This window comes from Jidongwangia harbinensis, assembly GCF_020216025.1.
Classification (GTDB): domain Bacteria; phylum Actinomycetota; class Actinomycetes; order Mycobacteriales; family Micromonosporaceae; genus Actinoplanes; species Actinoplanes harbinensis.
In genome coordinates, this window is the sequence record NZ_JAIWNC010000008.1 from 56,267 (window position 1) to 168,006 (window position 111,740).

118 protein-coding genes, 2 pseudogenes and 1 riboswitch (2 of these 121 running past the window's edge) are annotated in these 111,740 nt (G+C 71.4%); of the genes and pseudogenes, 80 read left to right on the forward strand and 40 right to left on the reverse strand.

Features of this window, described 5'->3' with window-relative positions; genetic code table 11:
- Positions 1-1,154, reverse strand: the 5' portion of a protein-coding gene (locus LDL48_RS12235; RefSeq protein ID WP_225255191.1) for an AAA family ATPase. It extends 1,063 nt beyond the left edge of the window; only the first 1,154 of its 2,217 coding nucleotides appear in the window; it begins with the start codon at positions 1,152-1,154; the stop codon falls past the left edge of the window.
- Between the two features lie 94 nt (positions 1,155-1,248).
- Between LDL48_RS12235 and LDL48_RS12240 the strand changes: the two genes are divergently transcribed.
- The 5 genes from LDL48_RS12240 (at position 1,249) to LDL48_RS12260 (ending at position 8,376) form a co-directional block, all read left to right on the forward strand.
- Entirely contained in the window at positions 1,249-1,947 is a 699-nt protein-coding gene (locus LDL48_RS12240; protein WP_225255192.1) for a hypothetical protein, read from the forward strand.
- 48 nt (positions 1,948-1,995) lie between these two features.
- Positions 1,996-4,767, forward strand: coding sequence for an alpha/beta fold hydrolase (locus tag LDL48_RS12245; RefSeq protein ID WP_225255193.1), 2,772 nt, complete (start codon positions 1,996-1,998; stop codon positions 4,765-4,767).
- On the forward strand, positions 4,764-5,615 hold the full coding sequence (locus tag LDL48_RS12250; protein WP_225255194.1) for an ABC transporter permease: 852 nt from the start codon (positions 4,764-4,766) through the stop codon (positions 5,613-5,615). The genes LDL48_RS12245 and LDL48_RS12250 overlap by 4 nt, the downstream gene beginning before the upstream one ends.
- Before the next feature lie 75 nt (positions 5,616-5,690).
- Positions 5,691-5,825: riboswitch (SAM riboswitch) on the forward strand.
- Positions 5,826-5,835: 10 nt separating this feature from the next.
- The gene (gene thrC, locus LDL48_RS12255) at positions 5,836-7,125 is read left to right on the forward strand and encodes a threonine synthase (RefSeq protein WP_225255195.1); all 1,290 of its coding nucleotides are present in this window, start codon (positions 5,836-5,838) and stop codon (positions 7,123-7,125) included.
- A gap of 252 nt (positions 7,126-7,377) precedes the next feature.
- The gene (locus LDL48_RS12260) at positions 7,378-8,376 is read left to right on the forward strand and encodes a GNAT family N-acetyltransferase (RefSeq protein ID WP_225255196.1); all 999 of its coding nucleotides are present in this window, start codon (positions 7,378-7,380) and stop codon (positions 8,374-8,376) included.
- On the opposite strand, the gene LDL48_RS12265 is transcribed toward LDL48_RS12260, so the two are convergent.
- Together LDL48_RS12265 and LDL48_RS12270 are read right to left on the reverse strand one after the other, a co-directional pair.
- A complete protein-coding gene (locus LDL48_RS12265; protein ID WP_225255197.1) occupies positions 8,315-8,812 on the reverse strand; it encodes a hypothetical protein in 498 nt (165 codons plus the stop codon). The genes LDL48_RS12260 and LDL48_RS12265 overlap by 62 nt on opposite strands.
- Positions 8,812-9,336, reverse strand: coding sequence for a GNAT family N-acetyltransferase (locus LDL48_RS12270; RefSeq protein ID WP_225255198.1), 525 nt, complete (start codon positions 9,334-9,336; stop codon positions 8,812-8,814). Before LDL48_RS12270 ends, LDL48_RS12265 begins: the two co-directional genes overlap by 1 nt.
- A 355-nt stretch (positions 9,337-9,691) precedes the next feature.
- On the opposite strand from LDL48_RS12270, the gene groL reads away from it, so the two are divergent.
- The 4 genes from groL to LDL48_RS12290 all read left to right on the forward strand — a co-directional run bounded on the left by groL (position 9,692) and on the right by LDL48_RS12290 (position 14,257).
- A complete protein-coding gene (gene groL / locus LDL48_RS12275) occupies positions 9,692-11,314 on the forward strand; it encodes a chaperonin GroEL (RefSeq protein ID WP_225255199.1) in 1,623 nt (540 codons plus the stop codon).
- An 82-nt stretch (positions 11,315-11,396) separates the two neighbouring features.
- A complete protein-coding gene (locus tag LDL48_RS12280) occupies positions 11,397-12,050 on the forward strand; it encodes a 4a-hydroxytetrahydrobiopterin dehydratase (RefSeq protein WP_225255200.1) in 654 nt (217 codons plus the stop codon).
- Between the two features lie 144 nt (positions 12,051-12,194).
- Positions 12,195-13,994, forward strand: a complete 1,800-nt coding sequence (locus LDL48_RS12285; RefSeq protein ID WP_225255201.1) for a glycerol-3-phosphate dehydrogenase/oxidase — start codon at positions 12,195-12,197, stop codon at positions 13,992-13,994.
- A complete protein-coding gene (locus LDL48_RS12290) occupies positions 13,991-14,257 on the forward strand; it encodes a DUF4031 domain-containing protein (protein WP_225255202.1) in 267 nt (88 codons plus the stop codon). The genes LDL48_RS12285 and LDL48_RS12290 overlap by 4 nt, the downstream gene beginning before the upstream one ends.
- On the opposite strand, the gene LDL48_RS12295 is transcribed toward LDL48_RS12290, so the two are convergent.
- Positions 14,211-14,867: an HD domain-containing protein gene (locus tag LDL48_RS12295; protein WP_225255203.1), complete on the reverse strand. Its 657-nt coding sequence runs from the start codon at positions 14,865-14,867 to the stop codon at positions 14,211-14,213. The genes LDL48_RS12290 and LDL48_RS12295 overlap by 47 nt on opposite strands.
- 887 nt (positions 14,868-15,754) lie before the next feature.
- Here LDL48_RS12295 and LDL48_RS12300 point away from each other — a divergent pair.
- Both LDL48_RS12300 and LDL48_RS12305 read left to right on the forward strand, forming a co-directional pair.
- On the forward strand, positions 15,755-16,960 hold the full coding sequence (locus tag LDL48_RS12300) for an FUSC family protein (RefSeq protein ID WP_225255204.1): 1,206 nt from the start codon (positions 15,755-15,757) through the stop codon (positions 16,958-16,960).
- 291 nt (positions 16,961-17,251) lie between these two features.
- Positions 17,252-19,249: pseudogene (locus LDL48_RS12305) on the forward strand (PrsW family intramembrane metalloprotease); the annotation flags it as partial.
- Positions 19,250-19,623: 374 nt separating this feature from the next.
- Here LDL48_RS12305 and LDL48_RS12320 read toward each other — a convergent pair.
- Positions 19,624-19,920, reverse strand: coding sequence for a GroES family chaperonin (locus LDL48_RS12320; RefSeq protein WP_225255441.1), 297 nt, complete (start codon positions 19,918-19,920; stop codon positions 19,624-19,626).
- 167 nt (positions 19,921-20,087) lie between these two features.
- Between LDL48_RS12320 and LDL48_RS12325 the strand changes: the two genes are divergently transcribed.
- Positions 20,088-21,416, forward strand: coding sequence for an AI-2E family transporter (locus LDL48_RS12325; RefSeq protein ID WP_225255205.1), 1,329 nt, complete (start codon positions 20,088-20,090; stop codon positions 21,414-21,416).
- Between the two features lie 151 nt (positions 21,417-21,567).
- Here LDL48_RS12325 and LDL48_RS12330 read toward each other — a convergent pair whose 3' ends face one another.
- On the reverse strand, positions 21,568-23,565 hold the full coding sequence (locus tag LDL48_RS12330; protein ID WP_504785488.1) for an ATP-dependent DNA helicase: 1,998 nt from the start codon (positions 23,563-23,565) through the stop codon (positions 21,568-21,570).
- Between the two features lie 57 nt (positions 23,566-23,622).
- Here LDL48_RS12330 and LDL48_RS12335 point away from each other — a divergent pair, with 57 nt between their 5' ends.
- Positions 23,623-24,129 (forward strand): DUF402 domain-containing protein, encoded by a 507-nt coding sequence (locus LDL48_RS12335; RefSeq protein ID WP_225255206.1) that lies wholly within the window; start codon positions 23,623-23,625, stop codon positions 24,127-24,129.
- On the opposite strand, the gene sigJ is transcribed toward LDL48_RS12335, so the two are convergent.
- A complete protein-coding gene (gene sigJ, locus LDL48_RS12340) occupies positions 24,112-25,092 on the reverse strand; it encodes an RNA polymerase sigma factor SigJ (RefSeq protein ID WP_225255207.1) in 981 nt (326 codons plus the stop codon). The genes LDL48_RS12335 and sigJ overlap by 18 nt on opposite strands.
- A 100-nt stretch (positions 25,093-25,192) precedes the next feature.
- Between sigJ and LDL48_RS12345 the strand changes: the two genes are divergently transcribed.
- The 3 genes from LDL48_RS12345 to LDL48_RS12355 all read left to right on the forward strand — a co-directional run bounded on the left by LDL48_RS12345 (position 25,193) and on the right by LDL48_RS12355 (position 27,943).
- Positions 25,193-26,128 (forward strand): PI-PLC domain-containing protein, encoded by a 936-nt coding sequence (locus tag LDL48_RS12345; protein WP_225255208.1) that lies wholly within the window; start codon positions 25,193-25,195, stop codon positions 26,126-26,128.
- Positions 26,129-26,305: 177 nt separating this feature from the next.
- A complete protein-coding gene (locus LDL48_RS12350) occupies positions 26,306-26,932 on the forward strand; it encodes a DUF47 domain-containing protein (protein WP_225255209.1) in 627 nt (208 codons plus the stop codon).
- A 3-nt stretch (positions 26,933-26,935) separates the two neighbouring features.
- The gene (locus tag LDL48_RS12355) at positions 26,936-27,943 is read left to right on the forward strand and encodes an inorganic phosphate transporter (protein ID WP_225255210.1); all 1,008 of its coding nucleotides are present in this window, start codon (positions 26,936-26,938) and stop codon (positions 27,941-27,943) included.
- 19 nt (positions 27,944-27,962) lie between these two features.
- On the opposite strand, the gene LDL48_RS12360 is transcribed toward LDL48_RS12355, so the two are convergent.
- Positions 27,963-28,946: a Gfo/Idh/MocA family protein gene (locus LDL48_RS12360; RefSeq protein ID WP_225255211.1), complete on the reverse strand. Its 984-nt coding sequence runs from the start codon at positions 28,944-28,946 to the stop codon at positions 27,963-27,965.
- 63 nt (positions 28,947-29,009) lie between these two features.
- Between LDL48_RS12360 and LDL48_RS12365 the strand changes: the two genes are divergently transcribed.
- Positions 29,010-29,801: an NUDIX hydrolase gene (locus LDL48_RS12365; RefSeq protein WP_225255443.1), complete on the forward strand. Its 792-nt coding sequence runs from the start codon at positions 29,010-29,012 to the stop codon at positions 29,799-29,801.
- On the opposite strand, the gene pstB is transcribed toward LDL48_RS12365, so the two are convergent.
- The 6 genes from pstB to LDL48_RS12395 form a co-directional block, all read right to left on the reverse strand.
- The gene (gene pstB, locus LDL48_RS12370; RefSeq protein WP_225255212.1) at positions 29,777-30,553 is read right to left on the reverse strand and encodes a phosphate ABC transporter ATP-binding protein PstB; all 777 of its coding nucleotides are present in this window, start codon (positions 30,551-30,553) and stop codon (positions 29,777-29,779) included. The two genes, LDL48_RS12365 and pstB, sit on opposite strands and share 25 nt — an antisense overlap.
- Before the next feature lie 12 nt (positions 30,554-30,565).
- Entirely contained in the window at positions 30,566-31,651 is a 1,086-nt protein-coding gene (gene pstA / locus LDL48_RS12375) for a phosphate ABC transporter permease PstA (RefSeq protein WP_225255213.1), read from the reverse strand.
- Positions 31,648-32,718, reverse strand: coding sequence for a phosphate ABC transporter permease subunit PstC (pstC, locus tag LDL48_RS12380; protein WP_225255214.1), 1,071 nt, complete (start codon positions 32,716-32,718; stop codon positions 31,648-31,650). Before pstC ends, pstA begins: the two co-directional genes overlap by 4 nt.
- A 38-nt stretch (positions 32,719-32,756) precedes the next feature.
- A complete protein-coding gene (gene pstS, locus LDL48_RS12385; RefSeq protein ID WP_225255215.1) occupies positions 32,757-33,851 on the reverse strand; it encodes a phosphate ABC transporter substrate-binding protein PstS in 1,095 nt (364 codons plus the stop codon).
- 182 nt (positions 33,852-34,033) lie between these two features.
- Positions 34,034-34,939, reverse strand: a complete 906-nt coding sequence (mshD, locus tag LDL48_RS12390; protein WP_225255216.1) for a mycothiol synthase — start codon at positions 34,937-34,939, stop codon at positions 34,034-34,036.
- 15 nt (positions 34,940-34,954) lie between these two features.
- Complete coding sequence (locus LDL48_RS12395) at positions 34,955-35,677, reverse strand: winged helix-turn-helix transcriptional regulator (RefSeq protein WP_225255217.1); 723 nt, start codon at positions 35,675-35,677, stop codon at positions 34,955-34,957.
- Positions 35,678-35,956: 279 nt separating this feature from the next.
- Between LDL48_RS12395 and LDL48_RS12400 the strand changes: the two genes are divergently transcribed.
- The 8 genes from LDL48_RS12400 to LDL48_RS12430 all read left to right on the forward strand — a co-directional run bounded on the left by LDL48_RS12400 (position 35,957) and on the right by LDL48_RS12430 (position 40,921).
- Positions 35,957-36,979: a hypothetical protein gene (locus LDL48_RS12400; protein ID WP_225255218.1), complete on the forward strand. Its 1,023-nt coding sequence runs from the start codon at positions 35,957-35,959 to the stop codon at positions 36,977-36,979.
- Positions 36,980-37,041: 62 nt separating this feature from the next.
- Positions 37,042-37,836 carry an LmeA family phospholipid-binding protein gene (locus LDL48_RS12405; protein ID WP_225255219.1) on the forward strand — a complete coding sequence of 265 codons (795 nt, stop codon included), beginning with the start codon at positions 37,042-37,044 and terminating at the stop codon, positions 37,834-37,836.
- Positions 37,837-37,920: 84 nt separating this feature from the next.
- A complete protein-coding gene (locus tag LDL48_RS45015; RefSeq protein ID WP_322790998.1) occupies positions 37,921-37,998 on the forward strand; it encodes an Ms5788A family Cys-rich leader peptide in 78 nt (25 codons plus the stop codon).
- 145 nt (positions 37,999-38,143) lie between these two features.
- Complete coding sequence (locus LDL48_RS12410; RefSeq protein WP_225255220.1) at positions 38,144-38,992, forward strand: sulfurtransferase; 849 nt, start codon at positions 38,144-38,146, stop codon at positions 38,990-38,992.
- A gap of 2 nt (positions 38,993-38,994) precedes the next feature.
- A complete protein-coding gene (locus LDL48_RS12415) occupies positions 38,995-39,321 on the forward strand; it encodes a DUF1416 domain-containing protein (RefSeq protein WP_225255221.1) in 327 nt (108 codons plus the stop codon).
- Between the two features lie 155 nt (positions 39,322-39,476).
- The gene (locus LDL48_RS12420) at positions 39,477-39,710 is read left to right on the forward strand and encodes a hypothetical protein (protein ID WP_225255222.1); all 234 of its coding nucleotides are present in this window, start codon (positions 39,477-39,479) and stop codon (positions 39,708-39,710) included.
- Positions 39,707-40,009, forward strand: coding sequence for a type II toxin-antitoxin system PemK/MazF family toxin (locus LDL48_RS12425; protein WP_225255223.1), 303 nt, complete (start codon positions 39,707-39,709; stop codon positions 40,007-40,009). The genes LDL48_RS12420 and LDL48_RS12425 overlap by 4 nt, the downstream gene beginning before the upstream one ends.
- A gap of 36 nt (positions 40,010-40,045) precedes the next feature.
- Positions 40,046-40,921, forward strand: a complete 876-nt coding sequence (locus tag LDL48_RS12430; protein ID WP_225255224.1) for a hypothetical protein — start codon at positions 40,046-40,048, stop codon at positions 40,919-40,921.
- Positions 40,922-41,026: 105 nt separating this feature from the next.
- Here the strand turns inward: LDL48_RS12430 and LDL48_RS12435 are convergent, their stop codons facing one another.
- The gene (locus LDL48_RS12435) at positions 41,027-41,389 is read right to left on the reverse strand and encodes a DsrE family protein (RefSeq protein WP_225255225.1); all 363 of its coding nucleotides are present in this window, start codon (positions 41,387-41,389) and stop codon (positions 41,027-41,029) included.
- Positions 41,390-41,414: 25 nt separating this feature from the next.
- Between LDL48_RS12435 and mtfM the strand changes: the two genes are divergently transcribed.
- The 12 genes from mtfM (at position 41,415) to LDL48_RS12490 (ending at position 48,981) form a co-directional block, all read left to right on the forward strand.
- Entirely contained in the window at positions 41,415-41,519 is a 105-nt protein-coding gene (gene mtfM, locus LDL48_RS44190; RefSeq protein ID WP_272493039.1) for a small membrane protein MtfM, read from the forward strand.
- The gene (locus tag LDL48_RS12440; protein WP_225255226.1) at positions 41,516-42,115 is read left to right on the forward strand and encodes a heme-binding beta-barrel domain-containing protein; all 600 of its coding nucleotides are present in this window, start codon (positions 41,516-41,518) and stop codon (positions 42,113-42,115) included. The genes mtfM and LDL48_RS12440 overlap by 4 nt, the downstream gene beginning before the upstream one ends.
- 63 nt (positions 42,116-42,178) lie before the next feature.
- The gene (locus LDL48_RS12445) at positions 42,179-42,577 is read left to right on the forward strand and encodes a Fur family transcriptional regulator (RefSeq protein WP_225255227.1); all 399 of its coding nucleotides are present in this window, start codon (positions 42,179-42,181) and stop codon (positions 42,575-42,577) included.
- Entirely contained in the window at positions 42,574-43,614 is a 1,041-nt protein-coding gene (gene ygfZ / locus LDL48_RS12450; protein WP_225255228.1) for a CAF17-like 4Fe-4S cluster assembly/insertion protein YgfZ, read from the forward strand. Before LDL48_RS12445 ends, ygfZ begins: the two co-directional genes overlap by 4 nt.
- Before the next feature lie 27 nt (positions 43,615-43,641).
- Positions 43,642-44,490 (forward strand): beta-keto acid cleavage family enzyme, encoded by an 849-nt coding sequence (locus LDL48_RS12455; RefSeq protein ID WP_225255229.1) that lies wholly within the window; start codon positions 43,642-43,644, stop codon positions 44,488-44,490.
- Positions 44,487-45,410, forward strand: a complete 924-nt coding sequence (locus tag LDL48_RS12460; protein WP_225255230.1) for an asparaginase — start codon at positions 44,487-44,489, stop codon at positions 45,408-45,410. Before LDL48_RS12455 ends, LDL48_RS12460 begins: the two co-directional genes overlap by 4 nt.
- Positions 45,411-45,477: 67 nt before the next feature.
- Positions 45,478-45,945: a helix-turn-helix domain-containing protein gene (locus LDL48_RS12465; RefSeq protein ID WP_225255231.1), complete on the forward strand. Its 468-nt coding sequence runs from the start codon at positions 45,478-45,480 to the stop codon at positions 45,943-45,945.
- Positions 45,942-46,403 carry a hypothetical protein gene (locus LDL48_RS12470; RefSeq protein WP_225255232.1) on the forward strand — a complete coding sequence of 154 codons (462 nt, stop codon included), beginning with the start codon at positions 45,942-45,944 and terminating at the stop codon, positions 46,401-46,403. Before LDL48_RS12465 ends, LDL48_RS12470 begins: the two co-directional genes overlap by 4 nt.
- Before the next feature lie 56 nt (positions 46,404-46,459).
- Complete coding sequence (locus LDL48_RS12475; RefSeq protein WP_225255233.1) at positions 46,460-46,780, forward strand: DUF2516 family protein; 321 nt, start codon at positions 46,460-46,462, stop codon at positions 46,778-46,780.
- Positions 46,777-47,673, forward strand: coding sequence for an alpha/beta fold hydrolase (locus LDL48_RS12480; RefSeq protein WP_225255234.1), 897 nt, complete (start codon positions 46,777-46,779; stop codon positions 47,671-47,673). The genes LDL48_RS12475 and LDL48_RS12480 overlap by 4 nt, the downstream gene beginning before the upstream one ends.
- Positions 47,674-47,704: 31 nt before the next feature.
- Entirely contained in the window at positions 47,705-48,145 is a 441-nt protein-coding gene (locus tag LDL48_RS12485) for a hypothetical protein (RefSeq protein ID WP_225255235.1), read from the forward strand.
- Between the two features lie 11 nt (positions 48,146-48,156).
- Positions 48,157-48,981, forward strand: a complete 825-nt coding sequence (locus tag LDL48_RS12490) for an EI24 domain-containing protein (RefSeq protein WP_225255236.1) — start codon at positions 48,157-48,159, stop codon at positions 48,979-48,981.
- 29 nt (positions 48,982-49,010) lie between these two features.
- Here the strand turns inward: LDL48_RS12490 and LDL48_RS12495 are convergent, their stop codons facing one another.
- The 3 genes from LDL48_RS12495 to LDL48_RS12505 form a co-directional block, all read right to left on the reverse strand.
- Positions 49,011-50,027, reverse strand: coding sequence for a LacI family DNA-binding transcriptional regulator (locus LDL48_RS12495; protein ID WP_225255444.1), 1,017 nt, complete (start codon positions 50,025-50,027; stop codon positions 49,011-49,013).
- A 5-nt stretch (positions 50,028-50,032) separates the two neighbouring features.
- On the reverse strand, positions 50,033-51,472 hold the full coding sequence (locus tag LDL48_RS12500; RefSeq protein ID WP_225255237.1) for a GH1 family beta-glucosidase: 1,440 nt from the start codon (positions 51,470-51,472) through the stop codon (positions 50,033-50,035).
- Between the two features lie 133 nt (positions 51,473-51,605).
- On the reverse strand, positions 51,606-52,367 hold the full coding sequence (locus tag LDL48_RS12505; RefSeq protein ID WP_225255238.1) for a maleylpyruvate isomerase family mycothiol-dependent enzyme: 762 nt from the start codon (positions 52,365-52,367) through the stop codon (positions 51,606-51,608).
- A gap of 55 nt (positions 52,368-52,422) precedes the next feature.
- Here LDL48_RS12505 and LDL48_RS12510 point away from each other — a divergent pair, with 55 nt between their 5' ends.
- Positions 52,423-53,499, forward strand: coding sequence for a UDP-N-acetylmuramate dehydrogenase (locus LDL48_RS12510; protein ID WP_372472118.1), 1,077 nt, complete (start codon positions 52,423-52,425; stop codon positions 53,497-53,499).
- A gap of 4 nt (positions 53,500-53,503) precedes the next feature.
- Here LDL48_RS12510 and LDL48_RS12515 read toward each other — a convergent pair whose 3' ends face one another.
- Together LDL48_RS12515 and LDL48_RS12520 are read right to left on the reverse strand one after the other, a co-directional pair.
- On the reverse strand, positions 53,504-54,007 hold the full coding sequence (locus LDL48_RS12515) for a CAP domain-containing protein (RefSeq protein ID WP_225255240.1): 504 nt from the start codon (positions 54,005-54,007) through the stop codon (positions 53,504-53,506).
- Between the two features lie 133 nt (positions 54,008-54,140).
- Positions 54,141-54,854: a sensor histidine kinase gene (locus LDL48_RS12520; RefSeq protein ID WP_225255241.1), complete on the reverse strand. Its 714-nt coding sequence runs from the start codon at positions 54,852-54,854 to the stop codon at positions 54,141-54,143.
- Between the two features lie 224 nt (positions 54,855-55,078).
- Between LDL48_RS12520 and LDL48_RS12525 the strand changes: the two genes are divergently transcribed.
- The 27 genes from LDL48_RS12525 to LDL48_RS12655 all read left to right on the forward strand — a co-directional run bounded on the left by LDL48_RS12525 (position 55,079) and on the right by LDL48_RS12655 (position 79,005).
- Complete coding sequence (locus tag LDL48_RS12525) at positions 55,079-55,777, forward strand: response regulator transcription factor (RefSeq protein WP_225255242.1); 699 nt, start codon at positions 55,079-55,081, stop codon at positions 55,775-55,777.
- Positions 55,778-55,864: 87 nt separating this feature from the next.
- Entirely contained in the window at positions 55,865-58,198 is a 2,334-nt protein-coding gene (locus LDL48_RS44470; protein ID WP_225255243.1) for a chemotaxis protein CheW, read from the forward strand.
- A 1-nt stretch (position 58,199) separates the two neighbouring features.
- Positions 58,200-58,643: a chemotaxis protein CheW gene (locus tag LDL48_RS12535; protein WP_225255244.1), complete on the forward strand. Its 444-nt coding sequence runs from the start codon at positions 58,200-58,202 to the stop codon at positions 58,641-58,643.
- The gene (locus LDL48_RS12540) at positions 58,643-59,533 is read left to right on the forward strand and encodes a hypothetical protein (RefSeq protein WP_225255245.1); all 891 of its coding nucleotides are present in this window, start codon (positions 58,643-58,645) and stop codon (positions 59,531-59,533) included. The genes LDL48_RS12535 and LDL48_RS12540 overlap by 1 nt, the downstream gene beginning before the upstream one ends.
- A complete protein-coding gene (locus tag LDL48_RS12545; RefSeq protein WP_225255246.1) occupies positions 59,530-60,690 on the forward strand; it encodes a protein-glutamate methylesterase/protein-glutamine glutaminase in 1,161 nt (386 codons plus the stop codon). The genes LDL48_RS12540 and LDL48_RS12545 overlap by 4 nt, the downstream gene beginning before the upstream one ends.
- Entirely contained in the window at positions 60,687-61,532 is an 846-nt protein-coding gene (locus tag LDL48_RS12550) for a CheR family methyltransferase (protein WP_225255247.1), read from the forward strand. The genes LDL48_RS12545 and LDL48_RS12550 overlap by 4 nt, the downstream gene beginning before the upstream one ends.
- A 16-nt stretch (positions 61,533-61,548) precedes the next feature.
- Entirely contained in the window at positions 61,549-61,926 is a 378-nt protein-coding gene (locus LDL48_RS12555; protein WP_225255248.1) for a response regulator, read from the forward strand.
- Between the two features lie 70 nt (positions 61,927-61,996).
- Positions 61,997-62,488 carry a chemotaxis protein CheX gene (locus tag LDL48_RS12560; RefSeq protein WP_225255249.1) on the forward strand — a complete coding sequence of 164 codons (492 nt, stop codon included), beginning with the start codon at positions 61,997-61,999 and terminating at the stop codon, positions 62,486-62,488.
- Complete coding sequence (locus LDL48_RS12565; protein WP_225255250.1) at positions 62,485-62,847, forward strand: response regulator; 363 nt, start codon at positions 62,485-62,487, stop codon at positions 62,845-62,847. The genes LDL48_RS12560 and LDL48_RS12565 overlap by 4 nt, the downstream gene beginning before the upstream one ends.
- A gap of 7 nt (positions 62,848-62,854) precedes the next feature.
- Positions 62,855-63,343 (forward strand): hypothetical protein, encoded by a 489-nt coding sequence (locus LDL48_RS12570; protein ID WP_225255251.1) that lies wholly within the window; start codon positions 62,855-62,857, stop codon positions 63,341-63,343.
- A 78-nt stretch (positions 63,344-63,421) separates the two neighbouring features.
- Complete coding sequence (locus LDL48_RS12575; RefSeq protein ID WP_225255252.1) at positions 63,422-64,498, forward strand: winged helix DNA-binding domain-containing protein; 1,077 nt, start codon at positions 63,422-63,424, stop codon at positions 64,496-64,498.
- Between the two features lie 81 nt (positions 64,499-64,579).
- Positions 64,580-65,026, forward strand: coding sequence for a flagellar hook assembly protein FlgD (locus tag LDL48_RS12580; RefSeq protein ID WP_225255253.1), 447 nt, complete (start codon positions 64,580-64,582; stop codon positions 65,024-65,026).
- A 42-nt stretch (positions 65,027-65,068) separates the two neighbouring features.
- A complete protein-coding gene (locus tag LDL48_RS12585; RefSeq protein ID WP_225255254.1) occupies positions 65,069-66,259 on the forward strand; it encodes a flagellar hook protein FlgE in 1,191 nt (396 codons plus the stop codon).
- Between the two features lie 175 nt (positions 66,260-66,434).
- Positions 66,435-66,743 carry a flagellar FlbD family protein gene (locus LDL48_RS12590; RefSeq protein ID WP_225255255.1) on the forward strand — a complete coding sequence of 103 codons (309 nt, stop codon included), beginning with the start codon at positions 66,435-66,437 and terminating at the stop codon, positions 66,741-66,743.
- Positions 66,743-67,534: a flagellar motor protein gene (locus LDL48_RS12595; protein WP_225255256.1), complete on the forward strand. Its 792-nt coding sequence runs from the start codon at positions 66,743-66,745 to the stop codon at positions 67,532-67,534. Before LDL48_RS12590 ends, LDL48_RS12595 begins: the two co-directional genes overlap by 1 nt.
- A gap of 3 nt (positions 67,535-67,537) precedes the next feature.
- The gene (locus tag LDL48_RS12600; RefSeq protein WP_225255257.1) at positions 67,538-68,545 is read left to right on the forward strand and encodes a flagellar motor protein MotB; all 1,008 of its coding nucleotides are present in this window, start codon (positions 67,538-67,540) and stop codon (positions 68,543-68,545) included.
- Positions 68,546-68,564: 19 nt separating this feature from the next.
- A complete protein-coding gene (locus LDL48_RS12605) occupies positions 68,565-69,029 on the forward strand; it encodes a flagellar basal body-associated FliL family protein (protein WP_225255258.1) in 465 nt (154 codons plus the stop codon).
- 110 nt (positions 69,030-69,139) lie between these two features.
- The gene (locus LDL48_RS12610; protein WP_225255259.1) at positions 69,140-70,093 is read left to right on the forward strand and encodes a flagellar motor switch protein FliM; all 954 of its coding nucleotides are present in this window, start codon (positions 69,140-69,142) and stop codon (positions 70,091-70,093) included.
- Positions 70,090-70,836, forward strand: coding sequence for a flagellar motor switch protein FliN (gene fliN, locus LDL48_RS12615; RefSeq protein WP_225255260.1), 747 nt, complete (start codon positions 70,090-70,092; stop codon positions 70,834-70,836). Before LDL48_RS12610 ends, fliN begins: the two co-directional genes overlap by 4 nt.
- Before the next feature lie 3 nt (positions 70,837-70,839).
- A complete protein-coding gene (locus LDL48_RS12620) occupies positions 70,840-71,262 on the forward strand; it encodes a FliO/MopB family protein (protein ID WP_225255261.1) in 423 nt (140 codons plus the stop codon).
- Entirely contained in the window at positions 71,262-72,089 is an 828-nt protein-coding gene (gene fliP, locus LDL48_RS12625) for a flagellar type III secretion system pore protein FliP (RefSeq protein WP_225255262.1), read from the forward strand. Before LDL48_RS12620 ends, fliP begins: the two co-directional genes overlap by 1 nt.
- Positions 72,086-72,850 (forward strand): flagellar biosynthetic protein FliR, encoded by a 765-nt coding sequence (locus LDL48_RS12630; protein WP_225255263.1) that lies wholly within the window; start codon positions 72,086-72,088, stop codon positions 72,848-72,850. The genes fliP and LDL48_RS12630 overlap by 4 nt, the downstream gene beginning before the upstream one ends.
- Before the next feature lie 25 nt (positions 72,851-72,875).
- Complete coding sequence (locus LDL48_RS12635; protein ID WP_225255264.1) at positions 72,876-73,970, forward strand: EscU/YscU/HrcU family type III secretion system export apparatus switch protein; 1,095 nt, start codon at positions 72,876-72,878, stop codon at positions 73,968-73,970.
- 158 nt (positions 73,971-74,128) lie between these two features.
- Positions 74,129-76,168, forward strand: coding sequence for a flagellar biosynthesis protein FlhA (flhA, locus tag LDL48_RS12640; protein ID WP_225255265.1), 2,040 nt, complete (start codon positions 74,129-74,131; stop codon positions 76,166-76,168).
- Positions 76,158-77,702 (forward strand): hypothetical protein, encoded by a 1,545-nt coding sequence (locus LDL48_RS12645; protein ID WP_225255266.1) that lies wholly within the window; start codon positions 76,158-76,160, stop codon positions 77,700-77,702. Before flhA ends, LDL48_RS12645 begins: the two co-directional genes overlap by 11 nt.
- Positions 77,699-77,944, forward strand: a complete 246-nt coding sequence (locus LDL48_RS12650; protein WP_225255267.1) for a hypothetical protein — start codon at positions 77,699-77,701, stop codon at positions 77,942-77,944. The genes LDL48_RS12645 and LDL48_RS12650 overlap by 4 nt, the downstream gene beginning before the upstream one ends.
- A 65-nt stretch (positions 77,945-78,009) precedes the next feature.
- Positions 78,010-79,005, forward strand: coding sequence for a sulfotransferase family protein (locus tag LDL48_RS12655; protein WP_225255268.1), 996 nt, complete (start codon positions 78,010-78,012; stop codon positions 79,003-79,005).
- 283 nt (positions 79,006-79,288) lie between these two features.
- Here the strand turns inward: LDL48_RS12655 and LDL48_RS44475 are convergent, their stop codons facing one another.
- Positions 79,289-80,146, reverse strand: coding sequence for a flagellar hook-length control protein FliK (locus LDL48_RS44475; protein ID WP_308016453.1), 858 nt, complete (start codon positions 80,144-80,146; stop codon positions 79,289-79,291).
- A 478-nt stretch (positions 80,147-80,624) separates the two neighbouring features.
- Here LDL48_RS44475 and LDL48_RS12665 point away from each other — a divergent pair, with 478 nt between their 5' ends.
- On the forward strand, positions 80,625-80,804 hold the full coding sequence (locus LDL48_RS12665; protein ID WP_225255270.1) for a hypothetical protein: 180 nt from the start codon (positions 80,625-80,627) through the stop codon (positions 80,802-80,804).
- An 862-nt stretch (positions 80,805-81,666) separates the two neighbouring features.
- On the opposite strand, the gene LDL48_RS12670 is transcribed toward LDL48_RS12665, so the two are convergent.
- The 13 genes from LDL48_RS12670 to LDL48_RS12730 form a co-directional block, all read right to left on the reverse strand.
- On the reverse strand, positions 81,667-82,620 hold the full coding sequence (locus tag LDL48_RS12670) for a transglycosylase SLT domain-containing protein (RefSeq protein ID WP_225255271.1): 954 nt from the start codon (positions 82,618-82,620) through the stop codon (positions 81,667-81,669).
- Entirely contained in the window at positions 82,617-83,312 is a 696-nt protein-coding gene (locus tag LDL48_RS12675) for a flagellar export protein FliJ (RefSeq protein WP_225255272.1), read from the reverse strand. The genes LDL48_RS12670 and LDL48_RS12675 overlap by 4 nt, the downstream gene beginning before the upstream one ends.
- Before the next feature lie 90 nt (positions 83,313-83,402).
- The gene (locus LDL48_RS12680) at positions 83,403-84,713 is read right to left on the reverse strand and encodes a FliI/YscN family ATPase (RefSeq protein WP_225255273.1); all 1,311 of its coding nucleotides are present in this window, start codon (positions 84,711-84,713) and stop codon (positions 83,403-83,405) included.
- Positions 84,710-85,387, reverse strand: a complete 678-nt coding sequence (locus LDL48_RS12685; protein WP_225255274.1) for a FliH/SctL family protein — start codon at positions 85,385-85,387, stop codon at positions 84,710-84,712. The genes LDL48_RS12680 and LDL48_RS12685 overlap by 4 nt, the downstream gene beginning before the upstream one ends.
- Complete coding sequence (gene fliG / locus LDL48_RS12690) at positions 85,371-86,396, reverse strand: flagellar motor switch protein FliG (protein WP_225255275.1); 1,026 nt, start codon at positions 86,394-86,396, stop codon at positions 85,371-85,373. The genes LDL48_RS12685 and fliG overlap by 17 nt, the downstream gene beginning before the upstream one ends.
- A gap of 45 nt (positions 86,397-86,441) precedes the next feature.
- Positions 86,442-88,034, reverse strand: coding sequence for a flagellar basal-body MS-ring/collar protein FliF (gene fliF, locus LDL48_RS12695; protein WP_225255276.1), 1,593 nt, complete (start codon positions 88,032-88,034; stop codon positions 86,442-86,444).
- 1 nt (position 88,035) lies between these two features.
- Positions 88,036-88,380 (reverse strand): flagellar hook-basal body complex protein FliE, encoded by a 345-nt coding sequence (gene fliE / locus LDL48_RS12700; RefSeq protein ID WP_225255277.1) that lies wholly within the window; start codon positions 88,378-88,380, stop codon positions 88,036-88,038.
- Positions 88,381-88,388: 8 nt separating this feature from the next.
- Entirely contained in the window at positions 88,389-88,781 is a 393-nt protein-coding gene (locus LDL48_RS12705; protein WP_225255278.1) for a flagellar basal body rod protein FlgC, read from the reverse strand.
- A gap of 5 nt (positions 88,782-88,786) precedes the next feature.
- Entirely contained in the window at positions 88,787-89,134 is a 348-nt protein-coding gene (locus tag LDL48_RS12710; protein WP_225255279.1) for a flagellar basal body rod protein FlgB, read from the reverse strand.
- A gap of 190 nt (positions 89,135-89,324) precedes the next feature.
- On the reverse strand, positions 89,325-89,648 hold the full coding sequence (locus LDL48_RS12715; protein ID WP_225255280.1) for a hypothetical protein: 324 nt from the start codon (positions 89,646-89,648) through the stop codon (positions 89,325-89,327).
- A 64-nt stretch (positions 89,649-89,712) separates the two neighbouring features.
- Entirely contained in the window at positions 89,713-90,084 is a 372-nt protein-coding gene (fliS, locus tag LDL48_RS12720; RefSeq protein WP_225255281.1) for a flagellar export chaperone FliS, read from the reverse strand.
- A 35-nt stretch (positions 90,085-90,119) separates the two neighbouring features.
- The gene (gene fliD, locus LDL48_RS12725; protein ID WP_225255282.1) at positions 90,120-91,628 is read right to left on the reverse strand and encodes a flagellar filament capping protein FliD; all 1,509 of its coding nucleotides are present in this window, start codon (positions 91,626-91,628) and stop codon (positions 90,120-90,122) included.
- Positions 91,629-91,736: 108 nt separating this feature from the next.
- A complete protein-coding gene (locus LDL48_RS12730) occupies positions 91,737-92,885 on the reverse strand; it encodes a flagellin N-terminal helical domain-containing protein (RefSeq protein ID WP_225255283.1) in 1,149 nt (382 codons plus the stop codon).
- A 253-nt stretch (positions 92,886-93,138) separates the two neighbouring features.
- Here LDL48_RS12730 and flgN point away from each other — a divergent pair, with 253 nt between their 5' ends.
- The 5 genes from flgN to csrA all read left to right on the forward strand — a co-directional run bounded on the left by flgN (position 93,139) and on the right by csrA (position 96,680).
- Positions 93,139-93,624, forward strand: a complete 486-nt coding sequence (gene flgN, locus LDL48_RS12735) for a flagellar export chaperone FlgN (RefSeq protein WP_225255284.1) — start codon at positions 93,139-93,141, stop codon at positions 93,622-93,624.
- Positions 93,624-95,006 (forward strand): flagellar hook-associated protein FlgK, encoded by a 1,383-nt coding sequence (gene flgK, locus LDL48_RS12740; RefSeq protein WP_225255285.1) that lies wholly within the window; start codon positions 93,624-93,626, stop codon positions 95,004-95,006. Before flgN ends, flgK begins: the two co-directional genes overlap by 1 nt.
- A gap of 10 nt (positions 95,007-95,016) precedes the next feature.
- On the forward strand, positions 95,017-95,913 hold the full coding sequence (gene flgL, locus LDL48_RS12745; protein WP_225255286.1) for a flagellar hook-associated protein FlgL: 897 nt from the start codon (positions 95,017-95,019) through the stop codon (positions 95,911-95,913).
- A gap of 41 nt (positions 95,914-95,954) precedes the next feature.
- A complete protein-coding gene (fliW, locus tag LDL48_RS12750; protein WP_225255287.1) occupies positions 95,955-96,353 on the forward strand; it encodes a flagellar assembly protein FliW in 399 nt (132 codons plus the stop codon).
- An 84-nt stretch (positions 96,354-96,437) separates the two neighbouring features.
- On the forward strand, positions 96,438-96,680 hold the full coding sequence (gene csrA / locus LDL48_RS12755) for a carbon storage regulator CsrA (RefSeq protein WP_255628050.1): 243 nt from the start codon (positions 96,438-96,440) through the stop codon (positions 96,678-96,680).
- Between the two features lie 66 nt (positions 96,681-96,746).
- Here the strand turns inward: csrA and LDL48_RS12760 are convergent, their stop codons facing one another.
- Entirely contained in the window at positions 96,747-97,580 is an 834-nt protein-coding gene (locus LDL48_RS12760; protein WP_225255288.1) for a M23 family metallopeptidase, read from the reverse strand.
- Positions 97,581-97,936: 356 nt separating this feature from the next.
- On the opposite strand from LDL48_RS12760, the gene LDL48_RS12765 reads away from it, so the two are divergent.
- From LDL48_RS12765 to LDL48_RS12775, 3 genes are all read left to right on the forward strand, one after another.
- Positions 97,937-98,686 (forward strand): hydrolase, encoded by a 750-nt coding sequence (locus LDL48_RS12765; RefSeq protein ID WP_225255289.1) that lies wholly within the window; start codon positions 97,937-97,939, stop codon positions 98,684-98,686.
- 84 nt (positions 98,687-98,770) lie between these two features.
- The gene (locus tag LDL48_RS12770) at positions 98,771-99,577 is read left to right on the forward strand and encodes an SRPBCC family protein (protein ID WP_225255290.1); all 807 of its coding nucleotides are present in this window, start codon (positions 98,771-98,773) and stop codon (positions 99,575-99,577) included.
- A gap of 82 nt (positions 99,578-99,659) precedes the next feature.
- Positions 99,660-100,589: a CDP-alcohol phosphatidyltransferase family protein gene (locus tag LDL48_RS12775; protein ID WP_308016454.1), complete on the forward strand. Its 930-nt coding sequence runs from the start codon at positions 99,660-99,662 to the stop codon at positions 100,587-100,589.
- Here LDL48_RS12775 and LDL48_RS12780 read toward each other — a convergent pair.
- Both LDL48_RS12780 and LDL48_RS12785 read right to left on the reverse strand, forming a co-directional pair.
- Positions 100,558-102,390, reverse strand: a complete 1,833-nt coding sequence (locus LDL48_RS12780) for a sensor histidine kinase (protein ID WP_225255292.1) — start codon at positions 102,388-102,390, stop codon at positions 100,558-100,560. The genes LDL48_RS12775 and LDL48_RS12780 overlap by 32 nt on opposite strands.
- A gap of 76 nt (positions 102,391-102,466) precedes the next feature.
- Positions 102,467-102,694, reverse strand: a complete 228-nt coding sequence (locus tag LDL48_RS12785; RefSeq protein ID WP_225255293.1) for a DUF7455 domain-containing protein — start codon at positions 102,692-102,694, stop codon at positions 102,467-102,469.
- A 209-nt stretch (positions 102,695-102,903) separates the two neighbouring features.
- Here LDL48_RS12785 and LDL48_RS12790 point away from each other — a divergent pair, with 209 nt between their 5' ends.
- From LDL48_RS12790 to LDL48_RS12800, 3 genes are all read left to right on the forward strand, one after another.
- Positions 102,904-104,151, forward strand: a complete 1,248-nt coding sequence (locus tag LDL48_RS12790; RefSeq protein ID WP_225255294.1) for a S8 family peptidase — start codon at positions 102,904-102,906, stop codon at positions 104,149-104,151.
- A gap of 91 nt (positions 104,152-104,242) precedes the next feature.
- Positions 104,243-104,647, forward strand: coding sequence for a response regulator (locus LDL48_RS12795; RefSeq protein ID WP_225255295.1), 405 nt, complete (start codon positions 104,243-104,245; stop codon positions 104,645-104,647).
- A gap of 154 nt (positions 104,648-104,801) precedes the next feature.
- Complete coding sequence (locus tag LDL48_RS12800) at positions 104,802-106,370, forward strand: CBM96 family carbohydrate-binding protein (protein WP_225255296.1); 1,569 nt, start codon at positions 104,802-104,804, stop codon at positions 106,368-106,370.
- Between the two features lie 28 nt (positions 106,371-106,398).
- Here the strand turns inward: LDL48_RS12800 and LDL48_RS12805 are convergent, their stop codons facing one another.
- Positions 106,399-107,172: a class I SAM-dependent methyltransferase gene (locus LDL48_RS12805; RefSeq protein WP_225255297.1), complete on the reverse strand. Its 774-nt coding sequence runs from the start codon at positions 107,170-107,172 to the stop codon at positions 106,399-106,401.
- A gap of 5 nt (positions 107,173-107,177) precedes the next feature.
- Positions 107,178-107,930, reverse strand: a complete 753-nt coding sequence (locus LDL48_RS12810) for an SDR family oxidoreductase (protein WP_225255445.1) — start codon at positions 107,928-107,930, stop codon at positions 107,178-107,180.
- A gap of 188 nt (positions 107,931-108,118) precedes the next feature.
- Here LDL48_RS12810 and mshA point away from each other — a divergent pair, with 188 nt between their 5' ends.
- The 3 genes from mshA to LDL48_RS12825 all read left to right on the forward strand — a co-directional run bounded on the left by mshA (position 108,119) and on the right by LDL48_RS12825 (position 110,768).
- On the forward strand, positions 108,119-109,372 hold the full coding sequence (gene mshA / locus LDL48_RS12815) for a D-inositol-3-phosphate glycosyltransferase (RefSeq protein WP_225255446.1): 1,254 nt from the start codon (positions 108,119-108,121) through the stop codon (positions 109,370-109,372).
- Positions 109,366-109,851 (forward strand): type III secretion system chaperone family protein, encoded by a 486-nt coding sequence (locus tag LDL48_RS12820; protein ID WP_225255298.1) that lies wholly within the window; start codon positions 109,366-109,368, stop codon positions 109,849-109,851. The genes mshA and LDL48_RS12820 overlap by 7 nt, the downstream gene beginning before the upstream one ends.
- 65 nt (positions 109,852-109,916) lie before the next feature.
- Positions 109,917-110,768 (forward strand): hypothetical protein, encoded by an 852-nt coding sequence (locus LDL48_RS12825; protein ID WP_225255299.1) that lies wholly within the window; start codon positions 109,917-109,919, stop codon positions 110,766-110,768.
- A 646-nt stretch (positions 110,769-111,414) separates the two neighbouring features.
- On the opposite strand, the pseudogene LDL48_RS12830 reads toward LDL48_RS12825, so the two are convergent.
- Positions 111,415-111,740, reverse strand: a pseudogene (locus LDL48_RS12830) (MDR family MFS transporter); its annotated part runs 997 nt beyond the window's last position; the annotation flags it as partial.

Here is a 111,740-nt window from a genome sequence, read left to right on the forward strand (position 1 = left end):
TCCGGCAGCGGCACGGCCAGCTGGACCGCCAGCAGGTCCGGTGAGCGCAGGTCCGGGTCCACCGACTCGGGCCGGCTGGTGGTGCAGACCACGGCCGCGCCGGACTTGACCACCTCCGCGAGCACCTGGCGGAACACCGTGGACAGCGGACCGGGCTGGTCGCGCGGGGCGAGCGCCTCCACGTCCGAGACGAGCAGCACGGTGGACGGTCCGGCCTGGGCGTCCCGGGCCAGGCCGCGCAGGCGGGCGGCGGCCGCGTCGTTGGTCAGCGCGGCCAGCTCCGGCGCCCACACCGGCAGCACGGTCGCGCCCAGGCTCGCGGCCACCGCGCGGACCAGCGCGGACTTGCCGGAGCCGGCCGGGCCGGTGACCAGCACGCCGAGCGACACCGTGGTGCCCAGCCGGCCGAGCACCTCACGGTGGTGGAAGCCGAGGTCCAGCAGTTCGGTCAGTTCGTGCGCCTGGGCGCGCAGACCGGGCAGGTCGTCGACGCTGAGCGGGGGCACCTCCGGGTCGGTGGAGGCCGGCGTGGTCGGTGCCGGGACGGTGCGGCCGGCGGTGCCGCGTACCTCGGAGAAGTGCCCGTCCTGCCAGCCCACCACCGTGTCCATGGTGACCAGCGCGCCGTCGGCCCCGGTGTCCTCCACCCCGACCACCCGCAGCAGCGCGCTGGTCCAGGCGTATCCCACCCGGTTGGCCAGGCTGCGCCGGGCCGCCTCGACCAGCGACCGGTGGGCCGCGTCCGGCAGCACGTCCTGGGGCAGCAGCGACACGTCGTCGCCGGTGCTCACCACCTTGCCGAGCAGCGCCAGGCGCAGCATCTCCGGCGACACCACCGCGACGATCTCGGCCGGTCCGGACAGCGTCACCCGGCGCGCCTCCACCACCGGGATCGGGGTGACGGTCACCTGCGCGCCGTCCCGGACGCCGAGATTGCCCAGCGTCAGGTCGTCCGCGTAGAGCAGCGCCCGGCTCGCGGTCGGCTCCGCCCGGGCCGCGATGCCCGCGGTGGTGCGGCTGCCGGCCAGCCGCACCGGGTCGCCCGGGTTGATCGCGAGCGCCGCCATCACCTCGGGGTGCAACCGGACGATGCCGCGGCGGGCATCGAGGGCGGCCGGCCGCAGGGTCACGGTCAGCGTGAGATCGTCTGGCACCGCGGGGGCCTCCGTAAGGGACGATGGGGCGCTAGGTTGTCCACGCTATCGCCGATGGGGTCGCCGGTCCCGTCGCCTTGGGGGAGGCACGCGCATGAGACACCGCCTGGCCGCTTCGATTCTCGCCGTCCTGACCGTCGTGAGCGTCGCGGCCTGCGGCGATGACGAGGAACCTCCGGCCGTGGCACCGCCGCCGGTGACCACGGCTCCGGCTCCGGCGCCGTCCGGTCCCGCGCCGTCGGTGTCCGCGGACGGCGGCACGGCCCCGGCGCCACCGGCGTCGAGCGACCGGCCGGAGATCGCCACCAACCCGGACGGCACGGTCAACTCCGGCGGGCCCCGGCCGGCCACGTCCGAATCGTCGATCAACGCGGGCGGGCTCGGGCCGTACCAGATCGGGGTGTCGCAGGAGGATCTGGCCGAGGACCGGCTGATCGGCAAGGTGACCGCGTCGACGTCGAAGAACTGCCCGGGGTACGCCGGCGCGAAGGGACTCAAGCGGTACGGCACCCCCACGCTGACCTTCTACCGCGGCCGGCTGCTGCGGCTCACCGTCACCGGCGACGGCGTGGCGACCGACCAGGGCGTCAAGATCGGCGCGTCGATGGGCGAAGTCCGGCGCAAGCACCCGGGCGGCAAGGCGCTGGCCGACTGGACCGGCAAGAACGCCTGGTTCGCCACGGTCGGCGACTACGGGCTGCTGCTGGAGATGCAGAACGACCGGGTGGACGCGATCCAGGCCGGCATGGCCGAGCCGATGCAGTTCAAGCACACCGACAACCAGGGCTGCTAGCACCCGTTCACAGCTCCCGCTCAGCCGGCGCCGGTTAGCGTGGGGTGCATGCCTCTGCCCGCGCGGCTCCGCCGTGCCCTGCCCCGGCTCAGCCGCCGTCGCGTGCTCGCCAGCTCGGCGGTCCTGGCGCTCGTCGCCGGGCTGGTCGGATGGGCGGCGTGGCCCGAGCGCGCCGCCTGGACCACCACCGACCAACGACTCACCGTGCTCTCCGGGCCGGGCGGCGACCAGCCGATCGACCTGGACACCCGGTTCTACCTGCCCCGGGACATCTCCGGCCGGGTGCCGGCGGTGCTGCTCGCACACGGTTTCGGGGGCAGCAAGGACTCGGTCGCCGACGACGCCGAGTCGCTGGCCGAGCGCGGGTACGCGGTGCTCACCTGGTCGGCCCGCGGGTTCGGCCGCAGCGGCGGGCAGATCCACCTGGACCACCCGGACTACGAGGTACGGGACGCGCAGCGGCTGCTGGACTGGCTGGCCGCCCGCCCCGAGGTGCAGACGGACGCGGCCGGTGACCCCCGGGTGGGCGTGCTGGGCGGGTCGTACGGCGGCGCGCTCGCGCTGCTGCTCGCGGCCCAGGACACCCGGGTCGACGCGATCGTCCCGATGATCACCTGGAACGACCTGGGCCGCGCGTTCCTGCCGCAGTCGGCCGACGTGGCGACGTCGGGCGTGTTCAAGAAGGGCTGGGCCGGCCTGTTCTTCGGCAGCGGCGCGGGCCCGGCGGAGCGGGCGCTGGCCCCCGGCGCCGAGCCGGTGCCCCCGGCCGGCGGCGACCCGGCGTGCGGCCGGTTCGCCGCGGACGTCTGCGCCGCGTACCTCTCGATGGCGACCACCGGCATTCCCGACGCCCGGACCCTCCAGGTGCTGCGCCGGTCCAGCCCGGCGCCGGTGCTGAACCGCATCAAGGCACCCACGCTGCTGGTACAGGGCGCGGTGGACACGCTGTTCCCGCTGTCCGAGGCGGACGCCAACGCCCGCGGCATCGCGGCGGCCGGCACGCCGGTCCGGGTCGCCTGGTTCACCGGTGGACACGACGGTGGCCTCGGCCCGCAGTCCGATCAGGACCGCAGCCGGTTCCTCACCGCCCAGTGGCTGGACCACTACGTGAAGGGTTCCGGCCCGGCCCCGGCGACCAGCTTCACCTATTCCCGGGTGGCCGGGTTCAGCGCGCTGGACCGGGGCCTGGTGACCAACGGGTACTCCGACCCGACGTACCCGGGCCTGGGCGGGACCGGTCGCACCGACATCACCGTCGCGGGCCCGGCCCAGCCGATCGCCAACCCGCCGAACGGCAACCCGGGTGCGCTGTCCTCGCTGCCCGGCGTCGGGGAACGGCTCACCACGCTGCTCGGCGGCGTGGCCGGCGACATCCCGGGCCAGTTCGCGACGTTCGAGTCGGCGCCGGTGGACCGGACGGTCGAGGTGGTGGGTGCGCCCACGGTCCGGCTCCGGGCCGCCTCGCCGACCGGCACGGCGACCCTGTTCGTCAAGCTCTACGACGTGGACCCGGCGGGCACCGAGACGCTGAGCGCGGGCCTGGTGGCGCCGGTCCGGCTGACCGGACTGCCCGCGACCATCGAGGCCGCCCGGCCGGTCACCGTCACGCTGCCGGCGATCGTCCGCCGGATCGGGGCCGGCAACACGGTACGCATCGTGGTGTCCGCCTCCGACCAGGCGTTCCTCACCCCGGCCCAGCCGACCACGTACACGGTCGCGGTGGAGCCGGCGGTGACGCTGCCGACCGTGGTCGGCACGCCGATCGCCAACCCGCAGGTGATCTGGCGGTACGTGCTGGCCGGGCTGCTGCTGACGCTCGCCGTCGGGATGGTGACGGTGCTGCTGGTCCGCCGCCGCCGGGCCCGGCGGCTGGACCATCCGGTGGCCGACGAGGACGCCGGCACCCCGCTGGTGGTCCGCAATCTGCGCAAGGCCTACGACGACGGGTTCGTGGCGGTCGAGGAGATCAGCTTCTCGGTGGAACGCGGCCAGGTGGTCGGTCTGCTCGGCCCGAACGGCGCCGGCAAGACCACCACGCTGCGGGTGCTGATGGGGCTGACCATGCCGACCGCGGGCGAGGCGCTGGTTTTCGGGCACCGGCTGGTGCCGGGCGCGCCGATCCTGTCCCGGGTGGGCGCGCTGGTCGAAGGGCCGGGCTTCCTGCCCCATCTGAGCGGGTACGAGAACCTCCGCGCCTACTGGCGGGCGACCGGACGGCCGTGGGCGGACGCCCGGTTCGACGAGGCGCTGGAGATCGCCGGGCTCGGCCAGTCGGTGCACCGCAGGACCAGGAACTACAGCCACGGCATGCGGCAGCGGCTGGCCATCGCCCAGGCCATGCTCGGCATGCCGGAACTGCTGGTGCTGGACGAGCCGACGGACGGGCTGGACCCGCCGCAGATCGCCGAGATGCGCCGGGTGCTGCGGCAGTACGCCACCGACGGCCGGGCGGTGCTGGTCTCCAGCCACCTGCTCGCCGAGGTGGAGCAGACCTGCACCCACGCGGTGGTGGTCAACAAGGGCCGGATCGTGGCGGCCGGTCCGGTCGAGGACATCGTCGGCGAGTCGCCGTCGGTGCAGCTGGACGTGTCCGACGTGCCGGCCGCCACGAAGGTGCTGTCCGGCCTCGGGGTGCGTTCGGTGACGCCGGACGGTGGCACCGGCCTGATCGTCGACATGAACGGGACGCCCCGCACCGAGTTGGTGGCGTCGCTGGTCCGGGCCGGTGTCGGCGTGGACCGGGTGGTGCCCCGCCGCCGGCTCGAGGACGCGTTCCTGGCGCTGGTCGGGGACAACTCGCGAGGGAGTGGAGACCGATGAGTGCAGCTGCTACGGGGTATCGGCCGTCGGCCACGTTGCCGATCGGCGCGGAGATCCGCCGGCAGGCCGCGCGCCGGCGTACCCAACTGGCTCTGGGTTTCATGGTCCTGCTGCCGTTGATCGTGCTGTTGGCGTTCGAGTTCGGCGGCGGCGAGGACGACGCCGAGAGCGACCAGTTCGCCAGCCTGGTCGACCTGGCCACCTCGGGCGGGCTCAACTTCGCCCTGTTCAGCATCTTCGTGTCCGCGTCGTTCCTGCTGGTCGTGGTGGTCGCGCTGTTCTGTGGCGACACGGTGGCCAGCGAGGCGTCCTGGGGCAGCCTGCGGTACCTGCTCGCGGTCCCGGTGCCGCGGGCCCGCCTGCTCGCCGTCAAGCTGATCGTGGCGCTGCTGTACTCGCTGGTCGCGCTGCTCACGCTGGTCGGCACGGCGCTGCTGGTGGGCACGGTCCGGTACGGCTGGCATCCGCTCGGCAGCACCATCGCCGCGGAGATCCCGGCCGGCGAGGGGCTGCTCCGGCTGCTCGGCATCGTCGGGTACCTGGCGGTGGTCATGCTGGTGGTGGCCGGCCTGGCGTTCCTGCTGTCGGTGCTGACCGACGCCGCGCTGGGTGCGGTCGGCGGTGCCGTCCTGCTCTGGATCCTGTCCGGCATCCTGGACCAGATCGAGGCGCTCGGCGCGATCCGCAACGTCCTGCCCACCCACTACAGCGAGGCCTGGCTGGGCCTGCTCTCCACCCCGATGCAGACCGACGACCTGGTCAAGGGCACGATCGGGGCGGTCTGTTACGCCACGCTGTTCTGGGGGCTGGCGTTCTGGCGATTCACCCGTAAGGACATCACGTCGTAGGCGACGCAGCTCACAGATGGGATTCCGTGCTGGCGTTCATCGCAGCGCCCCGTAAACTCGTGGTCACAACTGAATACCTCATCCAGAGGGGCTGAGGGATACGGCCCGTTGACGCCCCGGCAACCACCACGCATGTCTCGATGACGAGGCCGAGCGCGGCAGGTGCTAATTCCGTCCCCGCGTGCGTCTGCCGCAGGGGAAAGATGAGAGGAAGGCCTCAATGACGTCCACCGTCAGTGCACCCGCTGTCACCCCCGCCGCCACCGGTCCGGCGCGCGCCCTGGTCTGCCGGGGCTGCGGCACCGAGTTCCCGCTGGCCGCCCAGCACGCCTGTTACGAGTGTTTCGGCCCGCTCGAGGTGGCCTACGACCCGGCCGCCCTCGCGCGGGTCACCAGGGCGGAGATCGAGGCGGGACCGCAGAACATCTGGCGGTACGCCGGGCTCCTGCCGGCCGGTCAGGATCCGGCCACCCGGGTCTCGCTGGACCCGGGCCTCACCCCGCTGATCAGTGCGCCGGCCCTGGCCGCGGCCATCGGGCTGGACGCGCCGCTGTGGGTGAAGGACGACTCGGCCAACCCGACCCACTCGTTCAAGGACCGGGTCGTCTCGGTGGCGCTCACCGCCGCGCGCGGGCTCGGCTTCACCCGCTTCGCCTGCGCCTCCACCGGCAACCTGGCCAACTCGGTCGCCGCGCACGCGGCCCGTGCCGGGGTGCCCAGCATCGTGTTCATCCCGGGCGACCTGGAGCAGGGCAAGATCATCACGACCGCGGTGTACGGCGGCGACCTGGTCGCGATCGACGGCTCGTACGACGACGTGAACCGGCTCTGCAGCGAACTCGTGGAGACCGACGAGTTCGAGGACACCGCGTTCGTCAACGTGAACGTGCGGCCGTACTACGCCGAGGGCTCCAAAACACTCGGCTACGAGGTCGCCGAGCAGCTCGGCTGGCGCATCCCGGCCCAGGTGGTCATCCCGATGGCCAGCGGCGAGCTGCTCACCAAGATCGACAAGGCGTTCACCGAACTGGTCGAGATCGGGCTGGTGGAGGCGCCGGCCGGAGGCTGGAAGGTGTTCGGTGCGCAGTCGGCCGGATGCAACCCGATCGCCACGGCGCTGCACGGCGGCACCGACCAGATCACCCCGGTGAAGCCGACCGGCATCGCGAAGTCGCTGAACATCGGCGACCCGGCCGCCGGCGCGTACGCGATCGAGGCGGTCCAGCGCACCGGCGGCTGGATGGACTACGCCGACGACGACGAGATCCGGGCGGCGATCCGGCTGCTGGCCCGGACCACCGGCGTGTTCGCCGAGACGGCCGGCGGGGTGACCGTGGCGGTGCTGCAGAAGCTGGTGGCCGCCGGCAAGCTCGACCCGACCCAGGAGACCGTCGTGTTCAACACCGGCGAGGGGCTGAAGACGCTCGACGCGGTCGCCGGACTGGTCGGGCCGACGCATCGGATCAAGCCCTCGCTGCGGGGCGCGCGGGACGCTGGCCTGCTGGGTTAACCCGCTGTAGTCAGCAATCTGACCGACCGTCGATTTTCCATCCTCCGAGGACTTGCGAACCGGTCCCAGGCTCGGCAGGATGCTCTACGCGGGAGGACGCGACGCCGTACGTGGCCCCACCTTCGAGCTTGGCGACAATCTCCGAGGGGCCCAACGACCCAGTGCCGGAGGCGCTGTGCGCGTGTCCTCCCGACCAATCTCTCAAGCGGTAAATCGGTCGCGGCGGACCCGATGTGCGAGCACGCTCGGTCCATGCAGATCGACGTGGCTTCGTTCGGCGACACCGACGAGTCGGCTGCTCGCCACGCTCACGACATATTTTGTGCGGCCAATCTGGCCCGGACCCCCGATATGCCGGTCCCCTCGTTCCGCATCTTCCGGGACGAGGTCTACAAGCCGTTCCCCGGCGTCCGCAAGGAGCGGGCGATCGGATATCTGGACGGCGAACCGGCCGGCTACCTCCTGATCATGCTGCCGCAGCAGGACAATCTGGACAACGCTTCGATCGAGCTCTACGTTCATCCGCGGCACCGGCGCCGGGGCGTCGGGCGTGCCGTCCACGCCTGGGCGGTGCAGCGGATCCGCGCGCTCGGCCGCAAGCGACTCAACGGCGAAACCGTGCAGAACGAGGACGGGTCGGACGCCTTCGCCGCGGCGATGGGTGCGAGCGCGGCGCTCGCCGAGACCCGCAGCCGGCTCGACGTCACGGCATCCGCCCAGCCGCGCTGGGACGCGATGCTGGCCGAGGCGTGGACCCACGCCGACGGCTACCGGTTCGTCCGCTGGGAGGGCGTGCCGCCGGAGCGGTACCTCGACGACGTGGCGTACCTGGACAGCCGGCTGAACGCCGACGCGCCGACCGGCGACCTGGACCTGGAGCCGGAGAAGGTCGACGCGGACCGGGTACGCCGTACCGAGCTGCAGCGGCGGGACCGCGGGTTCCGGCGCTTCCACGGCGGCATCGAGCACGTCGCCACCGGCCGGCTGGTGGCCTGGACCGTGCTGGCCGGGCACCCGGACAACCCGGATCACCTCTGGCAGAACATCACCCTGGTCGACCCGCCGCACCGCGGGCACCGGCTCGGCCTAGTGGTGAAGCTGGAGAATCTGCGGTACGCCCGCGAGCACTGGCCCGCCCTGGCCGCGATCGACACCTGGAACGCCTCGTCGAACGAACACATGCTCGCCATCAATGTGGCGATGGGGTTCCGTCCGGTCGACTCCTGGATGCAGTGGCAGCAGACCGTGTGAACCGCGCCGCCCAGGGCCGCAGCGGCAGCTCCGGGTAGCCGCCGGTGTGCAGCCCGGCGTGCCGCTCGAAGAAGTTGCGGCTGCCGTACGACCCGGTCAGCGCGTACGACCAGCCGCACAGCACCCAGTACGCCGGCCAGAACAGCGGCCCGAGCACCGCGTACTGGCCGGCGTGCCGGGTCTCGTGGTCCAGCAGGGCGGACCGCTCGTCGGCCAGCAGCCACTCCGCGGTCCGCCGGGTGATGATCACCGAACCGACCGTGAAGCAGGTGGCCGGCGGGATCCGGCGGCGGTAGCCCTCGGCGATCAGCACCCCGTCCCGCCCGCGGCGGATCCGGGCGCCGGTGACGAGCGCGAGCAGCAGCCCCGCGCCGGTGGTGCCGTTCACCGCGGTGAGCAGCGTCCGGGCCAGGTGGCGGCGGCTCCGCGCGGCCATCAGGCGGCCCTGCGCATCTGCAGCTCGGTGAGGGCGGGGATGACCGGGTGCGGCACCCGTACCCCGGTGTCCGTGAAGCCCAGCCGCTGGTACGCCCGGACCGCGCGGTCGTTGCCGACCACCACCTCGAGCATCAGGTCGGGCCGGCCCGACGCACGGGACCAGTCCGCGACCGCCTCGATCAGCTCGGCCAGCACGCCGCGGCCCCGGTGCGCCGGCGTGATGTACACCGCGAACACGACGGTCACGTCCGGCTCCTCGGGCAGCACGGTGCCGCCCGCGTGCCCAATCAGCCGGCCGCCCGGGTCGGCCACGAACTGCGCCAGTCCGGGGCCGGACGAGGCCTGTGAGATGCGCCGCCGGTAGTCGGCGTGCGGGCGGGCGGCGGCCTGGGCCAGCGTCTCGAGGAAGGCCAGCGGGCTGTCCGCCAGCATCTCCAGGCGCAACGCCCGCATCCGGGCGGCGTCGCCGGGCGTGACCCGGTGCACGGTGTGCGTGCGTACGGGCGCCGTCGTGAGAGCCATGCTGTCTGCCTACCCGTCCGGGCCCGGGGGCGGCAAGCGGGTTGCCCGGATCCGACCCGGGCGCGGGAGGCACCGGATAGTCCCCCGACAAGTGCCGTGTCCTTGCACTCGCCCCCTCGGAGTGCTAAACAAGTCATTGGCACTCGCACCACGTGAGTGCCAGCAGGTCGGGACGGTGGGGTCTCGGCCGCGGCTTCGCCATCGGGGCCGCGGTGCAGGACCGGTCGTCGCGGGCTATCCGGCTCGGCCTGAGGACGTCACATCGCCAGGTGGTGACGTCCGCAGAGTTCCGCAACGTGCGGGAGGCGGGGCCGAGGAGGCCCGGCACCGCGAATGTCCAGGAGGACACAGCCGTATGGCCAAGATCATCGCATTCGACGAGGAAGCTCGTCGCGGCCTCGAGCGGGGCATGAACCAGCTCGCTGACGCCGTCAAGGTGACGCTGGGCCCCAAGGGCCGCAACGTCGTGCTCGAGAAGAAGTGGGGAGCGCCCACCATCACCAACGATGGTGTGTCGATCGCCAAGGAGATCGAGCTCGAGGACCCGTACGAGAAGATCGGCGCCGAGCTGGTCAAGGAGGTCGCCAAGAAGACCGACGACGTCGCCGGTGACGGCACGACGACGGCGACCGTCCTCGCCCAGGCTCTGGTCCGCGAAGGCCTGCGCAACGTCGCGGCCGGCGCGAACCCGATGGCCCTCAAGCGGGGCATCGAGGCCGCCGTGGCGAGTGTTTCCGAGGCTCTGACCCAGCTCTCCAAGGACGTGGAGACCAAGGAGCAGATCGCCTCCACCGCCTCCATCTCCGCCGGTGACTCCACGGTCGGCGAGATCATCGCCGAGGCCATGGACAAGGTCGGCAAGGAAGGCGTCATCACCGTCGAGGAGAGCAACACCTTCGGGCTCGAGCTGGAGCTCACCGAGGGCATGCGCTTCGACAAGGGCTACATCTCGGCGTACTTCATGACCGACGCCGAGCGGATGGAGGCCGTCTTCGACGACCCGTACATCCTGATCGCCAACAGCAAGATCTCCGCGGTCAAGGACCTGCTGCCGGTCCTCGAGAAGGTCATGCAGGGCGGCAAGCCGCTGATCATCATCGCCGAGGACGTCGAGGGCGAGGCCCTGGCGACCCTGGTGGTCAACAAGGTCCGTGGCACCTTCAAGTCCGTCGCCGTCAAGGCCCCGGGCTTCGGCGATCGCCGCAAGGCCATGCTGGACGACATCGCCATCCTCACCGGTGGCACGGTCATCAGCGAGGAGGTCGGCCTCAAGCTGGACGCCGCCGACCTGAGCCTGCTGGGCCAGGCCCGCAAGGTCGTCATCACCAAGGACGAGACGACGATCGTCGACGGTGCCGGCAACGCCGAGCAGATCCAGGGCCGGGTCAACCAGATCCGCGCCGAGATCGAGAAGTCGGACTCCGACTACGACCGCGAGAAGCTGCAGGAGCGCCTGGCCAAGCTGGCCGGCGGTGTTGCGGTCATCAAGGTCGGCGCGGCCACCGAGGTCGAGCTGAAGGAGCGCAAGCACCGCATCGAGGACGCCGTGCGCAACGCCAAGGCGGCCGTCGAAGAGGGCATCGTCCCCGGCGGTGGCGTGGCGCTGGTGCAGGCCGGCAAGACCGCGTTCGACAAGCTGGACCTGGTCGGCGACGAGGCGACCGGTGCCAACATCGTCAAGGTCGCGCTCGACTCCCCGCTGCGGCAGATCGCCGTCAACGCCGGCCTCGAAGGCGGCGTCGTGGTGGAGAAGGTGCGCAACCTCGAGGCCGGCCACGGCCTGAACGCCGCGAACGGCGAGTACGTCGACCTGCTGGCCGCGGGCATCATCGACCCGGCCAAGGTCACCCGCTCGGCGCTGCAGAACGCCGCGTCGATCGCCGCGCTGTTCCTCACCACCGAGGCGGTCGTGGCGGACAAGCCCGAGAAGACCCCGGCCCCGGCCGGCGCCCCGGGCGGCGGAGACATGGACTTCTAAGTCCAGTACGGCACATCGGAAGGGCGGGTCGCTTCGGCGGCCCGCCCTTCTGGCGTGCGGGCGTGCGGGAGAGGATGACCGGGTGACCACGTACACCGGACAAGAGATCGCCGAACTGGGCCTGGACGGATGGGTATACCTGCCCGGAGGCCTGCAGACCCGCATCGCCACCCCGGACTTCGCGGCGGGCGTCGACCTCGTCGCGGCGATCGGCGCGGCGACCGCCGCGGAGCCGCACCACCCCGACATGAATCTCCGTTCCACCCACGTCGATGTCCGCCTGACCTGCTACGACACGAAGGGAGTGACCGACCGGGACCTCCGGCTGGCCCGGACGGTCTCCGCCGTCGCCGCCGACGCCGGTCTGGCCACCGCCCGCACCGGCGTGTCCCGGCTCGAGTTGGCGCTGGACAGTCCGGACCACGCCGCGGTGCTCCCGTTCTGGACGGCCGTGCTGGCGGGGGAGCCGGACGACCCCGAGGTGCGTGATCCGGCCGACGTGCTGCCGGCGATCTGGTTCCAGAAGTCCGGTCGGGACGAGCCCCGGCAGCGCTGGCACCCCGACGTCTGGGTGGACCCGGCCGAGGTCCAGCCCCGGATCGACGCCGCGCTGGCCACCGGCGGGACGCTGGTCAGCGACGCGAAGGCACCGAGCTTCTGGGTGCTCGCCGACCCGGACGGCAACCGGGTCTGCCTCTGCACCTGGCAGGACCGGGGCGACCTCGTCGATTTCTGACGCCGGCGCCGACCGGCTGACCCGGTCGACTCGGGGGTGGTCACGCCGTTCCGCGGTGATCCGTGGGACGGGGCGCCCGGAGTGGGTGCCGAGTCGCCGGATACAGCCTCCGGAACGACGCCCCGGAGGGATACCCTGGGACGGGTGCGTGATCCCTCGGTCTCCCGCTATGCGGCCGGTCGGCTCTCCCCGATCCGGCGCGTCGCCGATCTGCGGCGACTCCGCGGCGAGCAGTTCGACGTGCTCGTCATCGGCGGCGGGGTCACCGGCGCCGGTGCTGCCCTGGACGCCGCCTCCCGCGGCCTGCGCGTCGCCCTGGTCGAAGCGCGTGACCTGGCGGCCGGCACCTCCAGCCGGTCCAGCAAGCTGATCCACGGCGGCCTGCGCTACCTGGAACAGCTCGAACTCCACCTGGTGCACGAGGCGCTGACCGAGCGCGGGCTGCTGGCCAGCCGGATCGCGCCGCACCTGGTCCGCCCGGTGCCGATCCTGGTGCCGCTGCCCGCGGTGTCCGTGCCGGCCCGCACCTGGCACCGGTTCTACTACGGCCTGGGCGTGGCCGCCTACGACGCGTTCGCCGGGCTGTTCGGTCCGGGGCGCGGCATGCCGATGCACCGGCACCTCACCCGGGACGGCGCCCGGCACCTGTTCCCCAGCCTGCGCGCCGACGCGGTGAGCGGCGCCATCCGCTACTACGACGGGCAGGTCGACGACGCCCGGCTGGTGGTCAACCTGGCCCGGACCGCGGCCAGCCTGGGTGCGGCCGTGGTGACCAGCGCCCGGGTCACCGGCTTCGTCCGGGAGGCCCGCGAGGTGGTCGGCGTCCGGGTCCGCGACCTGGAGTCGCCGGACAGCGGAGAGTTCGAGGTCCGCGCCCGCACCGTGGTCGCCGCCACCGGCGTGTGGAGCGACGACCTCTCGCAGATGCTCAGCGACGTCGGCGTCCGGCCCGGCCTGCGGGTCCGCGCATCCAAGGGCGTACACCTGGTGGTGCCCCGGTCCGCGATCACCGGCGACGCCGGTCTCATCCTCCGCACGCCCACCTCGGTGCTGTTCGTCATCCCGTGGGGCGGCCACTGGATCATCGGCACCACGGACACCGACTGGCAGCTCGACCGGTCCCACCCGGCCGCGTCCGCCCGCGACATCCGCTACCTGCTCGACCAGGTCAACACGGTGCTGGACCGGCCGCTGACCACCGACGACATCGAAGGCGTGTACGCCGGGCTGCGCCCGCTGCTGTCCGGCGAGGCGGACTCCACGTCGAAGCTGTCCCGCGAGCACGCGGTGGTCGAGCCGATGCTGGGCCTGCTGCTGGTGGCCGGCGGCAAGTACACGACGTACCGGGTGATGGCCGCGGACGTGATCGACCGGGCGGTGCGCCGGCTCGGTGGCCCGGCCCGGCCGTCCCGCACCGACCAGTTGCCGCTGCTCGGCGCGGACGGCTACGCGTCGGCGTGGCGGGACCGGCAGGACGTGGCACGCCGGCACGGGGTCACCGCCGGCGTGGTGGAACACCTGCTGGAGCGGTACGGCACGCTCACCACCCACCTGCTCGCCATGATCTCGGCGGATCCGGCGCTCGCCACGCCGCTGCCCGGCGCACCGGAATACCTGGCCGCCGAGGTGGCGTACGCGGTGCTGGCCGAGGGCGCGCTGCACCTCGACGACGTGCTCACCCGGCGTACCCGCATCTCGATCGAAACGCCGCACCGCGGCGCCGAAACGGCCGCGCATGCGGCCAAGGTGATGGCCGACGCACTCGGCTGGACCGAAACGGTCCGCGCCCGCGAGGTCGAGCACTACCGGGCCCGGGTGGAGGCGGAACGGCAGTCCCAGACCATGCCGGACGACCTGACCGCGGACGCCGCCCGGCTCGGCGCCCCGGACGTGCGTGGCTTCGCCGCCGACCGCGGCATCCGGCTCCTGCACGTCGACCTTTGATCCTCGTCGACGAACCCCGGTGGCCGGCCCGCGGGCGGCTCTGGTCCCACCTGGTCAGCGACGTGTCCTACGACGAACTGCACGTCTTCGCGGAGATGCTGGGCGCGCCGCGGCGGGCGTTCGACCGGGACCACTACGACATCCCGTCGTCGCGTTTCCCGAGCGCGCTGTGGCTGGGAGCGGTGCTGGTGCCGCCGCGGGAACTCGCCGCCCGGCTCAGGGCCGCGGGGCTCCGCCGGCCAAAGCACCTAGCTCGGCGCTGAGGTTCGCCCGGGCCCGCTCCTCCCAGGCGTCCCGGAGCGGCGCCAGCCGGTAGATCGACGGCAACTCCAGCAGCGCGCGCAGCACCTGCGTACGCCCGGCCCGGAACACGTCGTCCGGCACGTGCGCGTACTCCCGGCGGATCGCGTCGGTGTACTCGGCGTACCCCTGCGGGTCCCGCGCCAGCACCGCCAGGTCCGCGTCACAGAGCAGCTCGCCGTCCGGATCGTCGGCCGTGGTGGCGTGGCCCGCGGTGAGCCCGACCAGCCGCGCCACCTCGGCGGCCACGTCGTCGGGCGCGCCCAGCGTGGCGAGCAGGCCACGGGCGAACTCGGCGCTGTCCCGCTCGTTCGCGTCGCCCAGCGCCCGCGGGTCGTACACCGCGTCGTGCAGCCAGGCCGCGAGCCGCACCCGGTCCGGATGCGGAGCCAGGCCGGCGAACCGATCAACCACATCGAGTACGGCGCTCAGATGCGTCACGTCGTGATACTGCCGTTGCGGCTCGGACCAGCGCCCGAGCAGGTAGGTCCCGGCCGCTTCGAGGTCCCCGTCGGCGGCCGTGGCACCGGCGTTCCGGGCGGCGTCCCGCCAGCGTTCCACCAAGCTCGTCACGCCGTCATCCTGGCATGGCGGGTTTCCGGGGACGGGGGTGGTCGGGCCGCTGCCGGACGGCTGGTCCGGCGCGGCGGTCGCGGCGGGTCGCGGCACATCGCGACGGCTTGCGGCGGTTCGCGGCGCTTCGCGGCGGCTTGCGGCGGGTCGCGGTGCTTCGCGGCGGCTTGCGGCGGGTCGCGGTGCTTCGCGGCGGCTTGCGGTGGCTCGCGGTGCTTCGCGGCGGTTAATAGTGACTCGCGGTTGTTCGCGGCGAGTCGCGGCGGTCGCGGAGGCGGGCTTGCCTCGCTGCGAGTTACGCGGCGGCGGCTTCGCCTACGCCCGCGCCTCGTTGGCGGCGTTGGGGGTCGCCTGGATCTTGCTGCTCAGCGTGCCGATCTTGGTGAGTTGTGGTCGATATATGGAGCCATAACTCCACGAGTTCCGCCGTGGCGACCGACGTCCGCGCGATTCGACCGCGGTGCTGGCCGGAGCCGACTCGACTCCCGCGGCCTCGGCGGGGCTTGAACCTCACGGCTCGGCGGCCTCGATGGCCCCGCGCCCTGCCGACGGCGAACGTATGGAGTTGGGGTGCGGAGCGTGCCGTAGGTCCGCACGGGCGGTGGGGGCGTGGTGGGTGTGTGGGGGTGGGGTGCGGAGCGTGCCGTAGGTCCGCACGGGCGGTGGGGGCGTGGTGGGTGTGTGGGGGTGGGGTGCGGAGCGCGCCGTAGGTCCGCACGTTCGTGGCTGGGTGTAGATCCCCACACCGGGCGAAGAGCGGCGGCTGCGGCGGCTGCGGCTGTCGGTCTCCAGGGCTGGAGGCTCCGAGACCCGCGTCGAACGGGCCGCCGGCGGCGTAGGCGCGGCGACGGGGGACGGGTGGGTGCTCCGCAGTTAGGGTCGCAGGCATGACGGACGCCGGGTCGCCCCGCGGACTCGCGGCCACGTTGCACGGGGTCGGCAGCCGCTCGCAGACCGGGGCGGCGCGCGGCCTGCACCGGGTGCGCGGCGCGCTCGCGCTGGCCGGCCAGGCCGGAGTGGCCGCGGGGCTGGCCTGGTTCATCGCGCACGACCTGTTCGGCCGTCCGATGCCGTTCTTCGCGCCGATCGCCGCCGTGATTACCCTGGCCTCGTCGGTGGGGCAACGGGTTCGGCGCACCAGCGAACTGGTCCTCGGCGTCGCCATCGGCATCGGCATCGGCGACGCCGTCATTCTGCTCATCGGCAGCGGCCCGTGGCAGATCGCGCTGGTCGTGGTCGGCGCGATCCTGGTGGCATCGGCGGTCGGCGGGGGCACCCCGCTGGTGGTGCAGTCGGCCTCCTCGGCGGTGCTGGTCGCCACGCTGACGTCCAGCACCGGCCTGCCCTGGAGCCGGTTCCTCGACGCGCTCGTCGGCGGGGCGGTGGGTCTGCTGGTCATGACGCTGCTGCTGCCCTTGAACCCGCTCACCGTGGTCCGGCGGGCCGCCGCGCCCGCGCTCACCGCACTCGCCGACGGGCTGCGCCAGGTCGCCCGCGGGCTCGCCGCCGGCGACGCCGAGGTCGTCCAGGGTGCCCTGGCGGACCTGCGCGCCGCGGAGGCGACCTTCGCCGCGTTCTCCGCCGCGGTCGCGGCCGCCCGGGAGAACGTCGCCTTCGCACCCGCCCGGTGGCGTGCGCGGGGCCCGCTCGGCCAATATGTCGACGGCGCCGACCAGCTGACGTACGCACTCCGCAACGTGCGCGTGCTGACCCGGCGAGCGGCGACCGCGCTGAACGACGCCGAGCCGATTCCCGAGGTGCTGCCGGAGTCGATCCGGCTGTTCGGCGACGCGGTAGACCTGCTGCGTCAGGAGTGGGAGTCCGGCGCCGAGCCGGTAGCCGCGCGGGAACGGGCGTTGCGGGCGGCGGCGGAGTGCGGCCGCGCCTACGACGAGGGCGTCGGCTTCTCCGGCGGCGTGATCGTGGCGCAGGTCCGGACCGCGGTGACGGACCTCTTGCGGGCCACCGGGATCGAGTACGCCGAGGCGCCCCGGATGGTGCGGCGGGCGATCGGATGGAACCGGCGGCCACGTTCCGGCCGGAGAAGCCCGGGTCGGTCCCGTCCCGGCTCGCCCGGCCACGACCCGGCTTGAGTCCGCGCAGCCGGCTGGCTTGAGTCCGCGCAGCCGGCTGGCTTGAGTCCGCGCAGCCGGCTGGTTTGAGCCCGCGCAGCCGGGCTGGCTTGAATCCGGGCTGTCGGCTGGAGGACGGGCTGCCGGTTGGCTTGAGTCCGGGCTGTGGTCTGGTTTGAGGCGCCGGGCTGTGGGCTGGCCTGAGGCTGGGTGGCCGGCCCGCCTGAGGCCGGGCAGCCGGCCGGGCGGGTGGGAGCCGGTCCGCGCGGGCACCCTGCGGCCGGATGGCGAGCGGGTGGCTACGCTGGCTGCATGGCCGACGATGCACCGGGCGGGTCGCCCGACCAGCCCGCCCCGCCACCGGCAGGCGAGTCCCCCGCAGGCTCCCACCCGGCGCCGCCGACCATCCCGGTCATCGACACCGGAGCCGGGCAGACGACCGCGATCTCCGGAGCGGAACCGGCTGTGCCGTTGCCGGCTGCGGCGCCGACGGCTGCGCTCGCAGGAGCGGAACCGGCTGTGCCGTTGCCGGCTGCGGCGCCGACGGCTGCGCTCGCAGGAGCGGAACCGGCTGTGCCGTTGCCGGTCGCGGAGCCCACGGCCGCGCTCACCGGCGCCGAACCGGCCGTGCCCTTTCCCGCCGCACCGGACCCGGCCGGATCACCCGTCCCAGCGGTGACGTCCAACGGCCGGCGGACCGGCTGGCGCCGCTGGTTGCCGCTGGTTGGCGTGATCACCTTCATCGCGCTCTGCTCCGTCGCCATGCTGCTCATCCTGGGCTTCAGTAACGGCATCGCCGGCCTGTTGATCGGACTCGGTGCCGCGATCCTGCCGGTGCCCGTACTCGTCGGGTGTTTCCTCTGGCTCGATCGCTACGAGCCGGAACCGACCCGCTACCTGGTCTTCTGCTTCGCCTGGGGCGCGTCCGTCGCGACCCTGGTCGCGCTCGGCGTCAACACCGGCGGCGCGTACCTGTTCGACCGGCTCGGCCTGCCGGACGCGCTGGTCGCCGTGCTGATCGCGCCGTTCATCGAGGAGACGATGAAGGCGCTCGGCCCGATTCTGCTGCTGTGGCGGCGGCGCCGGGAATGGTCCGGCATCACCGACGGCATCGTCTACTGCGGACTGGCCGCGATCGGTTTCGCCATGGTGGAGAACGTCCTCTACCTGGGCGGCCACGGGTACGCGGCGGGCGCCGACCAGTACGGCCCGGCGACCGGCATCCAGAACGTGTTCCTCATTTTCATCGTCCGGATTCTGTTCACCGGGTTCGCGCACCCGCTGTTCACCTCGATGGCCGGCGTCGGCCTGGGCCTGGCCTCCCGCTCCGGTGACCGCCGGGTGAAATGGCTCGCGCCGATTGCCGGCCTGTTGCTCGCGATGATCCTGCACGGCCTGTTCAACCTGCTCCCGACGTTGTCGGTGGCCACCGGCGAAACCCTGATCATGCTGTACGGGTACCTCGGCTTCATGGTCCCGTTCTTCTTCCTCACCGTCGGGTTCGCCATCGCGCTGCGCGGCTGGGAGGGCCGGCTCAGTGAACGGGTGCTGCCCCACTACGTGCGCACCGGCTGGCTGTCCCCGCCCGAGGTGGCGGCGCTCGGCAACCTGGGCCGGCGGCATTCGGCGCGGCGGTGGGCGAAGCGGGTGGCCGGCGCGGACGGGCTGAAGGCGATGCGCGGCTTCCAGTTCTCGGCGACCCAACTGGCCATCCTCCGCGACGGCATGCAGCGCGGCCTGGACCGCAAGCCGAAGGACATCGAGCAGTCCGCGGCCGAGGAACAGCGGCTGCTGGGGGCGATCAGCACGTACCGGTCGGCGTTCGTGGGCCGGGACCCGCAGATGCCGCCGGCGTTCTGGGACGGGAACCACTACCGGATCGCGTTCCCGGACGGGGTGACCCGCGCGGTCGACGCGCCGTCGGAGCCGGTGATGCCGTTGCCGGTGCGGCTGGCGCCGCCGGTTCCGGTCGGCGCCGGTGGCGGGTATGGTCCGCCGCCGGCCTTCGGCTACGGCCCGCCGCCGGCCCAGTGGTACGGCCCCGGGTACGGTGCGCCGCCCACATCCGGTCCGGCTTATGGTGTGCCGCCGTCGTCTGGTCCGGCTTATGGTGTGCCGCCGTCGTCCGGGCCGGCCTACGGTGCGCCGCCGTCGAGCGGCGCCTATGGCGTCCCGTCGGTGTCCGCCTACCAGCCCGGCCCCAGCAACCAAGCCCAGCCGGGTTATCAGCAGCCTGGTTATGCGCAGCCGACCTATCCGCAGCCGACCTATCCGCAGCCGGGCTATCAGCAGTCGGGCTACCCGCAGCCGACCTACCCGCAGCCGGGCTATCAGCAGTCGGGCTACCAACAGCCGGGTTACCAGCAGGCCGGTTATCAGCAGCCTGGCTCTCAGCAGTCGGGCTACCAACAGCCGGGTTACCAGCAGGCCGGTTATCAGCAGCCTGGCTCTCAGCAGCCGGGTTACCAGCAGCCCGGGTCGCAGCCGACCGGCTACGAGCGTCCGACCTTCCCGCAGCCCGGCAACCCCGCGCCCGCGACGGCGCCGCAGTCCGGCACCGCTCACCCCGGCCACGCGCCGCAGTCCGGCCACGGCGGCACGCCGCCCGAGCCCGGAACGCACCCCGCGCCGCCGGCCGAGGCGCCGGAGCGGCCCCGACCGGAAGATCCGCCGAGCTGGCCCGGTCAGAGGTAGAGGCCGGTACCGTCCGACTCGACCCGGCTCGCGGCCACCGCGTGCACGTCCCGTTCGCGCAGCAGGATGTAGGCGCGGCCGTGCAACTCCACCTCGGCGCGGTCGTCGGGATCGAACAGGACCCGGTCGCCGACCACGATGGAACGCACGTTCGGGCCGATGCCCACCGCGGTCGCCCAGGACAGCCGGCGGCCCATGGACGCCGTGGCGGGGATTACGATGCCGGCGCTGGAGCGGCGTTCCCCCTCGCTGCCGTCGAGCCGGACAAGGACGCGGTCGTGCAGCATGCGGATCGGAAGTACCGATTCGGTCTGGGCTTCGGTGCTCACGACGCAGACGGTACGCCCGCACGGTCCGGTCGCGGGACAGGGCTGGTTTCTGCCGCCGGTCGGGGGACGGGCAGCATCCGACCACTACGGTGGAAGCCACGCGTCGACGGCGAGGGGGCTGGCGGTTGAGCCGGGTGCAGCGGGTCCGGGAGAACATCCGGAAGGCCTATGAGACGGGCCGGGATTCCGTACGCATGGCCCGCGCGGACCAGAACGGGGAGCCGGAGCTGGAGACCGAGGTGGAGTTCGCGCCGCCGCCCCGGGCCACGATGCCCGATCACCTGTCCACCTCGAGCCGGGACGACGCCGAGGTGCCGCATTCGCTGCGGATCGCCGCGGCCTGGTCGTGGCGGCTGATCGTGGTCGGTGTGGTCGGCTGGGCGTTGCTGCGGTTCATCGGCAATGTTCGGATCGTGGTCATCCCGCTGGCCATCGCGTTGCTGCTGTCGGCGCTGCTGGCCCCGGCGGTCGGCTGGCTGTTGAAGTTGCGGTTCCCGCGGTCGCTCGCCACGTTCCTGGTGCTGATCGGCGGCCTGGGTGGCGTGGCCGGCACGCTGACGCTGGTGGTCAGCCAGTTCGTGGACAGCCTGCGGGAACTCACCGACAACGCGAGCGCGGGGCTCCGGCAGATCCAGGAGTGGGCGCGGACCGGGCCGCTGCACCTGTCCGACGAGCAGGTGGACGACGCGATCGCCCAGTTGCAGGAGTGGGTGAACGCGAACACGTCGCAGCTCACCGCGACCGGCGTCGCCACCGCGACCACGCTGGCCGAGGTGATCACCGGCATGCTGCTGGTGCTGTTCGCCACGTTCTTCTTCCTGCGTGACGGGCGGAAGATCTGGCGGTTCGTGGTGCGGCTGTTCCCGGTCAACGTCCGCTGGTCGCTGTCCGACGCCGGTGACGCCTCCTGGTCCACGCTCGGTTCGTACGTCCGCGCCACGGTCCTGGTCGCCTTCATCGACGCTACCGGCATCGGTCTGGCCCTGGTGATCCTCGACGTCCCGTTCCCGCTGCCGCTGGCCGCGCTGGTGTTCCTGGGCGCGTTCGTGCCGATCATCGGGGCCAGCGTGTCCGGCGCGGTGGCGGTGCTGGTGGCGCTGGTCGATCAGGGCTGGGTGATCGCGCTGATCGTGCTGGGCGCGGTGATCCTGGTGCAGCAGATCGAGGGCCACGTCCTGCAGCCGTTGATCATGGGCCGGGCGGTGGCCATCCACCCGCTGGTGGTGATCATCGGTATCGCCTGCGGTGTGGTCCTGGCCGGCATCGTGGGCGCCCTGGTGGCGGTGCCACTGATCGCGGTGCTCAACACCGGCGTCCGCCGGTTGGCGCGGCGCCGGCCGGAGGTGCCGCCGGACGCGGTCGTGGTCACCGCCGGAGCCGTCCCGGGCACCGCGCCGGCCGAGCCGCGAGACGACCCGCACCACCCAAGCCCCAACGGCAAGGACAACAGCTGACCCCGACCGGCCGAGCCACGGCAGCCCGGGGTGGGGCCGAGCCACGTGATCCCCCCGGCCGGCCGAGCCGCGTGAGCCCCCGGTCGGCCGAGCCACGTGAGCCCGACCGGCCGAGCCACCCACCGCAGCCCGGGGCTGGCCGGTTTCGAGGTCAGGTGGTGGCGAGCCGCTTCAGGGCGCCCAGAGCGACCTCGGGCCGGGTGGTGTACCAGAACGGCGGCAGTGACTTGCGCAGGAAGGCGCCGTACCCCCGGGCGGTTTCCAGCCTTGAGTCCAGCACCGCCACCACGCCCTTGTCGCCGGTGGAGCGGATCAGCCGGCCGACGCCCTGGGCCAGGCGGACGGCGGCGATCGGCACGCTGACCGAGGCGAAGCCGGATCCGCCGGAGGCGTCCACCGCGGCGGCCCGGGCGGCGGCGAGTGGCTCGTCCGGGCGGGGGAACGGCAGACGGTCGATGAGTACGAGCTGACAGGCGTCGCCGGGCACGTCCACGCCCTGCCACAGCGACATGACGCCGAACAGGCAGCTGGAGCGGTCCTCCCGGAACTTGCGGACGAGCAGCGGCAGGCTCTCCTCGCCCTGGAGCAGGACCGGCAGGTCGGTGCGGGCGCGGACCAGCTCGGCGGCCTGGGTGGCGGCGCGGCGGGACGAGAACAGCCCCAGTGCCCGGCCGCCCAGGGCGGTGACCAGCTTGAGCAACTCCTCGCCGGCGGCGTCGGGCAGGCCGGACGCGGCGGGCCGGGGGAGGTGCGCGGCGACGTACAGGATGCCCTGCTTGGGATAGTCGAACGGGGAACCGACGTCCAGGGACTGCCAGCCGTCGCCGGACGACTGGTCGGCGGTGGCCGGGAGGCCGAGCGAGCGGGCCACGGTGTCGAACCGGCCGCCGAGGGTCAGCGTGGCCGAGGTGGCGACCACCGTGCGGTCCTCGTACAGCTTGGTGGCGAGCGTGCCGGCCACCGACAGCGGCGCCACCACCAGGGCGCGCCGGCCGCTGCCCAGGTCGGACTTCTCCACCCAGGCCACGTCGAAGTCGGACTCCTCGAGCAGCCGCTGCGCGGTGCCGGACAGGTCGTCGAGGGTGGCCTTGGCCTGCTGCTTGCGGACCGGGTCGGGGTCGTCGGACTTGATGTCGCCGACGGCGTCGAGCGCGGCCCGGAGCGCCTTGTCGAGCAGGATCACGGCCTGGGCCAGCAGCGGCGGCAGCCCGCCGGTGAGCCGGCCGGCCGGGACGTCGGCCAGCCCGACGGTGAGCGCGTCGGCGGCCTCGGACAGCGCCTCGGCGGTGGCCGGGGAGATCAGCGGGCGGGCCCGCTTGGCGGCCCGCTCGACCGCGTCCGGGGTGAGTTCGGCCTGGGCCGCGGAGGAGACCCGGTCGGCCAGCTCGTGCGCCTCGTCCACCACGAGCAGCTTGTGCGGCGGGACGATGTTGCGTTCCGCGAGCATGTCGACGGCGAGCAGGCTGTGGTTGGTCACCACCACGTCGGCCTCCCGGGCGCGGGCCCGGGACGCCTCGGCGAAGCAGTCCGCGCCGTACGGGCAGCGGGCTGCCCCGACGCAGTCCCGGGCCGGCATGGAGACCTGCCGCCAGGCGGTGTCGTCCACGCCCGGGTCCAGCTCGTCGCGGTCGCCGGTGGCGGTCTTGTCCGCCCAGGCCTGGAGCCGCTGGATCTGCTTGCCCAGCCGGCCGGCCTCGCCCAGCCACTGGGTGGCCCGGGGTGGCGCGTCGTCGAAGAGCGTGTCGCTGGGGCCCTCCTCGTCGGCGTGCTCCATCTTGGCCAGGCAGAGATAGTGGTGCCGGCCCTTCAGCACCGCGAACGTGGGCCGCCGGCCGAGCACCGGCTCGACCGCGTCGGCCAGCCGGGGCAGGTCGTGCTCGACCAGCTGGTTCTGCAGGGCCAGGGTGGCGGTGGAGACCACCACCGGGCCGTCGACCAGCAGCGCGGGGGTGAGGTAGGCGAGCGACTTGCCGGTCCCGGTGCCGGCCTGGACCAGCAGGTGCTCGCGGTTGCGGACGGCTTCCTCGATGGCCTGCACCATGGCCTGCTGACCGGGACGCGCGGCGCCGCCCGGTACCGCTCCCACGGCGGCGGTGAGGAGGTCGGATGCGGAGGCGGAACGGCGGCGTGATTTGGCGGGGGCGGTCACGACGAAGACCGTACCCGCCACCACCGACGAAACCGCGTCACCGTTAGGGTGCCAGTCATGCCGAGCGAGATGGTCCGGGTGGTCTACACGAAGTACGACGGTTCACCCCATCGTGACTATCCCGCCCGTCGCCTGCACGTCGATGACCTGGGCATCTGGGTCGGTGTGGCACGCGGCACAGTGTCCGTCTACCACGGACGTCCGTCCGTCGAGCAGATCCCGTTTGTCCTGCTCATCCCGCATTCCTCGTGGTGGACGGGGATGTTCAATCCGCCGCCGCGCACCAGCGAGGTGTACTGCGACATCACCACCCCGGCGCGGTGGGACGGCGACACCGTCCACATCGTCGACCTCGATCTGGACGTGGTACGCCGCCGCGCGACCGGCCTGGTCGAGCTGCGGGACGAGGACGAGTTCGCCGAGCACCGGGTCCGGTTCGGCTATCCGGACGACCTGGTCGCCGAGGCGCACGCCGCGGCCGCCCAGCTGCTGGAGGCGCTCGGCGACGGCAGCGAACCGTTCGCCACCGAGTACCGCAAGTGGCTGTCAGACGTCGTCGACTGAGCCGCCTCCGTCGTATCCTTCCGGCCTCCGCTCCGAGGCGGTGCGGTCGGCCGCGACCGAGCGCAGTTTCGCCGGGTTGAGCTGGTTGTAGATCGCCGTGATGCGGCCGTCCGCGATCGCCGCCGAGACCACCGAGAGTAGTTCCCGGCCGCTGTGCCACCGGCCCCGCACCAGCAGCCCGAGGTCGCCGTTGACCAGTACCGGCTCCATCCGCAGGCTGGTCAGGTCCAGCGCGCGGTGCTGGTAGATGCCGGCGTAGAAGCGGGCCACCTTGGCGGCGCCCAGCACCGGCCGGGTGCCGGCCGAGATCACGCCGCCGCCGTCGCCGATCGAGACCACGTCCGGCGCCAGCACGGCGGCGAGCGCCTGCAGGTCGCCGGAGGTGGCGGCGGTCAGGAACGCGTCCAGGACGCGGCGCTGCTCGTCGAGGTCGGCGGTGTGCCGGGCACCGCCCGCGGCGACCGCCCGCCGGCCCCGGGAGGCGTGCTGACGTGCGGCGGTGACCGTGGTGTTGAGGACGGCCGCGATCTCCTCGAACGGCACTCCGAACGCGTCGTGCAGTACCAGGGCGACCCGCTGTTCCGGGGTCAGCTTCTCGAGCACCACCAGCAGCGCCAGGCCGACGTCGTCGCTCAGCTCGGCCCGGGCCGCCGGATCGGGCGCGAACCCGGTGGGCAGGCGGGTGACCACCGGTTCCGGCAGCCACTGCCCGGGGTACGCCTCGCGCCGCACCCGCGCCGACTTCAGCACGTCGAGGCAGATCCGTCCGGTGACCGTGGTGAGCCATCCGCGTACGTCCTGGATCTCTCCGCCGGCCCGGGCCCGGTCGAAGCGCAACCAGGCCTCCTGCACCGCGTCCTCGGCCTCGGCCAGGCTGCCGAGCATGCGGTACGCGACGGCGGTGAGGTGCCGCCGTTCCTGCTCGAACTCGCTGGCTGCGGTGGGTGCGGTCGTCGGCGGCATGGAGGAATTCTCCGCGAGATTACCCGGTGCCGGGACCCTGATGTGACACAGTGGTCACCTCATACGTAACTTTTGTCCGGATTCGAGTGGGGGTCCGACCATGGCGAACGACGTGTCGACGGTGGCGGGCGGCATCACCGCGCTGGTCGGTGCGGCGGGTGCCGCAGCGGTCGGGATCAGGGTGCTGCGCCGGCCCGTTCCGTACCTGTCCCACGGGCACGGGCTGGCCGCCGCGGGCGCCACGGATCCGCTGCCGGCGGCCCTCCGGCGTGGACTGGGCGGGCTCACCGTCCCGGTTCGCCCCGGCCCGCACGGCGAGCTGTTCCTCGGGCCCGGTGCGCCGCAGCCGGGCCGTACCCTCCGGCGGTTGGTGCTGGCGCCGCTGTTCGCCCGCGCCCAGTCCCGCGGCGGCCGGCTCTTCCGGGATCAGCGGGTGCCGTTCCGGCTGGTGGTGGAGTTCGCCGGCCCGACCCGCGACGCGGAGACGTTGCTGCGGGCGTACCGGATGCTGGACCAGCAGTTGCGCGACCATGCGCCGCTGCTGAGCCGGTGCGTCGACGGCCGGATCGAGTCCGGCGCGGTGACCGTGGCGGTGGCCGGCATCGTCGACGCGCGGGCGCTGCTGGCCGCGCAGAGCCGCCGGTACGCGTTCGCCGACGGCTCGTTCGACGACATCGGTGACCGGTCCGCGCCGGCCGCGCTGGTGCCGATGATCAGTGAGCCGTGGACCCGGCGCTTCGGCTGGGACGGCCGCGAGCCCATCCCGGCGGAGGAACGGCACCTGCTGCACGCCATGGTGCAGGCGGCGCACGAGGACGGGCGTACCGTGCGGATCTCCGGCCTGACCAGCGGCTCGCGCGCCGGCCGGCGGGCGGTCTGGGCCGAGCTGGCCGCCGCGGGGGTCGATGTGATCGCCGACGCCGACCAGCGCGGACTGGTCACGTTCCTGCGGCAGCATCCGCCGGTCCGCACCCGGCCGGCCCCGGTGCGCCGGAGCACCCCGGCGCCGGCCGGCGCCTCGTCCGAGAGTTTCTGACCGGGTACTTTCCGGCATCTAAAGTGAACGGCGGGTGAACGCGAGCTGAACTGCTGCTGTGCAGGGGTAGGCGGCTCATGGTCGTGGAGATGCGTTACCTAGCATTCCCCGGGGATCGCCGAGACCTGCCGGCACCGACTGACTCCACCCGTCCGCCCGTCGATCGAGGTTCGCGCCGTGAAGTTCTCCTTCCGCCCCACCGAGGGCGCCTTCTACGAACTATTCACCCGGGCCGCCGCCAACCTCGTCCGCGGCACCGAACTGCTCAACGAACTCGCGCTGCCCGGTGTGGACGTGCAGTCCGTCAGCGACCGGCTGACCGACGTGGAGCACGACAGCGACCAGATCACCCACGATCTGTACAAGAAGATCAACTCGACGTTCATCACCCCGTTCGACCGGGAGGACATCTACTCCCTGGGCTCCCAGCTGGACGACGTGATGGACCACCTCGAGGCGGTCGGCAACCTGCTCTACCTGTACGGCCTCACCGAGTTGCCGTCGCTCCCGCGGGAGATGCACGAACTGGTCAACGTGCTGGACCAGCAGGCGAAGATCACCGCGGAGGCGATGCCCCGGCTCCGGGCGATGAAGGATCTCGAGGAGTACTGGATCGAGATCAACCGGCTGGAGAACGACGGCGACCGCGCGTACCGGATGCTGTTGGTCCGGCTCTTCTCCGGTGAGTACGACGCGCTCACGGTGCTCAAGATGAAGGAGGTCGCCGACGAGCTGGAGGCCGCCTGCGACGCCTTCGAGCACGTGGCGAACACCATCGAGACCATCACGGTCAAGGAGTCCTAGACCTTGACCACCGAGCTCATCGCCGTTCTCGCGGTGATTGCCGTAGCGCTTGCCTTCGACTACACGAACGGTTTCCACGACGCGGCGAACGCCATCGCCACCAGCGTCAGTACCCGTGCGCTGACCCCGCGGATCGCGCTCGCCATGGCCGCCATCGGCAACTTCATCGGCGCGCACCTCGGCGAGAAGGTCGCCTCCACCGTCGGCAGCGGGCTGGTGTCGCTGCCGACCGGAGTGTCCAGCCTCGGCGTCGTCTTCGCCGGGGTGATCGGCGCGATCACCTGGAACCTGATCACCTGGTACTTCGGGCTGCCGTCCTCCTCGTCACACGCGCTGTTCGGCGGCCTGGTCGGCGCCACGCTGTTCGCGGCCGGCGGCGAGGTGCAGTGGGCCAACATCCTCGAGAAGATCATCCTGCCGATGATCCTGTCGCCCATGGTCGGCTTCCTGCTCGGCTTCGCCGCGATGATCGCAGTGCTGTGGATCTTCCGGAACGGCCAGCCCGGCAAGCTCAACCGCGGCTTCCGGCACGCCCAGACGGTCTCCGCGGCGGCCATGTCGGTCGGCCACGGCATGCAGGACGCCGCGAAGACCATCGGCGTCGTGGTGCTCGCGCTGTACGTCGGCGGCTTCCAGGACGACGCCAAGGCGATCCCGGAGTGGACCATCTGGGCCTCCGCGACGGTGCTCGCGGCCGGCACCTACGCCGGCGGCTGGCGGATCATCCGGACCCTCGGCCGCAAGATCATCGACTTGCGTCCGCCGGAGGGCTTCGCCGCCGAGACCGTCGCCAGCGGCGTGCTCTACTTCAACGCCCTGGTGCTCGGCGCGCCGATCTCCACCACGCACACGATCACCTCGGCCATCATGGGCGTGGGCGCGACGAAGCGGCTCTCCGCGGTGCGGTGGGGCGTGGCGCGCAACATCGTGCTCGGCTGGATCATCACCTTCCCGGCGGCCGCCGCGTTCGCCTGCCTCGTCTACCTGGTGGTCCGGCCGCTGTTCGGCTGACCGTGGTGGAGACCGGGCCTTAGTAGCGGACGCCGATCTGCTCGCGTACGTCGTCCAGCAGGCCCATGATCTCCAGCGTGGTGTCCTGCGGCATCAGTGGGCTCTCCAGCTCGCCCGCGGCCAGGCAACGCTGCACCTCGGCGGCCTCGAACTGGTAGCCCCGGCCGGGGAAGTCCAGGTCGAAGACCTCGGCCTCGGAGCCGCGGTGCAGCGTGAACGTCCGCGGCATGTAGAAGTCCGGCGGCAGCTGGATCCGGCCGGTCGTACCGGTGATGGTGGCGACGTTGCCGGTGGCGCCGACCAGGCTGCAGGTGAGCGCCGCCACCGCGCCGGACGGGTAGCCGAACAGCAGGCCGGTGTTCTGGTCCACGCCGTCCGGGGACAGCTGGGCCCAGGCCCGGACCTCGGTCGGTGCGCCCAGGATCAGGTGCGCCAGGTTGACCGGGTAGACCCCGAGGTCCAGCAGCGCGCCGCCGCCCTGTGCCGGGTCCATCAGCCGGTGGGTGGCCGGGAACGGGCCCTGCAGTCCGAAGTCCGCATGCACCGCGGTGACCTCGCCGATGGCGCCGTCCGCGATCAGTTCGACGATGCGCCGGATCGCCGGATTGCACCGCATCCACATGGCTTCCATCAGGAACACGCCGCGGGACCGGGCGGCCCGCACCAGCTCGGTGGAGGAGGCCAGGTCGAGCGTCATCGGCTTCTCGCAGAGCACGTGCTTGCCGCCGGCGATGCAGACCGTCGCCGCGGCGTGGTGGAACGCGTGCGGCGTCGCCACGTACACGACGTCGACCTCGTCGTCGGCGGCCAGGTCGGCCCAGGAGCCGTGCGCGCGGGCGAAGCCGTGGCGCTCGGCGAACGCGGTCGCCGCCTCGGCGGTGCGCGACCCGACCGCGGCCAGGACGGCCCCTTCGGTCAGCTTCAGGTCGGTGGCGAACGTGGCGGCGATGCCGCCGGTGCCCAGGATGCCCCAGCGCACCGGCCGCGGAACTGACTGCGTCATGATCGCCACCGTATCGTCCCCGGAGGGTGGTCCGGTGGCAGGATCGGGGCTGTGACCGACCCGATGCCGCTGCGATTGCCGCCGGCCATGGTGCAGAGAGCCCGGGAATTCGACGGTACGCCGGCCCCGGCGCGTCCCGCCGCCACCGTGGTGCTGCTGCGCCCGGCGGATCCTGGCTTCGAGGTGTACGTGCTGCGCCGGGTGACCGGCATGGTGTTCGGCGGCGTGTACGCGTTCCCGGGCGGCGGCGTCGACCCCACCGACCGCCCGACGACCGTGCGTACCGACTGGCCGGACCGTCTCGGGGTGCCGGACGAACCGGCCCGTGCCGTGGTTGGCGCGGCCGCCCGGGAACTGTTCGAGGAGGCGGGTGTCCTGCTGGCCGGCGACGAGCAGCGCACCGCCGGCGACGTCAGCGGCCCGGACTGGGAGGCGGACCGGCTCGCCGTGCAGAGCCGTGCGCTGACCCTGACGCAGCTGCTCGAACGGCGCGGCCTTCGGCTGCGCGACGACCTGCTGCTGCCCTGGGCCCGCTGGGTGACGCCGGAGTTCGAGCCGCGGCGCTTCGACACCTGGTTCTTCGTCGCGCTGCTGCCGGCCGCGCAGACCGCGCGTGACGTGTCCGGCGAGGCCGACCGGACCGCCTGGGTCCGCCCGGCCGAGGCGGACGGCCTGGCCATGCTGCCGCCGACCCGTTCCACGCTGCGGGACCTGTCCGGGTACGCGGACGTCGCGGACGTGGTGGCGGCGTCCGCACAGCGCAACGCCGCCGCCCCGGTCGAGCCCCGGGTGGAGCTGACCGGCGACGGCGGCGCCGTGTTGTGGATCGATCAGCCGAAGCGGCCGGTGATGTAGTCCTCGGTCTTCTTCTCGGTCGGGTTGCTGAAGATCTTCTGCGTGTCGTCGTACTCGATCAGCCGGCCGGGCTCGCCGGTCTTGTCGATCGAGAAGAACCCGGTCCGGTCGCTGACCCGCGCCGCCTGCTGCATGTTGTGCGTGACGATGATGATCGTGAAGCGGTCCTTCAGCTTGAACATCAGGTCCTCGATCGCCAGCGTGGAGATCGGGTCCAGCGCCGAGCAGGGCTCGTCCATCAGCACCACCTGCGGCTCGACCGCGATGGTACGGGCGATGCAGAGCCGCTGCTGCTGACCGCCGGACAGGCCGGCACCGGGCCGGTTGAGCCGGTCCTTGACCTCGTCCCACAGGTTCGCCGCCTTGAGCGACCGCTCCGCCGCGTCGTCCAGCAGCGACTTCTTCTTGACGCCGTTGAGCTTGAGCCCGGCCACCACGTTCTCGTAGATGCTCATGGTGGGGAACGGGTTGGGCCGCTGGAAGACCATGCCGATCATCCGGCGGACCGCGGTGACGTCCACGTCCGAGTCGTAGATGTTCTGGTCGTCGATGGTCAGCCGGCCCTCGATCCGGGCGCCCGGCAGCACCTCGTGCATGCGGTTGATGGACCGCAGGAACGTCGACTTGCCGCAGCCCGACGGACCGATCAGCGCGGTGATCGTCTTCGGCTCGACGGTCATCGAGATGCCGTCGATCGCCTTGAACGAGCCGTAGTAGGACGAGACGTTGCTCGCCTCGATGCGCTTCGCCATGGGAGACACCTCTTATCGTGACAGCTGGTTGCGGCGGGCGAGCAGTTTGGCGGCGATCGTCAGCACCAGGACCAGGACGACCAGCGTCAGTGCTGCCGTCCAGGCGCGGGCCGGCGCGTACCGGGACGCGTCTCCCGCCTGCTGGTAGACGTACAGGGCCAGGGACGACTGGGGGCCGCCGAACGGGTCCATGTTGATCGCGGCGGCGCCGCCGGCCACCAGCAGGACCGGCGCGGTCTCGCCGGCGGCCCGGGCGACCGCGAGCATGATGCCGGTGACGATGCCGGGCAGGGCGGTCGGCAGGACCACCCGGAGGATGGTCTTCCACTGCGGTACGCCGAGCGCGTAGGCGCCCTCCCGGAGCGGGCCGGGCACCAGGCGCAGCATCTCCTCGGTGGACCGGACGATGGTGGGCAGCATGAGGACGGTCAGCGCCAGCGACGCCGCGAACCCGGAGAACCGCGGCGTGCCGTTGTTGAACCAGGGGCTGACGATCAGCACCCAGAACGCCAGCACGAACAGGCCGGCCACGATCGACGGGATGCCGGTCATCACGTCGACGAAGAACCGGACCGTGAGCGCGAACCGGCCCCGGCCGTACTCGACCAGGTAGATCGCACCGAGCACGCCGAGCGGTACGGCCATCAGCGTGGCGAGCCCGACCTGCTCCAGCGTGCCGATGATGGCGTGGTACGCGCCGCCCATCGGGTCCCGGGCGCCGATGTTGTTCATCGAGGTGCTGAAGAAGTTGCCGTCCAGCCGCTCGACGCCCTTGGAGATCAGCGTCCACACCACCGAGGCCAGCGGCAGGATCGCCAGCAGGCAGGCGGAGTAGATCAGTGCCTTCCAGATCCGGTCCCGGGCGGCGCGCCGGCCCTCCACCTGGGACGCGGCCGCGTACAGCCCGACCAGGTACAGCGCCGCGGCGACCACGATCACCAGGACCCAGTTGCCGATGCCGGCGCCGAGCACGATGGCCGCCGACAGCAGGACCGCGAGCACCGCGACCCCGATGTTGACGACGACGGACAGCTTGCGCGCCCGGATGTTGTCCGGCGTCATCCCGACGCCCGTGGGAGTCTTTTCCAAGAGGCTCATGCGGCACTGTCCCGGAACTCGCGGCGGCGGTAGATGATCGCCCGCGCGGCCATGTTGACCACCAGGGTGATGGCGAAGAGCACCAGGCCGGAGGCGATCAGGGCGCCGCGGCCGGTGGCGTTCGCCTCGCCGAAGGTGTTGGCGATGTTGGCGGCGATGCTGTTGCCGCCGTTCTCGATCACGTTGAACGAGATCTCGAAGACCGTGCCGAGCGTCAGCGCCAGCGCGATGGTCTCGCCGAGTGCGCGACCGAGGCCGAGCATCACCGCGGCGATCACGCCGGGCTTGCCGTACGGCAGGACCGTGGTGCGGATCATCTCCCACTTGGTGGCGCCCAGGGCCAGCGCCGCCTCCTCGTTCATCGCCGGGGTCTGCTGGAAGACCTCCCGGGACAGCGAGGTGACGATCGGCAGCACCATGATGGCCAGGACCAGGCTGCCGAGCAGGATGGACCGCCCGAACGGGCCGTCACCGCCGAAGATCGGCACCCAGCCGAAGTACGTGTTGAGCCACACCGAGAAGTCCCGGACCGGGTTCAGGAACACGTCCCGGCCCCACAGACCGAAGACCACACTGGGTACGGCGGCGAGCAGGTCGATGACGAAGCCGAGCGGGGTGGCCAGCCGCTTCGGCGCGTAGTGCGACAGGAACAGCGCGATGCCGAGCGCGATCGGCACCGCCACCAGCAGCGCGATGACCGAGGTGAGCACGGTGCCGAACGCCAGCGCCGCGATGCCGAATTTGGGCTCCGCGTCGTTGGGGAACCACGTCTTGTAGGAGAGGAAGTTCTCCGTGTTGGCGTTGAGCGCCGGCACCGCCTTCGAGACCAGGAAGATCGCGATGGCGATGATGATGACCAGCACCATCGCGCCGGCCGCCGTGCTCAGGCCGCGGAAACCGGTCTCCATGGAGAACCGCGCCTTACGCGGCAGACCACCGCCGCCGCCCAGGGGCGGTCCGTCGAGGGGGGTCGGCGGTACGCCGCCACCGGCGGCCCGGGAGTGACTCGTGGTCACTACCGGGCCGCCGGCGTTGGCGTCCGCCGAGCGGGAAGGGTCATCGCCCATCGGCTCGCTCGCTGTCGTCTAGAGGGGTCGGGAGAATCTCAGGAGATGGACGCGACCGAGGTCTCGACCTTGGCGCGGACCGTCTCCGGCAGCGGGGCGTAGCCCAGCTCGCCCAGCTCCTGCTGGCCCGCGGTGCTGGCGGTGTAGGTCAGGAAGCCCTTGATCGCGGCGGCCTTCGGGCTGCCCTTGCTGCAGGCGATCTCGTACGTCACCAGGACGATCGGGTACGCGCCCGGCTCCTTGGTGAGGTAGTCGATCTCCATCTTCAGGTCGTTGCCGGTACCGGTGACCTTGGCGCCGGCGATGGTCTTGCCGGCGCTCTCGCCGGTCAGCTCGGTGAACTCGCCCGCGCCGTTCTTGATCTTCGCCTTCTTCAGTTCGCTGTTCTCGGCGAACGACAGCTCGACGTAGGAGATGGTGCCCGGGGTGCTCTTCACCTGGGTGGCGACGCCGTCCGACTTGGCCGCGCCGGTGCCGCCCGGTGCCTTCCACGCCTTGGCGTTGCCGAACGTCCAGACGCTCTCGGCGGTCTTGCTGAGGAACTTGGTGAAGTTGTCCGTGGTGCCGGACTCGTCCGAGCGGTGCACGGTCTGGATCGGGGTGGCGGGCAGCTTCGCGCCACTGTTCTCGGCCGCGATGGCGGCGTCGTTCCACTTGGTGATCTTGCCAGCGAAGATGCCGGCCAGGGTGGCGGGCGAGAGCTGGAGGTTGTCGACGCCGTCGACGTTGTAGACCACGGCGATCGGGCCGATCACCATCGGGAGGTTCAGCGCCTGGCCGCCGGCGCACTTGGCGTCGGCCTGCGGCTGCTCGTCCTCCTTCAGGGCGGAGTCGGAACCGGCGAAGTCGGCCGTACCGCTGATGAACGCCTCGATGCCGGCGCCGGAGCCGGTGCCGTTGTAGTTGATTTTGGCGTCCGAGCACTGGCCCTGGTACGCCTTGATCCACTCGTCCATCGCGTTCTTCTGCGCGGTGGAACCCTGTGCCTGGAGATCGCCGGCCACGCACGAGGCGTTGCCGGTGGAGGCGCCGCCGGCGGACGACGGGGCCTCGTTATCGGAGCCGCACGCGGTTACCGCGAGAAGCGCGGTCAAAGCAATGCCGGCCGCGTAACCGGACCGCTGGAGCTTCACAGTTTTCCCTTCGGGTGGATGCGCGCCGGTCTCTCACCGGCTTCACCCGAAAGCTAAGAGGGCCAGGTGACTTGCTTCCCGGGCACAAATGAACGAGGGGTGAACACGTCGGCCCCAAAAGGTGGCCAATGACCGAGGATGGGTTGTCCGTTACGTGAACCGACGGACGTGTTGGCTGGTTGTCAGCCCGCGCGCTGATAGGAGACGTCGGCCGCGAAGACCTCGAAACCCAGCCGCCGGTACAACGCCACGGCGGCGGTGTTCGACTCGTCGGCGTAGAGCGTCACCCGGGTCAGCCCGAGCCCGGCGAGGTGCCGCAGGCCGGCCACGCTGAGCGCCGCGCCCAGCCCGCGCCGGTGACCGCCCGGGTCGACCCCGAGCACATAGATCTCACCGACGGCCGGCTCGTCGCCCTGCGCCGGATGCACCTTGGTCCAGTGGAAGCCCAGCACCGTGTCCTGGATGTCCACGGCGAGCAGGAAGCCGGCCGGATCGAACCACGGCTCGGCCTCCCGCATCTCCAGGTCTCGCCGGGTCCACCGGCCCTGCTCGGGATGATCGGCGAAGGCCCGGGCGTTCACCCCGAGCCAGGCCGCCTCGTCGTGCCCGGGCCGGAAGTGGCGCAGCGTCACGCCGTCGGGCAGGGGCGCGTCGGGCAGGTCGGCGAGCGGGCGGTGCATCTGCCACAGCACCCGGGTGCGGGCGAATCCGTGCCGGCTCGCGAACGCCTGGGCGGCCGGGTCGTCGCCGTGCGCCCAGAAGCGCGCCGGTCCGGGACCGGCGGCGGCGAGCAGTGCGGTGCCGTGGCCGCGTCGCCGGTGGCCGGGATGCACCACCAGCTCGCCGGACGGCAGCTGCGAATCGGTGTGGTCCAGGAACGCGTAACCGGTCAGACTGTCCCCGGTGCGGGCCAGATGGTGCCGGGCGTCCGGGTCGCCCGCGCCCGCCGCGCGCAGGCGCAGCACGACGTCCTCGGACAGCGGGTACTGGCCGTCGGCCCGCCCGGCCGCGTCGGCCAGGGCGAGGACCTCAGCGATCTCGTCGGCGGTGAGCCGGTCCGTGGACCGGACCGGCTGTACCGACGTCATGGATGGGTGGCCGGCTCAGACCGGCAGCGAGACGGGCTCGTTGTCCGGCAGCTGGCGGCCGGTGGGCGGCACCACGAACTTGTAGCCCACCTGGCGCACGGTGCCGATCATCGATTCGTACTCGGAGCCGAGCTTGGCGCGCAGCCGCCGCACGTGCACGTCCACGGTGCGGGTGCCGCCGAAGTAGTCGTAGCCCCAGACCTCACGCAGCAGCTGGTCCCGGGTGAACACCCGGCCGGGGTGCTGGGCGAGGAACTTGAGCAGCTCGAACTCCTTGTAGGTGAGGTCGAGCGGGCGGCCCTTGAGCTTCGCCGCGTAGGTGTCCGGGTCGATGTTCAGCTCGCCGGCCCGGATCGAGCCGCCGGCACCGGCCGTCGCGTTGCTGATCCGTCCGACGCACAGCCGCAGCCGGGCCTCGACCTCGGCCGGACCGGCGCTGGCCAGGATGACGTCGTCGACACCCCAGTCGGCGTTGAGTGCGATCAGGCCGGCCTCGGTGACCACCGCGATCAGCGGAACGCCGATGCCGGTGGCGTGCAGCATCCGGCAGGTCGCCCGCGCCTCGGACAGCTCCGAGCGGGCGTCCACCATGACGGCGTCGGGGCTCGGCCCGGACACCAGGGTGCGCACGTCACGCGGTGCGGTGCGAACGGAGTGGGGCAGCAGGTCCAGCGCGGGAAGCACGGCGGACGGTTCGCCGGCACGTGCCGTCACCAACAGGAGGATTTCCACACTCACCTCGATCCTCGCGGCTCAGGGCCGCTCAGGTGACCCGGCGCGCAGCTCATGACCGCACCCCGGAGGAGGACTGGTCCCGGCGTCACCGACGGGTGGGCTGGGGATACCTTAACCGATGCATCACCTGGTGGACCCCGCCCGGATCACCAAGTGATGTGGTGAACGCCTCGGAGGTGACCGAACGGTGGAACGGTAACCAGCCTTTCACCCGAGAGACTTCAGCCGTCCCGGGCGGCCGCGATGCGGGTTTCCTTCGCGTCGTCTGGCACCATCGCAGGCGTGTTCCCCTCCATGCCGCAGGACGGCGACCGCGACGCGTGGGATGCCGACCCGTCCCGCGAGACCGCCCGGTCCGGATCGCGGTCCTCGTCCGGCTTCTACGCCGGCGCGCCGCAGTCGGAGTCCGGCGTGATCAGCGGCTCCACCGGGCCGGACGGCGAGGACGGGGACTCCGACGACTTCGAGATCCCGGAAGTCCCGGTACGCCGCCAGTTGTCGGTGGCCATCGCCGGGTTCGCCGCGTTGCTCGGCGTCGGCCTGATCCTGGGGGCGCAGACGTCCGGTCCGGACGCGCGGACCCCGTACGCCATCGTGATCTTCGGGGTGCAGATCCTCTTCGTCCTGGCCTGGACGATGGCGATGCGCCCGCCCGCCCCCGGCCTGGTGGCCGGCCTCGCCGTGGTCGCCGGCGTGCTCGCCGACTACCTGGCGGTGACCACCGACCCGCCGCGCCTGCTGCCGATGATCGTGCTGGTGCTGGTCGCCACCGGGCTGGCCGTCGGTGCGCAGTTCGCGATGCGGACCAACCGGCTCCGCGTCCGCGACGCGCTCGCCACCACCGTCCTGATCATCTCCGGCGTGGTGGCGTTCGCCGCGCTGATCGCGCTGACCCGCAAGCCGGTCGGCACCCAGGCGGTGCTGGTCTGCCTGTCCGCCACCGCGCTGGCCCTGACGATCGCCCGGCTGACCGACGCGGTGTTCCCCCGGCCGCGAATCGCGCCCCAGGTGGCGCGCGGTGCGACCGGGGTGATCCTGGGCGCCATGCTCGGCACCCTGGGCGCCGCGGTCCTGGGCAGCGTGCTGGTGCTGCCGTTCACCCCGGCCAAGGGCGCGGTGCTGGGCCTGGTGGCGGCCGGCATCGCGGTCCTGGTCGACCTGGCCGTCAACTTCAGCGAGGCGGGCCGCAACATGGCCGGTGCGGCACCGACGTTCTGGCTGGCCCGGCACATGCAGGGTCCGCTCGGTGCGTTCGCGCTGGTCGCGCCGGTGGCGTACGCGCTCACCGTGTTCTTCCTGTCCTGAGCGTTTCGTGAGCCGGTCGATGCGGGCATGTACGATGCCCGACCCAGCCAAGGAGGACCCGCGTGGCCGAGGTGTATGAGCAGGGGCGACGTCCGCGCCGGCGATGGGGGCGGCGGCTGCTGATCACTCTGCTCGTGCTGCTCGTCGTGCTCGGTGTCATCCTCGTCGTCCTGGACCGGTTCGCCGTCTCCTACGCCGAGCGGGTGATCGGTGACCGCGTCGCTCAGCAGGTCGCCGATCAGAAGGCCACCGCGGCGGAACCCGAGGTGATCATCGAGGGCGTGCCGTTCCTGACCCAGGTGGTCGGCGGCGAGTACCAGGAGATCAAGATCGCGCTGCGGAACTTCTCCGGGCCGACCGGCGACGGGCGCACCATCGAACTGCCGCTGCTCGACATCCGGGCGCAGGACGTCAACGCCCCGCTGAACACGCTGCGCACCGGGCAGGGCGACGTGGTCGCCGCCACGGTCACCGGCGCCGCCACGGTGGACTACGCGGCCCTGGCCGAACTCACCGAGCGGGAGGGCGTGCAGCTCGCCGAGAAGGACGGCAAGCTGGCCGTCACCGCGCCGCTCAAGGTGGGCAACCAGGAGGTGACGGTGAACGGTACGGCGGACCTGACGATCGCCGAGGGCAACGTGGTCCGGGTCCGTTTCGACCAGGTAACCGCGGAGGGCCTGCCGAACAACCCGCTGGTCCGCAACCTGCTGAACAACTACGCCCGGCAGATCTCGGTGAACATCGCGGTTCCGGAGCTGCCGCTGGACCTGGCGATCCGGAAGGTGCAGCCCACGCCCGCCGGGTTGGTCGTCACCGCCGACGCCAGGAATGTGCCGCTCAACTCCGGCGGGCTCTGACGCCCCGCGTGTGACCCCCGTCGCCGTCCCGGATGCTGGTCGGTGGTATTCCGGGGGGTGGACCCGCTGGTAAGGTCACTTCCCATGAGCCCTCTGCTCACCAAAAGGCGCGCGGTCGACCTGTGCCGCGTGGCCGCCTGCCTGTGTCGCCCTGTCATCTGACGGGGCCACTCAGCCTGCTCTTTTCTTACGCCCGGCAGTGGCGCCGTTCGCACCGAGTGATCCGTCTTTCCTGGGTTGCGCGTGCGGCGTATTCGATCCCGCGCGCTGACTCACCCCCCTCTCACCTCACCAAGGGAGTAAACCGATGAGTCGCGACTCCGCGCTCGTATCTGCCGACTGGGCCGAGAAGAACCTGGAAACCCCCGGTGTCGTCTTCGTCGAGGTCGACGAGGACACCACCGCCTACGACGGCGGGCACATTCCCGGCGCGATCAAGCTGGACTGGAAGAAGGACCTGCAGGACCCGGTCCGGCGGGACTTCGTGAACCAGGAGCAGTTCGCGCAGCTGTTGTCCGAGCGGGGCATCAGCAACGACGACACCGTGATCCTGTACGGCGGCAACAACAACTGGTTCGCGGCGTACGCGTACTGGTACTTCAAGCTGTACGGGCACGGCGACGTGAAGCTGCTCGACGGCGGCCGCAAGAAGTGGGAGCTGGACGCCCGCCCGTACAGCAAGGACCTGCCGCAGCGGGCCCGCACCAGCTACACCCCGCAGGCGCCGGACCTCTCCATCCGGGCGTTCCGCGACGAGGTGGTGCAGGCCATCGGCGCGAAGAACCTGGTCGACGTGCGCAGCCCCGACGAGTTCGCCGGGCGGCTGCTGGCCCCGGCGCACCTGCCGCAGGAGCAGTCCCAGCGCGGCGGTCACATCCCGACCGCGATCAACGTGCCGTGGAGCAAGGCGGCCAACGAGGACGGCACGTTCAAGTCCGACGAGGAACTCGCCAAGATCTACGGCGAGGCCGGCCTGGACCAGAGCAAGGACACCATCGCGTACTGCCGGATCGGTGAGCGGTCCAGCCACACCTGGTTCGTGCTCAAGGAACTGCTCGGCAAGGAGAACGTCAAGAACTACGACGGCTCCTGGACCGAGTACGGCAGCCTGATCGGCGTGCCGATCGCGCTCGGCGACGAACCCGGAAAGGCCTGATCATGACCGCTCCGAACACCGCGGCCGGCTGCGCCGCACCGGACCAGTCGGCACCGCTGCCCGCCGGCGTGGACCTCGAGAAGGAAACCGTCATCACCGGCGTCCTGCGCACCACCACCGGCGAGCCGGTCGGCGGCGGCTACGTCCGCCTGCTCGACTCGTCCGGCGAGTTCACCGCCGAGGTGGTGACGTCGCCGGAGGGCCTGTTCCGCTTCTTCGCGGCGCCGGGCCAGTGGACGCTGCGCGCTCTGTCCCGCCAGGGCAACGGCGACCTGTCGCTGGACGCCACCCGCGGCGTGAACGAGGTCGGCCTGAACGTCGCCGCCTGACCTACGCACCGACGCGAAAGGGCGGGACCCCACGGGGGTTCCGCCCTTCGTCGTATGTGGACACCGATAGTTGTCATGAGTAATCTGGTCGTGTGACTATGACGAATGGCAGTGCACAATATGAGGGGCATGTGATAGGCACTAAGCTTGTGCGCGTGCCCACCGAGCGAGTGAACCTGAGCATGGACCGGACCGCGCTGAGTGCCGCCCGGGCAGCAGCCCAGGCCAATGGGATGTCGTTGTCCGAGTGGTTGTCCAAGGCCGCCTGGGATCGCGCCATCTGGGAGGCGGCCCGCCACTCGGCCGAGCAGTCCCGCCGGCATCCCGACGAACTGGCCAACTGGGAAGACGAACGGCTGGACCGTCTATTCGGCGGTGACCAGGCGTGAAGCGTGGCGAGATCTGGACCGTCACCCGAGCCGGACACCAACGCTCGGTGGTGATCGTTGGCCACGACGCGGTCACCGCTGCACGCAACGCTGTCCTCGCTGTGCCGATCTCCGATGTGCAATCGCCCAATCTGATTCAGCCGGCGCTCAACGACGCCGACGGGTCCGCCATCGGCGTTGCCCTTACCGCAGGGGTGGGCGAGGTGACTAAGTCCTACCTCACCGCCCGTACCGGCACGCTCGCGGGGACGAGCGTGGAGAGCCTTAACGTGGCGCTCCGGGCCGCGCTCGACCTCTGACGCGGCACCCCACACGGGCATGCCACCATGGCTGCCGTGACCGCGCCCGGGTATCCCTACGCCGCGCCGCCGCCCGGAACGCCGGAGCCGAAGCGGCCGCGCCGCCGTCCGTGGCTCATCGCGGTCGTGGTGTCCTGGATTCTGATCGTTTCCGGCCTCGGCCTCTGGTCCGTCCGCCGCGATCCGCCCACCGTGCCCGAGCAGCGCGACCTCGCCACCGCGCTGCCGATCCTGGAACGGGCCACCGGCGCGGTGCTGTCCGCCGCCGCCGGTGACGACCGCGCCCTCGTGCTGGGCCGGCTGCAGATCTCCCGGACCTGCCGGCTCACCCCGGTGCGGGCCGGCGCCGAAGCGACCCGGGACGTCACCGTGTACCTGCCGGCCGGCCGCGCGCTGCAGATCCTGCAGCAGATCGCGGACGAGCTGCCGGCCGACTACCGCGCCGAGGCGGCCGCCAGCAGCGGCGGCCGGCGGGTGGGCCTGCTCGCGGATGCCGGCGGGTTCGTCGCGATCGACGCGGCCGCCGACGCGAACACCCAGGTGCTGACGGTACGGGCGTCGACCGGCTGCCGGCCGGCGGACGACGCGGCGGGCACCGGGCCCACCGAAGGCGTGGCACCGACGCCGCCGCCGGCGTTGCGGGCGGTGCTGGACGCCCTCGCCGTGCGCACGCGGCCGGCGGTGCGGCTGAGCGAGGTGGCCTGTCCGGACGGCGGCGCCGCGCGGACGTACACGGTGGACGATGTGCCGGCGCCGCGCGATCTCGGCCGCAGCCTGCTGCCCGCGTTGACGGACGCGACGGTGGTCCGGGCCGAGGCCGCCGGTTGGGCCTACCGGACCGGCGCCGATTCCGTCGTGATCAACATCGTCGACGCGGGCCTGCGGATCGTCGTCACCACCGCGTGCGCCTGACCGTCACCGGAACACCAGCGCGGTTGTCGGGGCGCGATACCGGCGTTGCTGTTCCACTGGAGCGCTCCACTGGAACACCGCCGTCGTAGAACGGGAACACCGCCGTCAGTAGACGACAGCCTGCGCCCCGTCCGACATGATCTCCTCGACGAACACCGCGGCGCCCGCGATGCGGATGCCGGGCAGCACGTCCTCGGGGGTGATCCCGCGCCGGGCCGCGCACTGCGTGCAGGCGGTCACCCGGCCGCTGTCCAGCAGGATGGCGAGCAGTTCCGGCAGCGGCGCGGCGTGCGGCAGCTGGAACTCCGCGGCGCGGTCCGGCAGCGCGAACCAGGTCGACTCGCCGGTCATCCAGAACGACACGTCGGCACCGGACGCGACGGCCGTACTGGCCACCGAGAAGGCCTGTGAGCAGCGTTCCGGGGCGTCCGCGCCGGCGGTGGCCTTGACGACGAGCAGTCGGGTCATGCGGTCAGCATAGGATGGACCGGTCATGGTTACCGAGATCGGATTCGTGAGCCTGCTGGTCGCCGGATTGGGCGCGCTGGCGGGCGGAGTGGGCTATCTGGCGATGCGCATGGCTAGGGGGCGCTGGTGAGCAGCGACACGGAGAATCCGCTGGGCCCGCCGCCGTGGCTGAACGCGCCGCCGGTCGAGCCGTACCCGTACGAGGACACCTACGATCTGCGCACGGGGCCCGACCTGCATCCGGCGCTGCTCGGTCTGCTGCCGTTCGTGGGCATGTGGCGCGGGCGCGGCCAGGGCGGTTTCCCCGAGCCGGAGGACTACGACTTCGCTCAGGAGATCGTCATCCGGCACGACGGGCGGCCGTTCCTGATGTACGAGTCGCGCGCCTGGCGGCTGGACGCGGAGTCCAAGCCGGCCGGTCCCGCCGTCCGGGAGCTGGGGTTCTGGCGTCCCGTGCTGGTGAACGGCCGGCCCGGTGACGAGATGGAGGCCACCATGATGACGCAGACCGGCGTCCTGGAGCTCTATCTCGGCAAGGCCACCGGCACCCGGCTGGAGATGGCCACGGATGCGATCGTCCGGTCCCCGTCCGGCGCGGAGGTCACCGGCGGGCACCGGTTGTTCGGCATCGTCGACGGCGCCCTGCTCTACGCCCACGAGATGTCCGGCAACGGGCAGGCGCTCAGCCCGCACCTGTCGGCGCGTCTGCTCCGGGTCGGTGGCTGAGCGGCCACCGCGCTGGGCCGGCCGAACTATGCTCGTACGGTGTCCGCCACATCGTTAGCCGCCATGCTCCGGGAGCGTGGACTGCGGCTCACCCCGCAGCGCCAGCTGATCCTGGAGGCGGTGCACGAGCTAGGTCACGCCACCCCCGAGCAGGTGCACCACCACGTGCGGGAACGGGTGGCCGGCGTCAACATCACCACCGTCTACCGGACCCTCGAGCTGCTCGAGGAACTCGGCCTGGTCAACCACACGCATCTGTCGCACGGGTCGCCGACCTACCACGCGGCCGGTGAGGACCAGCACGTCCATCTGGTCTGCCGGGCCTGCGGCTCGATCAGCGAGGTGGACCCGTCGGTGATGCTGCCGGTGACCGACCGGCTCCTCGACGAGCAGAGTTTCCGGGTCGACGTGGGACACGTCTCGCTGTTCGGCGAGTGCGGCAACTGCAAGGAGCTGGCATGACCACCGTGACGATCGAGGACCTGACCCCGGACTCCGCGGACGCGGGTGTCGCCGCCCACTACGGCGACCCGATGCGTGAACAGCGGTTGCTGGAGACCGCGGTCGGCCTGGTGGACCGTTCGAACCGGGACGTCGTCGCGGTGCCCGGCGAGGAACGCGCGAGCTGGCTGCACACGCTGACCACCCAGCACCTGACCGACCTGTCCCCGGGGCAGGCCAGCGAGCTGCTGGTGCTGTCGCCGCACGGGCATGTCGAGTTCCACGCGTACGTCAGCGAGGACGGCCACACCGCGTGGCTGGACACCGAGCCGGGCGCGGGCGCCGGCCTGCTGAAATACCTCGAGATGATGCGGTTCTTCACCCGGGTCGAGCCGCGTTCCGCGACCGCCGAGATGGCGGTGCTCTCGCTGGTCGGCCCGGACGCCGCCGCGGTGATCGGCGACCTGCCGGAGCCCCGGGTGGGTGCGGTGCCCGGACCGAAGTTCGCCGCCGGCTCGGTGCCGCCCGGCCCCACCGCGTTCTATCCGGTACGCGCGTTCGAGGGTGGCCTGGCGCGCCGGGTGCCGCTCGGCGTCGACCTGCTCGTGCCGCGGGAGTCGGCCGGTGCGGTGATCGACCGGCTGGGCGTGCCGAAGGCGGGACTGTGGGCGTACGAGGCGGTCCGGGTGGCCCGCCGGATTCCGCGGCTGGGCTGGGAGACCGATCACCGCACGTTGCCCGCCGAGGCGGGTTTCCTGGCGCCGGCCGTACACCTGGACAAGGGTTGTTACCGCGGCCAGGAGACCGTGGCCCGGGTGCATCACCTGGGCAAGCCGCCGCGGCGGCTGGTTCTGCTGCACCTCGACGGCGTGATGACCGACCAGCCGCCCGCGCAGGGCACGCCGGTGGTGCTGGACGGCCGCCCGGTCGGCTTCGTCGGCACCGCGGTCCGGCACCACGAGCTGGGCATGATCGCGCTGGCCGTGGTCAAGCGGAACGTCGCCGACGACGCCCGCCTGCTGGTCGGCGAGTCGGCCGCCGCCATCGATCCCGCCTGAACGAACGCTCATGGCAGGATCATGGCCATGACGACCGGGACCGTGATCACCGTTGCTCCGACCGGTGCGGAGAGCAGCAAGGCCGACGTGCCGGTTCTGCCGGTGACGCTCGACGAATTGGTGGCGACGGCCAAGGAGTGCGAGGCGCTGGGCGCCGCCATCATTCATGTGCACATCCGCGACGACGCCGCCCGCCCGACGCTGGACCAGGGCCGGTTACGGGCCACCGTGGCCGCGCTGCGCCAGGCCACCGACCTGATCGTGCAGCTCTCCTCGGGCGGCGCGGTCACCGATCCGGAGGCCGACCGGCTGGCCGTGCTGGACGCGGCCCCCGAGATGGCCTCCTGCACCATGGGTACGGTCAACTTCGGCGACGGCGTGTTCCTGAACCGCTGGGAGTTCATCGTCGACCTGCACACCCGGATGCAGGAGCGCGGCATCGTGCCGGAGTACGAGATCTTCGACCTGGGCCAGCTCACCACGCTGCAGCGGCTGCTCGGCACCTACGGGCTGCCGGCCGGCGGTCACGTCCACGTCGACCTGGTGATGGGCGTGCCCGGCGGGATGCCCGGCACCGCCGCCGCGCTGGTCGCGTGCGAACAGGCGATCCGTGACCTGCCGGACGGCACCACGTTCTCCGCGACCGGCATCGGCCGCAGCACGATCCCGGTGATGCTGGCGTCGCTGTCCACCGGCGGGCACCTGCGGGTCGGCCTGGAGGACACGCTCACCTACGCCAAGGGCCGCCCGGTCGAGTCGAACATGCAGCTGGTGGCCCGCGCGGTCGGCTTCGCGCAGCTCGCCCAGCGGCCGCCGCTCACCCCGGCCGAGACCCGCGCGCTGCTCGGCGTGCCGGCCGGATCCCCGGACCGATGATCGTCGCCGAGGTGGTGCGGTCCGGGTTCGTGGAGAGCCACCACCACGGTTCGGTGGTGGTCCTGGACGCGACCGGCGCGGTCCGGGACGCGGTGGGTGACGTCACGGACCCGATGTTTCCGCGCTCGTCGAACAAGCCGCTGCAGACGGTCGGGATGCTGCGGGCCGGGCTGGTGCCGGCGGACGAGGCGGACCTGGCGCTGATCAGCGGCAGCCACTACGCCGAGGACTTCCATGTCCGCCGGGTCCGGGCCATGCTGGCCGCGGCCGGACTGGACGCCACCGCGTTGCGCTGCCCGGAGGCGCTGCCGTTGGGCGCGGACGACCGGGCCGCGGTGCTGCGGTCCGGCGGCGGTCCGGAACCGGTCTTCATGAACTGTTCCGGCAAGCACGCGGGCATGCTCGCCACCTGTGTGGCGGCCGGCTGGCCACTGGAGTCGTACCCGGAACCGAAGCACCCGTTGCAGGTGGCGCTGGCCGACGCGGTGGCCGGGCTGGTCGCGGAGCCGATCGCCGCGACCGGCGTGGACGGCTGCGGCGCGCCGGTGTTCGCGCTGTCGCTGACCGGGCTGGCCCGGGCGTTCCTGCGCCTGGTGGACGCGGCACCGGGCACTCCGGAGCGCCGGGTGGCGGACGCCATGCGGGCGCGTCCGGAGCTGGTCGCGGGCACCGGGGTGGCCGACACCGTGCTGATGGCGGCGGTGCCCGGCCTGTTGTCCAAGGGCGGCGCGGAGGGCGTGGCGGCGGTGGCGGTGCCCGGGGTCGGCGCGGTGGCGCTGAAGATCTCCGACGGTGCCATGCGGGCCTGCCAGCCGGTGCTGGCGTCCGCGTTGCGGCGGCTGGACGTGGCGGTTCCGGTGATCGAGGAGGCGGTGCTGGGCGGCGGCCGGCCGGTCGGCACGGTGCAGGCGACCTGGTGACCTGATTCACGCTAGCTATAGTTAGCGCTTGCTTGCAACAGCTAGCACCCGCGGTTACCGTCGAGTCATGGCCACACCGAAGGATCTGCCCGAGGACGTCGGCACGTTCATCCGCGACCTGCGGCAGACCGCCAAGATCTCGCTCCGGCAGCTCGCCGAGCGGGCCGGAGTGAGCAACCCGTACCTCAGCCAGATCGAGCGCGGCCTCCGTAAGCCCAGCGCCGAGGTGCTGCAGCAGCTGGCCAGCGCGCTGCGCGTCTCCACCCCGGCGATGTATCTGCGGGCCGGGCTGCTGGACAGCGACGGTCAGCACGGCGTGCTGGCGGCGATCGCGGTCGACCCCGACCTCACCATCGCGCAGAAGCAGTCGCTGTCCCAGATCTACGAGACGTTCCGCAACGAGAACCTCCGGAACACCCCGGCCGACCCGGCCGGTCCCGAACCCGAGAACACCGTGCTGCGTGACGTCGCCGCCGTCGAGAGCGGCGCGGCGCCCGCACCCAGGACCACCTCTACCGACGAGGAGAAGTCATGACCGAGCAGACCAACACCCGCATCCCGGCTCCGCTGTACGCCGCCGCAGGCGCCGGCGACCTCGCCTACCAGCAGCTGCGCAAGCTGCCCACCGTGGTGAACCAGCTCAGCGAGCGCGCCGCCGCGTCGCTGAAGGCCGCCAACGTGCAGGCCGGCACGACCGCCACCGTGCTGCGCGACAGGGCCGTCACCACCGACTTCGACAAGCTGCGCGACACCGCCGCCACCAGCGCCGTGGCGTTCGCCCAGATCGCGCAGGAGCGCGCCGCCGCCATCTACACCGCCCTGGTCGCCCGCGGCGAGCGGGTGGTCGGCACCGGCGTCGTCGAGGCCGCCGAGGTGGTCAACGCGGACATGGAGACCACCGAGGAGCCGAAGGCCGTCGAGGCCGTCCCGGCCGCCAAGCCGCGCAAGCGCGCCGCCAAGCCGGTGGCGCCGAAGGACCCGTCGGCCAACTGATCGACTAGGCCGGAGGCCCCGGTGGTGACCGGGGCCTCCGGCATAGACTTGTCGTCATGGCCAACAGTGCGCCGATCTTCTACGACGACGTAGCGAGCCTCATCTCGCTCGTCGTCCTCATCGCCTCGTTGATCGTGCAGGCGATCGCCCTGATCCACTGCGTGACGCAGCGCGGCGACGGGTTCCAGGCCATCGGAACCCTGCCCAAGGGTGCCTGGCTCGCCATCCTCGCGGTCTGCTTCGTGCTGACGTTCTTCGGCGTCGCCGGCGGCGCCACCGGCATCTTCGGTCTGATCGGCGTCGCCGCGGCGCTCATCTATCTGCTCGACGTCCGGCCGGGCCTGCGTGACCTGACGGACGGCAAAGGCTTCTGGTGAGTCGTTTCCGTTGGCCGCCGCCCCCGGACGGCGGCCCGCGGACGCACTTCCCCGGGCCGACCGCTCCGCGGACCGGCCGGCCCACCCTCCCGGCGCCGCCCACCGACCGGGTGCAGACCCAGGACGGGGTACGCCTGGAGCAGCTCACCACCGGCACCGGCGCCCCGGTGACGGTGTTCGCGCACGGCCTCGCCGGTGACATCTCCGGCACCCGCCCGTTCGGCAGCGCGGTCACCGGCCGCCGGGTGTTCTTCCATTTCCGCGGGCACGGCCGCTCGGACGCGCCACCCGGCCCGTGGACCTTCGGTGACCTGGCCCGGGACCTGCGGGGCATCGCCGACCTGGCCGGCGCCACCCGGGCGCTCGGCGTGAGCATGGGCGCCGGGGCGCTGTGCCGGCTCCTCACCGAGACTCCGGACCGCTTCGAGCGGGTGGTGCTCTACCTCCCGGCGCCGCTGGACACCGACCGCCCGCCGGCCGCCGCGAACCGGCTGGACCGCCTGCTGGCCGCCGTGCAGTCGGGCGAGGCCGCCGCCGTCGCCGAGGCGGTCGAACCGGAACTGCCGGCGCCCGCCCGCAACACCCCGGCCGGCTGGAGTTACCTGCGGCAGCGCGTCGAGCAGCTGCAGACCGACGGGCTCGCGCCGGAACTGCGTACCCTCTGGTCGGCGCCCGCCGTGCCGGACTTCTCGGCGCTGCGCGCGGTGACCGCACCCGTACTGGTGATCGGGTGTGTCGGGGACGAGATTCACCCGGTCGCCGTGGCGGACCGGCTGGCCAGGTTGCTGCCCCACGCTGAGCTGCAGATCTATGACCGGCCGTCGGTGCTGTGGAACAGCCGGCGCGAGTTGCGCGAACGGATCTCCGCCTTCTTCAACACCCCCGCGCCGTAACCTTTACCGGCCTCGATCCGGTGTTCCAGGCGTGCGGCTGTCACCGAAGTACATATTTCTCGGCATCGTTCTCCTCGGCCTGCCGTTCGCCATCGCGGTGGGCTGGGCGCTCGGCACGCCTCCCGCGGCGTCGGCCCGGCCCGCCGCGCCCGCCGGCGCCGGTGGAATGGGCCCCGCCCCGCAGCGCGGCGCCAGTCCGGCTCCCGTGACCACCCTCGACCAACCCGCCCGCACCGCCCGCACGGTGCCCACCCGCACCGCGTCGAGCACCAGACCGGCCGCCGTGACCTCGAGCGCCGCTTCGCCCGCCGCCCGGCAGACCCGGTCGTTCTCGCCGGTGCCGGATCTCACCGATCCGCCGGTGCCCACGCCCGTGCTGCCCACCAGCGCACCGGCGCTTCCGTCGGCCACTCCGTCGGTCAGCGAGTCGGCCGGGGGATCCGTCGCCGAGCGGTTGGTGCGCAGGCCCTAAGCTGCCGGATCGTGGGAGAGCCGCGTTCCGTCGTCGACCGAGGTGCCGCCGCCGCGGGCGGAGCCGTCCGCCAGTTCGTCACCGGGGTGGGCCTGCTCGGCCGCGGTGTCGGCCTGTGCCTGCGCCACCCGCGCCTGTACCTGCTGGGACTGCTTCCGGCCCTGATCGCCGGCGCGCTGTACGCCGCCGCCCTGGTCGCGCTCGTGCTCTTCGCCGACGACCTGGCCGCCACGGTCACCTGGTTCGCCGACGACTGGTCCACCGGCTGGCGCAGCACCGTGCGGATCGTGGCCGGCCTGGCCCTGGTCGGCGTCGGCGGCCTGCTCAGCGTGCTCACCTTCACCGCGGTCACGCTGCTCATCGGCGACCCGTTCTACGAGCGGATCTCCGAGCGGGTCGAGGCGAAGTTCGGCGGCGTGCCAGAGGCGGTGGAGGTGCCGTGGTGGCGGTCGCTGCGCCGCAGCCTGGCCGACTCGCTCCGCCTCGTCGGACTCGGCATCCTGCTGGGCATCCCGCTGTTCGTGCTCGGCTTCGTCCCGGTGATCGGGCAGACCGTGGTCCCGGTCCTCGGCGCCACGGTGGCCGGCTGGGTACTCGCCGTGGAACTGACCGGCGTGCCGTTCCAGCGCCGCGGCCGGCGCCTGCGGGACCGTCGGGCGGTGCTGCGCGGTCACCGTCCGACGGCGCTGGGGTTCGGCGTGGCGGTGTTCCTGTGCTTCCTGATTCCGCTGGGCGCGGTGCTGCTCATGCCGGCGGCGGTGGCCGGGGGGACGCTGCTGGCCCGGCGGGCGATGGGCCGCCCGATCGACGTGGTGACGGTCCGCACGACCCTGTGACGGATGGCCGCCGGATGCCGGGCGGGCGGTCAGGCGGACTCGCGGACCACCAGCTGGGTCGGGAGGACCACCGAGGTGGCCACGTCCGGCTGGCCGTGCACCAGGCCGAGCATCTGCTTCGCCATGGTGCGTCCCATGTCCACGATGGGCTGGCGGACCGTGGTCAGTGGTGGATCGCTGTACCGGCTGATCTCGAAGTCGTCGAAGCCGATCACCGCGACGTCGTCCGGCACCCGGCGGCCGGCGTCCTTCAGCGCCTGCAACGCGCCGTGGGCCATCATGTCGGAGGCGGCGAACACCGCGTCCAGGTCGGGGTCCTCGGCCAGCAGGCGGTGCATCGCGCGCATCCCGGAGTCGCGGGTGAAGTCACCGACGGCCACGTGTTCGCTCAGCCCGGCCTCGGTCAGCGTGGTGCGGTATCCGGTGAGCCGGTCCACGCCGGCGATCATGTCCGGTGGACCGGCGATGGTGGCGATGCGCCGGCGTCCGGCGGCGAGCAGGTGCCGCACCGCCTGCACCACGCCGCCGATGTGGTCCACGTCCACGTACGGCACCGGGTGATCGGTGCGGGTCATCGGCCGGCCGCTGCAGACCACCGGGATGCCGAGCCGGGACAGCGTGCCGGGCAGCGGGTCGGAACCGTGCATCGAGGCGAACATGACGCCGTCGACGTGGCCGGCCATGGCGTACCGCTCGACCCGGTCGTGGCTGGCCGTGGAGCCGGCCATCATCAGCACGAGCTGTTTGTCGGCGGCGTCCAGTTCCATGCTGACGCCGCGGATGATGGCCGGGAAGAACAGGTCGTCGGAGAACACCCGGTTGGCGGTCTCCGGCAGGATCAACGCGATCGACTCGGTGCGCTGGGTGACCAGGCTCCGGGCGGCCTGGTTGGGCACGTACCCCAGCTCCTCGACGGCCAGTTTGACCGCGTCGCGGATCTCCACGGCAACGGTGGTGGAGCCGTTCACGACGCGCGAGACGGTCGCCCGGGAAACTCCGGCACGTCTGGCCACCGCTTCCAGGGTCGGCCGCTCGCGCGTCACGATATGTCTCACCCCTCAGTCGGGCTCCGGTCGTCGAGACCGTTGCGCCGGATCACGTCGCGATACCAGAGAGCGCTGTCCTTCGGTACGCGCTCCTGCGTCGTGTAGTCGACGTGTACGACGCCGAACCGCTTGGCGTAGCCCTCGGCCCATTCGAAGTTGTCCAGCAGAGACCACACGAAATATCCCCGGAGGTCAACTCCGCGGCTGATGGCGTCGTGGCAGGCGCGCAGGTGGCCGTCCAGGTACTCGATCCGCGCGGTGTCCGGCACCCGCCCGGTGGCCGGGTCCGGGCCCTCCGGGTACGCCGCGCCGTTCTCGGTGATCATCATGGGCGTGCCGGGGTAGTCCTTGTGCAGCCGCTCCAGCAGCCGGGTCAGGCCGGCGGGCTCGATCTGCCAGCCGATGTCGGTGACCGGGCCGACCGGCTTGCGGAACGCGATGCCCTCGCTGCCCGGGTTGTCCAGCGCGGCGGCCTGGCCGGGCTTCGCCGAGACGTACGTCGGGGTGTAGAAGTTGACGCCGAGCACGTCGATCGGGGCGTTGATGATCGCCTCGTCGCCCTCGCGGATGTGCGCCAGGTCGGTGAACCGGGCCATGTGCTCGAGCATGTCGGCCGGGTACCGCCCGTGGAACAGCGGGTCGAGGAAGATGCGGTTCTGCAGGCCGTCGATGATCCGGGCGGCGTCCTGGTCCGCTGCGCTCTCCTGGTCGAGCGGGAGCACCGAGGACGGGTTCAGCGTGATGCCGATGGTCTGCGCCCCGGCGTCGCGCAGGGCCCGGGCCGCCAGGCCGTGGCCGAGCAGCAGGTGGTGCACGGCCTTGAACGCCGAGACCGGGTCCTGGATGCCGGGTGCGTGGACACCGCTGGCATAGCCGAGGTAGGCGGAGCACCAGGGCTCGTTGAGCGTGGTCCAGGTGCGGACCCGGTCGCCGAGCCGGGCGTACACGGACTGGGCGTACTCGGCGAACGCCTCGGCGGTCTCCCGGACGGTCCAGCCGCCGCGGTCCTGCAGGGTCTGCGGGAGGTCCCAGTGGTACAGCGTGACGACCGGGTCGATGCCGTTCCCGATCAGCTCGTCGGTGAGCCGGTCGTAGAAGTCGAGACCGCGGTGGTTGACCGGGCCGGCACCGTCGGGCCGGACCCGCGGCCAGGAGATCGAGAACCGGTACGACGCCAGTCCCAGCTCCACCATCAGCGCCACGTCGTCGCGGTACCGGTGGTAGTGGTCGCACGCGACGTCGCCGGTGTGCCCGGCGAAGACCTTGCCCGGGGTACGGCTGAACGTGTCCCAGATCGACGGGCCGCGACCGTCCTCCCGGGCGGCGCCTTCGATCTGGTAAGACGCCGTGGCTGCGCCCCACACGAAACCGTCCGGGAACGTGAGCCCGGACGATTGCGGTGCACCGCCGGGCTCGGCGGTCTCGGACGTCACGGTTGCCGTCATGGCTCCCCCGCTTCCTGCACGCTCGGGAGACGGCCTCCTTGGCGGGCCGCCCTTAACCGGTACAGCGTACGTCCATTGGTCTTTCCGGAGAATTGGCGAAACTTACAGAACCGGTTAAGTTGATCGTCCCCCCTCACGCTGCGTGCAACGCCGCGACCAACCGCCGGTCTCCGCCCAGGGTCAGAACGTCCAGCGGACGCCGGCCCATCAGCGCCAGTTGCAGGTCGCTGGCGGTGCCGGTGGCCTCGGCGCGGGCGTGGTGATCGTCGGAGTCCAGAATGGTGCCGGTGTCGAGCAGCGCGACGCCGGTGCCCCGCAGCCGGAGAAACCACTCGTACGCTGCGTCGGTGGCCACCAGATGGACCACGCCCTGCAGATTGGTCGCCTCGTGGCGGCGTCCGGCCGGCAGCCAGGTGTCCAGGATCTCGGTCACGCCGTCCGCGGCCAGTTTGGTCTCGATCGGGGTGGGCCGGCCGGCCGCGGCCTCGGCGTCCCAGCGGTGCACCGACACCTCGTGGGCCATCCGGCGGTGCCAGAAGCCCGCCTTCTTGGCCTGCGCGGGCCACGTCCACGCCGGAAGTTCCGGTTCCAGAGCGTCCAGAGTTTCGGTCATGCCGGTGAGTTCCCGGCGCAGCCCTTCGAGCGCCTCGGACCACTCCGGACGCGGCTCCGGGACCACCCGGTCCGGGGGCCTGGTGATCACCCCGCGGGTGGTGGTCTCGCGGACCCACCTCATCAGCGAGGTGAGGTGTTCCACCAGATCCGCGACGATCCATCCGGGACACGAGGGCACTGCTGCCTCCGGACCCGCCTCCTCGACCGCGTCGCGCAACGCCGGGCCGTCGGCCCGCAGCGCGCCGAGCCAGAAGTCCTTCGTCGCATGCAATCTGTTCATCACAGCTCCTGCCCGACCGGACCGCCATGTGTCCCCTGAAACGGATGAGCCTAGGGTGAACGGCGTGTCCGACGCCATTGCCGACCACCCGACCGACGCGTTTCCCACCTCGCTCGGGACGTACACGACGCTACGCCTCGGCGGGCCCGCAGGCACGCTGACCGTCGTGTCCGAACCGGACGAGGCGGTTTCCGCGGTACGAACCGCCCACGCCGCCGGTGACTCGGTGCTCATCCTGGCAGGCGGAAGCAACGTGGTGGTGTCCGATTCGGGGTTTCCGGGCCATGTGGTGCTGCTCCGTACCCGTGGGGTGCGTGTCGTCGACCGGGACGCCGGGCACGTCGTGGTGCGGGTCGCGGCCGGCGAACCGTGGGACGAGTTCGTGGCCGGCACCGTGGCGGACAACCTGGCCGGGGTGGAGTGCCTGTCCGGGATTCCGGGCTCCGCGGGGGCCACGCCGATCCAGAACGTGGGCGCCTACGGGCAGGAGGTCGGGCAGACCATCGTGGCCGTGCACGCCTACGACCGGGAGGCCGACCGGGTGGTCACCATGACCCCGGCGGAGTGCCGGTTCGCGTACCGGTCCAGCGTGTTCAAGCACCGTGACCGCTGGGTGGTGCTGGAGGTGGACTTCCGGCTCGCCGAGTCGAAGGAGTCGGCCCCGATCCGGTACGCCGAGCTGGCCCGCCGGCTGGGCGTCGAGCCGGGCGACCGGGTGCCGCTGTCCCAGGCCCGGGACGCCGTGCTGGCGTTGCGGGCGGGTAAGGGCATGGTGCTGGACGCCGCCGACCCGGACACCTGGTCGGTGGGTTCGTTCTTCACCAACCCGGTCCTCTCGGCGGCCGAGTGGTCGGCGTTGCGCACGGTCGCCGACCCGCCGCACTGGCCGAATCCGGACGGGTCGGTGAAGGTGCCGGCGGCCTGGCTGATCGAGCACGCCGGCTTCCGCAAGGGGTACCGGCCGGGCGCCGGGGTGGCGATCTCGTCGAAGCACACGCTGGCGTTGACGCACCTGGGCGACGGTTCCACGACGGCGTTGCTGGACCTGGCCCGGGAGATCCGGGACGGCGTGCGGGACCGGTTCGGGGTCCGACTGCACCCCGAACCGGTCCTGGTCAACTGCGCGCTCTGACAGGTCAGGACCATCCGAAGAGCTGGGTGTAGTACGGCGTGCCGTTCGCGGCGTACCGCACGCCGGTGCCGATCGACCGGGCCGCGCAGTTCAGGATGTTGGCGCGGTGGGCCGGGCTGGCCATCCAGGCGTCCATGATCGCGGTGGCGGTGGGGTAGCCCCAGCCGATGTTCTCCCCGGCCGGGTGGGTGTAGCCGGCGGCGCGGGCGCGGGTCACGAAGGTCGAGCCGCCCCGGCCGAAGTGCCCGAAGGTACCTGTGACGGCCATGTACGTGCTCTGCTGCACGGACGCCTCGACCAGCTGGTGGTCCACCGCGACCTGGCCGCACCCGGCCGCGTGCCGGCGCTGGTTGGTCTGCGTGACGATCAGGGACATGAGCTCGGCCTCGGTGGGTGGACCGGCCGGCACGACCACGGCCGCGGCCGCACCGGCCGGCACGGCGGCCTGCGCCGGGGCGGCCACGGCGAGCAGAGCCGGCACGGTGGCGAGAACGGCGAGACGTCCCATCGACTTGATCAACAAGGTGCTGCCTCCCAGTCAAGGCCGGGCGCTAGTTCGCCCGCCTCCTGTTATGGCACCCTTTTTCCGACCGACCGTACCGTCTTTGGTGGTTTTGGGGTCTGCGGGCGGTCCCGCCGGGTCATGCTGGGGGGATGCCCAGCGGGAGCCGGATCTCCGCGCCGGCGCCGACCGCGGGGTCGAACGTCAGCCGCACCGAGCCGCCGTGCCGGACCGCGATCGCGTCCGCCAGCAGCATCCACAGCGCGGTGCTGCGCCGGCGGAACGGCGGTTCCGGAATGGCCAGCATGCCGGCCATCAGGTGCTCGTCGGTGAGTTCCTCGGACTGGCGCGCGGTCACGGTCACCGTCCAGGAGCCGGACCCGGCCGCGGTGCGGACCGTGGCGGAGCGGTCCGCGGCGCCGCTGGCCACCGTGCCGAGCACCGCATAGAAGAGGTCGAGGAGCAGGGCCGGATCGCCGGACAGCGGAGGCCCGGCGGTCGCCTCCACGGTGGCCGCGGTGTGCGGTTCCCGGCTGGCCAGCCGGTCGGCGGCGGCCCGGATGACCGCCGGCAGGTCCACCGCGGCCGGGTTGATCGCCAGGTCGCCGGTCTGCAGCCGGGTGACCACCATCAGGTCGTCGACCAGCGTCAGCATCCGCTCGGTGTTGCGGCGGACCGCGGCGAGGGCCAGCGACCGTTCGTCCGGGGCGAGGTCGTCGGTGTCCAGACTCTCGGTGAACGACGCGATCGTGGTCAGTGGGGTACGCAGCTCGTGAGAGATGACGGTCAGGAAGCGCGCCTCGAGGGTGGCGGGACGCAGGACGGCCGCTGAGGGGCCTGAGGTCGGGCTCACCGGATCCTCGCGGACCGGCCCGGACGGCGGAAGGGCACGCTAAACTATAACTGTCCGTATATAAACCGGTACGTAGGCAAAAGCCCGACACGAAGCAATTTGTCACGCTACCGTGAGTCCGCGTGTTTCCTGTGTGCCCGTACTGCAGGCGCGCCGCGTCCCGAACTGACGCACAACGGGGGTATGGCGATGGGTGTAACGAGCATGACGAGCCTGGGTGACGCATGAGTCGCCTCCTGGTCGTCGAGGATGACCCGGACATCGCGCTCGCACTGCGGCTGCTGTTCAGCCGGGCGGGCTACGAGGTGGCACATGCCGGCGACGGGCGGACCGGGCTCAAGGAGGCGTACGCCGAGCATCCCGACCTCGTCGTGCTGGACGTCGGACTGCCGGAGATGGACGGCTGGCAGGTGCTGGAACGGCTGCGCGACGTCTCGGACGTACCGGTGCTGGTGCTCACCGCACACGGGCAGGAGGCCGAGAAGGTCCGCGGCCTGCGCGGCGGAGCCGACGACTACCTCACCAAGCCGTTCGCCAACAACGAACTGCTGGCCCGGGTGGAGGCGCTGCTGCGCCGGTCGTCCGCCGGCCAGAACAGCTGGGCCAGCCAGATCTACGACGACGGCCTGGTGCACCTCGACCCGACGAAACGCCGGGTGTACGTCAAAGGCGACGAGAAGCGGCTGACCCCCACCGAGTTCCGGCTGCTCAACGCGCTGGTCCGGCACGCCGGTGCGGTGCTCAGCCCGAACCAGCTCCTCACCCAGGCCTGGGACGACCCGACCGGCATCGGCCAGGAACGGGTCAAGTTCGCGGTGCTCCGGCTCCGCCGCAAGCTCGGGTGGTCGGAGCCGGACGAGTCGCCGATCGAATCGGTACGTGGTTTCGGCTACCGGTACCGCCGTCCTGGCGGCGACACCTGAGCGCCGGCGGGATGCCGTCCGGGTCGCCTCAGGTGTCCGGCGGGCGGGTCGATGAGGGGTCTTGGAGCATCGAGCAGGAGGTAAGTCGTGGAAGACCTTGGTGAGATCGTGGGCGAGTTCCTCATGGAGAGCCACGAGAACCTGGACCAGATCGACCGGGATCTCGTTGCGCTGGAGCAGGAGCCGAACTCGCGTGATCTGATCTCGCGCATCTTCCGCGCGATCCACACGATCAAGGGGACGAGCGGGTTCCTGGCGTTCAGTCGCCTGGAGACGCTGGCCCATGCGGGCGAGTCGCTGCTGTCCCGGCTGCGGGACGGCGTCCAGCCGGTCACCCCGGCGACGATCACCACGCTGCTGGCCACGATCGACGGCGTCCGGTCGCTGCTCGCCGCCATCGAGCAGAACGGCAACGAGGGCGACGTCCAGGTCGACGGCATCATCAGCACGGTGCACGCGCAGATGAACGCGTCCGGCAACCCGCCGCCCGCGCTGTCCTCGAAGACCGCCCCGCCGCCCGTGCCGCTGAACGAGGCCGCGGCCCGGCCGGTGCCCGACCCGGTCGAGGGCCAGCGCCGCCCGCTCGGCGAGATGCTGGTGGAATCCGGTGCGGCCCAGCCCTCGGACGTCAGCTCGGCGCTCCAGCAGCAGCTCGAGGGCGACGAGCGCAAGCTCGGCACGATCCTGCTCGAGGAGGGCAAGACGGTTCCGGCCGCGGTCACCGACGCGCTGCAGGCGCAGACGCCGAAGCGCAGTGTCGCGGACAGCGCGATCCGGGTCGACGTGGACGTGCTGGACGGTCTGCTGAACATGGTCGGCGAGCTGGTGCTGGCCCGGAACCAGCTGGTCCGCGGCGTGATGGAGACCGGTGACTCCGCGCTGGTCCGCAGCGCCCAGCGGCTCGGCATGATCACCAGTGAGCTGCAAGAGGGCATCATGAAGACCCGCATGCAGCCGATCGAGCACATCTGGTCCAAGCTGCCCCGGGTCGTCCGGGACCTGAGCACCTCGCTCGGCAAGCAGGTCCAGCTGGTCATGGAGGGCAAGGAGACCGAACTCGACCGGAGCCTCCTGGAAGCGGTCAAGGACCCGCTGACGCACCTGGTCCGCAATGCCGTGGACCACGGCGTCGAGGATCCGGAGACCCGGGTCGCGGCGGGCAAGCCCCGGGAGGGGACGCTCACGCTCCGCGCGTACCACGAGGGTGGGCACGTGGCGGTCGAGGTGGCCGACGACGGCGCCGGCCTGAACGTCGCCCGGATCGCGCAGAAGGCCGTGGAGAACGGCATCATCCGCGCGGATCAGGCCGCCACCATGGACCGGCGGGACATCATGGCGCTGGTCTTCCAGCCCGGCTTCTCCACCGCCACCAAGGTCACCAACGTCTCCGGCCGTGGCGTCGGCATGGACGTGGTGAAGACCAACATCGAGCGGATCGGCGGCGCGGTCAGCGTCGACTCGACGCTGGGTGAGGGCACCGTCTGGCGCCTCAACATCCCGCTCACGCTCGCCATCATCCAGGCGCTCACGGTGGACTGCGGCGACCAGCGGTACGTCGTGCCCCAGGTGGCGGTGCTGGAACTGGTCTTCATCGACGGCCAGTCCACCAAGATCGAGTACGCCTCCGGCGCGCCGGTCTACCGCCTCCGCGGCAAGCTCCTGCCGCTGGTCCGGCTGGACCGAACCCTCGGCCTGGACGTCGGCGGCGACCAGGGTGTCTACATCATGGTGCTGCAGGCCGACGGCCGCCGGTTCGGCCTGGTCGTGGACCGCGTCCTGAACACCGAGGAGGTCGTGGTCAAGGCGCTCAACTCCCGGTTCAAGGACATCGGCCTGTACGCCGGCGCCACCATCCTGGGCGACGGCAAGGTCGGCCTGATCCTGGACGTCTCCTCGCTGGCGCGCCGTTCGCACCTGGCCGTCGACTCGGAACGGGAGAGCATCACCGGAGCCAATCGCGCCGCCGGGTCCGGCGGAACCGGCGAACGTCTGCTGGTCACCGCGGTCGGCGACCGGCGGGTCGCGATCCCGCTGGACACCGTCACCCGGCTCGAGGAGTTCCCGCGCGAGCGGATCGAGCACGCCGGGTCCCGCGAGGTGGTGCAGTACCGCGGGCAGATCCTCCCGCTGGTGCGGCTGTCGCACCTGCTCGGTGCGTACACCGAGGAACCGGAGGGCGAGACCGTGTCGGTGGTGGTCTACAGCGAGGGCGAACGCAGCGTGGCGCTGGTGGTGGACCGGATCGTCGACATCGCGGAGAACTCCACCACGGCCCGCCGGGACGCCGAGGAGGACGGCCTGGTCGGCACCGCGGTGATCCAGCAGCGGGTGACCGAACTGCTCGACGTGCGCCGGGCGATCCTGGCCGCGGACCCGAACTTCTACAACGAAGCGGACGACTCGATGCTGGTGGAGGCGTGACATGGCGAGCCGTCAGTTTGCCACCTTCGAGGTGGCCGGGCAGCTGTTCGGCGTCGAGGTCGACACGGTGCAGGAGGTGCTCTCCTACAACGAGTACACCCCGGTGCCGCTCGCCCCGCCGGCCGTAGGCGGCCTGTTCAACCTGCGCGGACAGGTGATCGCAGCGGTGGACCTGCGGGTCCAGCTGGGGCTGGCCCGGCAGGCCCTGGAAGGTCCGGTGATGAACGTGATCCTCCGCGGCAGCGCGGAAGGTGAGCCGGTGAGCCTGCTGGTGGACCGGATCGGCGAGGTGGTGGACCTGGAGGACGAGGCTTTCGAGCCGCCGCCGGACACCCTGAGCGGGCCGACCCGGGAACTGGTGGTGGGCACGTTCAAGCTGGACGGCCGCCTGATGCTTGCCCTCGACGTCAACCAGGCCGTCGACACGTATCGAGCCACCACCTGATGTACAGCCTGGTCAGCGCCCCCGTCCTCGGTTTCGACCTGACCCGCCTCGGCGGCGGGTCGGCCACCGCCGAGGTGATCCTGCGTGCCCTGCGGCTCGGGCTCGGGGACCTGCCGGTGCTGGCGGAGCGGCTGCCGGACGAGGGCGTACGTGGCCCGCTGTGGGTGGAGGTGGAGAGCGCCGCGCGGCGCCTGCCGACGCTGAAGTCGCTCAAGGAGCAGGACCCGGCCAGCTCGCTGGCCCTGGTGGAACGCGCGCCGATCGGCTCGGTCGACGCGCTGCTCACCTGTATCCGGTACGACGTGATGGCGTGGACCTGGCACGGCACCGGGCGGGACGCGCAGCAGAGCGAGGCGGCGTCCGCGGCCACCGCGCTGCTCTGTGACGCCGCGGTGGCCAGCTATCTGCGCGAGGTGCTGGACGAGACCACCCGCCGGATGCTCGGCGCCGGCTGGGTGGCGGCGCTGCGCAAGCTGCCCGTCGGGGCGCCGATCGACCTGGGACCGCACCACTACGTGGTGTCCGCGCTGCTGGACCGGCTGCGGTCGATCCGCCCGCGGGACCTGGCCCGGCTGATCGCGTCGGCCGACGATGCCCGTCGCAACGCCGGTGGCTGGTCGCCGGCCGTGCACTCGGCGTCCTGGGCGGCGTACCTCTCGGACCGGGTCCGCACCGCGGCCGCCGCCCAGATGCTGCTGGTGCAGGCCATGGACACCGCCGCGATCCCGCTGGCGGACCGGGCCGGGGGCGTCTGGAACATGCTCAGCGGCGCGGTCCAGGCGCTGGTCGTCCGGGATCTGCTGGACACCGCCACGGCGCACCGGCTGCTCGCTCCGGTGGTCGCCGCGCTGGGCCCGTCGTGGCTCGGCGAGAAGGGGGTGACCGGGTGATCTCCGTTCTCGTCGTCGACGACTCCGTGGTGGTACGCCGGCTCATCGTCGACGCGCTCGGCGACGCGCCGAACATCAAGGTAATCGGCACCGCGGCCAACGGGCTGCTGGCCCAGACGAAGATCGACCAGCTGAAGCCCGACGTGGTCACCATGGACATCGAGATGCCGCAGATGGACGGCATCGCGGCGGTCAAGGAACTGCGCAAGCGGCACTCCCGGCTGCCGGTGATCATGTTCAGCACGCTGTCCGCGGCGGGAGCGAGCGCGACGCTGGAGGCGCTGTCCGCCGGGGCCACCGACTACGTGACCAAACCGAGCAACGTCGGGTCGATCGCGGAGTCCATCGCGGCCGTACGCGAGCAGCTGGTTCCCAAGATCTACGCGCTCGCCGGGCGGGCGCGTGGCGGCCTGTCCGGGCCACCGCCGCGTCCGGGCGCCGGCCGGCCGGTGCCCGGACGCCCGCCGATGGTCACCGGCCCGGCCCGGACCGGCGCGGCTCCGCCCCGGTCCGCCGGACCCGCCGCCCCGGCCCGCACGCCCCGGCGCGGACCGCAGGGCCGGGTCGACATCCTCGCCGTGGGCTGCTCCACCGGCGGTCCGGACGCCCTCACCAAGGTGCTTCTCGGCCTGCCCACCGACCTTTCCGTGCCCATCGTGGTCACCCAGCACATGCCGCCGGTGTTCACCAAGATGTTCGCCGAGCGGCTGGACCGGAGCACCCCGCTGCATGTGGTGGAGGCCGCGGAGGGCATGGAGCTGACCGCCGGCACGGTCTACATCGCGCCCGGGGACCGGCATCTGGTGCTGACCCGGCGGGGCACGGCGACGGTCACTCAGCTCAGTAGCGCGCCGCCGGAGAACTCCTGCCGGCCGGCGGTGGACGTGATGTTCCGCTCGGTAGCACAACTCTACGGCGGCTCCGCCTTCGCGGCGGTGCTGACCGGCATGGGACACGACGGACGGGGTGGTGCGAAGGTGCTGCGCGACGCGGGAGCCGAGGTGTTGGCTCAGGACGAAGCGAGCTCGGTGGTGTGGGGAATGCCGGGCGCGGTCGTCGGTGCCGGCCTGGCCGATCAGGTGCTGCCGTTGGATCGGATCGCGTCCGCGCTGGCGACCCGGGTCAAGATCGGCCGATCCGCGGCGGTGGCCGGATGACGCTGTCGCAGAGCGATTTCGCGTTCGTCTCCGCACTGGTCCGGCGGGAGGCCTCGATCGTGCTGGCGCCGGGCAAGGAGTACCTGGTCGAGGCGCGCCTCATCCCGGTCGCCCGGCAGGTCGGCGCGGCCAGCGTGGCGGAGTTCCTGGCCAACCTGCAGCGCCGCCCGAACCCGGCCGACCAGCGCCGGATCGTGGACGCACTGACCACCAACGAGACCTCCTGGTTCCGGGACCGTGAGCCGTTCACCGCGCTCACCGACGTGGTCCTGCCGGAACTGGTCAAGTCGCGCGCCGGGAACCGCAAGATCCGGCTCTGGTCGGCGGCGAGTTCCAGCGGACAGGAGGCGTACAGCCTGGCCATCACGCTGCAGGAGCACCTGCCGGCGGGCTGGGGGTACGAGATTCTGGGCAGCGACATCTCCACCGAGATGGTCAAGCGTGCGGAGGCCGCCGAGTACAGCCAGGTCGAGGTGAACCGGGGCCTGCCGGCCGCCCAGCTGGTGCAGTACTTCGAACGGACCGGCGCGCACTGGCGGGTCACGCCGGGGCTGCGGCGCAACGTGTCGTTCCGGTTGATGAACCTGACCGCGCCGCTGCCGACGATGCCGCCGTTCGACGTGATCTTCCTACGCAACGTCCTCATCTACTTCGATGTGGCGACCAAGAAGAGCGTCCTCCGGAACGTGGCCCGGCTGCTGCGTCCGGACGGCTGGCTGTTCCTCGGAGCAGCCGAGACGACGATCGGGATCGACGAGAACTACGAACGGGTAGCGGCCGGCCGGACCTCTGCCTACCGAGTCCGGAGTGCGGTGCCGGCCGGCGCCGTCAAGAGGGGGTGAGACCGCGGTGCGCGCCATGGTGATCGACGATTCCCGCGCGATGCGCATGATCCTTAAGCGCATCGTCGCGAAGTTGAACTTCGAGGTGACGGAGGCAGGCGACGGGCAGGAGGCTCTGGACCTGCTGAGCACCATGACCGAGGTGCCGGAACTGGCCCTCATCGACTGGAACATGCCCAACATGAACGGGCTCGAGTTCGTGACCAAGGCGCGGGCTGATCCGCGCCTCCGGGAGATGACGCTGGTCATGGTCACCACGGAGAGCGAACAGAGCCAGATCGTCCGCGCGCTCGCCGCGGGCGCCCACGAATACGTGATCAAGCCCTTCACCGAGGGCGCGATGATCGAGAAGCTGGCCTTGCTGGGCCTTGTACCTACCGGAGCGAGTTCTTGAGCGGGAGCGGGGAGGCTACGGCCTCGACCAAGACGGCGGACGATCGCCGAGTCGCGGAGCGGAGGAAATAATGAGCGTCGACGTCGTGGTGAATGAGGACGACCTCGCCGAGATGGTCGAGCAGGTCTGGGTGTCCTACCTGGACCCGGAGGGGGTCAGCCCGCTGGTGCCCACCGGCGACGAGGCACAGACCACCGAGGTGCACTCGTCGGTGTCGATCACCGGCTCCTGGACCGGGCACGTGGTGTACGCGTCGTCGACCGCCGCCGCCCGGCGGGCCGCGGCGGCGTTCCTGGCCATGGAGGACGGGGAGGTGAGCCAGGACGACCTCTCCGATGTGCTCGGTGAGCTGGCGAACATCGTCGGCGGCAATGTGAAGGCGATGCTGCCGCCCGGCTGCTTCCTGTCGTTGCCGCAGGTGGTGCTGGCGCCGGAGGCGACGACCATCTATCCGAGCGCGGAGCGGATCACCGGCCTGTACGGCACCTGGGACGGCGAGCCGGTGTCGGTGTCGATGTGGCAGAGCCGGAGCGATCTGAAGAAGGAGGAGGACACCGAATGAAGATTCTGATCGCCGACGACAGCCGCGTCATGCGGCAGATCGTCACCCGGACCCTGCGTCAGGCCGGCTTCGGTGATCACGACCTGGTGGAGGCGGCGGACGGGCAACAGGCGCTCGACCTGGCCACCGCGGAGAAGCCGGACCTGGTCATCTCCGACTGGAACATGCCCGAGATGACGGGTGTGGAAGTACTGCGCAAGCTCCGTGCCGCGGGCAACGGTGTGAAGTTCGGCTTCGTCACCTCGGAATCCACGCCGGAGATGCAGCAGCAGGCGGAAGCGGCCGGCGCTGCGTTCTTCATCGTGAAGCCGTTCACGGCGGAACGTTTCGATGAGGTCTTCTCTCCTATTTTGGGATGATATTGCTATGTCTGACACCTCGGTTCTTCCTGCCCCGCTGGCCGTCCGCAACCTCTTCGAAGACCTGCTCGGCCGGGACTGCACCGTGGGTCCCGGCGACCCGATCACCGCGGCCGATCTGCCGACCGCGACCGTCGCCATCTACACCGACAACGCGCAACAGATCTACGGCGTGGTCGGGATGGGCCTGCCGCTCGCCGCCAACGTGGGTGCGGCGCTCGGCCTGATCCCGGCCGGCGCGGCGGAGGACAGCATCGAGGAGAAGACGCTGTTCCCCAATCTCGCGGAGAACGTCTTCGAACTCTGCAACGTGCTGACCAGCCTGCTCAACCGCGAGGGTGCGCCGCACGTGAAGCTGTACCAGGTGATCTACCCGGGGATGAGCCTGCCCGCCGACGCGCGGGCCCACCTGCTCGCCCTGGGCCGGCGCCTCGACCTGATGATCGAGGTGTCGCGGTACGGCAAGGGCAAGTTCTCGATGTCCCTCGCGCCGTAGACCGCCGGATCGGCCCCGTCTCCGGACGGGGCCGGACAGCGGCCGGAAAGTGGCCGCAATAGCGACCACGATGTCCGTATGGACGTCGTACTCAGCGATCGCGCACTGAACCGGGCCACGTTGGCACGGCAGCTGCTCCTCGACCGCCGGCCGGTGCCGGCGCGGGAGATCATCGAGCTCCTGGTCGGACTGCAGGGACAGGACCCGGAGCTGCCGTACCTCGGGCTGTGGAACCGGATCGAGGGATTCGCGCACGCCGACCTGACCGGCCTGCTGGCCGGCCGGGCGGTGGTCCGGGCGACCCTCTTCCGCGGCACCCAGCACCTGCTGAGCACCGCCGACTACCGGTGGATCCGGCCGCTGCTGCAACCCATGCTGGACCGCATGCGCCGGACCTTCTTCCAGCAGTGGGCCGCCGACGTGGACCACGCGGAACTGGCCGCCGAGGCCCGGCGGGTGCTCGGCACCTCCACGATGACCCGCCCCGACCTGGGCCGGGCGCTGGCGCAGCGGTGGCCGCAGCACGAGGGCGTGTGGCTGGCCCGCGCCGCACAGGTGGCGTTGCCGGTCCTGCATCCGTACCCGGACGGCACCTGGGGCCGGCGCGGGCCCACCCCGCTCGTCCTCGCCGAGCACTGGCTCGACCAGCCGTTCGACCGCGACCGCGAGCCGGCCGACCTGGTGCTGCGCTACCTCGCCGGATTCGGCCCGGCGAGCGTGCGGGACATGCAGGCGTGGAGCGGCCTGACCCGGCTGTCCGCGGTGTTCGACCGGCTGCGGCCGCGGCTGCGGACCTACCGCAGCGCCGCCGGCACGGAACTGTTCGACCTGCCGGACCGGCCGCTGCCGGACCCGGAGACCCCCGCGCCGGTCCGCTTCCTGGCCGGCTTCGACAACGTGACCTTCGGGTACGCCGACCGCACCCGGATCGTCGCGGACGCGCACCGCCCGTACCTGGTGGGCGAGGCGGCCCTGACCGTCGACGGCACCGTACGCGGGATCTGGAAGCTGCGCCGGGGTGAGCTGTCGATCGGCCTGTTCGCCCCGCTCGCCGGCGCCGAGGAGGAGGCGGTCGGGAGCGAGGCGGCGGCGCTGCTGCGCTTCGCCGAACCGGACACCGCGCTGCACCGCGTGACGTTCCGAAACCTGCCCTAAGCCAATCGGCGCACCGGCCGAAGACGAGGACAGGAGCACGTCGCACCGGGACGTGCCGGCCGGGCCAGGGGAGGAACGTCCATGACGTCGCCGATCGGTGGAAGCATCAGCAACGAGTTCGACGTGAAGGCAACGCCGACCTCGATGTACACGAACAAGACGACGACCGACGCGGGCGGCAGCAAGTCGCTCGGTGACCAGGACACCTTCCTGAAGCTCCTGGTGGCCCAGCTGAAGTACCAGGACCCCACCAACCCGTCCGACTCGACGCAGTTCCTGGCACAGACGGCCCAGTTCACCCAGGTCGAGAAGCTCAGCCAGATCGCCGACATGCTGTCGGCGCAGCAGCTGATCGGCGCCAGCGCGCTGGTCGGCCGCACGGTCACCTACCAGGACGCGGCCGGCGTGACGCAGACCGGCGTGGTGACCAAGACGAAGCTCAACGGAGACAGCGAACCGACGCTCGTGGTCGGGGACACGGATGTGCAGCTGTCCAAGGTCACGGAAGTCCAGCAGACCACTACCTGACCCCAGCTCACCGCCACCTCTCTCGCGAAGGAATCGACCCCTATGCTGCGTTCCCTGTTCTCCGGCATCAGCGGCCTGCGTGCGCACCAGCAGATGATGGATGTCACCGGAAACAACATCTCCAACGTCAACACCACCGGTTACAAGTCCAGCCAGACGGTGTTCCAGGACACGCTGAGCCAGATGGTCAACGCCGCCGGTGCACCGCAGAACGACGCCGGCGGCACCAACCCGGCCCAGGTCGGTCTCGGCGTGCGTCTGGCCAGCATCAACGCCAACTTCGGACAGGGCGCCGCGCAGACCACCGGCAAGTCCTCCGACATGATGATCCAGGGCGACGGCTTCTTCGTCGTGAAGAGCGGCGGCGAGACGCTGTACACCCGCGCCGGTTCCTTCACGTTCGACGCCAACGGCTCGCTCACCACACCCAACGGTCAGGTCGTCCAGGGCTGGATGGCGGACGAGGGCGTGGTCAACACGGCCGGTGCGCCGGACAACATCAAGCTGCCGATCGGCATCAGCCTGGCGCCCACGGTCACCGAGAACATCACCATGACCGGCAACTTCTCCAACGAGGCCCCGGTGGGCACGCAGAAGGAGATCCCGATCAAGGTGTACGACGCCGACGGCGCCGCCAACACCATGGTGGTGACGTTCCAGAAGGCGGACGCCACCACCTGGTCGCTGACGCTGCCGGACGGCAGCACCGGCACGGTCCCGTTCGTGGCCGGCAAGGCGGTCGGCGACACCGACCCGCTCACCCTCGAGGACACCGGAAAGATCACCGTCGGCGGCTTCATCTTCGACATCCACGACCTGACCCAGTTCAGCGGCAACACCGAGGCCCGGGTGAGCAACTCCGACGGGTCGGCGGCCGGCGTGCTGAGCTCGTACACGGTGTCGAACACCGGCCAGATCGTCGGCGTGTTCTCCAACGGCCTCAAGCAGACGCTGGGCCAGCTGTCGCTGGCCAACTTCAACAACGTCAACGGCCTGGAGAAGATCGGTGACTCGATGTTCCGGAGCACGGTGAACTCGGGCCTGGCCCAGGTCGGCCCGGCCGGCACCGGCGGGCTCGGCCTGATCACCAGCGGCGCGCTGGAGATGTCGAACGTCGACCTGGCGCAGGAGTTCACCAACCTGGTCATCGCCCAGCGTGGCTTCCAGGCGAACAGCCGGATCATCACCACCAGCGACGAGATCCTCCAGGAACTCGTGAACCTCAAGCGCTGACGTACGTAGCGCCGGCGGAAGCCGGGACGGGCCCTCGCCCGCCCCGGCTTCCGCGTATCCGGGGCAGGTCGCACCCGGATGGCGACCGGTCCGCGCTCAATCGCAACGGACCGCGAGCCGATGGACCAATTGACGGGGCAACGGATGGCCCCACCAGCCGTAAGACCGACCAGGGATGGACGTCGTCGTGATCCTCGTAACCCGCATCAACGGTGCCGTGTTCGCACTGAACCCCGATCTCGTCGAGCGCGCTGACTGCACGCCCGACACGGTCATCACGCTGGTGGACGGCACCAAGTACGTCATCGCCGAATCGGTGCCCGAGTTCATCGACTCGGTGCGCCACTACCGCGCCTCGCTGATCGCCCAGGCGAGCCGGATGGAGTCCGACTCCGAGTCGCTCCGCACCGCCGACACTTCCGCCGACGAGCAGGACGACCTGGCCCAGGCCAAGGTTCTGCCGCTGCACCGAAAGGACCGCTGATGGACATCGCAGCCCTCGTCGGCATCATCGTCACCTTCATCATCGTCTTCGTCGTCCAGATGCTCGAGGGCGGCCACGCCGGCTCGATCATCCTGTTCCCGGCGATGCTGCTGGTCTTCGGTGGGGCCCTCGGCGCCGCGATGGCGGGCGGCATCCTGAAGGACACCATCGGGGTCGGCGCGCTGCTCAAGAAGGCGTTCCTGCCCAAGGTGACGCCGCCGGCGAAGCTCGTCGAGGACGTCGTCAAGCTGGCCGAGCGGGCCCGGCGCGAGGGCCTGCTGGCTCTCGAGGACGCGGTGAAGACCGTGGAGCACCCGTTCCTCAAGCGCGGCCTGCAGCTGGCCATCGACGGCACCGACCCGGACGAGCTGCACGACATCCTGCACGCCGAGATCGCCGCCAAGAAGAAGGCCGACAAGGCCGGCACCAAGATCTTCGAGAACATGGGCGGGTACGCGCCGACCATCGGCATCATCGGCACGGTCATGGGCCTGGTGCACGTGCTGGAGAACCTGGACAAGCCGGAGACGCTGGGTCACTCCATCGCCGCCGCGTTCGTCGCCACGCTGTGGGGCGTGCTCAGCGCCAACGTGCTGTGGCTGCCGCTCGCCGCCCGGCTCGGCCGGCTCTCCGGCATCGAGGTGGACGAGATGGAGCTGGTGATCGACGGCGTGCTGGCGATCCAGGCCGGCTCCAACCCGCGCCTGGTCGCCCAGAAGCTGCGCAGCCTGTTGCCGCCGGACGAGGCGCTGAAGGCCGAGGCCGCGTCGGCCAGCAAGAAGGCGGCGTAACCGATGGGTGCAGGCGGCGGGGGCGCCAAGCGCAAGAAGCGCCATGAGGAGCACGAGGAACACGTCAACCACGAGCGGTGGCTGGTGTCGTACGCGGACATGCTGACCCTGCTGTTCGTGCTGTTCGTGGTGCTGTTCTCGATGAGCAGCGTGGACCAGAAGAAGTTCGCCGCCCTGGCGAGCAGCCTGTCCCAGGGCTTCGGCGACCAGTCCGTGGCGTTCGACAGCCAGGCGTCGACGTTCGACGGCCAGGCGAGTCCGCAGTTCGCGCCGATCGACCCGGGTTCCGACCCGGGCAACGGCGGCGCCGGCACGGACAACATGACCAAGGAGCAGAAGGAGGCGGTCGAGCGGGCGATCAAGGCCGCCGAGCGTGCGCAGAGCTCCCGGGACGCCAAGGCGGCGGCCAAGGAGGCGGAGAACCTCAAGGAGATCGAGAAGAAGATCGCCGACGCCCTGGCCAAGGCGAAGCTGCTGGCCAGCGTGAAGTTCACCATCGACGAGCGGGGCCTGGTCGTCACCGTGGTCACCAACGAGGTGGTCTTCGAGGGCAACCGCGCCGAGCTGCGGTCGGGTGGCGCGAAGATCCTCGACACCATCGCGCCGCCGCTGGCCAAGCTGCCCAACGCGATCGAGGTCGACGGGCACACCAACCAGCTCAAGGCCCGCACGACGTTCTATCCGAGCGGCTGGGAGCTGTCCGCCGCCCGGGCCTCGACGGTGGTGCGGTACCTCGCCGGCCGGGGGCTCGCCAAGAACCGGCTGAGCGCGGTGGGGTTCAGCGACACCAAGCCGCTGATCGACCCGAAGGACCCGCGCTCGGTGCAGCTGAACCGTCGCGTCGACGTGATCGTGAAGACCACGCTCCCGGCCGACCAGGCGGCGCTGCTGCCGTCCGCGGCCGGCGGGGACGCCAAGCCGCACACCGGCACCACCACGGCGCAGGCCGAGGCAGCAGCAAAGGCCCAGGCCGAACAGGCCACCGGCACACCCGCCACCACGCACGACTGACACGACAGGAGGAGCTCCGATGAGCAAGGACGAGAAGGACGCCGCGGCCGGGACGCCGAAGAAGAAGTTGTCCAAGAAGCTGCTGCTGATCATCATCATCGCCGCCGTGGTCCTCCTGGGCGGCGGTGGCGCCGGGGCGTACCTCATGCTGGCCGGCGGCGAGAAGAAGGTGGAGGCGCCGGTCAAGGGCGAGGTGGTCGCGCTGGAGAACCCGCTGACCGTCAACCTGGCCGACGGGCACTACCTCAAGGTGGGCTTCGCGCTGCAGATGACCGAGGAGGCCGCGGGCGCCGAGATCGACCCGTCCCAGGCCATCGACCTGGCCATCGGCCAGTACACCGGCCTGGAGATCGGCGAGCTGGAGACCGAGAACGGCCGCTCGAAGGCCCGGAACGAGCTGCTCGAGAAGATCGAGAAGGCGTACAACGTCGAGGGCAAGCACCTGGTCATGGGCATCTACTTCACCCAGTTCGTCACGCAGTGACGACGGGCGGAACCGGCGGTCCCGGGTGACCGGGGCCGCCGGTTCCCCGATAAAGGGATAAACGCGGCGTACCGGCTCAGCGGTTCGCGAAATGAGCCGATGAGGACGACGTGACCAAGTCGCCGTCCGCGGTCTCCACCGCACGCTCCCCGGGCCGGATGTCGCGCCGGGGCGGGGGTTCCGGCCCGGCGCCCTACGACTTCCGCCGGCCGATCAAGCTCTCCCGCGACCACGTCCGCACGCTGCAGATCGCGTTCGAGACGTACGCGCGCAGTTGCGGCACCCTGCTCACCACGCGGCTGCGGGTGGTCAGCAACGTCACGCTCGGCTCGATCGAGCAGCAGAACTACGACGAGTACGTGGCCTCGCTGGCCAATCCCACGGTGATCGCCATGGTGGCCCTGGACCCGCTGCCCGGCACGGTCCTCATGGAGATGTCGTCGAGCATGGTCATGACCGCGATTGACCACATGTTGGGTGGTCCCGGCGGCCCGCAGCCGGAGCGCCCGCTGACCGAGGTCGAGATGCCGCTGCTGCGCGGGCTGCTGGACCGGATCCTGGGTGAGCTGAAGTACGGCTTCGAGAGCCTGGTGCCGATCGAGCCCAAGCTGCGCGAGATCGAGTACAACGCCCAGTTCCTCCGCGCGCACGCACCCGGGGACGCCGTGGTGGTGGCGTCGTTCGACATGAAGATCGGTACCGAGGAGTGTCTGGCCAGCATCTGCCTGCCGTTCAACACGATCCTGCCGGTGCTGGAGAAGCAGGAGACCGTCGAGCTGACGCCGGCCGAGCGGATGATGCGGGAAAGCTCGCACCGCAAGATCACTGCTGGGCTTTCCGCGGCGCCGATCGACGTAGCGGTCCGATTCCACCCCATCCGGATGCGTACGGATGACATCGTGGATCTGCGTCCCGGCGACGTTCTGCCGCTCGGGCACCCGACCAGTCGGCCTCTCGAGGTGACCGTCAACGAGACCGTTTTCGCACACGCAGTACCCGGTAATCAGGGCGCCCGGCTCGCCTGTCTCGTCGTGCCGTCGCCGAAGGAGGAAGGCCGCCCATGACCGCCCCCACCATCACCGGGCCCCAGCTCGCCCTCGCCCGTACCGCGGTCGAGGCGGCGCTCGCCGTCCTGCCGACCAGTCGCGAACTGGTCGCCGGGGAGCCCACCGCAGCCAGTGCGGACCTGCTCACCGGGGGACAGGCGATCACCGCCAAGTTCAGCGGCGCCGCCGTCGGTGAGGTCGTGGTGGTGGTCGGTCAGGACCTCGCCGACGCGCTCAAGGAGAGCCCGCTCGGCGAGCTGGACCTGACCGCCGCGGTACGTCCCGCGCTGGAGGCGGCCGCCCGGGTGTTCGGGCCCACCGTGCTCGATCCCGGTCAGCTGATGGAACCCGGCGTGGCCCTGAGCGCGATCGCCACGAAGGACCACGCGGTGGCCGTACCGCTGCTGGACGGCGGCGACGTCCGGGCCGTGGTGGCGCTGGCGCTCACCCCGTGGCCGGTCGACCAGGGTCCCGGCGGTGTGGCGCGACGCGGCGACGGCTCGGTGACCCGCGGCGGCCTGGACATGCTGCACGACGTCGAGATGGAGGTCTCCGCCGAACTCGGCCGCACCCGGATGAGCGTGCGCGAACTCCTCTCGCTCAGCCCGGGCGCGATCGTCGAGCTGGACCGGGCCGCGGGCAGCCCGGCGGACCTGCTGGTCAACGGGCGGCTGATCGCCCGTGGCGAGGTGGTGGTGGTGGACGAGAACTTCGGCATCCGGATCACCGAGATCGTCGCCCCCGGCGCCGAGCGGGAGTGACCCTTGTTCGAACTGGTGCTGCGGATCGGCTTCTCCCTCCTGGTCGTGTTCGGCCTGATGTGGGGACTGGCCAAGGTCGCGCGCCGCCCGCTGAGCGGGAACCGGGGCGCCGGCACGCTGGCGGTGCTGAACCGGCAGCAGGTGGCCCGGGGTGCCACGGTCACCGTGGTCCAGGTGGCCGACAAGGCGCTCATCCTCGGCGTCACCGATCAACAGGTGAGCCTGCTCGGCGAGATCGATCCGGAGAAGTTCGGCAAGCAGGGGCACCTGGTCGAGCGGCGGGACACGGTCCCGCTGGAACCGGACGACGTGCTGCCGCCGTCCGGGCATCCGGCCACCGGCGGGCGGCTGGACGGCTCCATCCTGTCCCCGCGCACCTGGGGCTCGACGCTGGACTTCCTGCGCGACCGGACGACGAGGCGCTGATGGTCCGCCGTACCCTCCTGCTCCTGCTCGCCGGCCTCGGCCTGGCGCTGATCCTGCTGCCCGGTGCGGCCGAGGCCGCGCCGGTCCCGGCCCTGCTGCCGGCCGCGCCGGCGGATCCCACCCCGCCGGCCGAGCCGACCGTCTCGCCGAGCGGCGGCTCGATCAACTTCAACATCGACGGTACGAACCCCGACGGCAGCAAGCCGGCCACCTCGCTGGTGATCGTGCTGGGCCTGACGCTGCTCTCGGTGGCGCCCGCGGTGCTGCTGCTCTGCACCTGCTTCACCAAGGTCTTCATCGTCCTCGGGATCACCCGCAACGCGCTCGGCCTGACCAGCACGCCACCCAACCAGGTGCTGGCCGGGCTGGCGTTGTTCATCAGCCTGTTCATCATGGGCCCGACCGTGTCCCAGGTGAACGAGCTGGGCGTGCAGCCCTACCTGCGCGGCGACAAGAGCCAGTCGGAGGCGTTCCGGGACGGGGTGCAGCCGCTGCGCGACTTCATGTACAAGACCACCCGCCCGGACGAGATCGCCCTGCTGGTCAAGGTGTCCGGCCAGGAGAAGCCGGCGAACCCGGACGACGTCGAGCTGACCACGCTGATCCCGGCGTTCGTGCTGTCCGAGCTGCGGGCCGCGTTCATCATCGGGTTCGTCATCTTCATCCCGTTCCTGATCATCGACATGGTGGTCAGCGCGTCGCTGATGTCGCTGGGCATGATGATGCTGCCGCCGGTGACCGTGGCGATGCCGTTCAAGCTGTTGCTCTTCGTGCTGGTCAACGGCTGGGGGTTGATCATTACGGCGCTGGTGGCGAGTTACGCATGAACGCCGACGTGCCGATCGCGGAGCTGCTGGCGATCATGCTGGGCGCGGTACGCGCGGGTGCCTGGATGATGATCTGCCCGCCGTTCAACTCGCGGATGATCCCGGGGCCGGTCAAGGCGCTGCTCTCGGTCGGCATCGCGCTGCCGATGGCGCCGTACCTGCGGGGCACCCTGCCCTCGATCGAGACCAGCGAGATCATCGCCTGCGCCGCGTTGCAGGTCTTCATCGGCGCCGCGCTGGGCTTCATCACCGCGCTGCTCTTCGCCGCGCTGCAGGCGGCCGGCGACCTGATCGACGTGTTCGGCGGTTTCACGCTGGCCATGGCGTTCGACCCGCTGTCGCTGAGCCAGAGTTCGATCTTCGGCCGGTTCTACAACCTGGTCGCGATCACGCTGCTGTTCGCCACCGAGGGCCACCAGCTGGTGCTGCGCGGCTTCCTGCAGTCGTACGAGGCGCTGCCGCTGAACGCGATGTTCTCCATGGAGACGTTCAGCAAGCTGCTGATCGAGGGCATCGGCGAGATGTTCCTGGCCGCGTTGCAGATCGCCGGGCCACTGATCGCCGTGCTGTTCCTCACCGACGTCGCGTTCGGCCTCCTCAACCGGGTCGCGCCGGCGCTCAACGCGTTCCAGCTCGGCTTCCCGGCCAAGATCTTCCTGGTCCTGACGCTGTCCGGCACGGCGATCGCCATGCTGCCCGGCGCCCTGGACGCCATCGTCGACAAGGCCGTCTCGGCCGTGGTCCAGCTGACCGGCGGCTGACGGTGCCCGGAGGGGGTGGGAACGGATGAGTGGGGAGAAGACCGAACAGCCCACCGCGCAGAAGCTGAAGAAGGCCAAGCAGGAGGGGCAGATCGGGCGCAGCCAGGACGTCGGCGCCTGGTTCGGCATGCTGGCCGCCAGCATCATGCTGCCCCGCACCCTGGGCTCGGCGTTCGACTACGCCCGCGAGTCGATGACCAAGATCCCGGACGTGATCGCCGATCCGGACCCGGTGGTGGCCATGGGGATCCTGAAGGACGGGATGATGAGCGCCGCCTGGGCGGTGCTCCCGCTCGCCCTCACCATGATGGTGGTCGGCATCGCCGCGGCCGGTGCGCAGGGCGGCATCCGGGTCGCCTCCAAGCTGTTCATCCCGAAGTTCAAGCGGCTCAACCCGCTTCCCGGAATCAAGAAGATGTTCGGGCCGCAGTCGCTCTGGGAGGGCACCAAGGCGCTGATCAAGACCGGGGTGCTGGGCGGGGTCCTCTACGTCACGGTGAAGGACCTGGTGCCCCTGCTGATGACCGCGGGCCGGCTGCCGCTGGGCACGCTGCTCGCGGTGGTCACCGACGCGGCCCTCACGCTGATCCGGGCGGCGTCCGTGGCCGGCATCGTGATGGCCGCGGCCGACTACTTCGTGGTGCGGCGGCGCACCAACAAGCAGCTCCGGATGTCCAAGGAAGAGGTCAAGCAGGAGCACAAGAACAGCGAGGGCGACCCGCACGTCAAGGGGCAGATCCGGGCCCGGCAGATGGCCATGGCGCGGAACCGCCAGATGGCCGACGTGCCGACCGCCGACGTGGTGCTGGTCAACCCCACGCACGTCGCGGTGGCGCTGCGCTACGACCCGGAGAAGGGCGCCCCGCGGCTGGTGGCCAAGGGGCAGGGTGCGATCGCCGCGAAGATCCGCGAGCTGGCCACCGAGCACCGGATCCCGATGGTGCAGGACGTGGCGCTGGCCCGGGCGCTGGAGAAGAGCGTCGAGGTGGGCCAGGAGATCCCGGCGGACTTCTACGGGGCGGTCGCGAAGGTGCTCGCCTTTGTCATGAGCCTCAAGTCACGCGGTTCGGCAGCCGGGTTGCATCGCAACCCGAACCCCACTCCCGTCCCGGCAATTTAGGAGATTTCCTCACATCACGGCCGTGATCGCGGGAGGATCGACTGGTGGGGGAGAAACCCGTGCTCAGTGTCGGCGAGGGAACGCCGATCGGTTAGACGCCAGGACGGCGACACCAGGGCACGGATCGGCCCCTGAAGCGCCCACTCCTGGAAGGTCACGTGAAGAACCGGAACCTCAGCAAGTTCGCCGTACCCGTCGGGGTCATCGGCATCATCGTCATGATGGTCGTGCCACTGCCGACCTTCCTGCTCGATCTGCTGATCGCCCTGAACATCACCGCGGCCCTGCTGGTTCTGATGGTCTCCATGTTCGTCCAGCGGCCGCTGGACTTCTCGGTCTTCCCGGCATTGCTCCTCGTCATGACGTTGTTCCGGCTCGCGCTGAACATCAGCGCCACCCGCCTGGTGCTGCGGGACGGCGACGCCGGCAAGGTGATCCACGCGTTCGGTGACTTCGTGGTCGGCGGTTCCCTGGTCATCGGCCTGGTCATCTTCATGATCCTGATCATCGTGCAGATGGTGGTGGTCACCAAGGGCGCCGAGCGGGTCGCCGAGGTCGGTGCCCGGTTCACCCTCGACGCCATGCCGGGCAAGCAGATGGCGATCGACGCCGACCTCAACGCCGGCCTGATCGAGGAGGACGAGGCCCGCCGGCGCCGCGCCGACGTGGCCGCCGAGGCCGACTTCTACGGCGCCATGGACGGTGGCTCGAAGTTCGTCAAGGGCGACGCCATCGCGGCCATCATCATCACCGTGATCAACCTGATCGGCGGCTTCGCGGTCGGCATGCTGCAGCACGGCATGTCGCCGGCCGACGCGATGAACCACTACAGCCTGCTGACCGTCGGCGACGGCCTGGTGTCGCAGATCCCGGCGCTGCTGCTCTCGGTGGCCACCGGTCTGATCACCACCCGGTCGGCCACCTCCGGCGACATGGGCAGCAGCGTCACCACCCAGCTCAGCCAGAACAAGCTCGCCCTGCGGATCGCCGGCGGCGCCGCGCTCGGCCTGTGCGTCATCCCCGGCCTGCCCAAGCCCCCCTTTCTGATCATCGGCGTGGCCACCCTGCTCATCGCGCAACGGATCAAGGACCCGATCCCGGAGGTCGAACAGGCGCCCGCCGAGGTGGACCGCCCGTCGCCGGACTCGCCGGAACAGCTCCTCGGTGAGATGCGGGTGGACCCGCTCGAACTGGCACTGTCGCCGGACCTGGTCGACCTGGTCGACTCCAACGGCGGCGACCTGCTGGACCGGGTCCGCGCCCTGCGCCGCAAGATGGCACTGGAGCTGGGCATGGTGATGCCGCCCGTGCGTACCCGGGACGACCTAGACCTGCCGCTCTCGTCGTACGCGATCCGGATCTCCGGGGTGGATGCCGGCACCGGCCAGGCGCCGCCGGGCACGGTCCTGGCCATCGGCGACGGCCTGCAGGCGCTGCCCGGCCGGGCCGGCGTGGAGCCGGTGTTCGGCCTGGCCGGCAAGTGGGTACCGGCCGAACTGCACTACCAGGCCGAACTGTCCGGCGCGACGGTGGTGGACCGGGCCTCGGTGATCATCACGCACCTGGCCGAGGTGGTCCGCACCAACGCCAGCCGCCTGCTGGGCCGCGAGGACGTGCGGGCGCTCACCGAGATGGTCAAGCGTTCGCATCCCGTGGTGGTCGAGGAGCTCACGCCCACCCAGCTCAGCCTTGGCCAGATCCAGAAGGTGCTGCAGGGCCTGCTCGACGAGGGCGTACCGATCCGCGACCTGGTCCGGATCTTCGAGGCGCTGTCGCTGCGCGCCAAGGTCTCGGTGGAGCACGACGGACTGATCGAGGCGGCCCGCGCCGCGCTGGGCCCGGCGATCGCCGCCCAGTACGCGAGCGGCGGCCGGCTCACGGTGATCACCCTCGACCCGATGCTCGAACAGAGCCTCCTCGAATCGTTGCGTCCCAGCGAGACCGGCGCCTTCATGGCCATCGACGGCATGCGTGCCGAGGCGGTGGTCAGCGAGGCCGCCCGGCTCGTGGAGGCCGCCGAGCAGCAGGGCATCACGCCCGTGCTGGCCTGCTCTCCGCAACTACGTCTGCCGCTGATGCGCCTGCTCCGGGCCGGCTCGCGACGCGTGCAGGTGTTGTCCTACACCGAGATTTCTGGTTCCACCGCACAGATCGAGACGATGGGGGTGGTGAACGGTGCCTACGCGGGTGCTGCTTGAGGGACCGGCCATCGAGCCGCTGTTGGCGCAGGTCCGGGAAGAGTACGGGTCGGGCGTCCGGATCATCTCAGCGGACAAGGTCCGTAGCGGTGGCTTCGGCGGCTTCTTCGCGAAGCAACACTACGAACTGTCCGTAGAAGTTCCGGACCCCAGCGACGACAGGAAGAACATGACGCAGCGCAAGACGGCGACGACCACCGCCCCGGCTCGCGACGCGGGGCCACACACGCTCGAGCAACTGCTCGAACGCGCGGAATCGCACGACCGGATCGTCGCCGACGAGCCGTCGCCGTTCGAGCGGCCGGTCGAGCGGGACGTGCCGGTCGCGCCCGGCCGGCCGGCCGCCGGGGACCGCAAGGCCGGCCGGAACGCCGGCATGGACGACGCCGAGGCGGCCCACCGCCGCGACCTGTCGGACACCGGCGCGGCGTTCGCCGAACTGATGTCCGGCCTGGACGCGGCGCACCACATCGCGACCAGCGCGGGAGTGCGGCCGTCACCGCGGCCCAAGGCCGGCGGCGACGGCGAGGAGACCCCGGCGGTACGCCCGTTCCGCCCGGCCACCACCAGCGAGACCCCGGTGAACTCCAACGCCGTCAAGCCGCTGCCCCCGGTACCCAGCCTGGCCGAGCTGATGGGTGGCCTCGGGGTGAGCCCGAGCGAGGTGCCGCCGTTCGAGGCCGCGAAGCCCGCTCCGACGCCGGCCCGCTCGGCCGCCCACGCGTACGGGCTGACGCCGCCGGCTGCCCCGCCTGCCGCTGCCCCGCCCGCCGCCGCGCCGCCCGCCGCACCGCCGCCGGCCCCGGAGAACCCGCCGGCCGCGGTACGTCCCGTGCACGCCGACCCGGTGATCCGCAATCTGATCTCGGTGGGCATGCCGGAGGAGATGGCCACGAAGATCACCGGCGGCGACACGTACGCCGGGGTGCTGGCCGCGCTCGCCGCCCGCCCGTCCGCGCCCGGCGTACCGGACGCGCCCGGTGAGATCCTGGTGCTCGCCGGGGACCTGACGCACGCCGTACCGATCGGCCGGCACCTGCTGGAGCAGGCCGGCATCGACCAGACCCACCTGCTCCTCGCCGGGCCGTCCGCGGCCGGCACCGGCATCCACTCGTCCCGCGTCATCGCCAGCCCGGCGGTGGCCGCCGAGCGCGCCGACAAGCTGCACGGCTCCGAGGCGGCGTGGGTCGTCGTGCTGGACGCGCCGGTCGGCAGCACCGACCCGATCTGGGTGGCCGACATGTGCGACGCGATCGGGGCCACCGCGCTCTGGGCGGTCGTCGACGCCACCCGCAAGACCGCGGACACCGCGCGGTACCTGCGCTCCCTGGGCGAGGTGGAGGCGCTGGTCGTGCACAACATCGAGCTGACCTCGGATCCGGCCACCGTGCTCGGCCTGGACCTGCCGATCTACTCGATGGACGGCAAACCGGCCACCCCGCACGCCTGGGCCGCGATGCTCTGCGCCCGGATCGCCGCGGACGTCACACCGCCCGCCGCGCCGCCGCGTCGGCAGGCCCGCGCCGCACGATGATCCGATGGTCGGTCCTGCTCTTCGCGCTGCTGATTAGCGCGCCGGCGCTGTACCGATACGTCCTCGACGAGATCGACCTCACCGAGGTGCTGATCCGGTTCCTCATCGCGGTGCCGGTGGCCGCGGTGCTGCTGGCCGGGCTCCGGTTCATCACCTCGGGATACGGCCGGACCGAGGAGCCCGGCAGCCCGGTCACGCCCACGCCCGGCGAGGCCCCGGCCGAACCGGAACCACCGGCCTAATCTTCACAACATCCATCGACTTTTGTAAGTTACCTCGGGTGAGCTGATGCGCACCGGAGGTGATCATGGCTGGCGACCGTCCGATCATCGTGGCCGGCTGCGCCCGCTCCGGCACCACCATGCTCCAGCTGATGCTGCACGCCCACCCGCGGATCGCCATCCCACCCGAGACCCGGTTCGTCCTGACCGGATACCAGCGGCGGCGCGAGTTCGGCGACCTGCGTGACCCGGCCCGCCGCAACGCCCTGGCCCGCTGGATCGTGGACCGCCCGGAGCACCGGTTCGCCGACCTGGGCCTGGACCCCGACCGGGTCGCCGCCCGCATCACCGCGGGACCCGGCACACTCGGCTCGGCCTTCGGCACTGTCTTCGCGGCGTACGCGGAACGCTTCGACAAGCCGCGCTGGGGCGACAAACGGCCGGCGTACCTGCAGAATCTCGACGTCGTCCGGCGGCTGTTCCCGGACGCGCAGATCATCAACGTGGTCCGCGACGGGCGTGACTGCGTCGCGTCCCTAAAGGAGATGTCCTGGCACACCCAGGGCCTGCACGCCACGATCGCCGCCTGGGCCCGCGCCGTCGACGACGCCCGTAGCGCCGCCCGCCGGCTCGACGCCACCCAGTGGCACCAGCTGCGGTACGAGGACCTGGTCGCCGACCCGCCCACCGAACTGGCCGCGGTCTGCGCGTTCCTCGGCGAGGACTACGACCCGGCGATGACCGAGCCGGCCGCGGTGGCGGACGTGGCGGTGCCGGGCTTCAAGACCTGGCACCGGCGTACCCACGCGCCGGTGACCACGCAACGGATCCGCAGCTGGGAGCGCCGGCTCAGCGCCGACGAGATCGCGCTCTGCGAGGCCGCGCTGGGCAGCCGGTTGGCAGAATGCGGGTACGACCTGTCCGGCGCGCGGCGGCCGGCCCGGAGCGGACGCCTGCGGTACGGATGGTCCGCGGCGCGACACCGGCTGGCACCGGCGAAGCGGGCGGTGCAGCGGGCTGCGGTACGCCTGCGCGCCGAACCCAGCGTGGCCTACGTGCCGTCGCCACGCCGCCCGTCGTGAACCCCTCCCCGGAAGCGCTCCCCTTTCCCGCCTCGGTGGTACACCAGCGTGGTTATCGGTCGCCCGTAACGACGTTGGTGTACCACTGGAGCGCTCCAGTGGTACACCGATGCTGTTATGGGCGACCGATAACGACCGTGGTGTTCCACCGAGGCGGGCTCGTGCTGGGTGGTTCAGTGGTGGCGTTCGTTGGCGGCGGGCCGGGCCGTCCGGCGTCCCGTTCGTACCGTGCTCGGAGATCACGGTACGGCGGCTCAGCGGATGACTGCCCGTTCGGCGCTGCTCAGGCCTGGATGTCGAGGCGGCCGTCGCTGCTGGGGTCGGTGGGACGGACGTTCGGGACCGTGACCGGTTCCGGGGCGGCGGTGACAGTGGACCGGCCGCGGTCGTTGTTCCACGCCGGGCGGACCTGCTCGCGCTGCTGCTCCTGCTGGTTCGAGCCCTGCCGCAGGTCCAGTGTGGTGTCCCCGAAGCCGGACTGTTCCAACTCGCGCCGAAGTTCGTCCATGGCGTTGCGGAGTGCGTCCGTGCCGGCGTCGGTCGAGCCCGACAGCTGCACGTTGATCGTGCCGTTCCGGATCTCCGCCACCACCTGTACCGGGCCGAGGTCGGCCGGGTGCAGGTTGACGGTCAGGCGGTGCACGCCGTCCGCGTCCAGACGCAGCGGTGCGATGCGCATGGCCACCTGGGCGGCGAGTGGCCCGGGTACCGGCGGCGGGGCGTTCGGTGCCGGCGGCGGGGCGACCGGGGCCGGACCGTCCACCCGGGTCGGCGGCGGGGTGGCGGTGAGGCCGGCCGGTGTCTGCGGCGGTGTGGACTCGGCCTGTATCGGCGCGGGAGTGCCGGCGCCCGGCCGCCCGTCCGGACTCTGCTCGCCGGACGGCTGTTCACCGGCGGGTCGGCCGGGTGCCGTGACGGTCGGTTGATCGCCGGCCGGTGCGGGGGCGGCGGTGGGGTCGGCCTTGACCGGAGCGGTCGGTGTGGTGGCCGGAGTGACCGATCCGGTAGTGGCCGGCGTGCCGGGAACGGCCGTCGTGGCTGGAGTCGGGACGGCCGGAGTCGGTGTGCCTGGAGTCGGGACGGCCGCAGCCGGTGTGCCTTGAGTCGGTGTGCCGGTGCCGGGTTCCGCCGAGGACGGCACCGCCGCCGGTGTGGCCTCGGCCGGGTCGCTGCCGCTGCCGCTCGGGCTCGGGCTGACTGAGGTGGCCGGGGCTGCGTCAAGCGGGTTGGCGTGGGTGCCCGGGGTAGCGCCGGATCCGGGAGCGGTGCTCGTGGCGGACCCGGGTGCGCCCGTTCCTGCCGTGGTGCCCGTGACCCCTCCAGGGCCGCCGGCGGTGCCGGAGACTGCTCCGGGCGTTGCCGTGTCCGCGATTGTCCCGGGCGCTGCCGTGTCCACGAGTGTCCCGGGCGCTGTCGTGTCGGAGGGTGCTGCGGGCGTTGTGGTGCCTGGGAGTGCTGCGGGCGTTGTGGTGCCTGGGAGTGCTCCGGGCGTTGCCGTGCCCGCGACCGCTCCGGGGGCCGCCGGGTCCGTGACTGCTCCGGGCGCTGGCGTGCCCGGGAGTGCTCCGAGGGATGCGCTGCCCGGCACTGGTCCGGGCACGCCGGGGCCGGGTGCGACCGTGCGCGAGACAGTCTCCGGTGCGTTCGGAGCGGTGGGGGCGGCGGCCGGAGCCGACGTCCCGGCCGGCACCGGAAGGTTCTCCGTCGCGGCCCCGGCCGGGCCGGTCTGGGTAGCCGCTGCCATGCCGTCGACCGGCGGTGGTCCGGCGACGCCGGTGGCCCGGGTGGCGCCGATCTGACCGATGCCGGCCGGTGCCGGACCGGCGACCGGAGCGCTGCCGGTGTCGCCGGACACCGCCCCATCGACGGTTGCCGCCTGAGTCGCCGCCGCCGCGGACACCGCCGCCGCGGAGGCCACAGCCGCATCGGACGCCACAGCCGCATCGGAAGGCTCTTCGTCGGCGATCCGGTCCTGAGCCGCCTCCGGTCCGGTCCGCGCCGAGTCGATCCGACCTTGGCCGGTCCGCCCGTCCTGAGCGCCGGTCCGGTCGGTGCGCGCGTCCCGCACCCCGGCCCGGTCCACTCGCGCATCTCGGACCCTGGCCGGGTCCACTCGCGCATCCCAGGCCTCGGCCCGCGCTTCCCGAGCCCCGACCCGGCCGGCCCGCACCTCGCCCGGGTCGGTCTTTGCGTCCCGGACCCCGGGCCGGTCGGCCCGCACGCTCCGGGCTCCCGCCCGGTCGGTCCGTGCCTGATCCACCTGAGGCTGCGCGATCCGTCCCCGAGCGATCCGGTCCTGAGCCGTCCGCGCCGAGACGGCGGCCCGGTCCTGAGCCGTCCGCGCCGAGACGGCGGCCCGGTCCTGAGCCGTCCGCGCCGGGACAGCGGCCCGGTCCTGAGCCGTCCGCGCCGGGACAGCGGCCCGGTCTGCGGCAGCCCCGGCCGGCCGCCGGGTGTCGCGGTCCGCCTCGGGCCGTGCCAACTCGGCGGACAGCGCCGTGCCGAAGTCCTCCGCACCGTGCCGCGATCCGGCGGCGGTCCGGCGGCCGGAGTCGGTCGTCGGCCGGCGGTCCGGGCCGGTGACGGAGTTCGGCGTCGACATGCGGCGGTTCTCCTGTTCGAGTCGGGCCGGGCGGTGGGGAGGGGGTGGCGGCCGGGCGCTCAGCCCAGTTTGGCGAGCGCCTTCTGCACCTTGGGCACGTACGCCTGGGTCTCGGCGAACGGCGGGATGCCGCCGTGCCGGTGCACCGCGCTGCCGCCGGCGTTGTAGGCGGCCAGCGCCAGCGGCACCGACTTGAACTCCTTCAGGTGGCTGGCCAGCAGCTTCGCGGCGCCGTTGATGGCCTGCTCGGGGTCGAACGAATTCTTCACCCCGAGCCCGCGTGCGGTGCCGGGCATGAGCTGCATGAGGCCCTGCGCGCCGGCCGGGCTCACCGCCTTCGGGTTGTAGCCGGACTCGACCTTGGCGACCGCGGCCAGCAACTTCGGGGAGACGTCGTACTTGGCGCCGGCGCGGAGGAACATGTCGGCGTACGGGACGCCGGGCAGGGCGCCGGAGGTCTGCAGGCTCGCCGGGCGTACCGCGGTGGTGGGGAACGCGGCGGCGGCGCTGTCGGTGCCGACCACCCGGCGGATGTGCGTGGGCGTCTCGTACACCGATTGGATTTTGACCTGGTCGCCGGGCTTCGGCGCGGCGATCATCTTGTTGTCGCCGAGGTAGATCGCCACGTGGTCGACCGGTGCGTTGAAGGCCAGGATGTCGCCGGGCCGGGCGTCCTTGAGGCTGTCCACCCTGGTGCCCGCGCGGGCCTGTTCCGCCGACGTGCGGGGCAGATCGACACCGAGTTCGCGGTACGCCCGCTGCACCAGCGCCGAGCAGTCCAGGCCGCGGGCCGGGTCGGTGCTGCCGAAGACGTATTTGACGCCCAGGTACTTCTTCGCGGCCGCGACCACCTGCTCGCCGGTGGCGCCGGTCCGGGCCGTGGTGCCGCCGGTCGCGTCGGCCAGCGCCGAGGCGAACGCGGTCCGGGTGCCGGCGGTGGTGGCCGCCGGGGCGACACCGAGCTGGGTCTGCAGTTCGGAGATGCGGGCGAGAACCCCGGTGACACCCATCATGCGCGGCTCCGGTCGTAGCTGCTGTCATCGGTTTCGGTCGGCTCGGCGCGGTGGTCCAGCCGCAGGTCGGCCCGGCGGGTCAGGATCGCCTCGGCGGCCGGGACGAGGGGCGCGCCGGCGTGGCGGGCGGCGTGTGCGGTCAGCGCGGTGTCGCGGCCGGCCGCCTCCCGGTCGGCGGCGGTGCCGGGTACGGCGTTCCGGTCGGTGACCCGGCCGGCGCCGGTGCGCAGCGGGCTGGCGCGTTCCTCGGTCTGCCCGTCCAGGCCCCGGGCGGCGTTGCGGGCCTTCGCGGTGACGGCGAGCTCGTCCAGGTTGTTCTGGTCCACGGTGAGGTCGTGCCGGCGTACCGTCTCGGCGTGCCGTTCCGCCATCATCTCGACGGCCCGGCGTCGCTTGGCGGCATCGGCCAGTTCGGCGGTCTTCTCCCGGCTGATCTCCTCGGCCGCGGTGACCATGCGGTGCGCCCCGGACAGGCTGGCGGCGAGCGACTGCCGGGCCACCAGCGAGGCCACCATCGCGCGGGCGGTGCCCTCGGTCGGCGCGTCCGCGCCGGTCAGTTCCAGGGAGCGCCGCTTGACCAGCGCCTGGGCGTCGCGGATCTCGGCACGTGACTGGATGACCGCACCGCGGGCGGCATCCTCCTGGGCCTTGCGGGCGCGCAGCACGGGACCGAGCCGGAACAGGCGATTCACGGGACCTCCTCGAGCGGGCCCACCGGCCCTCATGTTCCGGTTCGACCCGCGCCGCCGGGCGCTGAGCGCTTGCACCCAAGCTGCACCCGGTCAGGCGGCGGCGATCAGCGCCCGCAGCGCGCCCCAGGCCTGCTCCGGCGTCACCTGCTCGTCCAGGCCCTGCCGGAGGAACGCGGTGATCTGCGGCCAGATCGCGGTGGCGCGGTCGGCGTCCGGGTTCGTTCCCGGCACGTACGCGCCGATCTCGACCAGCTCGCGCACCTCCCGGTGGGCGGCCATCAGCCGGCGTAGTTCCGCCGCGTCCGCCTTCTGCTGCGGGGTGGTGATCTTGTTGGCGACCCGGGAGATGGAGTCGAGCGCCTGGATGCTCGGGAAGTGGCCGGCGGTGGCCAGCTTGCGGTCCAGCACGATGTGCCCGTCCAGGATCGACCGGGCGGCGTCGGCGATCGGCTCGTTGTGGTCGTCGCCCTCGACCAGCACCGTGTAGAGGCCGGTGATGCTGCCCCGTGCGCCCGGCCCGGCGCGTTCCAGCAGCGACGCCAGCATCGCGAAGACCGACGGCGGATAGCCGCGGGTCGCGGGCGGTTCGCCCACCGACAGCCCGACCTCCCGCTGGGCCATCGCGGCGCGGGTGACGCTGTCCATCATCAGGAGTACGTCGGCGCCCTCGTCGCGGAAGTACTCGGCGACCCGGGTGGCCACCGCACCGGCACGCAGGCGGACCAGCGGCGGGGTGTCCGAGGTGGCGATCACCACCACCGAGCGGGCCAGACCTTCCGGGCCCAGGTCGTGTTCGATGAACTCGCGCACCTCCCGGCCGCGCTCGCCGACCAGGGCGATGACGTTCAGTTCGGCCGATGTGCCCCGGGTGATCATCGACATCAGCGTGGATTTGCCGACGCCGGAGCCGGCGAAGATGCCGATGCGCTGGCCGCGGCCGCACGGCACCAGCGTGTCCAGCGTCCGTACGCCCAACGGCATCGGCGCGTCGACCAGTTGGCGTTCCAGCGCGGACGGCGGCGCGGCGTCGATGCCGACCAGCTCACCGCGTACCGGCGGGCCGCCGTCCATCGGGCGGCCCAGCCCGTCCAGGATGCGTCCGCGCAGTTCCGGCCCGACCGTGATGCGCAGCGGCCCACCGGTGCTCACCACCGGGCTTCCGCCGCCGAGGCCGGCGATCGGTCCCAGCGGAAGACAGGAGAGCCGGTCGCCGTCCAGCGCCGCGACCTCGGCGAGCACCGCGTCCGGGCCGTCGCCGATCTGCAGCAGCTCGCCGACCCGTGCTTCCAGCCCGCTCACCGTGACCCGCAGACCCACCGCGCCGGTGACCTTGCCGCGGGCGAGCGGCCGGGCGGCGCCGAGCGCGGCGTCGAGGCGGGCGCGGAACAGGTCGGTCGTCACAGCCGTAGGGCCTCCCGGGCTCGCTGCACCGCCGCCGCGATGGAGGCGTCGACGGTCGTGGTGCCGGTCTCGGCCACCGCGTCGCCGGGTCGCAACGCCGGGTCGGGCCGCAGGTGCACCAGCCGTCCCCCGTAGTTGTAGTCCGTGTCGGTTGCCGTGCCGACCAGATGCCGACAATCGTCGGGGTGCAAGCTGACCGCGATGTCGCCCTGGTCGGGTGCGGCGGCCATGGCACGGCGCAGGGCGTCCGATCCGCGTCCCTCCGGATCGTCGACGGCCCGCCCGACGATCGCCTCGGCCAGCTCGAACGCGTGCGTCAGCACCACCTCCTGCAACTCGTGCAGGGTGGGCATCAGCTGCGCCTCCAGGTTGGTCACGGCGCGGCCGAGCGCGTTCACCGCCTGGGCCAGCGCGGCCGCGCGGCGCTGTTCGTGCGCCTGTTCGGCGGCGTGCGCCCGCTCCGCGTTGATCTGGGCCTCCAGCGCCGCGGCCCGCTGGCCCTGCGCCCAGCCCTCGGCGTAGCCGGCCGTGCGCGCCTCCTGCTTGGCCCGCTCCACCGGCGCGCTGTCACTCGGTACGCCCCGGCGCAGGTCGACGCCGAACCGGGCCGCGGTGGCGGACTCCGCCACGTTGCCACGGAGCACCGGGTTGCGGTCGTCAGACGATGAGTTCATCGGCCTCACCGCGCTGGATCTCGATCTGTCCCGAATCCTCGAGCGAGCGGATCACCGACACGATCTTCTGCTGGGACTCCTCGACCATCCGGACCTTGACCGGGCCGAGCAGGTCGATCTCCTCGAGCAGGTTCTCCCGGCCGCGTTCGGACAGGTTGCCGGTGACCTTGTCGCGGACCGCCTCGCTGACCCCCTTCAGCGCGGTGGCCAGGTCGGACGGCTCCACCTGGCGCAGCACCAGCTGCACCGACCGGTCGTCGAGGTTGACGATGTCCTCGAACATGAACATCCGGCGCCGGATCTCCTCGGCGATCTCCGGGTTGCGGGCCTCGAGGGCCTCCAGGATCAGCCGCTCGGTGGTGCGGTCGGCCCGGTTGATGATGTCGACCAGCGGTTCGATGCCGCCGACGGTGGACAGCTCGTCCGGCTGCAGCACGGTGGAGAGCTTGCGCTGCAACGCCACCTCGACCTGCCGGATCACCTCCGGCGAGGTGCGGTCCATGACCGCGATCCGGTGCGCCACGTCGGACTGCACCTCGGGCGCCAGGCCGGAGAGGATCGACGAGGCCAGAGCGGAGGGTACGTGGGCCAGCACCAGCGCGATGGTCTGCGGATGTTCGTGCTGCACGTACGAGAGCAGCTGCCGCGGGTCGGCGTGGCTGAGGAAGTTGAACGGCATGTCGTTCATCGACGCCTGAAGCCGGTCCAGGATCAGTTGCGCGCGTTCCGTGCCCAGCGACGCCTCCAGCAGCTCGCGGGCGTACTGCATGCCGCCCACGCCGGCGTGCTTGGTGGTGGCCAGGGCGTAGAACTCGTCGATCACGTCGCCGACGACGTCGGGTTCCAGTTTGCCGAGCCGCGCGATCTCCGCGGACAGTTCCTCGACCTCGGCCTCCGAGAGCGTCGCCAGCACCCGGGTGGAGTGCTCCTTGCCCATCCGTACCAGCAGGATCGCGGCCTTGCGCAGGCCCGTCATCGACGTCGTGGTGAGCGCCGGTGTGGTGGTCAATGCAACTCTCCTCGGGGGCTGGTTCTGGGGGGACGGGTGGGCCGGTCAGCGACCGGCCGCGAGCCAGCCGCGCAGCAGGGAGGCCATCTCCTCCGGCTGGTCCTCGACCATCTGCTCGATCTCGCGCTGCCGCTCGTCGCGTGCCGCGTCGTACTGCGGGGCGGCCTCGATCGCGGGCGACGGGATCATCGCGTTCAGCTCGGCGAGCCGCTGCTGTTCCAGGGCGGCCTGCATCCGCTCCAGGTGGGCCAGCTCGGCCGGGGTGAGCGCCTTGCGCTTCTTGGCGCGCCGGCTGGCCCGCCAGGCCAGGAAGATCAGGATCAGCACGACCAGCACCATGCCGGCGGTCTTGATCAGGGACTCCTGCTTGGCGGCGACCTCGGCGGCGGCGGACTGGGCCAGCGCGGCCTGGGCGGCGGTGGCGGCGCTGGTGTCGAACGGCATGGCCGCGACCGCGACCGCGTCGCCGCGGGCCGGGTCGATGCCGGCGGCCACGCTGATCAGCTGCTGGATCTGGGCCGGGTCGATGGTGCCGGCGACCGTGCTGTTCAGCATCACGGCCGCGTTGAGCCGCTTGACGCTGCCCGGCGCGCTGCGGCGGGCCTCAAGGGTCTCGTTGATCGCGTTGTTGCGGGTGGTGTCGGTCTGCTCGTACTGGCCGGTGCCGTTCGCGCCGTTCGGCACCTGGACGTTGTCCGGGCCGAGCACGCCGCCCTGGCCGTTGCCGTTGCCGTTGTACGCCTCGCGCCTGATCTTCTCGGACAGCGCGGGCAGCGACGGGTCCGCGGTGTACGTCTTGGTGGTCGTCTCGGTCTGGTCGAAGTCCAGCTCGGCGGTCGTGGTGACCACGGAGTTCCCGGGGCCGACGACGCTGTCCAGCATGTTCTGCAGGGACGCGTTCAGCCGGTTCTGGAACGCCACGGTCTCCGACTCGCCACCCGAGTTGCCACCGGTGGCGACGGGCGCGCCGCCGCCGGAGGAGAGGATCCGGCCGTCCGCGCCGGCCACCGTGACCTGCGTCGGGTCCAGGCCCTCGACGCTGGACGCGACCAGGTGCACGATCGCCTGGACCTGCTCGCCGGCCAGCGGCTGGCTCGACTTGGACTGCACCAGCACCGAGGCGGTGGTCTTGTTCTGGTCGTCGGCGAAGACGTCCTTCTGCGGGATGACCAGGTGTACGGTCGCCGCCTCGACGCCGTCGATGGACTTGATGGTGCTGGCCAGTTCGCCTTCCAGCGCCCGCTGGTAGTTGGTGTGCTGCATGAAGTCGCTGGTGGTGATGCCCTGCTGGTCCAGCAGGGCGTATCCGGTGTCCGACTCGCCCGGCAGGCCCTCGCCGCTCAGCTGCAGCCGCAGGTCGTAGACCTGGTCCTGCGGCACCAGGATGGTCTGGCCGCCGTTGGACAGCTCGTACGGCGTGCCGGCGCCCTGCAGCGACTCGACGATGGCACTCGCGTCCTTGCTCGACAGGTTGCTGAACAGCGGGGCGTACGACGGCTTGGCAGCCCAGGTGGCGAAGAAGTAGCCGCCGATGGCCAGGGCCAGGACGGCGACGATCGTGACAGCCTTCTGTCCCGGGGTGAAGGACTTGAAGGTGTCGCCGACCTTGCGTACGGGCGCGGGGAGTCGGTCGGTCATGTCAGGCCTGCATCCTCATGATCTCCTGGAAGGCCTCGACGGCCTTGTTCCGGATCGCCATGGTCAACTGAAGTCCGAGCGCCGCCTCGGTGGAGGCCATCGTGTACTGCGCCGGGTCGGCGAGCGTGCCGTCGGCCACCTGCACGGCCAGGTCGGAAGCCTTGGACTGGGCCGCCTGCACGCCCTCCAGGCTCTGCGAGAGCAGCCCGGCGAAGTCGGTGTTCGGGCCGCTGATCGCGCCGGTCGCGCCGGTGCCGGAGACGCCGGGCAGGCCGTCGATGCCGGCCACGCCGGAGAGGCCGCCGACGCCGGAGAGGCCGCTGATCGCGCTGATCGGAGAGGTCATGGTTCAGCTCACTTCCCGAGGTTGATGGCGGCGGTGTACGAGTCGCGGGCCCGGTCGACGACCGCGAGGTTGGCCTGGTAGGCGCGCTGGGCCATCATCATCTGGGTCATCTGGCTGCCCAGGTCGATGTCCGGGCGGCGGACGTAGCCCTCGGTGTCGGCCAGCGGGTTGTCCGGCTCGTAGGCCAGCCGGCCCTCGGCGCTGCCGTACGCGATGCCGCCGACCTGGGCGCCGTTGCCGTCCTGCGCCTCCTGGGCGATGACGTACCGGGCCTGGAAGGCGTTCTCCGAGGTACGGGACACGTTGTCGATGTTGGCGATGTTGTCCGAGACCGCGTCCAGCCACTTGCGGTAGACGGTGACGCCGGTGCCGGCCACGCCGATCGCGTTGAAGGTGCTCATCTGGCTCAGGCCCCCTTGATCGCTTCGCGGATGAGGCCGTACTTGCCGTCCAGAGCGCGAAGCGTGAGCTGGTAGCGCATCGTGGTGTCGAGGTGCGACAGCGTCTCGGAGTCGAGGTTGACGTTGTTGCCGTTCAGCCGGGTGGGCTCCAGCGAGTCCTGCACGGTCGGGGCGACCTGCGACGGGGCGCGGCCGTCCGCCACGGCGTTGTGCAACGCCTCCTCGAACTTGACCTTACGGGCCCGGTAGCCGGGGGTCTCGATGTTCGCGATGTTGTCCGCGATGGCAGTCTGGCGAGCGGACAGGCCGGCTACGGAAACCTTGAGCGAGGACGTCGACACGTCATCGAACACGGCAGCATTCCTTCCGAATTGACGCTGTGGTCGCCGGTCCGTGGCGTTCGTTTCGGTGAGCGATCCGTGCTCGTACCCTCCGATTCGGCCTGCTCCGGAATCCGCTGAGCGTCAAATGGTTGCTGCGTGGTTGCACGCGAAAACCCGGGACCGTCCCTGGTCCCGGGTCGTTGCGGTCGGTGCGGGTGGGTCAGAGTTTGTAGTCGAGGTACGTGGGAACGGCCTTGCCGGGCGTACCGACCTCGACCTTGGCCGCGAAGGCGGTCTGCCGCCGGTTCGCGGTGATCGCCAGGGCGGCGGCCCGGGCGGCTTCGAGCTGGCGGGTCAGGATGCTGTCGGCGCGCGGGCGCAGGTCCAGCGGGAGCGGCCCGAGCCCGGGTGGCGGTTGCCAGGGTGTGGCGGCCGGCAGGTCCCGGCTGCGACGTTCGTCCCGGATCATCTGTTCGACGGCCTCGACGTCCGCTTCCAGTTCGTCGAGGGCGTGGACCCATGCGGTTCGCCAGTCGTCCGCCACCGCGTGCCCTCCTTCCGGCCTGCCTGCCGGGCCGTGCCGCGCTTCCGCGCCGGCCGTCATGCGGTCAGCTCTCCGCCGCGGCGACGGCCATCGCCGCCTCACGCCAGGTGTCGCGGAGCGGCTCCATCAGCGCGCGCACGCTCTCCACCTTGGCCGCGTCACCCTTGATGTTCGCGTTCACCAGCTCGGTCCCGACGAACGTGTAGAGCGAGGCGAGCCCCGGCGCACCCTCCCAGGCGTCCTGGTCCAGCGAGACGAGCAGTTCGGTGACGATGTCCTGGGCGTGCTTGAGGTGGTTGTTGGCCCCGGCCCGGTCGCCGGCGAGCAGCGCCTGCTCGCCCCGGTTGAGGTCGACGATGAGCCGGTCGTAGAGCAGCATCAGGAGCTTGGCCGGTGACGCGGTGGCCACCGAGTCGGCGAGGTAGCGCTCGCGCATGGCCGGAGAAGAATTGATCATAAGTCCGCTCTCGCTCAGGCGAGGCCGGCGAGCTGACTCGCCAACCACGACGACTGTTGCTGCATCTTGCCGAGGGCCACCTCGAGGCCGGAGAACTGCGTCTGCAGCGCCGCGCGCCGGTTCTCCAGTCGCAGGTCCCACTGGCTGACCTGATCGTTGAGGCCGCGGATGGCGTCGTTCCGGCGGTCCATCAGCGACTTGAGGGTGCCCTGCGGCTGCAGGTTGGGCTGACGCGGATCCGCCACGCCCTTGGTGGCGATCAGGCCGATCGTCTCCAGCTTGCGGGCCAGGCCGTCGGCGATGTCGAACCCGGGTTCGAACTTGCCCTCGGTGCCTCGGGGAATGTTCGCGGCGTCCGGCTTGGTCTGGTCGGTGTAGCCCGCGAAGAACTTCTCGGCCTTCGCCGGGTCCTTGGTGTAGAGCTCGACGAAGGTCTCCTTCTTGAACTCGAGCCGTCCGGTTTCGTCGATCTTGATGCCGACGTCCTTGAAGCTGGCCATGGTCTCGTTCAGGCCGAGCTTCGGTGCGCCGGACGAGACCGCGCCGAGGATGTCCTGGGTGAGCTTGCGGATCGTGCTGTCGCCGACCAGCGGACCGGCGGCGAGTTCGCCGGTCTTCGCCTTGCTCTGCGACGCGATCTCGTTGAGCACCACGTTGGCGTTGTCGACCAGCGCCTGCACCTTCGCGGCGATGCCCTCGGTGTCGGCGGCGATCGAGATGGTGACCGGGGTGTCGCCGGGCGCCTGCTTCTTGGCGGCGGTGACCGTCACGCCCGGCATCACGTCGGCGAAGGTGTTGGTGGCCGACTCGATCACGTAGAAGTCGTCGGTGCCGACCTTGAGCTGGGCGTTGCCGCCCGCCACGGTGACCGACGGGGAGCCGAGGGAGAGCCCGTCCGGCAGGCCGGCCACGCCCATGTTGGTGGCGGCCGCGGACCCGCTGGCCTTGGCGGTGAGCTGCAGCGTGTACTCGCCCGTGTTGATCTGCACGGCCGCGGCGGTGTACGGCAGGCCGCTCTCCGCGTTGATCGCGGCGACCACCGACTTCAGCGAACCGTCCGCCGCGGTGAGCGTCTGGACGAGGCCGCCGTCCGGGTCGTTGATCCGGCTGGGGTCGACGAGCTTGACGAGGTATTCGCCGGTGACCGGGTCGGGAGCGACGATCGGGTCGGCGGTGGCGGAGCTGACCGGTGCGGTCTTGAACGTCATGACCTGGGTGGTGGCGAGCCGCTCCACGAGGAAGCTCATCGAGCCGGCGGACGTACCGGCCTTGGCCGACACCACCGCCGCGTCACTGGTCGCGGTCGCCTTCATGGCGTCCCAGGTCTCCGGCTTGCCGAGCGCGTTCGCGGCGGACACCATGCTGGACAACCGGCTGTTCACGCTCTGGTAGGCGGTGACCACCTTGTTGGCGGTCGTGATCTTGTTCTTCAGCGCCGTCTGCGGGGCTGCCTCGATCTTCATGAGCTGGTTGATCGTGTCCGTCGTGCTCATGCCGGTGACGAGGCCGTCGATACTGGCCATCGGGCGGATCCTCCGTGTCGGGCGGGAAACGGAACGGGCGGCCGGCGATGTCGCCGACCGCCCGTCTATTCGGTTGTCAGAGCAGGTGACCTGAGCGGTTCACCGGGATCAGCGGAGCAGGGACAGCACGTTCTGCGCGGACTGGTTCGCCTGCGACAGCATCGAGGTGCCGGCCTGGGTGAGGATCTGCGACCGGGTGAAGGACATCATCTCCTGCGCCATGTCGGTGTCCCGGATCCGGCTCTCCGACGCGGACAGGTTCTCGACCGCGACGTTGGCGTTGTTGATGGTGTGCTCGAACCGGTTCTGGTACGCACCGAGCTTCGCCCGGGCGGTGGACACCGTGCCGATCTGGGCGTCGATCGTGTCGATGGCCGCCTGAGCGGTGGCCGCACTGGCGAACGACAGACCGTTGGTGTTGCTGGCGGCGGTGCTCACGCCGGTACCCACCGCCATGCCGGCGCCGGCACCGGTGCCACCCTGCACGTCCGCGTTGGTGCCGATCTTCGACGAGACCACCAGCTGGTTGTCCTTGTTCACCGAGGCACTGAACTTCTCGGCGAACGCGGTGTTCTGGTTGAGCGCCTCGGCAACGTCACCGACGGTCTTGTAGGTGCCGGCCGCGCCGAGCGTGACCGTGACGTCGTTGGTGGCGTCACCGGCGACACCGAACGTCATCGCACCGTCGACCGCGGTCGGGGTGATGATGTCGAACGTGGCCGCGTCGCCGCCGAGCTTGGACGCGATGTCCGTGACGTTGGCCGAGCTCAGGTCGACCGCGATCCGGCTGTTCGCGTCGCCGTCCGCGCCGACCTGGAAGGTCAGAGCGGAAGCCGAGCCGTCGAGCAGCTTGGTGCCGTTGAAGTTGGTCGAGTTGCCGATCCGGGACAGCTCGTCACGGAGGCTGGAGACCTCGGTGGCGATGTTGGCACGCGCCTCGTCGTTGTTCGAGTCGTTACCCGCCTGGACGGCGAGGTCACGCATGCGCTGCAGGACCGAGTGCACCTCGTTCAGCGCGCCCTCGGCGGTCTGAACCACCGAAACACCGTCCTGCGCGTTGCGGACGGCGACCTTCAGGCCACCGACCTGGCTGCGCAGGCCCTCGCTGATGGCCAGGCCGGCGGCGTCGTCCGCGGCCCGGTTGATCCGGAAGCCCGAGGACAGCTTCTCCAGCGACTTCGACATCTGGTTGTCGGAGACCGAGAGGCTGCGGTAGGCGTTCTGGGCAGCGATGTTCTGGTTGATGCGAAGACCCATTTGAATTTCCTCCTTGAGTGGGGTCCCGTGCCGGCCCATCCGTGAGCCGTTGGCGTACGCCATGAGTGTTCGACCGGCTACTGCCCGTCTTGAGGAGTATCTGAAAGTTGTTCGCACCCATCCGGAAAATGCGGAAATCTCCTCGCACACCGATCCGCAACCGGAAACGACTTGATCCCTCAGGGGCGCCGGGTCCGTGCCGACGTGTCTGAAGAGCGGAGGGAACGCCTCCGAGCGGAGACGGAGTTTGCCGGTGAGCCTGACCGACCTGTCCAGCGTCCTGTGGCGCTCGCGCGAACTGCTGGAGCTGCTGCTGTTCAAGCTCGAGGAGGAGCAGTTGCTGCTCGCCGCCAACCGGTCGCGCTGGCTCGCGCACGCCACCCGGGAGGTGGAGGTGGTCCTCGACCAGATCCGGCAGACCGAGGTGGCCCGGGCGGCCTACGCCCAGGCGGTGGCGCTGGAGCTGGGGCTGTCCGCGGAGGCGTCGCTGGGCGAACTGGCCGACGCGGCCCCGGCGCCGTGGTCGGAACTGCTGCATCAGCACCGCAAGGCGTTCCTGGCCCTGACCGCGGAGATCACCTCCATGGCCGAGGCGAACCGGGATCTGCTCACCGCCGGTCAGCGCGCAGCTCGCGAAACCATGCTCGCGTTCGCCGGAACCGTGGAAACGTATGGCCGGCAGGGCAAAACCGTCTCCGGCGGCGTGCGCCGTCCGAGCCTGGTGGATGAGGCGATCTGATGGGAAGCAGCTTCGGCGGCATCAACACGGCGCTCACCTCGCTGTACGCACAACGCCGCGCCCTCGACGTCACCGGTCAGAACATCGCGAACGCGAACACCGAGGGCTATACCCGGCAGCGCGTCGACATGCGGTCCGAGGTCGGTTCCCTGTCGCCGGGCATGTACGCGAAGACGGACGGTCTCGGCACCGGAGTCAGCCTCAACGAGGTGCAGCGGGTCCGCGACGAGTTCCTGGAGAACCGGGGTCGCGCCGAACACGGCAAGAGCACCCAGCTGGCCACCCAGAGCGCCGCGTACACGTCCATCGAGGACGTCTTCGCCGAACCGAGCGACACCGCGCTGGCCGCGCAGCTCCGGGAGATGTGGGGCAGCTGGAACGACGTGGCGAACAACCCGCAGCTGACCGCCACCCGGTCCACCCTGCTGCAGCAGAGCTGGACGGTCGCGGACCAGCTCAACAGCGCCAGCGCCGCGCTGTCCGGGCAGTGGTCCGACAACCGCACGTCGCTGTCCGCGTACGTCACCGAGGTGAACACCGCCGCCGACTCGATCGCCCAGCTGAACGACAGCATCGTGAAGGCGAAGGCGAACGGGCTCACCGTGAACGAGCTGGAGGACCGGCGCGACGGCCAGGTGATGAAGCTGTCCGAACTCACCGGCGCCACCGCCTCGCTGCGCAAGAACGGCGCGATGGACGTGTTCGTCGGCAACTCCACACTGGTCAGCGAGTTCACCACGCGCAAGCTGGAGGTGTCCGGCGCAGCCCGACTCCTCGACCAGCCGTCCGACCCGATGACGTTGCGCTGGGCCGACACCAAGACCGCGGTGCAGGCCGGCGGCACGATCGGCGGGATGGTGGACACGATGACGGCCATCATCCCGGCCATCTCCGACGCCCTGGACTCGGTCGCCCGGAACCTGGCCGACAGCGTGAACGCGTTGCACCAGACCGGGTACAGCGCCGACGGCAGCACCGGGCTGGACTTCTTCACCGGCACCACGGCCGGCACCATCAAGGTGGCGATCACCAATCCGGACCAGGTGGCCGTCTCCGGTACGACCGGCGCACTGGACAACTCCGTCGCCGACGCGCTCGCCGACCTCGGCGACAAGAGCGCCGGCCCGGACCGCGAATACCAAGCCATGATCGGCCAGCTCGGCGTCACGGCGCAGGCCACCACGCGCCGCGCCGAGATCCAGGCGAACGTCACCGAACAGGTGGACGCGGCCCGCGAGTCGCAGTCCGGCGTCAACCTCGACGAGGAGATGACCAACCTGCTGACCTACCAACGTGGGTACGAGGCGGCATCCCGGGTCCTGACCACCATCGACTCGATGCTCGACCAACTCATCAATCGCACCGGCCTGGTCGGAAGGTAAGGGGTAAACAATGGCTATCAGTGGCCGGGTCACCGAGAGCAGCATTCACAACCGGGTGCTGGCGAATCTGCAGCGCAACATCGCGCGCAGCGAGAAGATTCACGACCAGCTGTCCAGTGGCAAGCAGATCAACCGGCCGTCGGACTCACCGACCGGGACGGTCTCCGCCCTGCAATTGCGCACCGAGTCGCGGGCGAACGAACAGTACGTCCGAAACGCCAACGACGGCCTGGGCTGGCTGACCACGGTGGAAAGCGCGTTGAACAGTTCCTCGACGCTGATGAACCGGGCCCGGGACCTCACCGTGCAGGGTCTGAACACCGCCACCGGTAGCGCGCACTCGAATGCGGCGCTGGCCACCGAGGTGGAGCAGATCCGGGACTCACTGATCGCGTACGCCAACACCAGATTCCTGGACCGGCCGGTGTTCGGCGGGACCACGGCCGGCCCGGCGGCGTACGACTCGACGACCGGCGCCTACCTCGGCAACGACGGGCAGACGATGCGGACCGTCGCGTCCGGCACCAAGGTTCGGGTGGACACCACCGGTCCGGCCGCATTCGGCACCGGCGACACCGAGGTGTTCACCGTGCTGCAGACGATCGCGGACGGATTGCGCGCCGGCGACACCGCCGCTCTCTCCGACGGCCTGAGCAAATTGGATACCGCGAGCAATGTTCTGCGAACGGCAGTTTCCGATGTCGGGGCTCGATACAATCGGATTACGCAGGCGAAGGAGTCCGCACAGGACCGGTTGTTGTCCGTGACGTCGCAGCTGTCGGATATCGAGGACATCGATCTGCCGAAGACCATCATGGAAATGCAGCTCCAGCAGACTTCGTACCAGGCCGCCCTGGCCGCGTCGGCCAAGGTGATTCAGCCCTCGCTCATCGATTTCCTGAGGTGACCATGACTACACGTTCCGCGTCCCGACCGATGGGGGACATCATGACCGACCCGTCGCTGGGCCTGCCCACCATCGACATGGCCGTCCCCATGCCCGGTTTCCCGGCGCACCGGGAATTCGTGCTGGTCCGCCTGCACGACGAAGGTCTGCTCTACGCGTTCACGTCGGTCGACGACCCCAATCTCCGGTTCCTGGTCGCGCCGCCGGAGCCGTTCTTCCCGGACTACGCGCCGGAGATCGAGAACGACGTCCTGGCCGCCCTGAACACCAAGGACCCGGACCGGCTGCTGCTGCTCGTCGTGATCACCGCGGGCGTCAACGAGACCACGGCCAACCTGCTCGCCCCGATCGTCGTCGACCGGGACAGCCGGCGCGCCATGCAGGTCGTCCTGACCGGCAGCGGCATGCCGATCCGCGCCGTCATGAACCGGTCCTACTGAGACAGTGCGCAGGCGCGGTCGCGGAGCACGCGGCCGCGCCTTTCGCCATGCTGTCTCGTCCACGGATGGAGGAGGGCCCCGACGATGCTCGTGTTGACCAGGCGGGCCGGCGAGAGCGTGATGATCGGTGACGATGTGGTCATCACCGTGCTCGAAGCCCGCGGGGACGTCATCCGCCTCGGCATCCAGGCCCCGCGGGACGTGCAGGTGCACCGCGAAGAGGTCTGGAAGGAACTGCAGGCGGTGAACCGGGAGGCGGCCTCGCCGACCGAGGACGCGGTGCAGGCGCTGGCCAAGATGTTGCGGCCGCCGGCGGACCCGGAATAGCGGGAGCGCAGCGGAACGGGCCGGGGTGACGATCACCCCGGCCCGTTCCCGTGTCGGTGTGCGCGCTCAGCCGAGCCGGATGCCGCGGGCGCGCAGGAACCAGACCGGGTTCACCGCGTTGGCGCGGGTGGCCGGGGGCGCGTTGACGTGCACCTCGAAGTGCAGGTGCGGACCGGACGACGAGCCGGACGAACCGACGTACCCGATGAACTGGCCCTTGCGGACCAGCTGGCCGACGGCGACCGCCGGGCGCCGGGCCATGTGGCAGTAGCGGGTCACCACGTTGCCGGCGTGCTGGATCTCGGCGTACCAGCCGCAGCCGCTGAGGGCGCGGTTGCCGTCCACGTCGCAGCTGCCCCGGGAGATGTTGCAGACCACCCGGATCACCCGGCCGGCGGCGACCGCGCGGATCGGGGTGTAGCGGGCCGCGCCCAGGTCGACGCCGTCGTGCGTGGGACGGTTGATCGTCCGGTAGCCGCTGACCAGTCCGGCGCTCAGCGGGAGGGTCCAGGCGCCCGCCGTGGGCGGCCGCGCGGCCGAACAGACCGGGATCCGGTAGTAGGCGCGCTGGACGTAGGCGTCCGAGACCCAGGTGTTGTTGGCGAGCCGGTTCCACACGCGGGTGGCGCGGACCGTGCCGTTGACGTGTTCCGCGACGACCTGGCACATGATCCAGACCTTGCCGCCGTTGGCCACCTCGCCGACTTTGCGGGCGGTCGAGGAGGGGCTCTGCCGCATGTTGAGGGGGGTGCCACCGGTGCGCGCCGTGCCGGTGCCGGCGACCTTTCCGGTCGCCTCCGCGGCGGCTGCGGGAGCGGTGCCGAACGAGACGAGACTGCTGAGGAGGCTCGCGGCGGCGAGCACGGTGAGGGCGGTGCGGCGCGGATGTCGGCGCTTCATCGAGTTCCTTCCCGGCACGCGGTCGCGCGCTCAGGGACAGGCTGCCGAGCAGGGGCTGCCAGGCACGGTGCCTGGCAAGTGCAGGCCGGTTGCACCGGACCCCCGGGGACAGGGAGCTGACGCCCGGCAGCAAGTGACAAGGACCCCTACTCCGGTGGCCGGCATGCAGGGGACATGGTTTCCGCGCGGAGCGGCGCCCGGATGCCGATTCGCCAATCCCGGCCGGGTGCGGCGATCAGGCGTTATCGTGCGCACCCGGACTGCACCTCCGGCAAACCTCGGTTCACTACACCGGCGTCCGACTCTTGGTGCCAGGACGAGATGAACTCGTCGGTGCGGCGGGCCAGGGAGCAATCGTGGGCGCAGAGCGGGAATCAGTCATGCAGGTCGGTGCCCCGGGCGCCGGTCACGCGCTCGACCTGACGGTGGACGCGCATGTGCACACCGGCTTCGCGGCCGGCCGGGACAGCGTCGGGGTGATCGTGTCGTCCGCCGACCGGGCCGGACTGACCGCGCTGACCTTCGCCGACCAGGCCGGCCCGGACACCGCCTGGCTGCCCGCGTACGCGGATGCGATCCGGCGGGCCAGCCGTCGTACCGAACTCACGCTGCGGATCGCCGCCGAGGTGGAGGTGGTCCGCCCGGACGGGTGGCTCGCCCTGCCCGCGGACCTGGGTGACCTCGAGGCGCTGTCGGTGGCGGTGTCCCGGCTGCCGTACGGCTCCACCACGCTGTCCCCGCGCGACGTGCGCGGGCTGCTTGCCGACGGCCGGCTGACCCCGGAGCAGGTGGCCGAGATCCTGATCGAGGTGACGGTGAACGGCCTCGACCGGGCCGCCCGGTACGCACCCACCCAGCTCGCCCGCCCGCTCGGCCTGCTCGCCGAGGTGGGCCTGGACGACTCGGCGGTGACGTCGGAGCTGCTCGGCGCGCTGATCGACGCGTGCTGGACGACGGGCACCGCGGTGGAGATCAGCGAGGCGTGGCGCAGCCCGTCGGTGCGGGTGGTCACGGATCTCCGCGAGTCCGGTGTGCCGCTGATGGCCGCGAGTGACGCCCGGTACGCCGACGTGGTGGGCCGGTGGCAGTACGTGCGCCGGGTCTGAGGTAAAACCAAACGCGGAGCGCATTCGCGTACGTACTCTCTGTGATGCAAGGCCCGAGAGAGCCGGCAGCATGGGAGAGATGCGATGAGTATGGTTCAGCAGGCCATCGAGGTGGGCGCGCCGCTGCACACGGTGTACGAGCAGCTCGCCACGTTCGAGAACTACCCTCGTTTCATGTCCGGCGTGCGGCAGGTGACGCCGATCGGGGAGGACCGGACGCACTGGGTGATGGACCTCGACGGCGAGCGTCGCGAGTTCGACGCCCAGATCATCGAGCGCACTCTGGACCAGCGGGTGTCCTGGTCGACCACGGACGGCCCGCTCCTCGCCGAGACCATCACGCTCCGCCCGATGGGCGAGACGCGGACCCAGGTCGTCGCGCAGTTGGAGGCGGACGCCGCGTTCCTGCTCCCCGGCGGCCGGCACAGCGCGGACGCGTTGCACCGGCGGCTCGCCGACGACCTGACCACGTTCAAGGGTCTGGTGGAGAGTGGTGTCATGGGCCCGCTGACCGGCGCCGGCCCGAAGCGGCTGAAGCGGCCGGACGCGGTGCCGGGCACCACCGCGACGCGGACCGGCCCGGTGTCCCCGGCCACCGTGGCGGCCCGGATCAAGCGCCGGGCCGACGCGCCGCATCCGGGTGCCGGATGGGGCCCGGGCCGGGGCCCGACGGACGACGCGGCCATGGGCACCCGGGTGGACATCACCACCGCGCCGGGCATCGACAGTGCCACCGACCTCGACGACGTGCTCGCGCCGGGCCGCCGGATCGTCGGCGGGACCGGGGCGCAGAGCGGCTCGGCCCCGATGGGCGCGCACGCCCAGCGGACCGAGGACCGTGGGGATGCGATGATCCACGAGGAAGACCGGGGTAGTGCGCACGACTACTGAGTGCGATCTTGCGATGATGACAATCGCGTAAAAACCCGGCATCGAGCTTGCGGAAACGCGAGCCAACCACCAAGTTAACACCGTGCAACGCTTAGAACTCCGGGAGATTCGCGAGCGGACCTACAAGTCCCGTGACGCGTGGTGGACAGTGTTACTCGTTGATCCCTTTGCGGCGCGGCTGGTCAGGCTGGTCGCGCCGTATCGGTGGATCACCCCGAACATGCTGTCCTTCATCGCCTTCGTCTTCGGGATGGGGGCCGCCGCCTGCTTCGCCCTGCAGGACCGGTGGTGGCTGGTGGCCGGCGCGGCGTTGTTCCACCTCAGCTTCGTGGTCGACTGCATGGACGGCAAGATCGCCCGGCTGAACGACTCCGGCTCGATGTTCGGTGCCTGGTTCGACTTCATCTTCGACCGCATCCGGGTGATCGTGTGCACGGTCGCGCTGATGGGCGGCCAGTACGCGCGGACCGGCGAGGTCAAGTTCCTCTGGCTGGCCACCGCGGTCATCTCGCTGGACCTGTTCCGCTACCTGAACTCGTCGCAGATGGCCAAGATCAAGCGGTCGATGACCCGGCAGCTGAACGAGGCCCGGGGCCAGGAGCAGGTGGCGCCGGTCGAGACGACGTCGGTGACGGACGAGGGCGAGCACGAGCCGGCCGCCGCCGACGACCGCAACCACTCGCCGTACATCCGGATGCGGAACTGGCTGCTGCGCCGCCGCATCCGCACCCACCTGTTCAGCGGCATCGAGTTCGAGATGACGGTGTTCATCATCGGGCCGCTGATCGGGTTCGTGTTCTGGACCTCCATCGTGGCGGGCGTGCTGCTGCTGGCGTTCGAGGCGGCGCTGGTCGGCCGGCTCTGGCAGCTGACCCGCCGGTTCCAGGGCGAACTCGCCACGGCTCTGGCGGAACAGCCGGCCGGGCCGCACGTGGTGCCGCAGCAGCGCACCCCGTCGGACGCGGGCACCGGGTCCGACGTCAGGCCGGAAGCGATGCCGACTCGAGTGTGACGATCAACCGGGCGCCGTGCGGCTCGGCGTGCGCATAGTGCACCGAGCCGCCGTTCGCCTCCACCAGGTGGCGGACGATGAAGAGGCCGAGCCCGGAGCCCCGCATGAACCGGTCGAACAGCCGGGGCAGTAGTTCGTCCGGGATGCCGGGTCCGTGGTCCCGCACCTCCAGCACCACCGTGTCGGCGTCCCGGCAGGCCCGGATCTCCACCGGCGTCTGCCCGTACGCGATCGCGTTGGCCAGCAGGTTCTGCACCACCGCGGTGAGGTGACCGCGGTCGGCGAGCGCGGAGAGGTTCTCCTCGACGCTGATCCGGACCTCCGGGTCCGCCGCGCCTTCGGCCACGTTCCGCAGCACCTCGAGCAGCGGCACCGGCGTGCGCCGCGCGGTGACCGATCCGGTGTCCAGGCGGAACAGCAGCTGCAGGTCGTTCATCATCTTGATCAGCCGGTGGGTGTTCCGGTTGATCTTCGTGGCCAGCTCGTGGCGGACGTCGTCCGGCAGGTCGGACCAGTCCGCGGCGAGCAGCTCGGCCAGGCTGGCGATCGAACTGATCGGCTGGGCCACGTCGTGGGTCAGCATGGAGGTCAGGTCGTTCTTGAACGCCAGTGCCTTTTCCAGCCGGGTGTTCGCCTCCCGGAGCTGCTCGTTGCTGCGCTGCAGTTCGGTGGCGTGCTCGCTGAGTTCCTCCTCGGCGCGCTTGCGGTCGGCGATGTCGACGTAGGTGGCCACGTACGCGCGGGGTGCGCCGTGCGCGTCGGGCACCGCGGCCATGGTGGCCAGCACCGGCACCTCGGTGCCGTCCGCCCGGTGCACCAGCCAGTCGCCGGTGCCGGTGGGCGGCAACGGGTCGGGGCGCGACCCCCGCGGATCGGTGCCCGGCCGGCCGGCGAGTTCCTGCCAGCGCCGGTTCACGTCGATCACCCGATGGTTGGCGTCCAGCACCATGACCGCCTCGTTCATCGACTGCAGCAGCGTCTCCGCGAACTCCTGCCGGTCGTGCAGCTCCGCCAGCAGGGCCCGCTGCCGGCGGTCGGCGCGTTCCAGCGAGCGGACCAGGTAACCGACCAGGGCCAGGACGGCCAGCCCGGCGAGAATGGCTCCGGTGCTGATGGCGGCCACCGGCCGGCCCATTCCGGTACGCACGGCGAGCGCGCTGACCAGGGCGGCGAGAACCGGGACGGCCACCGCCAGGGGCAGTGACCGGCGGATCGTGGTGCCCGGCCCGGCCGCCGCGGACGTGCGGAGCGGGCCGGCCTCGGGACGGGCCAGGACCGTGCCGATGGAGAGCGTGAGCAGGGCGGCGGCCAGGTACGGCGACATCACGCCGTCCGGGGCCCGGCCGCTCGGGAACGCGGGCGCGAACATGCGGGGTACCAGGGCGACCAGGGCGATGACGGCGGCGCCGGCGACCAGCGGGTCGGCGACCCGGAACCGCAGCGCGGCATCGGCCCGGTGGCCGACGCGGACGTCGACGAGCGTGAGAGCGAGGCCGGCCAGCGCCGTGGCGACCCCGGCGGCGGGGTGGCGGACCGTCAGCACGGCGCCCAGCGCGGCGGTGAGGCCGGCGAGCGCGTACCCGGTGTGGCGGAGTGGACCGGGCGGCGCCGGCAGCACCGACAGGAACAGGGCGAGGCCGGCCGGGAGCAGGGCGGGCGCCGGGTCCGCGACGAGCGCGGCCGGCGACACCGGCGTGGTCGAGGTGGCCAGGGTGAGCGCGCCGAACGCGGCCACCGCGAGTCCGGCGCCTCCGGCGGCGGCCCGCGACAGCTTTCCTGCGTCGTGCGCCGCGATCTGCACCGCCGTCCCCTCTGAAGCGGGCTTATCCGCCTATAAGCGAGAGAACGATCATAACGCGGCAGATGCGGTCAAGAGGTCACACTGCGGGAACCTTGGCGGTCCAGTCGAAGCCGTCCTCGGCGGTGAAACGGGTGGCAACCTTGGCCAGTTCACTCGCGTGGCGCTGGGCGTGGTGACCGCAGAATGCCAGCACACCGCCGCTCGCCAGGGTGACCTCGAGCTTGGCCGCGGCGCCGCAGCTGTCGCAGCGCTCGGTCAGCGCGTCCACGAAGGTGATCTCTGGCTGGCTCAGCGTGGTGGTCATCTCGCTCTCCTTGCTGGGTAGCGGTGCAGCGGTTCCCGACAGCGGGTAGTTCGGCTCTCCTCCGCATCGACTTAGCTCTTCGAGGTCGCAACCGAGGCACAACCGGCGCGGACCCGTTCGGCTCCGCCCGCGACCGAACTGTTCCCCGAGATGAGGTCCGGCATGCCTGCTTCGCGGGTGACATCGCCGGCATCCGAACCGGGGGGACCATGATCCGCACCAACGGCCGCAGCCGCACCGCCCGCCTCGTGCTGACCGCCGGCGTCGCCGCCGCGGCCGCGGTGACCGGCGCCGCCGGGTCCGCCTCGGCGGGCACACCGCGGGCACTGCCGACCGGCACCGTGCTGAACGCCGGCGCGCCCGGGGCGATCGGGGACAGCTACATCGTCACGTTCCGGCCCGGTTCGGACGCCGCCGGCCGGGTCACCTCCGCCTCGACCCGGCTGGCCCAGCGGTACGGCGGTGCGGTGGCCGGCGTCTACCGCACCGCGATGCAGGGCTTCCACGTGCGGATGACCGCGGCGGCGGCCCGCCGGCTCGCCGCCGACCCCGCGGTCGCGGCCGTCGAACAGGACGCCCGGGTCCGGATCGACGGCGTACAGGCCGGCCCCGCCTGGGGCCTGGACCGGATCGACCAGGCGACGCTGCCGCTGTCCACGTCCTACACCTACCGTCCGGCCGCGAACGTCACGGCGTACGTGCTGGACACCGGGATCCGGATCGGGCACACCGAATTCGGCGGCCGGGCCCGGAACGGTTACGACTTCATCGACTCCGATCCCGTCGCCAACGACTGCAACGGACACGGCACCCACGTCGCCGGCACGATCGGCGGCCGGACGTACGGCGTGGCCAAGGACGTCCGGCTGGTCGGCGTACGGGTGCTGGACTGCCGGGGCAGCGGGTCGTACTCGACGATCATCGCGGGCGTGGACTGGGTCACCCGGAACGCGACCCGGCCCGCGGTGGCCAACATGAGCCTCGGCGGCGGCGGCAGCAAGGCTCTGGACGACGCGGTGCGGCGGTCGATCGCGGCCGGCATCACCTACGCGGTCGCGGCCGGCAACGAGGCCCGGGACGCCTGCACGCAGTCGCCGGCCCGTACCCCGGAAGCGATCACGGTGGGCGCCACGGACAGCACCGACGCCCGGGCCGCGTTCTCCAACCACGGCAGATGCCTGGACCTGTTCGCGCCCGGTGCCCGGATCGGGTCCGCCTCGTCGAAGTCCGACACCGGAGTGGTCCTGATGAGCGGTACCTCGATGGCGTCGCCGCACGTGGCCGGCGTGGCCGCGCTGGTGCTCGGCGCCCACCCGGGGTACGCCCCGAAGGCCGTCCGGGACGCCGTGGTGGCCAACGCCGTGCCGAACCGGGTGGTCAGGCGGGGTGCCGACTCGCCGAACCGATTGCTCTGCAGCGCCTGGCTGAACCGGGTCCCGGCGTCCGCACGGCGCTGAGCAGTCAGACGTTATGTGGTAAAAGCAGTCCTTTCCGGGCCGGGTCCCGATAGCGTGGTCTTAGCAGCAGCCACGGACCGAGGGAGGGCCCATGTCGGAGGGCGAAGCGGACCGTCCGACCGTCCTCGTCGTCGACGACGAGGAAGATCTCCGCGACATCATGCGGCGCATGCTGGAACGTCGCGGGTTCTCCACGCTGGTGGCGGGCGACTCCGACGAGGCGATCACGGCCTGCCGGGAACACCCCGGTGACATCGACGTGCTGGTCACCGACCTCGGCCTGCCGGGAGTGTCCGGCGGCGAGCTGTCCCGGACCGCGACGCAGCTGCGGCCGGCGATGGGCGTGGTCTACATCTCCGGGCTGCCCAAGGACATCGCGGTGACCAAGGGGCTGATCGACGACGACGCCCTGCTGGTGAAGAAGCCGTTCACCTCGGAACTGCTGATCGACGCGCTCCGCGCGGTGATCGCCCAGCGGGCGGCGCCCACCGGATAACCGCCTCCACCTCTGCTTCCGGCGCCGCCGGCCCTGACGGGCCGGCGGCGTCTGTCATGGGCACCTGTTCTGCACCGCAACGGAGTCCGGCCCGGCACCCGGCCGTCCCGATCGTGAGGAAACAAGCGATCACGGGACACGCAGGGGGACGAGCATGGGCGCCAGACGTCGACTCATCGGAGCAGCACTGACCGGTGCGGCGGTGACCTCGGGCCTCGCGGTCGCCGGGCCCGCCGACGCGGCCGCGGTCACCGGATCGAAGACCGTGTACGCCCGCGACGACGCCTACACCTCCAGCGTCCGCCGGACCGGCAACTTCGGCGCCGCGGACAAGCTCGTGGTGGGCCGCACCGGCAGCGAGACCCGACTGTCCTATGTGACGTTCGCGACCGGCGCGCTGCCCAGCGGCGCCACGGTCACCGGTGCCGTGCTCAAGCTGCCGCTGGAGAGCCGCCCGGTGGCCGCGAGGCTCAGCCTGCACCCGGTCACCGGATCCTGGTCGGAGGGCCGGATCACCGCGGCGAACGCGCCGGCGATGTCCGCGGCCATCGCCACCCTCACCCCGAAGACCACCGACACGGTGCTGCGGTTCGACGTGTCGAAGTGGGTGAAGAAGCCGGGCACGTACTCGTTCGCGCTGAAGTCGGCCGCCACCACGGCGGTGACCCGGCTGCGCGCCGTCGAGTACGGCGCCGCCACCACCGGCGGGCCGGAGCTGGCGCTGACCTACACCCGCGCGGCGACCACCGTCCCCGTCCCGTCGACCCCGCCGGTACCGCCGGCGTGCGTCACCGACGCCCTCCTCGTGCCGACCTGTGGCGTGCTCTGGGGAGCGGCCGCCGGCGGCTTCACCAGCACCCCGCGCGACCAGGCACTGAAGGAATGGGAGGCGCTCACCGGCCGGACCGCGTCGATCTTCCACACCTACCACAAGGGCGACGAGAAGTTCCCGACCAGCTCGGAGATCGCGATGTCCCGCGATCCGGCGAAGCCGCGGGTGCTGCTGCTCAACTGGAAGGTCGCGTACAACACCACCTGGGCCAAGGTGGCCGCGGGCGCGCAGAACGCGCGGATCGACAACTGGAGCACGTACGTCAAGGCCAACTACCGGGAGAAGTTCTTCCTGGCGCTGCACCACGAGCCGGAGAACGACGTCAACCCGACCGCCGGTTCGGGCATGACCGCCAAGGACTACGCCGCCATGTACCGCCACGTGATCCAGCGGCTGCGGGCCAACGGCGTGACGAACGCGGTCAACGTCCTCGCCTACATGGGCAACGAGAAGTGGATGGCGCAGTCCTGGTGGAAGGACCTGTACCCGGGCGACGACGTGGTGGACTGGCTCGGCCTGGACTCCTACGTCAGCGTGGAGAAGGGCTACTACCACTACGGCGACATGTACGACCTGCTCCACCGCCGGCCGACCGGCGGCGGCACCAGCTGGTACGACTGGGCGGCCACCGCCCACCCGGCCAAGCCGGTGATGGTGGCGGAGTGGGGCATGTACCACCGGGTGGCGTACCCGACCGACAAGGCGCCCGCGTTCCAGACCGTGGTCCCGGTGGTCAAGGCCCACCCGCAGATCAAGGCCGTGGTCTACTTCGACACCGCCTCCGACAACGAGGGCGACCGCAACATCGCGGTGAACTCGACCCCGGGCAGCCTCACCGCGTTCCGGGCGATCGCCGCCGACCCGATGTTCAACGTCACCGTCCGGCGCTGACCGTCCACTGTCACCGGGCCGGTCCGCCTCAGGCGGGCCGGCCCGCCGCCGTGCCGGGCCAGGGCACGGTGAGCTCCCCGCGCCGCCACCGGGACGGTCCGTCGTGGACGGTCCGGCCCTCGTCCCGCAGCCGGCGCACCGTCGCCAGCCAGCGTTGCCGCGGCCCGAACGGGGTGGCCGCGGCGTCCCACGCGCGGCCCAGCGCGGCGAGCAGGTCGTGGACCGGTTCGCCGGGCACGTTGTGGTGGATCAGCGCCTTCGGCAGCCGCTCCGCGAACGTGGCGGGATGGTCCAGATCGGACAGCCGGGCCGAGAGGGTCAGCGTCCGTGGTGCACCGGCCTCGACGTATGCCCAGGTGGCGACGCGGCCCAGCTCGTCGCAGGTGCCCTCGACCAGCACGGCGCCGGTCGCGGTCATCGTCCGCCAGGCGTCCGCCACCTGGTCCTCGGCGTACTGGCGCAGCACGTTGCACGCGCGCACCACCACCGGCCGCAGCCCGGCCAGCTCGAAGCCGCCGCGCCGGAACACCAGCAGCGGCGGGTCCGCGGCCGGCTGGGCGGCGGCCACCCGGGCCGGATCGATCTCCAGGCCGACCACCGCGACGTCCGGGCGTACCGCGGCGGCGAGCCGGGCCCGCAGTTCCACCGCGGTCACCGGCGTGGCGCCGAAACCCAGATCGATCACCAGGGGTACGGCGGCGGCCGCCAGCAGATCACCACAGCGGTAGGCGATCCAGTTGTCGACGCGGCGCAACCGGTTCGGGTTGGTGGTGCCCCGGGTGACCGCACCGAGTGGTTTCATCGGCGCTACAGCTCGCGGTGCACCTTGTGCTGCGCGGCCTGGGCGATCGGCCGCACCACCAGACGGTCGATGTTGACGTGCTGCGGGCGCCCGGCGCACCACGCCACGCACTCGGCGATGTCCTCGGCGGTCAGCGGCTCCCGCACGCCCGCGTACACCGCGTCGGCCTTGGCCCGGTCGCCGTCCATCCGGTTCAGCGCGAACTCGTCGGTGCGCACCATGCCCGGGTCGATCTCGATCACCCGCACCGGCCTGCCGACGAGCTCCAGGCGCAACGTGCCGACCAGGGCGCCCTGCGCGTGCTTGGCCGCGGTGTAGCCTCCGCCGCCCTCGTACACCGTGAACGCGGCGGTGGAGCCCATCGTCACGACCGTGCCGGCGCCACTGGCCTCCAGCGCGGGCAGCAGCGCCTTGGTGACGCGCAGCGTGCCGAGCACGTTCACGTCGTACATCCATTGCCAGTCCCGGACCGACCCGGCCGCGACCGGATCCACCCCGCGGGCGCCGCCCGCGTTGTTCACCAGCAGCGTGAGTGAACCGGCCAGACCGGCGACCGTCTCGGCCAGCCGGGTCACCGCCGCGTCGTCGGTGACGTCGCAGCGCACCGGCGTGGCGTTGCCGATCTCGTTGACCAGTTCGTCCAGGCGGTCCAGGCGGCGGGCCGCCGCGACCACGTGGAATCCGTCCCGCGCCAGCCGGCGTGCCGTGGCCGCGCCGATGCCACTCGATGCGCCGGTGACCACGGCGATGTTCTGCACCATGTCTGAATCCTGCCGTACGGCGGAAGAGAGCTGCATCACCCCTGGGAAGACGGCCATGGATTCAGTCACGCCGAGTGGGGAAGATGAACGGCGGCGTAACGGTTGAACGTTACGTTTCCCCCTTTCGGAAGGACACGAACGTGGCTGAGCTGCCGGCTGCCGGGCCCTGGCCCACCCCTCGGCGGATGGCCACACTGTCGGTGCACACGTCGCCCCTGGAACAGCCGGGCACCGGCGACGCCGGCGGCATGAACGTCTACATCGTCGAGGTGTCCAAGCGGCTGGCCGCGCGTGGTGTCGAGGTGGAGATCTTCACCCGGGCCACCGGCAGCGAGCTGCCCCCGATCGTGGAGATGGCCCCCGGCGTACAGGTGCGGCACGTCACCGCCGGCCCGTTCGAGGGGCTGTCGAAGGAGGATCTGCCGTCCCAGCTGTGTGCGTTCACCAACGGCGTGCTCCGGGCCGAGGCCGCGCAGCCGCCCGGCCACTACGACCTCATCCACTCGCACTACTGGATGTCCGGCCAGGTCGGCTGGCTGGCCCGGGACCGCTGGGGCGTGCCGCTGGTACACACCGCGCACACCCTCGCCAAGGTGAAGAACCGGTTCATCGCCGAGGGCGACCGGCCCGAACCCAAGGCCCGGGTGATCGGCGAGGAACAGGTGACCGCGGAGGCGGACCGCCTGGTCGCGAACACCCGGTTCGAGGCGCAGGACCTGGTCACCAGCTATGACGCCGACCCGTCCCGGCTGACCGTGGTGCAGCCTGGGGTGGATCTCGGCCGCTTCCGCCCGGGCGTGGCCGACCGGCGCCGGCTCGGGCTGCCGGAGCGCGGCTTCGTGGTGGCGTTCGTCGGCCGGATCCAGCCGCTCAAGGGCCCGGACGTGCTGCTCACCGCGCTCGCCGAGCTGCGCCGCCGGAACCCCGGAATGGCGGTCACCGCGGTCATCTGCGGCGGGCCCAGCGGCAGCGGCCTGGACCGGCCGACCTCGCTGATCGAGCTGGCCGACGCGCTCGGCGTGACCGACGCGGTGCGTTTCCTGCCGCCGCAGACCGGCGACGACCTGGCGGCGCTGTACCGCGCCGCCGACCTGGTCGCGGTGCCGTCGCACAACGAGTCGTTCGGCCTGGTCGCGCTGGAGGCACAGGCCTGCGGTACGCCGGTGGTGGCCGCCGCCGTGGGCGGTCTGGTCACCGCGGTGCGGGACGGGATCAGCGGGGTACTGGTCGACGGGCACGACCCGCGCGACTGGGCCCGGGTGCTGGACCGGCTGCTGGCCGCGCCCGGGTTCCGGGCCGAGCTGTCCGCCGGTGCGGTGGCGCACGCCGCCGACTTCTCCTGGGACCGGACGGCCGAGGGGCTGCTACGGGTCTACCGTGAGGCGGTGACCGAGCACCGCGCACTGATCGGGGCCCGGCTGGAGGCGTACGCATGGTGACCGACCTGATCGAACGCGTCTGCGCCGAGCGGGAACTGCCCTGCGAGCCCATCGGCGACGCGTCGTACGCGGTCACCCTGCCCGGCACGCACAAGCTCAAGACGGTCTGCAATCTGATCGTCGGCGAGCACGCGCTGCGCATCGAGGCGTTCGTGATGCGCCAGCCGGACGAGAACCGCGAGGAGCTGTGGGCCTGGCTGCTGCGGCGCAACGCCCGGATGTACGCCGTGGCGTTCTCCATCGACGCCGCCGGTGACGTCTATCTCACCGGCCGGGTCGCGCTGCGCGGGCTGGACGAGGAGGAGTTGGACCGGCTGCTCGGCTCGGTGCTGACCTACGCCGACGAGTCGTTCGACACGATGCTGGAGATCGGGTTCGGCACCGCCATCCGCCGCGAGTGGGACTGGCGGGTCAAGCGCGGTGAGTCGACGGCGAACCTGCAGGCGTTCGCGCATCTGGCCGAGCGTCCGCGCGAGTAGTCCCGATCACTACGGGTAAGGGATCGGTGAAGGACCCCCGACCGATCACCGAGAGGGTGAACCGCATGGCCGCAACCAAGACCAGTCGCAACGACACCCCGAACACCCCGGATGTGGACGAGAGCAAGATCGCCCGGATGAAGGTGGACGACCTGCGCCGCGAGCTGAAGAGCCGCGGTGTTAAGGGTACGGCCGACCTGAAGAAGCCGGAGCTGGTGAAGAAGCTGATCAAGGCCTCGGTCAGCAGCACCAAGTCCGGGCGGAGGAGCGCGGCCAAGAATCCGACCGGTCGCAACGACACCCCGAACACCCCGGACGTGGACGAGAGCAAGATCGCCCGGATGAAGGTGGACGACCTGCGCCGCGAGCTGAAGAGCCGCGGTGTGAAGGGCACGGCCGACCTGAAGAAGCCGGAGCTGGTGAAGAAGCTCATCAAGGCCTCGGTCAGCGGCGCCGGCCCGGCGAAGTCGAAGTCCGCCTCGGCCAAGGCGACGTCCGCCTCGGCCAAGTCGGGCGCACCGAAGTCGAGCGCCGCGAGATCCGCGAAGGCGTCCGGCGGCAAGCGGACCGGGAAGAAGACGTCCGACTCGCTGAAGTACGCGCAGGAGATCCGGTCCACCGAGGACCGTCCGGAGCGGGCCGGCCGCAGCCTGGTCACCACGGACCACGAGGTCATCCGCAGGTGGGCCAGTGCCCGCAAGGCGGTGCCGGCCACCGTGGCGGGCACCGAGCACGACGGTCACCTCGGCGTGCTGCGGCTGGACTTCCCGGGCTACTCCGGCGACCGGTTGACCGAAGTCAGCTGGGACGACTGGTTCGAGGCGTTCGACAAGCGCCGCCTGAACTTCATCTTTCAGGAGAAGCAGTCGGGCGGAAAGCGCAGCAACTTCTTCCAACTTGAAAATCCGGACGAGTAGTCCGTTCGGTCAGCTGTGACGGTTCAGACAGATGGCAGACAGCCAACTGGCTTGTAAGCCTTGACCGCCCCAACTAGCGTGGTCGATAGACGACGAACCGTTAGTTCGGGGAACGGGCCAGCCGCATTGCGGTTGCCGCGGTTCGGCGTTTGGGGACGGGTGGCAACAACCGTTGGGGGACGGTGCGACCCGAGACCGGCGGTATGTGCGGGCGACGCCTATGGGGATGGGCGTCGTCCGCCGCCGCCGGCGCTTTCGTTTGTGGGCCTTTCGGCACCGACTTCGCTGCTCACCGATTCTGCGTCCGGCCCGGTCGTTTCCCCTATGCATTCTGCGTTCTGAAACACAGTCGAAACATTGGCGTCGGGAATGCGGGGGCGAATCGTGCCCGCCACAGTCGGTTCAGGCGAGATCTGCCGTTTCACTCGTCTGGCGCCGAGCGGTCACCACGAGCGTTCCGGGCCGAGTGGCCACCGCGAGCGTCCGGCGCCGAGTGGGCACCGCGAGCGTTCCGGGCCGAGTGGTCACCACGAGCGGCCAGGGCCGAGTGGGCACCACGAGCGTCCCGGGCCGAGCGGCCACCACGGGCGACCGGCTCGGCGACGGGCTCGGCAACCGTCGGTGGCGGGATGACCGGCGAGGGGACGGGTGCCGCTCCGGCGACCGGTGTGTCCGCGGCTCCGGGCGCGGCGTTCGCCGCCAGCGTCGTCACCGCGCCGGCGGGTGCGGACTCCGTCGCGCGCAGCGCGGCGATCCGGCGTTCCCGGGCCGGTCCGGACAGCAGCTGGGCCAGCGCCACCGCCGCGCCCAGCCCCGCGCAACCCAACCACAGCGTGGCGTCGCCCAGATGCTCCTGGACGAACCCCCCGGTGATCGGGGCCAGCGCCGCGCCGGCCGCCCAGGACAGCGAACTCACCCCCTGGTAGCGCCCGCGCAGTGCGGCCGGCGACAGCTCCGCGATCAGTGCCGAGT

Excerpts from the sequence above, each read along its gene's own strand:
- LDL48_RS12575 (WP_225255252.1), top strand. The coding sequence starts at position 63,422 with ATGGACGTCGTACTCAGCGATCGCGCACTGAACCGGGCCACGTTGGCA.
- LDL48_RS12590 (WP_225255255.1), top strand. The coding sequence starts at position 66,435 with ATGGACGTCGTCGTGATCCTCGTAACCCGCATCAACGGTGCCGTGTTC.
- LDL48_RS12705 (WP_225255278.1), bottom strand. The coding sequence starts at position 88,781 with ATGAGCACCTTCAACGCGATCGGCGTGGCCGGCACCGGCGTCACCGTC.
- LDL48_RS12670 (WP_225255271.1), bottom strand. The coding sequence starts at position 82,620 with ATGATGGGTGTCACCGGGGTTCTCGCCCGCATCTCCGAACTGCAGACC.
- LDL48_RS12605 (WP_225255258.1), top strand. The coding sequence starts at position 68,565 with ATGAGCAAGGACGAGAAGGACGCCGCGGCCGGGACGCCGAAGAAGAAG.
- LDL48_RS12600 (WP_225255257.1), top strand. The coding sequence starts at position 67,538 with ATGGGTGCAGGCGGCGGGGGCGCCAAGCGCAAGAAGCGCCATGAGGAG.
- fliS (WP_225255281.1), bottom strand. The coding sequence starts at position 90,084 with ATGCGCGAGCGCTACCTCGCCGACTCGGTGGCCACCGCGTCACCGGCC.
- LDL48_RS12335 (WP_225255206.1), top strand. The coding sequence starts at position 23,623 with ATGCCGAGCGAGATGGTCCGGGTGGTCTACACGAAGTACGACGGTTCA.
- LDL48_RS12470 (WP_225255232.1), top strand. The coding sequence starts at position 45,942 with ATGACCGAGCAGACCAACACCCGCATCCCGGCTCCGCTGTACGCCGCC.
- LDL48_RS12730 (WP_225255283.1), bottom strand. The coding sequence starts at position 92,885 with ATGGGTCTTCGCATCAACCAGAACATCGCTGCCCAGAACGCCTACCGC.
- LDL48_RS12580 (WP_225255253.1), top strand. The coding sequence starts at position 64,580 with ATGACGTCGCCGATCGGTGGAAGCATCAGCAACGAGTTCGACGTGAAG.
- fliF (WP_225255276.1), bottom strand. The coding sequence starts at position 88,034 with ATGACCGACCGACTCCCCGCGCCCGTACGCAAGGTCGGCGACACCTTC.
- LDL48_RS12465 (WP_225255231.1), top strand. The coding sequence starts at position 45,478 with ATGGCCACACCGAAGGATCTGCCCGAGGACGTCGGCACGTTCATCCGC.
- fliW (WP_225255287.1), top strand. The coding sequence starts at position 95,955 with ATGACCGACCCGTCGCTGGGCCTGCCCACCATCGACATGGCCGTCCCC.
- LDL48_RS12460 (WP_225255230.1), top strand. The coding sequence starts at position 44,487 with ATGATCGTCGCCGAGGTGGTGCGGTCCGGGTTCGTGGAGAGCCACCAC.
- LDL48_RS45015 (WP_322790998.1), top strand. The coding sequence starts at position 37,921 with ATGAGCCCTCTGCTCACCAAAAGGCGCGCGGTCGACCTGTGCCGCGTG.
- flgK (WP_225255285.1), top strand. The coding sequence starts at position 93,624 with ATGGGAAGCAGCTTCGGCGGCATCAACACGGCGCTCACCTCGCTGTAC.
- flgL (WP_225255286.1), top strand. The coding sequence starts at position 95,017 with ATGGCTATCAGTGGCCGGGTCACCGAGAGCAGCATTCACAACCGGGTG.
- LDL48_RS12570 (WP_225255251.1), top strand. The coding sequence starts at position 62,855 with ATGTCTGACACCTCGGTTCTTCCTGCCCCGCTGGCCGTCCGCAACCTC.
- LDL48_RS12410 (WP_225255220.1), top strand. The coding sequence starts at position 38,144 with ATGAGTCGCGACTCCGCGCTCGTATCTGCCGACTGGGCCGAGAAGAAC.
- fliE (WP_225255277.1), bottom strand. The coding sequence starts at position 88,380 with ATGACCTCTCCGATCAGCGCGATCAGCGGCCTCTCCGGCGTCGGCGGC.
- LDL48_RS12525 (WP_225255242.1), top strand. The coding sequence starts at position 55,079 with ATGAGTCGCCTCCTGGTCGTCGAGGATGACCCGGACATCGCGCTCGCA.
- LDL48_RS12805 (WP_225255297.1), bottom strand. The coding sequence starts at position 107,172 with ATGAAACCACTCGGTGCGGTCACCCGGGGCACCACCAACCCGAACCGG.
- LDL48_RS12415 (WP_225255221.1), top strand. The coding sequence starts at position 38,995 with ATGACCGCTCCGAACACCGCGGCCGGCTGCGCCGCACCGGACCAGTCG.
- LDL48_RS12760 (WP_225255288.1), bottom strand. The coding sequence starts at position 97,580 with ATGAAGCGCCGACATCCGCGCCGCACCGCCCTCACCGTGCTCGCCGCC.
- pstB (WP_225255212.1), bottom strand. The coding sequence starts at position 30,553 with ATGGCGAAGCGCATCGAGGCGAGCAACGTCTCGTCCTACTACGGCTCG.
- LDL48_RS12500 (WP_225255237.1), bottom strand. The coding sequence starts at position 51,472 with ATGACGGCAACCGTGACGTCCGAGACCGCCGAGCCCGGCGGTGCACCG.
- mshA (WP_225255446.1), top strand. The coding sequence starts at position 108,119 with ATGGCCACACTGTCGGTGCACACGTCGCCCCTGGAACAGCCGGGCACC.
- LDL48_RS12365 (WP_225255443.1), top strand. The coding sequence starts at position 29,010 with ATGCCGCTGCGATTGCCGCCGGCCATGGTGCAGAGAGCCCGGGAATTC.
- LDL48_RS12630 (WP_225255263.1), top strand. The coding sequence starts at position 72,086 with ATGAACGCCGACGTGCCGATCGCGGAGCTGCTGGCGATCATGCTGGGC.
- LDL48_RS12245 (WP_225255193.1), top strand. The coding sequence starts at position 1,996 with ATGCCTCTGCCCGCGCGGCTCCGCCGTGCCCTGCCCCGGCTCAGCCGC.
- LDL48_RS12540 (WP_225255245.1), top strand. The coding sequence starts at position 58,643 with ATGTACAGCCTGGTCAGCGCCCCCGTCCTCGGTTTCGACCTGACCCGC.
- mtfM (WP_272493039.1), top strand. The coding sequence starts at position 41,415 with ATGGTTACCGAGATCGGATTCGTGAGCCTGCTGGTCGCCGGATTGGGC.
- LDL48_RS12770 (WP_225255290.1), top strand. The coding sequence starts at position 98,771 with ATGAGTATGGTTCAGCAGGCCATCGAGGTGGGCGCGCCGCTGCACACG.
- LDL48_RS12635 (WP_225255264.1), top strand. The coding sequence starts at position 72,876 with ATGAGTGGGGAGAAGACCGAACAGCCCACCGCGCAGAAGCTGAAGAAG.
- LDL48_RS12785 (WP_225255293.1), bottom strand. The coding sequence starts at position 102,694 with ATGACCACCACGCTGAGCCAGCCAGAGATCACCTTCGTGGACGCGCTG.
- LDL48_RS12535 (WP_225255244.1), top strand. The coding sequence starts at position 58,200 with ATGGCGAGCCGTCAGTTTGCCACCTTCGAGGTGGCCGGGCAGCTGTTC.
- LDL48_RS12515 (WP_225255240.1), bottom strand. The coding sequence starts at position 54,007 with ATGGGACGTCTCGCCGTTCTCGCCACCGTGCCGGCTCTGCTCGCCGTG.
- fliD (WP_225255282.1), bottom strand. The coding sequence starts at position 91,628 with ATGGCCAGTATCGACGGCCTCGTCACCGGCATGAGCACGACGGACACG.
- csrA (WP_255628050.1), top strand. The coding sequence starts at position 96,438 with ATGCTCGTGTTGACCAGGCGGGCCGGCGAGAGCGTGATGATCGGTGAC.
- LDL48_RS12565 (WP_225255250.1), top strand. The coding sequence starts at position 62,485 with ATGAAGATTCTGATCGCCGACGACAGCCGCGTCATGCGGCAGATCGTC.
- LDL48_RS12795 (WP_225255295.1), top strand. The coding sequence starts at position 104,243 with ATGTCGGAGGGCGAAGCGGACCGTCCGACCGTCCTCGTCGTCGACGAC.
- LDL48_RS12800 (WP_225255296.1), top strand. The coding sequence starts at position 104,802 with ATGGGCGCCAGACGTCGACTCATCGGAGCAGCACTGACCGGTGCGGCG.
- pstC (WP_225255214.1), bottom strand. The coding sequence starts at position 32,718 with ATGGGCGATGACCCTTCCCGCTCGGCGGACGCCAACGCCGGCGGCCCG.
- sigJ (WP_225255207.1), bottom strand. The coding sequence starts at position 25,092 with ATGCCGCCGACGACCGCACCCACCGCAGCCAGCGAGTTCGAGCAGGAA.
- LDL48_RS12250 (WP_225255194.1), top strand. The coding sequence starts at position 4,764 with ATGAGTGCAGCTGCTACGGGGTATCGGCCGTCGGCCACGTTGCCGATC.
- thrC (WP_225255195.1), top strand. The coding sequence starts at position 5,836 with ATGACGTCCACCGTCAGTGCACCCGCTGTCACCCCCGCCGCCACCGGT.
- mshD (WP_225255216.1), bottom strand. The coding sequence starts at position 34,939 with ATGACGTCGGTACAGCCGGTCCGGTCCACGGACCGGCTCACCGCCGAC.
- LDL48_RS12475 (WP_225255233.1), top strand. The coding sequence starts at position 46,460 with ATGGCCAACAGTGCGCCGATCTTCTACGACGACGTAGCGAGCCTCATC.
- LDL48_RS12585 (WP_225255254.1), top strand. The coding sequence starts at position 65,069 with ATGCTGCGTTCCCTGTTCTCCGGCATCAGCGGCCTGCGTGCGCACCAG.
- LDL48_RS12240 (WP_225255192.1), top strand. The coding sequence starts at position 1,249 with ATGAGACACCGCCTGGCCGCTTCGATTCTCGCCGTCCTGACCGTCGTG.
- LDL48_RS12320 (WP_225255441.1), bottom strand. The coding sequence starts at position 19,920 with ATGCTGCACGACCGCGTCCTTGTCCGGCTCGACGGCAGCGAGGGGGAA.
- LDL48_RS12270 (WP_225255198.1), bottom strand. The coding sequence starts at position 9,336 with ATGGCTCTCACGACGGCGCCCGTACGCACGCACACCGTGCACCGGGTC.
- LDL48_RS12825 (WP_225255299.1), top strand. The coding sequence starts at position 109,917 with ATGGCCGCAACCAAGACCAGTCGCAACGACACCCCGAACACCCCGGAT.
- LDL48_RS12820 (WP_225255298.1), top strand. The coding sequence starts at position 109,366 with ATGGTGACCGACCTGATCGAACGCGTCTGCGCCGAGCGGGAACTGCCC.
- LDL48_RS12550 (WP_225255247.1), top strand. The coding sequence starts at position 60,687 with ATGACGCTGTCGCAGAGCGATTTCGCGTTCGTCTCCGCACTGGTCCGG.
- LDL48_RS12555 (WP_225255248.1), top strand. The coding sequence starts at position 61,549 with ATGGTGATCGACGATTCCCGCGCGATGCGCATGATCCTTAAGCGCATC.
- LDL48_RS12650 (WP_225255267.1), top strand. The coding sequence starts at position 77,699 with ATGATCCGATGGTCGGTCCTGCTCTTCGCGCTGCTGATTAGCGCGCCG.
- fliP (WP_225255262.1), top strand. The coding sequence starts at position 71,262 with ATGGTCCGCCGTACCCTCCTGCTCCTGCTCGCCGGCCTCGGCCTGGCG.
- LDL48_RS12435 (WP_225255225.1), bottom strand. The coding sequence starts at position 41,389 with ATGACCCGACTGCTCGTCGTCAAGGCCACCGCCGGCGCGGACGCCCCG.
- LDL48_RS12685 (WP_225255274.1), bottom strand. The coding sequence starts at position 85,387 with ATGAACTCATCGTCTGACGACCGCAACCCGGTGCTCCGTGGCAACGTG.
- LDL48_RS12790 (WP_225255294.1), top strand. The coding sequence starts at position 102,904 with ATGATCCGCACCAACGGCCGCAGCCGCACCGCCCGCCTCGTGCTGACC.
- LDL48_RS12345 (WP_225255208.1), top strand. The coding sequence starts at position 25,193 with ATGGCGAACGACGTGTCGACGGTGGCGGGCGGCATCACCGCGCTGGTC.
- LDL48_RS12560 (WP_225255249.1), top strand. The coding sequence starts at position 61,997 with ATGAGCGTCGACGTCGTGGTGAATGAGGACGACCTCGCCGAGATGGTC.
- LDL48_RS12265 (WP_225255197.1), bottom strand. The coding sequence starts at position 8,812 with ATGGCCGCGCGGAGCCGCCGCCACCTGGCCCGGACGCTGCTCACCGCG.
- groL (WP_225255199.1), top strand. The coding sequence starts at position 9,692 with ATGGCCAAGATCATCGCATTCGACGAGGAAGCTCGTCGCGGCCTCGAG.
- LDL48_RS12360 (WP_225255211.1), bottom strand. The coding sequence starts at position 28,946 with ATGACGCAGTCAGTTCCGCGGCCGGTGCGCTGGGGCATCCTGGGCACC.
- LDL48_RS12300 (WP_225255204.1), top strand. The coding sequence starts at position 15,755 with ATGACGGACGCCGGGTCGCCCCGCGGACTCGCGGCCACGTTGCACGGG.
- fliN (WP_225255260.1), top strand. The coding sequence starts at position 70,090 with ATGACCGCCCCCACCATCACCGGGCCCCAGCTCGCCCTCGCCCGTACC.
- pstA (WP_225255213.1), bottom strand. The coding sequence starts at position 31,651 with ATGAGCCTCTTGGAAAAGACTCCCACGGGCGTCGGGATGACGCCGGAC.
- LDL48_RS12260 (WP_225255196.1), top strand. The coding sequence starts at position 7,378 with ATGCAGATCGACGTGGCTTCGTTCGGCGACACCGACGAGTCGGCTGCT.
- LDL48_RS12445 (WP_225255227.1), top strand. The coding sequence starts at position 42,179 with ATGCTCCGGGAGCGTGGACTGCGGCTCACCCCGCAGCGCCAGCTGATC.
- LDL48_RS12655 (WP_225255268.1), top strand. The coding sequence starts at position 78,010 with ATGGCTGGCGACCGTCCGATCATCGTGGCCGGCTGCGCCCGCTCCGGC.
- LDL48_RS12455 (WP_225255229.1), top strand. The coding sequence starts at position 43,642 with ATGACGACCGGGACCGTGATCACCGTTGCTCCGACCGGTGCGGAGAGC.
- LDL48_RS12595 (WP_225255256.1), top strand. The coding sequence starts at position 66,743 with ATGGACATCGCAGCCCTCGTCGGCATCATCGTCACCTTCATCATCGTC.
- ygfZ (WP_225255228.1), top strand. The coding sequence starts at position 42,574 with ATGACCACCGTGACGATCGAGGACCTGACCCCGGACTCCGCGGACGCG.
- LDL48_RS12505 (WP_225255238.1), bottom strand. The coding sequence starts at position 52,367 with ATGAACAGATTGCATGCGACGAAGGACTTCTGGCTCGGCGCGCTGCGG.